The 114168-nt window shown below is 68.1% G+C and carries 92 protein-coding genes, 1 tRNA gene and 1 pseudogene (2 of these 94 only partly in view); 55 read left to right on the top strand and 39 right to left on the bottom strand.

What is annotated here, in order from left to right; translation table 11 throughout:
- Nucleotides 1-168: the start of a heavy metal response regulator transcription factor gene (locus FOZ74_RS04095; RefSeq protein ID WP_146911878.1), read on the bottom strand. Its footprint begins 519 nt before the window's first position; the window shows 168 of its 687 coding nt (coding positions 1-168); its start codon is at nucleotides 166-168; its stop codon lies beyond the left edge, outside the window.
- Nucleotides 169-327: 159 nt separating this feature from the next.
- Here FOZ74_RS04095 and FOZ74_RS04090 point away from each other — a divergent pair, with 159 nt between their 5' ends.
- From FOZ74_RS04090 to FOZ74_RS03965, 26 genes are all read left to right on the top strand, one after another.
- Nucleotides 328-660 (top strand): DUF4148 domain-containing protein, encoded by a 333-nt coding sequence (locus FOZ74_RS04090; protein ID WP_186764654.1) that lies wholly within the window; start codon nucleotides 328-330, stop codon nucleotides 658-660.
- Between the two features lie 2 nt (nucleotides 661-662).
- On the top strand, nucleotides 663-926 hold the full coding sequence (locus FOZ74_RS16505; RefSeq protein WP_146911875.1) for a zinc ribbon domain-containing protein: 264 nt from the start codon (nucleotides 663-665) through the stop codon (nucleotides 924-926).
- A gap of 111 nt (nucleotides 927-1037) precedes the next feature.
- Entirely contained in the window at nucleotides 1038-1400 is a 363-nt protein-coding gene (locus tag FOZ74_RS04080; protein ID WP_146911874.1) for a hypothetical protein, read from the top strand.
- 190 nt (nucleotides 1401-1590) lie between these two features.
- Nucleotides 1591-2916, top strand: coding sequence for a TolC family protein (locus tag FOZ74_RS04075; RefSeq protein ID WP_186764653.1), 1326 nt, complete (start codon nucleotides 1591-1593; stop codon nucleotides 2914-2916).
- Nucleotides 2916-4094 (top strand): efflux RND transporter periplasmic adaptor subunit, encoded by a 1179-nt coding sequence (locus FOZ74_RS04070; RefSeq protein WP_146911871.1) that lies wholly within the window; start codon nucleotides 2916-2918, stop codon nucleotides 4092-4094. The genes FOZ74_RS04075 and FOZ74_RS04070 overlap by 1 nt, the downstream gene beginning before the upstream one ends.
- Nucleotides 4095-4104: 10 nt before the next feature.
- Nucleotides 4105-7233: an efflux RND transporter permease subunit gene (locus FOZ74_RS04065; RefSeq protein ID WP_146911870.1), complete on the top strand. Its 3129-nt coding sequence runs from the start codon at nucleotides 4105-4107 to the stop codon at nucleotides 7231-7233.
- A complete protein-coding gene (locus FOZ74_RS04060; RefSeq protein ID WP_146911869.1) occupies nucleotides 7230-7568 on the top strand; it encodes a P-II family nitrogen regulator in 339 nt (112 codons plus the stop codon). The genes FOZ74_RS04065 and FOZ74_RS04060 overlap by 4 nt, the downstream gene beginning before the upstream one ends.
- Before the next feature lie 79 nt (nucleotides 7569-7647).
- Complete coding sequence (locus FOZ74_RS04055) at nucleotides 7648-8550, top strand: cation diffusion facilitator family transporter (RefSeq protein WP_146911868.1); 903 nt, start codon at nucleotides 7648-7650, stop codon at nucleotides 8548-8550.
- A 106-nt stretch (nucleotides 8551-8656) separates the two neighbouring features.
- Nucleotides 8657-9166 (top strand): DMT family transporter, encoded by a 510-nt coding sequence (locus FOZ74_RS04050; RefSeq protein ID WP_255437770.1) that lies wholly within the window; start codon nucleotides 8657-8659, stop codon nucleotides 9164-9166.
- 3 nt (nucleotides 9167-9169) lie between these two features.
- Nucleotides 9170-10084, top strand: coding sequence for a LysR family transcriptional regulator (locus FOZ74_RS04045; RefSeq protein ID WP_146911867.1), 915 nt, complete (start codon nucleotides 9170-9172; stop codon nucleotides 10082-10084).
- Nucleotides 10085-10109: 25 nt separating this feature from the next.
- Nucleotides 10110-10325 (top strand): EexN family lipoprotein, encoded by a 216-nt coding sequence (locus FOZ74_RS04040; protein WP_146911866.1) that lies wholly within the window; start codon nucleotides 10110-10112, stop codon nucleotides 10323-10325.
- A gap of 229 nt (nucleotides 10326-10554) precedes the next feature.
- Entirely contained in the window at nucleotides 10555-12567 is a 2013-nt protein-coding gene (locus FOZ74_RS04035; protein WP_146911865.1) for a conjugal transfer protein TraG, read from the top strand.
- The gene (locus tag FOZ74_RS04030; protein WP_146911864.1) at nucleotides 12564-13028 is read left to right on the top strand and encodes a CopG family transcriptional regulator; all 465 of its coding nucleotides are present in this window, start codon (nucleotides 12564-12566) and stop codon (nucleotides 13026-13028) included. Before FOZ74_RS04035 ends, FOZ74_RS04030 begins: the two co-directional genes overlap by 4 nt.
- Nucleotides 13025-14077, top strand: coding sequence for a P-type conjugative transfer ATPase TrbB (gene trbB / locus FOZ74_RS04025; RefSeq protein WP_146911863.1), 1053 nt, complete (start codon nucleotides 13025-13027; stop codon nucleotides 14075-14077). The genes FOZ74_RS04030 and trbB overlap by 4 nt, the downstream gene beginning before the upstream one ends.
- Nucleotides 14074-14466 carry a TrbC/VirB2 family type IV secretion system protein gene (locus FOZ74_RS04020; protein ID WP_146911862.1) on the top strand — a complete coding sequence of 131 codons (393 nt, stop codon included), beginning with the start codon at nucleotides 14074-14076 and terminating at the stop codon, nucleotides 14464-14466. Before trbB ends, FOZ74_RS04020 begins: the two co-directional genes overlap by 4 nt.
- Nucleotides 14463-14735: a VirB3 family type IV secretion system protein gene (locus FOZ74_RS04015; protein ID WP_146911861.1), complete on the top strand. Its 273-nt coding sequence runs from the start codon at nucleotides 14463-14465 to the stop codon at nucleotides 14733-14735. Before FOZ74_RS04020 ends, FOZ74_RS04015 begins: the two co-directional genes overlap by 4 nt.
- A gap of 12 nt (nucleotides 14736-14747) precedes the next feature.
- Entirely contained in the window at nucleotides 14748-17222 is a 2475-nt protein-coding gene (trbE, locus tag FOZ74_RS04010; RefSeq protein WP_146911860.1) for a conjugal transfer protein TrbE, read from the top strand.
- The gene (gene trbJ / locus FOZ74_RS04005) at nucleotides 17219-17974 is read left to right on the top strand and encodes a P-type conjugative transfer protein TrbJ (protein ID WP_049395578.1); all 756 of its coding nucleotides are present in this window, start codon (nucleotides 17219-17221) and stop codon (nucleotides 17972-17974) included. Before trbE ends, trbJ begins: the two co-directional genes overlap by 4 nt.
- An 11-nt stretch (nucleotides 17975-17985) precedes the next feature.
- Nucleotides 17986-18285 (top strand): hypothetical protein, encoded by a 300-nt coding sequence (locus FOZ74_RS04000; protein ID WP_146911859.1) that lies wholly within the window; start codon nucleotides 17986-17988, stop codon nucleotides 18283-18285.
- A complete protein-coding gene (trbL, locus tag FOZ74_RS03995) occupies nucleotides 18282-19628 on the top strand; it encodes a P-type conjugative transfer protein TrbL (RefSeq protein WP_146911858.1) in 1347 nt (448 codons plus the stop codon). Before FOZ74_RS04000 ends, trbL begins: the two co-directional genes overlap by 4 nt.
- A gap of 35 nt (nucleotides 19629-19663) precedes the next feature.
- A complete protein-coding gene (trbF, locus tag FOZ74_RS03990; protein ID WP_146911857.1) occupies nucleotides 19664-20368 on the top strand; it encodes a conjugal transfer protein TrbF in 705 nt (234 codons plus the stop codon).
- The gene (gene trbG, locus FOZ74_RS03985) at nucleotides 20365-21366 is read left to right on the top strand and encodes a P-type conjugative transfer protein TrbG (protein ID WP_146911856.1); all 1002 of its coding nucleotides are present in this window, start codon (nucleotides 20365-20367) and stop codon (nucleotides 21364-21366) included. The genes trbF and trbG overlap by 4 nt, the downstream gene beginning before the upstream one ends.
- A 2-nt stretch (nucleotides 21367-21368) precedes the next feature.
- Nucleotides 21369-22640: a TraB/TrbI/VirB10 family type IV secretion system protein gene (locus FOZ74_RS03980; protein WP_146911855.1), complete on the top strand. Its 1272-nt coding sequence runs from the start codon at nucleotides 21369-21371 to the stop codon at nucleotides 22638-22640.
- Nucleotides 22637-22882: a DUF2274 domain-containing protein gene (locus tag FOZ74_RS03975; protein ID WP_146911854.1), complete on the top strand. Its 246-nt coding sequence runs from the start codon at nucleotides 22637-22639 to the stop codon at nucleotides 22880-22882. Before FOZ74_RS03980 ends, FOZ74_RS03975 begins: the two co-directional genes overlap by 4 nt.
- A gap of 299 nt (nucleotides 22883-23181) precedes the next feature.
- The gene (locus FOZ74_RS03970) at nucleotides 23182-23877 is read left to right on the top strand and encodes a CoA pyrophosphatase (protein ID WP_146911853.1); all 696 of its coding nucleotides are present in this window, start codon (nucleotides 23182-23184) and stop codon (nucleotides 23875-23877) included.
- A gap of 28 nt (nucleotides 23878-23905) precedes the next feature.
- Entirely contained in the window at nucleotides 23906-24886 is a 981-nt protein-coding gene (locus tag FOZ74_RS03965; protein WP_146911852.1) for a CobD/CbiB family protein, read from the top strand.
- Between the two features lie 127 nt (nucleotides 24887-25013).
- Here FOZ74_RS03965 and FOZ74_RS03960 read toward each other — a convergent pair whose 3' ends face one another.
- From FOZ74_RS03960 to FOZ74_RS03945, 4 genes are all read right to left on the bottom strand, one after another.
- Nucleotides 25014-26543: a catalase gene (locus tag FOZ74_RS03960; protein ID WP_146911851.1), complete on the bottom strand. Its 1530-nt coding sequence runs from the start codon at nucleotides 26541-26543 to the stop codon at nucleotides 25014-25016.
- A 166-nt stretch (nucleotides 26544-26709) separates the two neighbouring features.
- On the bottom strand, nucleotides 26710-27651 hold the full coding sequence (gene rsgA / locus FOZ74_RS03955) for a ribosome small subunit-dependent GTPase A (RefSeq protein WP_146911850.1): 942 nt from the start codon (nucleotides 27649-27651) through the stop codon (nucleotides 26710-26712).
- The gene (locus FOZ74_RS03950; RefSeq protein WP_146911849.1) at nucleotides 27648-27983 is read right to left on the bottom strand and encodes a 4a-hydroxytetrahydrobiopterin dehydratase; all 336 of its coding nucleotides are present in this window, start codon (nucleotides 27981-27983) and stop codon (nucleotides 27648-27650) included. Before FOZ74_RS03950 ends, rsgA begins: the two co-directional genes overlap by 4 nt.
- The gene (locus tag FOZ74_RS03945; protein WP_146911848.1) at nucleotides 27980-29269 is read right to left on the bottom strand and encodes a M48 family metallopeptidase; all 1290 of its coding nucleotides are present in this window, start codon (nucleotides 29267-29269) and stop codon (nucleotides 27980-27982) included. The genes FOZ74_RS03950 and FOZ74_RS03945 overlap by 4 nt, the downstream gene beginning before the upstream one ends.
- A gap of 219 nt (nucleotides 29270-29488) precedes the next feature.
- On the opposite strand from FOZ74_RS03945, the gene orn reads away from it, so the two are divergent.
- The 3 genes from orn (at nucleotide 29489) to FOZ74_RS03930 (ending at nucleotide 33491) form a co-directional block, all read left to right on the top strand.
- On the top strand, nucleotides 29489-30067 hold the full coding sequence (gene orn / locus FOZ74_RS03940; RefSeq protein ID WP_146911847.1) for an oligoribonuclease: 579 nt from the start codon (nucleotides 29489-29491) through the stop codon (nucleotides 30065-30067).
- 246 nt (nucleotides 30068-30313) lie between these two features.
- Nucleotides 30314-31912 (top strand): DEAD/DEAH box helicase, encoded by a 1599-nt coding sequence (locus FOZ74_RS03935; RefSeq protein ID WP_146911846.1) that lies wholly within the window; start codon nucleotides 30314-30316, stop codon nucleotides 31910-31912.
- Nucleotides 31913-32024: 112 nt separating this feature from the next.
- On the top strand, nucleotides 32025-33491 hold the full coding sequence (locus tag FOZ74_RS03930; protein WP_146911845.1) for a sensor domain-containing diguanylate cyclase: 1467 nt from the start codon (nucleotides 32025-32027) through the stop codon (nucleotides 33489-33491).
- A gap of 14 nt (nucleotides 33492-33505) precedes the next feature.
- On the opposite strand, the gene FOZ74_RS03925 is transcribed toward FOZ74_RS03930, so the two are convergent.
- The 3 genes from FOZ74_RS03925 to FOZ74_RS03915 form a co-directional block, all read right to left on the bottom strand.
- A complete protein-coding gene (locus FOZ74_RS03925) occupies nucleotides 33506-34738 on the bottom strand; it encodes a multidrug effflux MFS transporter (protein WP_146911844.1) in 1233 nt (410 codons plus the stop codon).
- Nucleotides 34739-34872: 134 nt separating this feature from the next.
- Nucleotides 34873-34948 (bottom strand) — tRNA-Lys (locus FOZ74_RS03920).
- Between the two features lie 64 nt (nucleotides 34949-35012).
- The gene (locus FOZ74_RS03915) at nucleotides 35013-35990 is read right to left on the bottom strand and encodes a GMP reductase (RefSeq protein WP_146911843.1); all 978 of its coding nucleotides are present in this window, start codon (nucleotides 35988-35990) and stop codon (nucleotides 35013-35015) included.
- Between the two features lie 724 nt (nucleotides 35991-36714).
- Between FOZ74_RS03915 and FOZ74_RS03910 the strand changes: the two genes are divergently transcribed.
- A complete protein-coding gene (locus FOZ74_RS03910) occupies nucleotides 36715-37779 on the top strand; it encodes a tyrosinase family protein (protein WP_186764651.1) in 1065 nt (354 codons plus the stop codon).
- Nucleotides 37780-37794: 15 nt separating this feature from the next.
- Here the strand turns inward: FOZ74_RS03910 and FOZ74_RS03905 are convergent, their stop codons facing one another.
- From FOZ74_RS03905 to FOZ74_RS03895, 3 genes are read right to left on the bottom strand one after another with little or no spacing between them, the layout of a single operon-like run.
- A complete protein-coding gene (locus tag FOZ74_RS03905; RefSeq protein WP_146911841.1) occupies nucleotides 37795-38751 on the bottom strand; it encodes a sterol desaturase family protein in 957 nt (318 codons plus the stop codon).
- Between the two features lie 2 nt (nucleotides 38752-38753).
- Nucleotides 38754-39572: a polysaccharide deacetylase family protein gene (locus tag FOZ74_RS03900; protein WP_146911840.1), complete on the bottom strand. Its 819-nt coding sequence runs from the start codon at nucleotides 39570-39572 to the stop codon at nucleotides 38754-38756.
- A 13-nt stretch (nucleotides 39573-39585) separates the two neighbouring features.
- The gene (locus tag FOZ74_RS03895; protein ID WP_146911839.1) at nucleotides 39586-40608 is read right to left on the bottom strand and encodes a YncE family protein; all 1023 of its coding nucleotides are present in this window, start codon (nucleotides 40606-40608) and stop codon (nucleotides 39586-39588) included.
- A gap of 85 nt (nucleotides 40609-40693) precedes the next feature.
- Here FOZ74_RS03895 and FOZ74_RS03890 point away from each other — a divergent pair, with 85 nt between their 5' ends.
- From FOZ74_RS03890 to FOZ74_RS03880, 3 genes are read left to right on the top strand one after another with little or no spacing between them, the layout of a single operon-like run.
- Nucleotides 40694-43078, top strand: coding sequence for a UvrD-helicase domain-containing protein (locus FOZ74_RS03890; protein ID WP_146911838.1), 2385 nt, complete (start codon nucleotides 40694-40696; stop codon nucleotides 43076-43078).
- Between the two features lie 20 nt (nucleotides 43079-43098).
- Nucleotides 43099-44478: a chloride channel protein gene (locus FOZ74_RS03885; RefSeq protein ID WP_146911837.1), complete on the top strand. Its 1380-nt coding sequence runs from the start codon at nucleotides 43099-43101 to the stop codon at nucleotides 44476-44478.
- A complete protein-coding gene (locus FOZ74_RS03880; RefSeq protein WP_146911836.1) occupies nucleotides 44475-46043 on the top strand; it encodes a GGDEF domain-containing protein in 1569 nt (522 codons plus the stop codon). Before FOZ74_RS03885 ends, FOZ74_RS03880 begins: the two co-directional genes overlap by 4 nt.
- On the opposite strand, the gene FOZ74_RS03875 is transcribed toward FOZ74_RS03880, so the two are convergent.
- The 6 genes from FOZ74_RS03875 to FOZ74_RS03850 form a co-directional block, all read right to left on the bottom strand.
- Complete coding sequence (locus FOZ74_RS03875) at nucleotides 46044-46859, bottom strand: BPSS1780 family membrane protein (protein WP_146911835.1); 816 nt, start codon at nucleotides 46857-46859, stop codon at nucleotides 46044-46046.
- Between the two features lie 82 nt (nucleotides 46860-46941).
- A complete protein-coding gene (locus FOZ74_RS03870) occupies nucleotides 46942-47898 on the bottom strand; it encodes a homoserine kinase (protein ID WP_146911834.1) in 957 nt (318 codons plus the stop codon).
- A 40-nt stretch (nucleotides 47899-47938) separates the two neighbouring features.
- Complete coding sequence (locus FOZ74_RS03865) at nucleotides 47939-48253, bottom strand: hypothetical protein (RefSeq protein ID WP_146911833.1); 315 nt, start codon at nucleotides 48251-48253, stop codon at nucleotides 47939-47941.
- A gap of 32 nt (nucleotides 48254-48285) precedes the next feature.
- Complete coding sequence (locus tag FOZ74_RS03860) at nucleotides 48286-49494, bottom strand: serine hydrolase domain-containing protein (protein WP_146911832.1); 1209 nt, start codon at nucleotides 49492-49494, stop codon at nucleotides 48286-48288.
- An 80-nt stretch (nucleotides 49495-49574) separates the two neighbouring features.
- Nucleotides 49575-49934: a HepT-like ribonuclease domain-containing protein gene (locus FOZ74_RS03855; RefSeq protein ID WP_432417471.1), complete on the bottom strand. Its 360-nt coding sequence runs from the start codon at nucleotides 49932-49934 to the stop codon at nucleotides 49575-49577.
- Complete coding sequence (locus FOZ74_RS03850; protein ID WP_146911831.1) at nucleotides 49931-50221, bottom strand: nucleotidyltransferase family protein; 291 nt, start codon at nucleotides 50219-50221, stop codon at nucleotides 49931-49933. Before FOZ74_RS03850 ends, FOZ74_RS03855 begins: the two co-directional genes overlap by 4 nt.
- 212 nt (nucleotides 50222-50433) lie before the next feature.
- Here FOZ74_RS03850 and polA point away from each other — a divergent pair, with 212 nt between their 5' ends.
- From polA to FOZ74_RS03820, 6 genes are all read left to right on the top strand, one after another.
- On the top strand, nucleotides 50434-53193 hold the full coding sequence (polA, locus tag FOZ74_RS03845) for a DNA polymerase I (protein ID WP_146911830.1): 2760 nt from the start codon (nucleotides 50434-50436) through the stop codon (nucleotides 53191-53193).
- Entirely contained in the window at nucleotides 53190-53870 is a 681-nt protein-coding gene (locus tag FOZ74_RS03840) for an AzlC family ABC transporter permease (protein ID WP_255437768.1), read from the top strand. Before polA ends, FOZ74_RS03840 begins: the two co-directional genes overlap by 4 nt.
- Nucleotides 53867-54181: an AzlD domain-containing protein gene (locus FOZ74_RS03835; RefSeq protein WP_146911829.1), complete on the top strand. Its 315-nt coding sequence runs from the start codon at nucleotides 53867-53869 to the stop codon at nucleotides 54179-54181. The genes FOZ74_RS03840 and FOZ74_RS03835 overlap by 4 nt, the downstream gene beginning before the upstream one ends.
- A gap of 12 nt (nucleotides 54182-54193) precedes the next feature.
- Entirely contained in the window at nucleotides 54194-54895 is a 702-nt protein-coding gene (locus FOZ74_RS03830) for a class I SAM-dependent methyltransferase (RefSeq protein ID WP_186764650.1), read from the top strand.
- Between the two features lie 16 nt (nucleotides 54896-54911).
- Nucleotides 54912-55811 (top strand): dienelactone hydrolase family protein, encoded by a 900-nt coding sequence (locus FOZ74_RS03825; RefSeq protein ID WP_432417470.1) that lies wholly within the window; start codon nucleotides 54912-54914, stop codon nucleotides 55809-55811.
- Between the two features lie 114 nt (nucleotides 55812-55925).
- Nucleotides 55926-56759, top strand: coding sequence for a ZIP family metal transporter (locus FOZ74_RS03820; RefSeq protein WP_146911828.1), 834 nt, complete (start codon nucleotides 55926-55928; stop codon nucleotides 56757-56759).
- A gap of 18 nt (nucleotides 56760-56777) precedes the next feature.
- On the opposite strand, the gene FOZ74_RS03815 is transcribed toward FOZ74_RS03820, so the two are convergent.
- Together FOZ74_RS03815 and FOZ74_RS03810 are read right to left on the bottom strand one after the other, a co-directional pair.
- A complete protein-coding gene (locus FOZ74_RS03815) occupies nucleotides 56778-57515 on the bottom strand; it encodes a LytR/AlgR family response regulator transcription factor (RefSeq protein WP_146911827.1) in 738 nt (245 codons plus the stop codon).
- Nucleotides 57516-57527: 12 nt separating this feature from the next.
- Entirely contained in the window at nucleotides 57528-58565 is a 1038-nt protein-coding gene (locus FOZ74_RS03810) for a sensor histidine kinase (RefSeq protein WP_146911826.1), read from the bottom strand.
- Between the two features lie 40 nt (nucleotides 58566-58605).
- On the opposite strand from FOZ74_RS03810, the gene argH reads away from it, so the two are divergent.
- Together argH and FOZ74_RS03800 are read left to right on the top strand one after the other, a co-directional pair.
- Entirely contained in the window at nucleotides 58606-60084 is a 1479-nt protein-coding gene (gene argH, locus FOZ74_RS03805; RefSeq protein WP_146911825.1) for an argininosuccinate lyase, read from the top strand.
- A gap of 118 nt (nucleotides 60085-60202) precedes the next feature.
- Nucleotides 60203-61168 (top strand): Bug family tripartite tricarboxylate transporter substrate binding protein, encoded by a 966-nt coding sequence (locus FOZ74_RS03800; protein ID WP_146911824.1) that lies wholly within the window; start codon nucleotides 60203-60205, stop codon nucleotides 61166-61168.
- Here FOZ74_RS03800 and FOZ74_RS16450 read toward each other — a convergent pair.
- On the bottom strand, nucleotides 61155-64559 hold the full coding sequence (locus FOZ74_RS16450) for an EAL domain-containing protein (protein WP_186764649.1): 3405 nt from the start codon (nucleotides 64557-64559) through the stop codon (nucleotides 61155-61157). The genes FOZ74_RS03800 and FOZ74_RS16450 overlap by 14 nt on opposite strands.
- Nucleotides 64560-64689: 130 nt before the next feature.
- On the opposite strand from FOZ74_RS16450, the gene FOZ74_RS03790 reads away from it, so the two are divergent.
- From FOZ74_RS03790 to FOZ74_RS03770, 5 genes are all read left to right on the top strand, one after another.
- Nucleotides 64690-70695, top strand: coding sequence for an alpha-2-macroglobulin family protein (locus FOZ74_RS03790; protein ID WP_146911822.1), 6006 nt, complete (start codon nucleotides 64690-64692; stop codon nucleotides 70693-70695).
- Nucleotides 70696-70804: 109 nt separating this feature from the next.
- A complete protein-coding gene (locus FOZ74_RS03785; protein WP_255437767.1) occupies nucleotides 70805-73954 on the top strand; it encodes a bifunctional diguanylate cyclase/phosphodiesterase in 3150 nt (1049 codons plus the stop codon).
- Nucleotides 73951-76155 (top strand): penicillin-binding protein 1C, encoded by a 2205-nt coding sequence (gene pbpC, locus FOZ74_RS03780; RefSeq protein WP_146911820.1) that lies wholly within the window; start codon nucleotides 73951-73953, stop codon nucleotides 76153-76155. Before FOZ74_RS03785 ends, pbpC begins: the two co-directional genes overlap by 4 nt.
- Nucleotides 76156-76185: 30 nt before the next feature.
- Nucleotides 76186-77697: an AMP-binding protein gene (locus tag FOZ74_RS03775; RefSeq protein ID WP_146911819.1), complete on the top strand. Its 1512-nt coding sequence runs from the start codon at nucleotides 76186-76188 to the stop codon at nucleotides 77695-77697.
- 115 nt (nucleotides 77698-77812) lie between these two features.
- A complete protein-coding gene (locus FOZ74_RS03770) occupies nucleotides 77813-78727 on the top strand; it encodes a hypothetical protein (protein ID WP_146911818.1) in 915 nt (304 codons plus the stop codon).
- Between the two features lie 101 nt (nucleotides 78728-78828).
- Here the strand turns inward: FOZ74_RS03770 and FOZ74_RS03765 are convergent, their stop codons facing one another.
- The 4 genes from FOZ74_RS03765 to FOZ74_RS03750 form a co-directional block, all read right to left on the bottom strand.
- A complete protein-coding gene (locus FOZ74_RS03765; RefSeq protein WP_146911817.1) occupies nucleotides 78829-79812 on the bottom strand; it encodes an IS5 family transposase in 984 nt (327 codons plus the stop codon).
- A gap of 472 nt (nucleotides 79813-80284) precedes the next feature.
- Complete coding sequence (yjjJ, locus tag FOZ74_RS03760; protein ID WP_146911816.1) at nucleotides 80285-81682, bottom strand: type II toxin-antitoxin system HipA family toxin YjjJ; 1398 nt, start codon at nucleotides 81680-81682, stop codon at nucleotides 80285-80287.
- A 173-nt stretch (nucleotides 81683-81855) separates the two neighbouring features.
- Nucleotides 81856-83622, bottom strand: a complete 1767-nt coding sequence (locus FOZ74_RS03755; protein ID WP_146911815.1) for a putative bifunctional diguanylate cyclase/phosphodiesterase — start codon at nucleotides 83620-83622, stop codon at nucleotides 81856-81858.
- Nucleotides 83623-83638: 16 nt separating this feature from the next.
- Nucleotides 83639-84457 carry a hypothetical protein gene (locus FOZ74_RS03750; protein ID WP_146911814.1) on the bottom strand — a complete coding sequence of 273 codons (819 nt, stop codon included), beginning with the start codon at nucleotides 84455-84457 and terminating at the stop codon, nucleotides 83639-83641.
- Between the two features lie 118 nt (nucleotides 84458-84575).
- Between FOZ74_RS03750 and FOZ74_RS03745 the strand changes: the two genes are divergently transcribed.
- Nucleotides 84576-85265, top strand: coding sequence for a DsbA family oxidoreductase (locus FOZ74_RS03745; protein ID WP_146911813.1), 690 nt, complete (start codon nucleotides 84576-84578; stop codon nucleotides 85263-85265).
- Here FOZ74_RS03745 and ruvC read toward each other — a convergent pair.
- The 8 genes from ruvC to FOZ74_RS03705 form a co-directional block, all read right to left on the bottom strand.
- Nucleotides 85259-85822: a crossover junction endodeoxyribonuclease RuvC gene (gene ruvC, locus FOZ74_RS03740; RefSeq protein ID WP_146911812.1), complete on the bottom strand. Its 564-nt coding sequence runs from the start codon at nucleotides 85820-85822 to the stop codon at nucleotides 85259-85261. The genes FOZ74_RS03745 and ruvC overlap by 7 nt on opposite strands.
- Before the next feature lie 64 nt (nucleotides 85823-85886).
- Nucleotides 85887-88991: a type ISP restriction/modification enzyme gene (locus FOZ74_RS03735; protein ID WP_146911811.1), complete on the bottom strand. Its 3105-nt coding sequence runs from the start codon at nucleotides 88989-88991 to the stop codon at nucleotides 85887-85889.
- A gap of 130 nt (nucleotides 88992-89121) precedes the next feature.
- Complete coding sequence (gene mtgA, locus FOZ74_RS03730; protein ID WP_146911810.1) at nucleotides 89122-89856, bottom strand: monofunctional biosynthetic peptidoglycan transglycosylase; 735 nt, start codon at nucleotides 89854-89856, stop codon at nucleotides 89122-89124.
- On the bottom strand, nucleotides 89853-90692 hold the full coding sequence (aroE, locus tag FOZ74_RS03725) for a shikimate dehydrogenase (protein ID WP_146911809.1): 840 nt from the start codon (nucleotides 90690-90692) through the stop codon (nucleotides 89853-89855). Before aroE ends, mtgA begins: the two co-directional genes overlap by 4 nt.
- Complete coding sequence (locus FOZ74_RS03720; RefSeq protein WP_146911808.1) at nucleotides 90689-91552, bottom strand: energy transducer TonB; 864 nt, start codon at nucleotides 91550-91552, stop codon at nucleotides 90689-90691. Before FOZ74_RS03720 ends, aroE begins: the two co-directional genes overlap by 4 nt.
- A 2-nt stretch (nucleotides 91553-91554) precedes the next feature.
- On the bottom strand, nucleotides 91555-93618 hold the full coding sequence (locus tag FOZ74_RS03715; RefSeq protein WP_146911807.1) for a ribonuclease catalytic domain-containing protein: 2064 nt from the start codon (nucleotides 93616-93618) through the stop codon (nucleotides 91555-91557).
- Between the two features lie 53 nt (nucleotides 93619-93671).
- On the bottom strand, nucleotides 93672-94433 hold the full coding sequence (locus FOZ74_RS03710) for a metallophosphoesterase (RefSeq protein ID WP_146911806.1): 762 nt from the start codon (nucleotides 94431-94433) through the stop codon (nucleotides 93672-93674).
- Between the two features lie 57 nt (nucleotides 94434-94490).
- The gene (locus FOZ74_RS03705; protein ID WP_146911805.1) at nucleotides 94491-95075 is read right to left on the bottom strand and encodes a YqiA/YcfP family alpha/beta fold hydrolase; all 585 of its coding nucleotides are present in this window, start codon (nucleotides 95073-95075) and stop codon (nucleotides 94491-94493) included.
- A gap of 114 nt (nucleotides 95076-95189) precedes the next feature.
- Between FOZ74_RS03705 and FOZ74_RS03700 the strand changes: the two genes are divergently transcribed.
- The 8 genes and pseudogenes from FOZ74_RS03700 to FOZ74_RS03660 all read left to right on the top strand — a co-directional run bounded on the left by FOZ74_RS03700 (nucleotide 95190) and on the right by FOZ74_RS03660 (nucleotide 105930).
- Complete coding sequence (locus FOZ74_RS03700) at nucleotides 95190-96428, top strand: GGDEF domain-containing protein (protein ID WP_186764648.1); 1239 nt, start codon at nucleotides 95190-95192, stop codon at nucleotides 96426-96428.
- Between the two features lie 43 nt (nucleotides 96429-96471).
- Complete coding sequence (gene rodA / locus FOZ74_RS03695; protein ID WP_146911803.1) at nucleotides 96472-97647, top strand: rod shape-determining protein RodA; 1176 nt, start codon at nucleotides 96472-96474, stop codon at nucleotides 97645-97647.
- A gap of 21 nt (nucleotides 97648-97668) precedes the next feature.
- The gene (tldD, locus tag FOZ74_RS03690; protein WP_146911802.1) at nucleotides 97669-99129 is read left to right on the top strand and encodes a metalloprotease TldD; all 1461 of its coding nucleotides are present in this window, start codon (nucleotides 97669-97671) and stop codon (nucleotides 99127-99129) included.
- 232 nt (nucleotides 99130-99361) lie between these two features.
- Nucleotides 99362-100516, top strand: coding sequence for a 3-deoxy-7-phosphoheptulonate synthase (locus FOZ74_RS03685; protein ID WP_146911801.1), 1155 nt, complete (start codon nucleotides 99362-99364; stop codon nucleotides 100514-100516).
- A 76-nt stretch (nucleotides 100517-100592) separates the two neighbouring features.
- On the top strand, nucleotides 100593-101576 hold the full coding sequence (acuI, locus tag FOZ74_RS03680; RefSeq protein ID WP_146911800.1) for an acrylyl-CoA reductase (NADPH): 984 nt from the start codon (nucleotides 100593-100595) through the stop codon (nucleotides 101574-101576).
- A gap of 168 nt (nucleotides 101577-101744) precedes the next feature.
- On the top strand, nucleotides 101745-102920 hold the full coding sequence (locus FOZ74_RS03675; protein WP_146911799.1) for an alpha-hydroxy acid oxidase: 1176 nt from the start codon (nucleotides 101745-101747) through the stop codon (nucleotides 102918-102920).
- 194 nt (nucleotides 102921-103114) lie between these two features.
- Complete coding sequence (dinB, locus tag FOZ74_RS03670; RefSeq protein ID WP_146914063.1) at nucleotides 103115-104278, top strand: DNA polymerase IV; 1164 nt, start codon at nucleotides 103115-103117, stop codon at nucleotides 104276-104278.
- A gap of 93 nt (nucleotides 104279-104371) precedes the next feature.
- Nucleotides 104372-105930: pseudogene (locus FOZ74_RS03660) on the top strand (methyl-accepting chemotaxis protein).
- A 163-nt stretch (nucleotides 105931-106093) separates the two neighbouring features.
- On the opposite strand, the gene FOZ74_RS03655 reads toward FOZ74_RS03660, so the two are convergent.
- The 7 genes from FOZ74_RS03655 to FOZ74_RS03630 all read right to left on the bottom strand — a co-directional run.
- Entirely contained in the window at nucleotides 106094-107488 is a 1395-nt protein-coding gene (locus FOZ74_RS03655; RefSeq protein ID WP_222434180.1) for a methyl-accepting chemotaxis protein, read from the bottom strand.
- 51 nt (nucleotides 107489-107539) lie between these two features.
- Nucleotides 107540-107839 (bottom strand): hypothetical protein, encoded by a 300-nt coding sequence (locus FOZ74_RS16115; protein ID WP_222434179.1) that lies wholly within the window; start codon nucleotides 107837-107839, stop codon nucleotides 107540-107542.
- A 103-nt stretch (nucleotides 107840-107942) separates the two neighbouring features.
- Entirely contained in the window at nucleotides 107943-111098 is a 3156-nt protein-coding gene (locus FOZ74_RS03650) for a bifunctional diguanylate cyclase/phosphodiesterase (protein ID WP_146911796.1), read from the bottom strand.
- A gap of 247 nt (nucleotides 111099-111345) precedes the next feature.
- The gene (queF, locus tag FOZ74_RS03645) at nucleotides 111346-112191 is read right to left on the bottom strand and encodes an NADPH-dependent 7-cyano-7-deazaguanine reductase QueF (RefSeq protein WP_146911795.1); all 846 of its coding nucleotides are present in this window, start codon (nucleotides 112189-112191) and stop codon (nucleotides 111346-111348) included.
- An 85-nt stretch (nucleotides 112192-112276) separates the two neighbouring features.
- Nucleotides 112277-113131 (bottom strand): 2OG-Fe(II) oxygenase, encoded by an 855-nt coding sequence (locus tag FOZ74_RS03640; protein WP_146911794.1) that lies wholly within the window; start codon nucleotides 113129-113131, stop codon nucleotides 112277-112279.
- Nucleotides 113128-113910 (bottom strand): peroxide stress protein YaaA, encoded by a 783-nt coding sequence (gene yaaA, locus FOZ74_RS03635; RefSeq protein ID WP_146911793.1) that lies wholly within the window; start codon nucleotides 113908-113910, stop codon nucleotides 113128-113130. The genes FOZ74_RS03640 and yaaA overlap by 4 nt, the downstream gene beginning before the upstream one ends.
- 163 nt (nucleotides 113911-114073) lie before the next feature.
- Nucleotides 114074-114168, bottom strand: partial view of an Rne/Rng family ribonuclease gene (locus FOZ74_RS03630; protein WP_146911792.1) — the end only. 2779 nt of this gene lie beyond the right edge of the window; only the last 95 of its 2874 coding nucleotides appear in the window; its start codon lies off the right edge, out of view; the stop codon is at nucleotides 114074-114076.

Raw genomic sequence — 114168 nt, 5'->3', positions numbered from 1 at the left:
GCCCGGCAGCATGCCATCGAGCACGATCAGGTCGTACTGACCTTCCATAGCCGAGTGCAGTCCGTCTACCCCGTTGTGGACAGCGTCCACGACGTAGCCTTCCTCGGACAAGCCTTTGCTCAGGTAATCGGCGAGCTTGACTTCATCCTCCACGATCAGCAGCTTCATTCATCGTACCTCGTCAGGGGGCAGGCCTGAATGACAAAACTGTCATGCGGCGGACGCACTTGTGTTCGCAGGCGGGTTCTAAAGTTGCATCCATGCCTCGCGGCATGCATCGCGGCTTTGCAGCAAGTTCGCATATTCAATTTGAAAGGGATTTTTGTCATGACCCGCCAATTTTCTACCTTGGTCATCATCGCTGGTCTTCTGGCTGTTCCCGCGTTGTCGCAAGCCAGTTCGATCTGGCACGATACCGGTAGCGGTGACGCAGTCCAGTTCACACCGGAACACTGGAACTCCACGAAGACACGCGCTGAGGTGATGGCCGACGTCCGTGCTGCCAGCGCTGATGGAACCTTAGGAATCCTGCGAGTGGGTGGATTCTCCGCGCCAGCCAAAAGTTCGGCTAAACCCTTGACTCGCCAGCAGGTGATCGAGGACATGGGCGCCGAGTCCACCCGGGCGAGGGAAGCGCGCCAGATGCAATATCTCAATTGAGCATGGGCTTGCTTGACAAGTGGTTCATGGGCCACCACTCCGGTGGACGCCACGGACGCACTGGTCATCACGGTTACGCCGGCAGTGACGGCGACCCGGCGATGCGCTGCGCGAGCTGTGGAGCGGAAAACACCATGACGGCCCGGTTCTGTCAGCGGTGCGGAGCTCCGCTGGCACCGGCCGCGTGCACCCAGTGCGCGGCACCGCTGTCACCCGGTGCCCGCTTTTGTGCCGGATGTGGCAAACCGGTGGGCGGAACGAACTGAAGCCACCGAATTCGCTGATGAGCCGACTCGGATTGAGTGTTGATGCCAACGGTGAATTTCCAATAGATTGCAAGCGAACTGTCACCTGATCCATCTAAAATCCTGCCTCCCATGCTGCGCGCGATTTCGATCCTTCTGTTGTTGCTGATGCCGTTGCAGGCCATTCATGCTGCTGCGGTGTCGTATTGCCAGCACGAGCGCAGTGCGGTCACCGCGCATGTTGGCCACCACGCGCATGAGCACCGGCAATCGGGGCCGTCGGCGTCGGTCTCAGATCAATCCTCCGACACTCAGCCTTTGGCCGGCGATCTGGATTGCCTGAGCTGTCATGGATCGTTCGGTGTCGCAGAGGTGGTCCTGCCGTGCAGCATCGCTCAGCCGCGGGTGTCGCAGCGACCCGCTGACGTCACGAGCACGATTCCCGAGCCGCCGCCGGCGCTGCTCGAGCGCCCGAAGTGGCTCGGCCTCGCCTGACCGGCGAGGCGCGAGCGGTCTTTTCGTCCCAGACGAACTCTAGTATCGATACTGGAATGGGCGGCTGTCATGCCGCCCTGATGGCCCGTGCCTAGCCGGTTTTTCCTCGTGTTCAACGGAGATCAACCGGATGCATATTTTTCGAACCTCTACTCGATCACATTGGCTGGCCAATGCCAGACAACTCACCGTGGGCTGGCTTCTGGTGGGGCTGCCGCTCGGCGCGGCATGGAGCGCGCCGGCCGCCAATCCGCCGTCAGCATCCCTGACCGACGCCGCGGAGGCCATCACCACCGAGGGCACTCCCAGCCACATCGCCAGCTTGACCCTGCGCGATGCCATTGTTCGGGCCGAGCGGGGCAACCCGGTACTTCGGGCCAAGCAAGCGCAGAGGGCTGCCGCCGAGGGGGTGAGCGTGGAGGCCAGCGCCTTGCTGTTCAATAACCCCCAACTGTCGCTGGACGCCGCCGCGCGCAGCGTGCAGCAGGCGGGAATGGGCAACGAACGCTATCGCGAAACGGGTCTTGGCGTGTCGCAGTCTTTCGAGGTGGCGGGCCAGCCCGGCTATCGCCGGGAAGGTGCGCAGGCCGCACTCGATGCGCTGCGCCTGGAGATCGACGACACGCGCCAGCAGCAGCGTGCCGACGTCGCCCAGCGCTTTTATCGCGTGCTGGCACTGCAGCAGCGCGTCGAATTGGAGGCCTTGGCTGCGCGCCTGTTCGATGAGACCGCGCGCGCCGTCGAGCGCCGCCGGGCGGCGGGTGAGGATACCCGGCTGGACGCCAATGTGGCGCGGGTCGAGGCCGAGCGTGCAAGCAACCAGTTGGCCCAAGTGCGCGAGCAGCTCATCGAGGCCCGCAGCGCCTTGGCCGTGCCCCTGCAACTGCCGCCGGAGCAGCTTCCACAAGTCTCGGGGGACTTGGGTTTGGATCCCCTTGAATATGCAGAAGGCGATCTGATGGAACGCGCGCGCTCCCAGCCCCGTCTGCAAGCCTTGGCCTTGCGCCAGCGCAGCGCGCAGGCCAAGCTGAAGCTGGCCGAAGCCGCCCGCTATCCGGATGTGACGCTTGGACTCAGCGTGGGCCGCGAAGGGCCGCCCGGTTCGCGCGAGCGCGTGACGCGCTTGACTCTGTCGCTGCCGCTGCCGCTTTTCAATCAGAACCAGGCGAGCATCGGCACTGCCTTCACGGAAACAACCCAGGCCGAACTCGAGCGTGAAGCCGCGGAGCGCGACGCGCCGGCCGCGGTACATGCCCTGTGGCTGCGGCTGCAAAGCCTGCGCCAACGCGTCGAGCGGCTGCAGCAGAGCGTGATCCCGACGCTGTCAGTCAACGAGCAATTGAGCGGCAAGTCGCTCAAGGCCGGCCAGATCGGCCTGCTGGAACTGATCGTGGCCAACCGGCAATCGATCGATGCGCGGCGCGATCTCGTCGATGCCCAGCTCGACTACCACACCACCCGCTTGTCGCTGGAAGCCGCCGCCGGCTGGAGCGGCGAACCACGAGGAGTTTTTTGATGATCCATTCACTCACCCTGTTCCGTCGGGTACCGGCTGTTTGCGCGGTACTGGCCGCAGCGCTGCTGGCAACGGCCTGTGGCGGCGGCAAATCAGCGACCGAGGCCGGATCCAGCCAAGTGGTCAGCGCCGCCGAGACCGAGCATGCCGAAGGTCCCGAACTGAAGTTGTCGCCACAGGAGGCCGAGCGTGCTGGCCTGCAGGTGCGGACGCTGGAGCCCCAACCACTTCGTTCTGTTGTGACCGTAACGGCCACTATCAAACCGAACCAGGATCGCTTTGCCCGCGTCGCGCCCCGCGTGGAAGGGCGCCTGTTGGAGGTCAGCGGTCGTTTGGGTGAGACGGTGCGCGCCGGACAGGTGTTGGCCACCCTGGATTCCGTTGCGCTGGGTGAAGCGCAAAGCGCCTTGCGCCAGGCCCAGGCGGCGCAGCGTGTGACGCAGGCCGACTTCGACCGCGCCCAAGGTCTGGCAGCCGATGAAATCATCCCCCAGAAGGATTTGTTGCGCGCTCGCTCGGAGCTGGACAAAGCCAATGCCGAGCTGCGCGCCACGCGCGACAAGCTGCGCTTGCTGGGTGCCAACGGCGGCGAGGCCGATTTCACGTTGCGCGCACCCATTGCCGGCACGGTGATTGAGCGCAAGGGAGCGGCCGGGGAACTGGTTACGCCGAGCGAGGCGGTCTTCACCGTGGCCGATCTGTCCAAGGTGTGGATCGAGGCCAATTTGTCAGAGGACCTGCTAGGCCGCGTCCAGGTGGGCGCGCCGGCCAGCGTATCGGTCGACGCCTATCCAGGCACGCGCTTTGCCGGCCGCGTGACTTACATTGCCAGCGTGCTGGACTCAAACACCCGCACGGTGCCGGCACGCATCGAGGTGGACAACGCCGACACTCGCTTGAAGCTCGAGATGTTCGCCACCGCCGCCATTGACACCGGCGCCGTCCAGGGGCAGGTCCTCAGCGTGCCGGACGCCGCTGTCGTCCTGATGCAAGGGCAGCCGACCGTCTATGTCCAGGTTGATGGGGGCTACTACGCGCGCGCGGTGGAGACCGGAGACAAACAGGGCGGTCGCACCGTGATCAAGTCGGGCGTGCAAGCGGGCGAGCGTGTGGTCATGGCGGGCACGTACGCGCTCAAGGCGCGCCAACTCAAGTCGCAGATCAGCGACAGCCATTGAGGACCGCCCCATGCTTAATGCCATTGTCAATACCTCGCTGCGCTACAAAGTGCTGGTGCTGGTGGCCTTCATGGTGATCATCGGCCTTGGAGTGCGCGCCTTTCAGCAGGTGCCGGTGGACGCGTTTCCGGACGTGACGCCGACCCAGGTCAACATCTACACCGAGTCGGCCGGCCTCGCGGCCGAGGACGTCGAGAAACTGCTGACCACGCCGATCGAGGGCGCGATGGCCGGTTTGCCGGGCGTCGAGGAAGTGCGATCGGTGTCGCTGTTCGGCCTGTCCTATGTGGGCGTCTACTTCAAGGACAACGTCGATATCTATTTCGCCCGCCGCCTGGTGGGTGAGAAGTTGCAGGAAGCCAAGGACCGCTTGCCGCCGGGCTATGGCGAGCCGGTGCTCGGGCCCAACAGTTCGGGCCTCGGGCAGGTGTTCTGGTACACAATCGAGTCGGCCGACCAGAAGTTGTCGGCGATGGACTTGCGCACGCTGCACGACTGGACGGTGCGCCTGATTCTGCGCACCGCCCCCGGCGTGGACGATGTGATGTCCTGGGGCGGCGAGGAAAAGCAGTACCAGGTGCGCATCGATCCGCAGCGGCTGATCAAGTACGGGCTGTCGTTCAAGGATGTGATGGAACGACTCGCGGCCAACAACAAACAGGTCGGCGGCCAGTACATCAACGTGGGTTCCGAGCAATATCTCGTACGCGGGCTGGGTTTGGTCGCGAATACGACCGACATCGGCGCTATCGTGGTGGCTGAGCGCGGCGGCGCGCCGGTCTATGTGCGTGACGTGGCACAGGTGGTGGAAGCGGGCGGTCTGCGCTTTGGCGCGGTCACCAAGGATGGACGCGAGACGGTACTGGGGGTGGCTCTCGCTCGCATCCACGAAAACGCCAAGGAGGTGGTGGACAACGTCAAGACGAAACTCGCCATTGCGCAGGCGGCACTGCCCAGCGGCGTGACGCTCAAACCCATCTACGACCGCACGGAACTGGTTGCCAAGGCGCTCAGCACTGCGGAGAGCGCGTTGGTGGAGGGCTCGATTCTGGTGGCGATCGTGCTGTTTCTGTTTTTGGGCGAAATCCGCTCGGCCATCGTCGTCATCGTGACGCTGCCACTGGCCATGCTGATTGCCTTCATCCTGATGCAGCAGTTCGGCCTGTCGGCCAACCTGATGTCGTTGGCGGGCCTGGCGATCGGTACCGGGATGATGGTGGACGGAGCGGTGGTGATGGTGGAAAACGCCTTCCGCCTCCTGGCCCACGCACGCGAGTCGGGACAGCCGGTGAACAAGACCGCACTGATCCTGCAAGCCGCGCGCGAGGTGGTCAACCCGATCGCCTTTGCGATCCTGATCATCATCGTGGTGTTCCTGCCGCTGTTCTCTCTCACGGGCCTGGAGGGCAAGATGTTCAAGCCCATGGCGCTGACCATCAGCTTCGCCATGGCCGGGTCGCTGCTGCTGTCGCTCACCTTGGTGCCGGTGCTGGCGGCCCTGATCCTCAAGCCCAAGGAAGAGCGTGACACCTTCCTCGTGCGCGGCGCCAAGCGCATCTACCAGCCGTTGCTGGCATGGGCGCTGGATCGCAAGAAGGCGGTGATTGGCGGAGCCGTGGTGGCGCTCGTGGCGGCGCTGGCGCTGTTTCCGCTGCTGGGCAAAGAGTTCATGCCGACGCTGCAGGAGGGCTCGCTGATGTTTCGTGCGACGGGAATTCCGTCGACCTCGTTGGAGGAATCGATCCGTGTCTCCAACGAGGTCGATGCTACTTTGCGCAAGCAGTTTCCTCAAGTCAAATCGGTTCTGTCCACCATCGGGCGCGCCGAACGTGGCGAGACGGCCGACGTGAACTACATGGAAATCTTGCTCGATCTCAAACCCCAGCAGGATTGGCCCGAGCGCAAGTCCTACGCCGCGCTTGGGCGCGAGATGCAGGAGGCGCTGGAGCAGGCCGTGCCCACGGCGGTGTTCGGCGCGACCCAGCCCATCCAGATGCGGGTGGAAGAGCTGATCTCGGGCGTGCGTGCCACGCTTGCGCTCAAACTCTACGGCGATGATCTGGAGACGCTCGACCGCCTGACCGGCCAGATCCAGGGCGTGCTCAAGACAGTGCCTGGCGTGGCCGACCTGTCGGCCGAGGCCAACAAGGGCAAGCCACAACTGGTGATCAAGGTGGACCGCGCGGCCGCGGCGCGCCATGGCATCAATGCCGACGAGGTGTTGGCGGTCGTCCAGTCCGGCATCGGCGGCACATCGGTCTCCACCTTGATCGACGGCCGGCGACGCTTCGACATCGTGGTTCGTCTGGCGGACGCTTGGCGGGCCGATCCAGGCGCCATCGCGGCCATTCCGATCCGAACCGCCGAGGGGGCGCTCATCCCGTTCTCGCAGGTGGCGAAGATCGAGCTCGACGAAGGCTATTCCTTCGTGCGCCGCGAAGCCCTGCAGCGCTACGCCGTGTTGCAGATGGACGTGACCGGCCGCGACGTCGATGGTTTCGTGAAGGAGGCCGACGCCAGGATGCGCGAAGCCGTCAAGCTGCCCACCGGCTACTGGGTCGAGTGGGGTGGCGCTTTCGAGAATCAACAACGTGCCATGGCACGGCTGGGGCTGATCGTGCCGCTAACCATAGGGCTGATCTTCATCCTGCTCTATACCGCGTTCAATTCGGTGCGCCATGCCACGCTAATCATCGCCAACGTGCCGTTCGCCATGATCGGCGGGATCGTGGGCCTGTTCGTGACCGGGCAGTATCTGTCGGTGCCTTCGGCTATCGGGTTCATTGCGGTGTTTGGAGTGGCCATGCTCAATGGCATCGTGCTCGTCTCGTTTCTCAACGACCTGCGACGTCAGGGGCTGCCGTTGCGTCAAGTGGTAACGCAGGGTGCCGCGCTGCGCCTGCGCCCGGTGCTGATGACGGCCTCGGTGGCCATCCTCGGGTTGGTGCCGATGTTGCTGTCTTCCGGCGTTGGCGCCGAGACGCAGCGGCCGCTGGCTACGGTGGTGGTGGGCGGGCTGATCACATCCACGCTGCTCACCTTGCTGCTGCTGCCGCTCATGTATGAATGGGCTGAGGCGCGTGCGCAGCGCCGTGCACAGCAGCCCAGCCAGCCCACCCGCGAAGGAGAGCCATCATGAAAGAAGTCAAAGCCTACGTGCATGCCAATCGCATTGCCGACGTCATTGCCGCGCTCAGGGCATCCACGATCTGGGCGCCAGCGGCCGGCGAACCGCCGCCCAATCTGGCCATCTATGTCGTCAAGGGTTTTCTCGCGCCCATCGACAACGTGGAAGCCGTCAGTTCGATCGAGCTGGGCGATGAGATCGTCAACGAATGCAAACTCGAATTGCTGTGCGCCGACGATCACGTGAGCGAGTTAGTGGAGATCATCCGCCGCGTGGGACGCACCGGCCAGACCAATGCGGGGTGGATTTGTGTCATGGCAGTGCAGCAGGCGCTGCCAATTACCTGACGATGGAGCCGTGTCCGCCAGAGGGCGGAGCAGGCACGCCCCGGCGCGGCGGCAACGGGTCGGACGCGGAGGAAAACGCATGAGTGAAGGACACAGCCACGCGGGGGACATCCGCTTCGAGCGGCCGCTGTGGGCCGCCTTGGGCTTGACTTGCCTGTTTCTGATCGCCGAGGTGGTCGGAGGGCTGCTGACCAACAGCCTGGCTCTGCTTTCCGATGCCGCGCACATGGCCACGGACGCGTTGGCGCTGGGGGTCTCGCTGGCGGCGGTGCGCCTGAGCCGGCGTCCGCCCGATGCCCGGCGCAGCTACGGCTACGCGCGTATGGAGGCGCTGGGGGCCTTCATCAATGGCGGCTTGCTTTTTCTGGTGGCTGCCTACATCCTGTGGGAGGCGGCAGCCCGCCTGCGCGCGCCACCGGCCGTTGCCTCGACCGGCATGCTGGTGATTGCGGTGCTGGGGCTGGTGGTCAACCTCATTGCCATGCGCCTGCTCAAGGCCGGCAGCGGCGAGAGTCTGAACATCAAAGGCGCCTACCTGGAGGTTTGGGGCGACATGCTCGGTTCCGTCGGAGTCATTGTCGCCGCCGTGGTGATTTGGCTCACCGGTTGGGCTGTGGCCGACCCCATCATTGCCGCCTTGATTGGTCTGTTTGTGCTGCCGCGGGCCTGGACGCTGCTGCGCCAGGCGGCCAACGTGCTGATGCAAGGCGTTCCCGAGGGCGTGAATATGGACGCGGTTCGACAAGCCATCGTGGCGTTTCCGGGCGTAGGCGAAGTCCATGAATTGCACGTCTGGGCATTGGGGTCGACACAAGCGGTGTTGACCGCGCACGTAGTCGCCGACCCGACCCGCGCCGACCCCGAGGCCTTGCGCGGCGAGTTGGCCACGTTGCTGCGCCAGCAGTTCGATATCGAGCACACCACTTTGCAGGTGGAAGCCGTGGCGTGTGGGGATGGGGTACGTGATGTTGTTCAGCCATGAACCTCAGTGTCATTCACGCCCTGCTGGCGGCGGCCCTGTTCGGTGTTCGGCGCCAGCATTCGCTGGTCAAGCTGCTGGTGGGCCAGATCTCGCCCTGGGTGGCTTGTTGTACCTGGGCACCGGCATCGGCCTGGTGGCGGTCCACCTCGTGCGAGATCGGGGTTGGACAGGCTCGGGCGTTGCGCGCGGCGAGTGGCCTTGGCTGCTGGGGGCGATCTTGTTCGGCGGCGTCCTGGTGCCGGTCACGCTGATGTTCGGGCCGGTGCACGCCAGCGCGTCCGACACCTCGCTGCTGCTCAATCTCGAGGCTGTCCTGACTGCCGCCCTAGCCTGGCTGGTGTTCAAGGAAAACGCCAATCGTCGCATAACCGATGCGTACCCTCTGTCCACGGCGCACGCGCAGGATGAGACCCGAGTCGCTGCCGGGCAGCGCCTGCACGCTGGCCGGATCACCCTTGAACACGCGGGTGCGATAGGAGCAGGCGCGTCTTTCAGCGCCCGGCCACAGCGCGATGCAGTGGGGCACGGCACTCAATTCGAGGGCGAGGTCGGGTTCGAAGTCATTGTTCGAATAATGACTTTGCCATTCCGACAATCGATTTTCAGGGAGGATTGACTCATGGAATTGCGCCATCTCCGTTGCTTCCTGGCCGTGGCTGAAGAACTCCACTTTGCCCGTGCGGCCGAGCGGCTGCACGTCGACCAGTCACCACTGTCTCGCACCATCAAAGAATTGGAGGAGGAGCTTGGCACACGCCTGTTCGTTCGGACAACGCGCAGCACGCAACTGACCCGTGCGGGCCGACTGCTCCTGGAACACGTTCCGCGAGTCTTTGCAGCACTGGAGCAAGCGCGCGATAGCGTCAAGTCGGCTACCAACGGCTATCACGGGCAATTGCGCATCGCCTTGTCCGACGGCATCACGCCATCACGCTTGCCCTCGCTACTTGCGCAGTGTCGTGAAGAAGACCCCGAGGTCGAAGTGCGGCTGTTCGAGGTGCCGCTGGCTCAGCAGATAAAGGGGCTGCATGACGATCTGTACGACGCTGGCTTTTCGATGGCCGATGGCGTGGGCGATGGAATCCTGGTCACACCTGCCTGGGAAGACGAATTGATGGTCGCCGTACCGGCGCGCCATCCTGTACTCGCCTTCAAGCGGGTTCCGATGGAGGAAGTGCTGCACTATCCACTGGTGCTGGGTGATCCAGCGGTGTGCGAAGGCCATGCGCGCCAGATCGATCGCATCCTGCGCAAGTACGAGCTGGAACCGCTGATTGTTCAGCATGTTGCGACCTTTGATCTCATGATGACCTTGGTGTCCGCCGGCTTGGCCTTGGGCTTGGCGGGAACAGCGCACATCGCTTCCAGCCGGGAATCAGGTGTGGTGGCCCGACCTTTGGCGGGCAAACCGCCGATGCTAACGACTTACCTGCTGCGTCGCGATGCTGAGCTTCCAGAGATGCTGGATCGCTTTATCGAAAGAGTGGCCTTCATTGACTCGGAAAATGATCTGAGCATCACCAGATGTTCTTGACCGACCCGATGAAGGGACAAGAACCATGAACAAATTGATGCTGCTGATAACGGCCGCTACGCTGACGGCCTGTGGTCCATCCCAACCTTCGGAAACCGTGGATGCGCTCGTTGCCAATCCCGAGCGCATCAAGGAAATTCAGCGCCAATGCAAAGAGGATCGCGCGACGGTCGGCGACGAACTCTGTCTGCGTGCAGCCGAAGCCGCCAAGCGGCGCTTCTTCGGTGATAGGCCGGAGTAGAAGTCCAAGTAGTGCCCATTGCCGACGCCTCGTCGCGATGAAGTTCTAGCTGTTACCTCGTCACGCCGCAACGCGCTCGCGTTTGCGGCGCTTTTCTTGTGCTTTTCCCAGTAGGAACTCTGATCTTTTTGGCCTGAATCGTCGCCACAACGGCCTTTGACCAACTTGCGCGTGGGCCTTGATCCTCAGTGCTGCGGCACCTCCGTGTGCCGTGATCGGAGGCAGGGTCATGCAGGGGACGAACGTGCTGTTCGGTCAGATCGCCGTGGTATTCGGCATCGTGATCGCCGGAGTGTGGGGCGCCACACAATGGACAGCAGCAGCCCTTGGCTATCAGCTACGCTTGGGCTCGCCATGGTTCGATTTTCTTGGCACGCCGATCTACCACCCGTGGAAGCTGTTTGAGTGGTGGTTTTCTTACGGCGCCTATACCCCGGAAATCTTCGACACCGGCGGAGCCATCGCTGGCGGCAGCGGCGTTGTCGCCGTGCTGGTTGCCATCGGCATGTCGATATGGCGCTCGCGACAATCGCGCCTCGTCACGACCTATGGCTCGGCACGCTGGGCGAACGCGGAGGACATTCGCAAGGCGGGCCTCACGCAGCCAGCGGGCGTGTTCCTCGGCCAGCATGATCGCCAATACCTGCGCCACGAAGGCCCGGAGCATGTCCTGACGTTCGCACCCACACGCTCGGGCAAGGGTGTCGGCCTTGTGGTGCCGACACTGCTTTCCTGGCCCGCGTCCGCCGTCATCCACGACATCAAAGGTGAGAACTGGCAGATCACCGCAGGCTGGCGCTCATGCTTCTCCCACTGCCTGCTGTTCAACCCCACGGATGCGAAGTCGGCGGCCTACAACCCGCTGCTGGAGGTGCGGCGCGGCGCGCATGAAGTGCGCGACGTGCAGAACATCGCGGACATTCTGGTCGATCCCGAAGGCGCGCTGGAGAAGCGCAACCATTGGGAAAAGACCAGCCACGCCCTGCTGGTCGGCGCGATCCTGCACGTGCTCTACGCGGGCGAGGACAAGACGCTGCGCGGCGTCGCCAACTTCCTCAGCGACCCGGCCAGCCCCTTCGAGCTGACCTTGCACCGGATGATGACCACGCCGCACCTCGTGAACGAGGAAGGTGGTGGCCCGCATCCCGTCGTCGCCTCGGCGGCGCGCGAAGTGCTCAACAAGTCGGACAACGAGCGTTCTGGTGTGTTGAGCACCGCCATGTCGTTTCTCGGCCTGTACCGCGACCCCACGGTGGCCGAAGTCACGTCGCGCTGCGACTGGCGCGTCGCCGACCTGATCGCGGCCGAGCATCCGGTGTCGCTGTACCTGGTGGTGCCGCCTTCCGACATTTCGCGGACGAAACCGCTCATCCGCCTGATCCTCAACCAGATCGGGCGGCGGCTCACCGAATCGCTGGACGGCTCCGACGGCATCGAGCGCCGCCACAAGCTGCTGCTGATGCTCGATGAGTTTCCGGCCCTGGGCCGACTCGACTTCTTCGAGACAGCCTTGGCCTTCATGGCGGGCTACGGCATCCGCAGCTTCCTTATCGCGCAGTCGCTCAACCAGATCGACAAAGCCTACGGCCAGAACCATTCGATTCTGGACAACTGCCATGTGCGGGTGACGTTTGCCACGAATGACGAACGCACGGCCAAACGGATCTCCGAGACGCTGGGCACCGCGACCGAGCTGCGCGCGCAACGCAACTACGCGGGCCATCGGCTCGCGCCGTGGCTGGGTCACCTGATGGTGTCGCGCCAGGACACGGCGCGTCCACTGCTGACGCCGGGCGAAGTCATGCAGCTTCCACCGAACGATGCCGTGGTGATGGTGTCCAGCGTCGCACCGATCCGGGCGAAAAAGCTGCGCTACTACGCCGACGCCAATTTCAAGCGGCGCGTGCTAGCACCGCCCGCGCTGGCGGGCGGCCAGTACGCCGACGCACCGCCGCTGCGCCCCGACGACTGGAGCGGGCTGGCAATCCCACCAACGCCCACTGCACCGACTACGGCATCCGCCGACGGCATCGGTTCCGCCGACGACGGCGGCCCACGCCGCCAGCTCGAGCTAACTGAGGCCGTCGCCTACGACCCCGAGCTGGCCGCACCCGCTGCCGACCTCGGGCTGCTCGATGACGACGACGACCTGCCGCTTCCCCTCCCGCGCCAGCTCGACCCGGCCATGCAGCGCACGGCCCGGCTGGCATCGCTGAACCCCAACGACGGAATCGAGCTATGAGTCACTACCGGCTGAACCTCTTTATCCAGCCCGAGCACGCCCAGCGACTCGATGAACTGGCCGCCAAGAAAGGCGTGTCGAAGTCGTCCATCGTCGCGGCGGCGCTCGCATCGTGGCTGTCGCCCGATGCGGCCGACCAGCGCGAGGCAGCCATCGCCAAACGCCTTGATCGCTTGTCGCGCCAGGCCGAGCGCATGAAGCGCGATCAGAACATCCAGATCGAGACGCTAGCACTGTTCATTCGCTACTACCTGACCGTCAGCACGCCGGTTCCCCAGGCACACCAAGACGCGGCCCGCGCCCAGGGGAAGGCGCGCTTCGAGCAGTTCGTAGAGCAGCTCGGCCGCCACCTGATGCGCGGGCGCAGCCTGGTGCGCGACGTGGTGGAGGAGCTGCATCCCGATCCGGTGCGGACGGAGGATGCGGCGGCGGCCGCCCAGGCGCGGGAGCGTGCGTCATGAGCGCCGCTCCCCAATCCATGAGTGCCACGTCGCTCGACCGGCGCATCCAGATGCTGCGCACGGCCATGGGGCCGCTGATCGCCACCGCGCTCGAAGACCCCGACGTGGTGGAAATCATGCTCAACCCTGACCGCACTCTCTGGGTTGATCGCCTGTCATCGGGCCGCGCACCTATGGGTGTGGAGATGCCCGAAGCCGATGGCGAGCGAATCATCCGGCTGGTTGCGGCCCACGTCGGCGCGGAGGTGCATCGCAGCCATCCGCTGCTGTCGGCTGAATTGCCCGAGACGGGCGAGCGCTTCGAGGGCATCCTGCCGCCTGCTGCACCGGGGCCAGCCTTTGCGCTGCGCAAGCGCGCTGCGAACGTGATCCCGCTGTCGCGGTATATCGAGGACGGAATGATGACCGCCGCCCAGGCGGCGTTTCTGGTGCGCGCCGTGCGCGAGCGCCAGAACATTCTGATCGCCGGGGCCACCAGCAGCGGCAAGACCACGCTCGCCAATGCCTTGCTCGCCGAAATCGCCTCCACCGGCGACCGCGTGCTGGTGCTCGAAGACACGGTGGAGTTGCAATGCGCGGCCCGCGACCACGTACCGCTGCGCACCCGCGCTGGCGTGGTGTCGATGCAGGAACTGGTGCGCTCGACCATGCGCCTGCGCCCTGATCGTGTCGTCGTCGGCGAGGTACGCGGCGCCGAGGCGCTGGATCTCATCAAGGTGTGGGGCACCGGCCACCCCGGCGGCATCGCCACGATCCACGCAGGTTCCGCGCTGGGCGCGCTGCTGCGCCTGGAGCAACTGATTCTCGAAGTGGCGGCGAACCCGCCGCGTGCGCTGATCGCCGAGGCGGTCAACATGGTGATCCATATCGCCGGACGTGGACGCAAGCGCCGCATCGAGAGCATCGCCCGCGTCGTCGGCTTCGACGGCGTGGGCTATCAACTGGCGGACGCGCTGGAGACGCCGTTTCCCGAGCTTCTGCCGATCCCCGATGCCGCACCCGCTGCGGCGACTTCCCCGTCCCTTGACCAACCTGGAGAACTGCCATGACGCAGATGATCGTTCCTGCTTTCCGTTTTTTTATAAATCCGGCTTTGCGCCTGCTCACGCTGTCGCGGCTGCACAACCTGGCCCGCCCTGCGGCGCAAGGGCTGATGCTGGCGGCGTTTCTGCTGTTCTTGGCCGGAACCGCGCAGGCCGCCGGTTCCTCGATGCCGTGGGAAGGCCCGTTGCAGTCGATCTTGGAGTCTATTCAAGGGCCGGTGGCGCGCATCGTCGCGGTCATCATCATCATCGCCACGGGCCTGGCGCTCGCCTTCGGCGACACGTCAGGCGGTTTTCGCAAGCTCATCCAGATCGTGTTCGGTCTGTCCATCGCGTTCGCGGCTTCGAGTTTCTTCCTGTCCTTCTTCAGCTTCTCCGGCGGGGCTGTCGTATGAGCGGCCCGGACACCTTCGCGGCCGGGTTCGAGGTGCCGCTGCATCGCTCGCTCACCGAGCCGATCTTGCTGGGCGGCGCACCGCGCACCGTGGCGATTGCCAACGGCACGCTGGCCGCCGCCGTCGGGCTGGGCCTGCAACTGTGGATTCCTGGCGTCGTGCTTTGGATCGTCGGCCATGCGCTGGCGGTCTGGGGTGCGCGCGTCGATCCGCAGTTCATGGCCGTGTTCGCCCGGCACATCAAGCACCGCCCGCTGCTGGACGTGTGAGGAGACGCCGCCATGCTCAACCTCGCCGAATACCGCCAGCGGCCCGCGCTGCTGGCCGACTGGCTGCCCTGGGCCGGGCTGGTCGCGCCGGGAGTCGTCTTGAACAAGGACGGCAGTTTCCAGCGCACGGCCCGATTCCGCGGGCCTGACCTCGACAGCGCCACGCAAGGCGAGCTGATCGCCACGTCGGCGCGCTTGAACAACGCGCTGCGCCGGCTGGGTTCGGGCTGGGCGCTGTTCATCGAAGCCGAGCGCCGCGCTGCCGCCGGCTATTCGCACTCGGAGTTTCCCGAGCCGCTGTCGTGGCTGGTGGACGAGGAACGCCGGGCAGCGTTCGAGGAATCGGGCACCCATTTCGAGAGCGGCTACCACTTGACGCTGGTGTACCTGCCGCCCGAGGAATCCCACGCCCGCGCGGCGGGCATGTTGTACGAGAACCGTCCCACCGAAGGCGTGGACTGGCGCGAGCGCCTGACCGCCTTCGTGGCGGAGACGGAACGGGTCTTTGACCTGCTCGACGGCGTGATGCCGGAAATCGCCTGGCTGGACGACAGCCAGACGCTGACCCACCTGCACGCGGCTATCTCGACGCGGCGCTACCGTGTGGGCGTACCTGAAGTGCCGTTTCACCTCGATGCGCTGCTGGCCGATGCCCCGCTGGTCGGCGGCCTTGCGCCCATGTTGGGAGACCAGCACCTGCGTATTGCGACAGTGCGGGGCTTCCCGACCTCGACCTGGCCGGGGATTCTGGACGACCTAAACCGCCTGGGATTTGCGTACCGCTGGAGCACGCGCTTTCTGTGCCTCGACAAATCCGAGGCGGAAAAAGAACTCGCCCGCCTGCGCCGCCAGTGGTTCGCCAAACGTAAGAACGTCATCGCGCTGCTGCGCGAAACGATCTTCCAGCAGGAAAGCCCGCTGGTGGACACGGACGCCAGCAACAAGGCCGCCGACGCGGACGCCGCCCTGCAGGAGCTGGGCAGCGATCAAGTCGCCTTCGGCTACCTGACGGCGACCGTCACCGTCATGGACGAGGACGTCGGCGCAGCCGACGAGAAGCTGCGCATGGTGGAGCGTGTCATCCAGGGACGCGGCTTCGTGACGATCCCCGAAACGCTCAATGCGGTCGATGCCTGGCTGTCCTCGATCCCCGGCAACGCTTACGCCAATGTGCGCCAGCCCATCGTCTCGACGCTGAACCTGGCGCACCTGATGCCCGTGTCGGCGGTATGGGCCGGGCCGGAGAAGAACGACCACCTGGGCGGCCCGCCGCTGATCGTCACGCGCACCGATGGCGCCACGCCGTTCCGGCTGGTCACGCACATCGGCGACGTGGGCCACACGCTGGTCGCGGGGCCGACCGGCATGGGCAAGTCGGTCTTGCTTGCCACCTTGGCGATGCAGTTCCGCCGCTACCCCAGCTCGCGCATCTTCGCCTTCGACATGGGGCGCTCGATGCGCGCCACGATCCTCGGGCTGGGCGGCGAGCACTACGACCTGGGCATGGATGGAGAAATCGCCTTCCAGCCCTTGGCCCGCATCGACCGCGAGAGCTACCGCACCTGGGCGGCCGAATGGATCGAAGGCCGCTTGCGGCACGAGGGTGTGGCGGTCGGGCCGGACGAGAAGGCCGCGATCTGGTCTGCACTCGGCAGCCTCGCCGGTGCGCCGGTGGCGCAGCGCACGATGACGGGCCTGTCGGTGCTGCTGCAATCGAACGCGCTGCGCCAGGCGCTCGCGCCCTATGTGCTCGGCGGCGCGCACGGCAAGCTGCTGGACGCCGACCACGACCGGCTCGGCATGGCCAACGTGCAGTGCTTCGAGATGGAGGAGCTGATGCACAGCAAGGCCGCCGTTATGGCCGTGCTGCACTACCTCTTTGCGCGTTTCGATGAACGCTTCGATGGAGCGCCCACGCTGTTGATCCTCGATGAAGCGTGGCTGTTTTTGGATGACCCGGTGTTTGCCGCGCGCATCCGCCAGTGGCTCAAGACGCTGCGCAAGAAGAACGTCAGCGTCATCTTCGCCACGCAGAGCCTGGCCGACATCAAGGATTCGAGCATCGCGCCCGCGATCATCGAAAGCTGCGTCAGCCGAATCTTCCTGCCCAATCCGCAGGCGACCGAACCGCAGATTCGAGCTATCTACGAGGGCTTCGGCCTGAACTCGCGGCAGATCGAGATCGTCGCCACCGCTCAACCCAAGCGCGACTACTACTACCAATCCCGTCTCGGCAACCGCTTGTTCGACCTTGACCTGGGGCCGGCGACGCTGGCCTTCGCGGGCGCCTCCACGCCGCAAGACCAGCGTGACATGGACGCAGTGCTCGCCGCAGTCGATGCCAGCTCCGCAGCGTCTTCCCCGTTCGCAGCCGCGTGGCTGCGCCACCGCAGCCTCGACTGGGCGGCCGAGCTGCTGCGAGATTTTCCCGGCACGCCGCCGGGCGCCGCCTTTGTTCCCACCCATCCGCAGGAGAACCAGCCATGAAAACCCATGCTTCCAAGCTCGCCGCGTTGACCGCCGCCTGCGTGCTCGCCTTCGGCATCGCGCAGCCCGCGCACGCGCTGTTCGGCGTCGGCGACATCGTGCTCGACCCGACCAATCTGGTGCAGAACACGCTCACTGCCGTTCGCACCTTGGAGCAGATCAACAACCAGATCCGCCAGCTCCAGAACGAAGCGCAGATGCTCATCAACCAGGCGCGCAACCTGGCCAGCCTGCCGTCCAGCGTGGTGGGCCAGTTGCGCGCGAACCTGGCGACCACCCAGCGGCTTATCGCGCAGGCCAAGGGCCTGGCCTACGACGTGACGAGCATCGACCGCGAGTTCGCGCGCCTGTATCCCGAGAAGTACGCCGCCACGGTGAGCGGCAATCAGATGTACCTCGATGCGCAGGAGCGTTGGAAGAACACGCTCAACGGCTTGCAGACCACCATGCAAATGCAGGCCCAGGCGTCGCAGAACCTGAGCGACGACGAAAGCGTGCTGGCTGACCTCGTGGGCAAGAGCCAGTCGGCAGAAGGCGCGTTGCAGGCGATGCAGGCCATGAACCAGTTGCTCGCCTTGCAGGCCAAGCAGTCGATCCAGACGCAGCGGCTCCAGATCACGCAAGACCGGGCCGCCTCGCTGGAATTGGCGCGGCAGGCCGCGGCCACGGAGCGCGGGCGCGAGGTGACGCGCCGCTTCCTGGGTGAAGGCACGCCGTACACGCCGCAACCCGTCAATTTCTACAACCGCTGACGGGGACAGCCATGAAGAACGCGCCCGTCCTGTTCGCTCTCACGTCCCTGTTGGCAGGCTGCGACCGGCCGCCTGCGGTGGATGCGCTGGCCGCTGACCCGTCCCGGCTTCACACACTGCGCGTGCAGTACCGTGCGGGCGAGCACGGCGGCGCGTTTTGCGCGCAGGTGGCGCAAGCCGACCTGCGCCGCTTTCTCTCCGGCAAGGCCGGCCCCGGCGAATACCAGACGCTCGCCGACCTGCCGCCGATTCCGCCCAGCTTCGATGAGCCCGCCGATGACAACGGGCCTGGGCAGGAGGACTCGCCATGAACGACGTAACCATCATTGACCGCTTCCTCGATACGTTCTCGCGCTACATCGACTCGGGCTTTGGCCTGTTGCATGGCGAGGTGGCGTTCCTCACGGCCACGCTGATCGTCATCGACATGACGATCGCCGGCCTGTTCTGGGCGATGGGCCATGCCACCGGCCAGGGTGAGGACGTGATCGCCAAGCTGATCCGCAAGGTGCTCTACGTCGGCGCCTTCGCCTACATCATCGGCAACTTCAACTGGCTGGCCGGCATCGTGTTCCGTTCGTTCGCGGGCCTGGGCCTGACGGCAAGCGGCTCGACCTTGAGCATGGAGAACTTCCTGCAACCGGGCAGGCTGGCCAAGGTCGGCATCGACGCCGGGGCACCGATCCTCAAACAGATCGGCGACATGACGGGATTCCCCGAGGTGTTCGTGAACATCACGCCCATCGTCGTGATGTTCCTCGCCTGGCTGATCGTCCTGCTGTGCTTCTTCGTGCTGGCGATCCAGCTTTTCATCACGCTGATCGAGTTCAAGCTGACCACGCTTGCGGGCTTCGTGCTGATGCCGTTTGCGCTCTGGAACAAGACCGCGTTCCTCGCTGAAAAGGTCTTGGGCAACGTGGTGTCCTCGGGCATCAAGGTGCTGGTGCTGGCCGTCATCGTCGGTATCGGCTCGGGCCTGTTCGCCGAGTTCCAGGTGCAGCCGGCCGAGCCGTCCATCGACCATGCGGTCGTCGTCATGCTGGCCTCGCTGACCCTGCTGGCGCTGGGCATCTTCGGGCCGGGCATTGCGACCGGGCTGGTGTCGGGCGGCCCGCAGCTCGGCGCGGGCGCGATGGCCGGTGCCGCGCTGGGCGCGGCCGGCGCTGCGGTTGCTGTGGGCGCAGCGGCCACGGGCGTCGGTGGCGCCGTCGCTGCCGGCGCACGCATGGCCCCGGCTGCGGCCAAGCTGGCCGGCAGCGGTGCGCGTGCCGCTGCCGGGGCGGCCAGCAGCGCAAGGTCGGCGTTCCAGGCTGGCTCTGCGTCCGCAGGCGGTGGCCTCAAAGGCGCAGCCGCTGGCGTGGGCAATGTCGCCAAGACCGGCGCGCAGGCCGCCGGGCAGAAGGTGGCCGATGGCGCGCGTTCGATGAAGGAGCGCGTCGCGGCCGCCTTCCGGCCCGATGACGCCGCCCCGTCTGGCGGCTCGCGGGGTGCAGCCGATTCCGCAGCGCCTGCAGCCGCCGAACAGCCCGCCTGGGCCAAACGCCTGCATCGCAGGCAACAACTCACCCATGCCGCGACGACCGCCGCCCACACGCTGCGCGGTGGCGATGGCGGCAGCTCCAGCCAAGGGCCGAGCCTGCGCGACGACGGATGACCACCTTCGATTCCTGATCCTCAAGGAGAACCCTCATGCGATTCAAAAGACCCCAGGTGCGCTACGCCGATACGCCGCAGCCCGCCACTCCGTACCAAGCCGCCGGCCAGGTGTGGGACGAGCGCATCGGCTCGCCGCGCGTGCAGGCGAAGAACTGGCGCTTGATGGCCTTCGGCTGTCTTGCGCTCGCGCTGCTGATGGCCGGTGGCCTGGTCTGGCGCTCGGCGCAGTCCATCGTGACGCCCTATGTGATCGAGGTCGATCAAGCTGGGCAGGTGCGTACCGTGGGCGAAGCCGCCACGCCGTACCGGCCCAGCGATGCCCAGGTGGCCTACCACCTGGGCCGCTTCATTGGCCTGGTGCGCTCGCTGTCCATTGACCCCATCGTGGTGCGGCAGAACTGGCTCGATGCCTACAACTACACCACCGACAAGGGCGCCGTGGTGCTCAACGAGTACGCCCGCATGAACGATCCGTTCGCGCGCATCGGCAAGGAGTCGGTGACGGTGCAGATCACCAGCGTGACCCGCGCCAGCGACACGTCTTTCAACGTGCGCTGGACAGAGACGCGCTACGTCAACGGCGCACTGGATCGCACCGAACGCTGGAACGCGGTGATTTCCATCGTGCAGCAGACCCCGCGCACCGAGCAGCGTCTGCGCAAGAACCCCCTGGGCATCTACGTCAACGGTCTGTCGTGGAGCCGTGAACTGGAAGGAAACGAAGGAGCAAAACCATGAATGCAGTTTTCTGTAGATCCGCCTTGCCGGTGATCTTGCTGGCATCGGCCATCCTGTTCTCGGGCTGCGCCACGCAGGGGAAACCGCCGCCGGTCATCTCGCTTGATGAGCCCGTACAGGCCCACCCGCTGCCCGAGGCACCGAAGCCGGTGGAAGTGGTGACCGTGCCCGAGGTGTTGCCGATGCCGGCACAGATGAAGCCTGTGCCCAAGGCCGATGACGCCAAGCCTACTGCGGAACCTGCCGATGAAACCGTGCGCGTGGCCCGCGCCAATGCCGAGGCGCGCATTGCGCCCACGCGCGAGGGCTACGTCAACGCGATTCAGGTCTGGCCTTTCACCGATGGCGCGCTGTACCAGGTCTATGCGGCCGTGGGCCGCGTGACCGTGATCGCGCTGCAGCCCGGCGAGGAGCTAGTGACGGTCGCCGCCGGCGACACGGTGCGCTGGATTGTGGGCGACACATCGAGCGGCAGCGGCGATGTGCTGCGCGTCAATGTGATGGTGAAGCCGATCCGCTCGGGCCTGAAGACGAATCTCGTCATCACCACAAGCCGACGCACCTATCTGCTGGAGCTGACTTCGACCGAGAAGACGTGGATGGCCTCGGTGTCCTGGGAGTACCCCAAGGACAAGATGCTGGCTTTGCAGCGCCAGGCGCAGGCGGCCAGCGCTGCCGCGCCGGTGGATAGCGGCCTATTGCTGGAGAAGATCCGCTTCCGCTACGCGGTCAGCGGCAGCAATCCGCCGTGGAAGCCACTGCGCGCCTTCGATGACGGGGAGAAGGTCTACATCCAGTTTCCGCCGGGCATCGCCCAAGGCGAGCTGCCGCCGCTGTTCGTGATCGGCGCGCAGGGCGATGGCCAGCTCGTCAACTACCGATTCCGCCCGCCGTACTACATCGTGGATCGTCTGTTTGGCGCGGCCGAGCTGCGCCTGGGCGGGGACAAGGGCGACGTGGTACGGATCGAGCGCACGGACGGCGCGCGGAGGAACTGACCATGAGCCAGGACGACATTTCCGACCATGCCGCACCGCAGGCCGGCAAGGTGGCACCCGAGGCGATGGCGCTACGCGCGCAGCCGCGCCCGGTCACGCGCCTGAACCGGCGCACGCTGGCCGTCCTTGTCGGGAGCCTCTCGGTCGCGGTGCTGGGAGCGACGATCTGGTCGTTGCAACCGCATCGGCGCGGCGCGGGCGAACAGACCGAGCTGTACAACGTGGATCGCGTCTCGAAGTCCGAAGGGCTGGACGGCCTGCCGTCGGACTACTCGAAGCTGCCGAAAGTACCGGAACTCGGCCCGCCGCTGCCGGGTGATCTTGGTCCGGCCATCGTGGCCTCGCAGCAGCCGATGGCGCCCACCTATGCGCCGCCGGGCCATGATCCCGAAGACGCCTTGCGCAAGGAAGCCGAAGCGGCGGCTGCCTCGGCGGTGTTCTTCCGCTCAAGCCAGCAGGGCAAGGGCGCCGCCACGGTGGCCCAGGCCACGCCTGCGGTGCCGGGCGCTGCCGGCGCCTTGGCGGGCTTCGATCCGCTGGCGGCCGGGCCTGCCTCGACGGCGGCCCAGCCAACCGACCCGACCGCGACGCAGAACCGGCAGGACCAGAAGGAGGCGTTCCTGAAAGGCGGTTCCATGGAAACCCGCAATTCCGGCAATCTGCAAATGCCGGCCTCGCCGTATCAAGTCATGGCCGGGACGGTGATCGCGGGTGCTCTCGTCACGGGCATCAAGTCGGACTTGCCGGGCGACGTGATCGGCACGGTGACGGAGCCGGTCTATGACTCGGCGACGGGCAAGTTCCTGCTGATTCCGCAGGGCTCGCGCATCCTGGGCAAGTACAACAGCCAGGTGAGCTATGGGCAGAGCCGCGTGCAGGTGGTGTGGAGCCGCATCATCCTGCCCGACACGTCTTCGCTGAAGCTCGACAACCTGGCGGGCACCGACCCGGCCGGCTACGCCGGCCTGAAGGATGGTGTCGATTGGCATTGGGATCGCGTCTTTGCCGGAGCGGCGCTGACCACGCTGCTGGGCGTGGGTGCCGAGCTGGCCGCGCCGCAGAACCGGCAGGATGGCAACCGCGTCATCATCGCCGGACAGGGCAGCTTGCAGGACAGCGTGAACCAGGTAGGCCAGGAGATGACCCGGCGCAACATGAACATCCAGCCGACGCTGACCGAACGGCCCGGCCTGCCGGTTCGCATCATCGTCAACCGCGATTTGGTACTGCGGCCGTACCAGCCGCTGTTCTTCAATAGGGGAGCGATGCGATGAACACGACCAAGAAGCTGCGGCTGGGGCCGCTGCCCAAGACCGAGAGTGTCAAGCTGACCTTCGCATGCCCCGCTGGCTTGAAGACAGACCTTGACCGCTATGCCGCGCTACATGCGCAGACCTACGGCGAAACGGTCGATGCGGCGACGCTGATCCCGCACATGCTGGAGGCATTCATGGCGGGGGATCGGGGATTCAGGAAAGGAACGACCGCCAAGGTCGTTCCGCAGAAACAGACCTGACGACCTTGCCGTCACTTCAACGACAAAGCGCAGCCCGAGGCTGCGCTTTGTCGTTCCGGGGGGTAGTTGGGCTACTATAGAGAAAGGCAAGTCGGCCTGCTGTTGGGAAACGTACCCGATGCAACGCGCTCCAGCTTTCTCCCTCGTCGCTCTTATGTGGCACCTAGCCCACAACGCAGCAGTCAATCCAAACTGCCCGAAACAGAGCTAACCTAGCGTCCCATATAGAGTTTCAAGCCTTGGGCAATTTCCACTCAGGGCTTGACACGAGCAATTTTTTGTTGTCTGAATGCTCCGTGGTGAAACCCTCTGCCGCCCCCGACTTTGTCCTGCCGCAATTTGATCCGCGCAGCCTGCCGCTGGTCGGCGACACCTGCGCGCTGCCGCCCGTCGCGCCTTCGGCGCTGACGCCGCAGGCGCTGCGCGAGCGCTTTGCCCGCCCGCCGGTCTGGACCCCCGAGATTCAGCGCGAACCCCGCTACGCCGTGCGTCAGCCGGCGCAGGCGGCGGTGCTGGTGCCCATCGTGCTGCGCGCGCAGCCGACGGTGCTGTTCACGCTGCGCACGCAGCATTTGTCCACGCACTCGGGGCAGGTGGCCTTCCCTGGCGGGCGCAGCGACCCCGAGGACGCCGACGCCGCCGCCACCGCGCTGCGCGAGGCCCACGAAGAGGTGGGGCTGGCGCGCAGCGGCGTGGAGGTGCTGGGCGCGCTGCCGGTGTACGAGACGGGCTCGTCCTTCCTGGTCACGCCGGTGGTGGCGCTGGTGCAGCCGGACATGCCGCTGCAGGCCAACCCGGCCGAGGTGGACGACATCTTCGAGGTGCCGCTCGTCTTCCTGCTCGACCCGGCCAACCACCGGCGCCAGACGCTGCGCTGGAAGGGGCTGCAGCGCCAGTGGTACGCCATGCCCTACGAGGACGGTGCGGGCACGCGCTTCATCTGGGGCGCCACCGCCGGCATGCTGCGCAACTTCTACCGTTTCATGGCCGCCTGAGGCGGCGGCGCCCGCTATCATTTGGCGCATGAATTTCTTTGCCATCGTGCTTGCGCTGTTGCTGGACCAGGCGCGTCCGCTGGCGCGCAGCAACCCGATCCACGAAGGCCTGCGCGCCTGGGCGCTGTCGGCGCGGCGCAATTTCGACGCCGGCAGCCGCTTGCACGGCTGGCTCACCTGGAGCCTGGCGGTGGGCGTGCCGCCGCTCGTGGTGCTGCTGGTGTACTGGCTGCTGCTCTACCAGGTGGGCTGGCCGCTGGCGCTGCTGTGGAACGTGGTGGTGCTCTACATCACGCTCGGCTTTCGCCAGTTCAGCCACCATTTCACCGGCATCCGCGACGCGCTGGAGGACGGCGACGTGGCGCTGGCGCGCGAGCGCCTGGCCGACTGGAAGCAGGTGCAGGTGGCGCAGCTGCCGCGCAGCGAGATCGTGCGCCACGTGATCGAGTATTCGGTGATCGCCGCGCACCGCCACGTGTTTGGCGTGCTCGCCTGGTTCTGCGCGCTGGCCATGCTGGGCCTGGGCCCCAGCGGGGCGGTGCTCTACCGCATGGCGGAGTTCGCCTCGCGCCACTGGGGGCCGAATGCGGCCGTGCCCGAACATCCGCCGAGCGAGCCGCTGACCCGGGCCGCGGCGCGTGCCTGGCAATGCATGGACTGGCTGCCCGCGCGCCTGACCGCGCTGTGCTTTGCGCTGGTGGGCAGCTTCGAGGACGCGATCGAGGGCTGGCGCTTTCACGCCCAGCGCTTTCCCGGCGACAGCGACGGCGTGGTGCTGGCGGCCACGGCCGGTGCGATCGGCGTGCAGCTCGGCGGCGTGGCCCTGCGCAGCCGCGGCGCGGTGCGCGCCGCCTTCGAGGCCGGCGGGCCGCTGGGCGACAGCGACGCCACCCCTGGCCAGCTGCCGCAGGTGGGGCATTTGCGCAGCGTGGTGGGGCTGGTGTGGCGCTCCGTGGTGATCTGGATGCTGGTGCTGGCGCTGCTCAGCCTGGCGCGCGTGCTCAGCTAGTAGCCATCTGAATTGATAGCTTGCAGCGCTTGTCCCACAGGCGTTTCGGCTATTTTTCTCTTGAAACGGCGCCACCACGGCGCAAGCACCTTCAAACAAAGGAGCGCGCCGTGGCGGCCGGGTGCGTTCAGACCGGCAGCGCCACCAGCGGGTTGCCGTTCATCGGGTCCTGCGCCCTGGAAGCCAGCGCCTCCTGCAGGTCCAGCCCCAGCGCCTGGGCCACGCCGGCGCCATAGGCCGGGTCGGCCGCGTGGCAGTTGCGGATGTGGCGCTGCTTGACGAACACGGGCGCGTCGCCCATGGCGCGGGCGGTGTTGCCGAACAGCGCCTGCTGCTGCGCCGCGTTCATGAGCTGGAAGAGCTTGCGCGGCTGCTCGAAGTAGTTGGCGTCGTCCGCATGAAAACTCCAGTGGCGCGCGTCGCCCTCGATCCGCAGCGGCGGTTCGGCAAATTCGGGCTGGGCCTGCCACTGGCCGAAGCTGTTGGGCTCGTAGTGCGGCAGCGCCCCGTAGTTGGCGTCCACGCGGCCCTGACCGTCGCGGTGGTTGCTGGCCACGGGGCAGCGTGCGCGGTTGACCGGAATCTGCTGGTGGTTGGTGCCCAGGCGATAGCGCTGCGCGTCGGGGTAGTTGATGAGGCGCGCCTGCAGCATGCGGTCGGGGCTCACGCCGATGCCCGGCACCAGGTTGCCCGGCGTGAAGGCGCTCTGCTCCACGTCGAGGAAGAAGTTCTCCGGGTTGCGGTTGAGCTCGAACTCGCCCACCTCGATGAGCGGATAGTCGCCGTGCGGCCAGACCTTGGTCAGATCGAACGGGTGGTAGGGCACCTTTTCGGCGTCCGCCTCGGGCATCACCTGCACGTACATCGTCCACTTGGGGAAGTCGCCGCGCGCGATCGCGTCAAACAGGTCGCGCTGGTGGCTTTCGCGGTCGCGGCCGATCAGCGCCTCGGCCTCGGCGTCCGTGAGGTTGCGGATACCCTGCTGCGTCTTGAAGTGGAACTTCACCCAGAAGCGCTCGCCGTCCTTGTTCCAGAAGCTGTAGGTGTGCGAACCGAAGCCGTGCATGTGCCGGTAGCTGGCCGGTATGCCGCGATCGCTCATCACGATGGTGATCTGGTGCAGCGCCTCGGGCAGCAGCGTCCAGTAGTCCCAGTTGTTGGTGGCGCTCCTCAGGTTGGTTTTCGGGTCGCGCTTGACCGCCTTGTTCAGATCGGGAAACTGGCGCGGGTCGCGGATGAAGAACACCGGCGTGTTGTTGCCCACCATGTCCCAGTTGCCCTCTTCGGTGTAGAACTTCAGGGCGAAGCCGCGGATGTCGCGCTCGGCGTCGGCCGCGCCGCGCTCGCCGGCCACGGTGGTGAAGCGCGCGAACAGCTCGGTCTGCTTGCCGACCTTCTCGAAGATCCTGGCGCGGGTGTACTTCGTGATGTCGTGCGTCACCGTGAAGCTGCCGAACGCCCCCGAGCCTTTGGCGTGCATGCGCCGCTCGGGAATGACTTCGCGCACGAAGCTGGCCAGTTTTTCATTGAGCCACACGTCCTGCGCCAGCAGCGGGCCGCGGCTGCCTGCGGTGAGGCTGTCGCGGTTGCTTGCAACCGGCGCGCCGAAATCGGTGGTCAGATGGGTGACGGGGCACTTGGGGGTCTTGTCCTGCATGGGGATCTCCATCGATGGCGGTTTGCGGATATCGGTGTGTCCGACGTCGCCATGGTAGGTGCGATTCGCCCTTTCGGGGGTGGATTTTCCCGATGCTGACGATAGCCAAAATCAACCGATGGCAAGCAGGCCATCGACAGGGGCAACGGGCGTGTGGGCGCCTTGTTCAGTAGGCCGGGGCGCTGAGTTCGGCGAACAGTTCGCGGTAGATGCGGTGGCGCCAGGGACTGATGCCCTGGCTGTCCTGCCCCTCGGCCACCCGGGCCAGCACCGCGCAGCCGGGCTCGTGCAGATGGGTGCAGTTGTAGAAGCGGCAGCCCCCCAGGTGCAGGGCGAAGTCCGGCATCAGGCGCGCCAGGTCGGTGGCGGCGATGTGGTTCAGGCCGAAGGACTGGAAACCCGGCGAGTCGATCAGCGCGCTGCGCCGCGCGCCGTCCAGCCAGTACAGCGTGGTGCTGGTGGTGGTGTGGCGCCCGGCGCCCAGGGCCTGCGACAGCTCGCCCGTGAGCACCTCGGCGCCGGGCACGAGCAGGTTCACCAGCGTGCTCTTGCCTGCGCCCGAGGGGCCCAGCACCAGCGTGGTCTTGCCGTGCAGCAGCTGCGTCAGCGCCTTGCGGTCCACCTCGGCCGACTGGGTGAGCGACAGCGGCAGCACCTGGTAGTGGTGCGCGCCATCGCCGTCGCCACCCATGTGGCGGTAGGGCCACAGGCGCTGCCAGGCCTGGGCGAAGGGCGCCACCAGGTCGCTCTTGTTCAGCGCGATGACGGGCTGCACGCCGGCCGCCTCGCAGGCGATGAGCGCGCGGGTGAGCAGGCTTTCGGAGAACGTGGGTTCGGCGGCGACCAGGATCAGCACCTGGTCCAGGTTGGCGGCAAAGGACTTGCTGCGCACTTCGTCCTGGCGGTACAGCAGGTTGCGCCGCTCCAGGATCTTTTCCACCGTGCCTTCGCCATCGCCGTGGCGCGCGCCCTGCCAGAGCACCCGGTCGCCGACCACCGGCAGGTTCTTCTTGCCGCGCGGGTGGCAGATGCGTCGGGCGCCGTCCGGGCTTTCAACCACGCAGTGGCGCCCGAAGGCCGCGACCACCAGGCCGGTGGCATCGCTCATGCAAGCAGGGCGTCGATCTTCTGCGCGCACTCGATGTCGGTGGCGGAGATGCCGCCCACGTCGTGCGTGTTCAGCCGCACCACGCAGCGGTCGTAGTGCACCGAGAGGTCGGGGTGGTGGTCCTGCGCGTGGGCGATGAAGGCCAGCGCGTTCACGAAGGCCATGGTCTCGAAGTAATTGGCGAAGCGAAAGGTCTTCTCCATCGCCACGTCGGCGCCGTCGCCTTGCAGGGTCCAGCCCGAGAGCCGGGCCAGTTGTGCTACCACTTCGGTAGCTGACAGCGCGCGCCGGGTCTGGTCGGACCAGTCTTTCTTTGGAAACATCGTCGTCATGGGGCTGCGGTGGCCAGCTGCGCCAGGCGCTCGCTGGCCGGAGGGTGGGAGTAATAAAAGCGAGCGTACACCGGGTCGGGCGTGAGCGTGGAGGCGTTGTCCTGGTAGAGCTTGAGCAGCGCGCTGCGCAGGTCCGCGCCGCTGGTGTGCTGCACCGCGTAGGCGTCGGCCTGGAACTCGTCGTGGCGCGACAGCTGGGTGAACAGCGGCGTGATGAAAGTGGTGAACACCGGCACCGCCAGCATGAACAGCAGCAGCGCCAGCGCGTCGTTGGGCGCGCTGCCATCGAGCGTGAGGTTGGGCTGCACGCCCAGCCCGGTATAGAACCAGGCGCGCGTGGACAGCCAGCCCAGCAGCGCAAAGCCGAGCAGGCTGAGCGCGAAGACGCCCACCATGCGGCGCAGCACGTGCTTGTGCCTGAAGTGGCCGAGCTCGTGCGCCAGCACCGCCTGCACCTCGTCGGGCGAGAGCTGCCTGAGCAGCGTGTCGAAGAACACCACCCGCTTGGCGTGGCCCAGGCCGGTGAAATAGGCATTGGCGTGCGCGCTGCGGCGGCTGCCGTCCATCACGAAGAAGCCCCGCGCCTTGAAGCCGCAGCGCGCAATCAGCGCGGCCACGCGCTCTTTCAGCGCTTCGTCTTGCAGCGGCTCGAAGCGGTTGAACAGCGGCGCGATCCACAGCGGCCAGGCCACCATCATCACGAGGTTGAAGCCCACCACCACCGCCCAGGCCCAGAGCCACCACAGGCGGCCCGTGGCCTGCATGATCCACAGCACCAGCGCCGCCAGCGGCAGGCCGATGAGCGCGCCCAGCACGGTGGACTTGGCCAGGTCCGCCAGCCACAGGCGGGGGGTCATGCGGTTGAAGCCGTGGCGCTGCTCGATCACGAAGGTCTGCCACCACTGCAGGGGCAGCTCGATGGCGCTGCCGATCAGCATGAAGCACGCCAGCAGCGCCAGCTGCTGCCACATGCCGCCGCCCAGCCAGGCCAGCAGCGCCTGGTTCAGCGCATCGAGCCCGCCCAGCAGCGTCCAGCCGAGCACGACGGCGGCCGACAGCGCCAGCTCCAGCAGGCCGAAGCGGGTCTTTTCGATGGTGTAGTCGGCTGCGCGCTGGTGCGCCGCCAGCGTGATGTGGCCGGCAAAATCCGCCGGCACCGCGCCCCGGTGGCGCGCCACGCTGCGGATCTGGCGGCTGGCCAGCCAGACCTTGAGCAGCAGGCCGAGCACCAGCGCGGCCGTGAACAGACAGGTGAAAAGCAGGGAGGGTGACAGCAGCGAAGGCATGGTTCGCGACAGTTTAAGGGCAAGGCCGGGCAAGCCCTTCGCGCGTCGCGCATCCCGGCCTGCGGCGGTCTGCGGCTTTGCAAACCCTCGCAATGGCTTGGGCTCGCTACGGTTTGCGCCTCGCAGCCCCTCGCCAGGGTGGGCACGCGCCATCGCGGGGACTGGCTCAGCGTCGCCTTGGGACAAGACCGGGCCAGGCGATGGGTGACAATCGCGCCCATGACTGAAACCGCACAATTCGCCCAGCCGCAGCTGGCCAAGTCCGATCAGAACCTGGTCTGGCTGGACTGCGAGATGTCGGGGCTCGATCCCGAAAAAGAACGGCTGCTGGAGATTGCCGTCATCGTCACCGGCCCGCAGCTCACGCCGCGCGTGGAAGGGCCGGTGCTGGTGATTCACCAGAGCGACGCGCTGCTGGACGCGATGGACACCTGGAACAAGGGCACGCACGGCAAGAGCGGCCTGGTCGACAAGGTGCGCGCCAGCACCCTCACCGAGGCGCAGGCCGAGGCGCAGCTGCTGCAGTTCATCCAGCGTTACGTGCCCAAAAGCACCACGCCCATGTGCGGCAACACCATAGGGCAGGACCGGCGCTTCCTCGTCAAATACATGCCGGCGCTGGAAGCCTATTTCCACTACCGCAACATCGACGTGAGCACGCTCAAGGAGCTGGCCAAGCGCTGGAAGCCCGCGGTGGCCGAGGCTTTCAAGAAGGCGCAGAAGCACACCGCGCTGGCCGACGTGCACGAATCCATCGACGAGCTGGAGCACTACCGCGCGCACTGGTTGCGTGACTGAGCGCCTGGGCGCTCCTTGCGGGTAAACCCGTAGCGTGCGATAATCGCGGGCTTGCGCGAAACGCCTTCGCGCAGTTTTTGTGCATCTCCCTTCTCACACCGGATTGCCGGCACGCCCGCGTGCTGGCGCAAACAATCCACCAGGGCGCCTGTCTGCAGGCACCCTGTCTGCGTCAGATGGTTGATGTTGTTTCCATGAACCACTGACATGGCCGCTGCGGGCAATATCCGCGCGGCCCCATACAGCATGACCCATACCGTTTCCACAGCGGGCGCTGACGCGTCCGCGCCCCTCTCTTCCTGCGCGCCCGAAAGCGGCTTTGCCGCCATGGGCCTCGTGCCCGAGCTGCTGCAGGCCGTCACCGACATGGGCTACACCCAGCCCACGGCGGTGCAGACGCGCGCCATTCCGCTGGCCATGGGCCAGGGCGCGGACCACGCGGGCTTCATCGACCTCATGGTCTCCAGCCAGACCGGCAGCGGCAAGACCGCGGCCTTTCTGCTGCCCGTGCTGCACACCCTGCAGCTGCAGCAGGAGCAGGCCAAGGCCGCGGAGCGCGCCGCCTTCGAGCGCGCCTGCGCCGAGGCCGAAGCCCAGGGCAAGCCGGCCCCGAAGCGCCCCAAGCGCAAGAACCCGCTGCTGGCGCGCCACTTCGAGCCCGCCGTCCCCGGCGCGCTGGTGCTGTGCCCCACGCGCGAACTCGCGCAGCAGGTGGCGCACGACGCCATCGACCTGGTGCGCCACTGCAAGGGGCTGCGCATCGCCAGCGTGGTGGGCGGCATGCCTTACCAGCGCCAGATCGCGCAGCTGCAGAACGCCAGCCTCGTGGTGGCCACGCCCGGGCGCCTGCTGGACCTGCAGCGCTCGGGCCAGATCAGGCTCGAAGAGGTGCAGTTCCTCGTCGTCGACGAGGCCGACCGCATGCTCGACCTCGGTTTTGCCGACGACCTGGCCGAAATCCACCGCCTCACCGCGCACCGGCGCCAGACCATGATGTTCTCGGCCACCTTCGCGCCGCGCATCCAGCAACTGGCCATGCGCGTGATGCACGAGGGCGGCACCGGCGTGCAGCGCATCCAGATCGACTCGCCGCAGGAAAAGCACGAGAACATCAAGCAGGTGCTCTACTGGGCCGACAACCCCCGGCACAAGCGCGCGCTGCTCGACCACTGGCTGCGTGACGCCGAGATCGACCAGGCCATCGTCTTCGCCAGCACCCAGATCGAGTGCGACGAGCTGGCGCACGACCTGCAGCAGGCCGGCTTTTCCGCCGTGGCGCTGCACGGCGCGCTCAGCCAGGGCCTGCGCAACCGCCGGCTGATGGCGCTGCGCCGCGGCCAGGTGCAGATCCTCGTGGCCACCGACGTGGCCGCGCGCGGCATCGACGTGCCCACCATCACCCACGTGTTCAACTTCGGCCTGCCGATGAAGGCCGAGGACTACACCCACCGCATCGGCCGCACCGGCCGCGCGGGGCGCCAGGGTCTGGCCGTGACCTTTGCCGAATTCCGCGACCGCCGCCGCATCTTCGACATCGAGGCCTTCACGCGCCAGCCCCTGGCCACCGCCGTGGTGCCGGGCCTGGAGCCCACCCAGCGCCCGCCCCAGCCGATGCGCGCGGCGCGCCCGGGCGGTGCCGGCCGCGGCCACGGCGGGGGCGCGCGTCCGGGCTTCGGCGCGCGCCGCGAGGGCGGCGGCGCCTACCGCCGCGAGGGGCAGCCCGGCCCCAGGGCCGGCTTTGGCGGCCAGGGACGGGGCCAGGGCGAAGCCCGCCGCGGTCCGGCGCCGGGGCGTGCGGCGCGTCCGCTGAGCGCGGGGGCACCGCGTTCGCGCGGCATGCGCTGAGCGCGCTCCAGGCCCCACCGGACAAGGCCGGCACCGCAGCGCGGTGGCCGGTCTTTTTTTTCATTTCGGGCCGGCCTTCTCGCCAATAATGGCTTCCTGTCCGGAGAAAGCCATGTCCGCAGCACCCTCGTCTTCCGCCGACTTCGAAGCCATGTTCGACCTCGCCCCGGTCTCCCTGTGGCTGGAGGATTTCAGCGCGGTGCGCGCGCTGCTGCAGCGCTGGCGCGCGCAGGGCGTCAGCGACGTGCGCGCCTTCCTGCGTGAAGAGCCCGAGCGGGTCAGCGAATACGGGCGCGCGATCCGTGTGCTCAAGGTCAACCAGCGCTCGCTGGCGCTGTTCGGCGCGCCCGACCAGCAGACGCTCGTCGGTTCGCTGCACCGGGTGTTTCGCGACGACATGCTGGAGAACGTGCTCGACGAGGTCTGCCAGCTCTGGGAGGGCGCGCAGGAGTTCGCCAACCAGACGGTGAACTACGCGCTCGACGGGCGCAGGCTCGACGTCCACATCCGCGGGCGCATCCTGCCGGGGCACGAATCGAGCTGGGACCGGGTGCTGATTTCGCTCGAAGACAACACCCGGGAGCAGCAGGCGCGCCGCCTCCTGCAGGAAAGCGAGCGCCAGGCGCGGCTGCTGTTCGAGCATTCGCCGGTCTCGCTCTGGGTGGAGGACTTCAGCGCGGTCAAGCAGCTGCTCGACCAGATCCGCGAACGCGGCATCGTGGACCTCAAGACCTTCCTCAAGGTGCACCCCGAATTCATCGACCAGTGCATGCGCGAGATTCGCGTGATCGACGTCAACCGGGCGACGCTGGCGATGTTCGGCGCGCCCAGCCGCCAGGTGCTGCTCGCGGGCCTGCACAAGATCTTCCAGGGCGAGATGCTCGACTCGTTTGCCGAGCAGCTGATCGACCTCTGGGAAGGCCGCCTGCAGCAGCAGCGCGAGGTGGTCAACTACACGCTGGCGGGCTCGCCGCTGAGCATCCACATGCAGTTCGTGGTGCAGGAAGACCACCGCCGCGACTGGAGCCTGGTGCTGCTGTCGCTGGTGGACATCACCGCGCGCAAGAAGGCCGAGGCCTACCTCGAATACCTGGGCAAGCACGACGTGCTGACGGGCCTGCGCAACCGGGCCTACTACATCGAGGAGCTCAACCGCCTGACGCGCAAGGGGCCCTGGCCCGTGGCGGTCATCGTGGTGGACCTCAACGGCCTGAAGGTGGTCAACGACGAGCAGGGCCACGCCGCCGGCGACGCGGTGCTGCGCCGCGCCGGCGAGGTCCTGGCCAAGGCGGTGGACGGCCTGGCCGGCTGCGCCGCGCGCATCGGCGGCGACGAATTCTGCGTGCTGCTGCCCGACGCCGACGAGCACGCTGGCCAGGCCCTGATGGAGCGCCTGGCCAGCCTGCAGGACTTGAGCAACCAGTACTACCCGGGCCAGTCTCTGAGCTTTGCCATGGGCATGGCGGTGGCACGCGAGGGCGAATCGCTGGAAGCGGTGACCCACCGCGCCGACCGCTCCATGTATGCGGCCAAGCAGCGCTACTACGAGGCGGCAGGCGCCGACCGGCGCCGCGACTGAGAGGCGCGCCGGCGCTAACCGGTAATGTGGCGCCCCAGCTCCGGCCAGCGCCGGTGCAGGTAGACCCAGGCCGCCAGGCCTATGCTCATCAGCAGCAGCGAGGCAAAAGCCAGCCAGGCGGTGGAATGCATCGCCAGCGGCGCCACCACGCCGGCGACGAAGCCATTGGCGGTAGAGCCGACAAACATCTGCAGCGACGAGGCCATGCCGCGGCGCGAGGGCACGAGGTCGAGCACCAGCAGCGTCACCACCGGCACCATCAGCGCCCAGCCGAAGGAATAGATGCCTATGGGCAGCATCGCCCACCAGACGCTGGGCGCCAGCAGCAGGTTGGCGCCCAGGTTGACCACGCTGATCGTCACCATGATCACGAAGCCGTGCCGGATCTGGCGCTTGGGCGCCACGCGCCCGGCCATGCGCCCGCTGACCCAGGCGCCGCCCATGATGCCGCAGATGTTGATCATGAAGAACCAGAAGAACTGCCCCGGCTGCAGCTGCAGGTGCTGCCCGAGGAAAGCCGGCGCCGCCAGCACGTACAGGAACATGCCGTTGAAGGGCACGCCGCTGGCCAGCGCCAGCAGGATGAAGCGCGGGTTGCTGATCAGGCTCCCGTAGCCCTGCAGCAGATGCATCAGGCGCAGCGGCTGGCGCTTGTGCCCGGGCAGCGATTCGGGCAGGGCGCGCCAGATGGTCAGCAGCAGCGTCGCGCCCACGCCGGTGAGGAACCAGAACACGCTCTGCCAGGGCAGGTGCTCCGACAGCCAGCCGCCCACCATGGGGGCAATGGCCGGTGCCACGCCGAAGAAGATGGTCACCTGGCTCATCACGCGCTGGGCCTGCGCCGGCGGAAACAGGTCGCGAATGACCGCGCGCGAAACCACGATGCCGCCGCCGGCCGACAGCCCCTGCACCGTGCGAAAGAAGATCAGCCAGCCGGTGGTCGGCGCGAGCGCGCAACCGGCCGAGGCCAGCGTGAACATGGACAGCCCCCAGAGCACCACCGGGCGGCGCCCGAAGCTGTCCGAGAGCGAGCCATGGAACAGCGCCATGAAGGCGAAGGCGAAGAGGTAGGCCGACAGCGTCTGCTGCATCTGCAGCGGCGTGGCGTCCAGCCCGCGGGCGATGGCCGGAAACGCCGGCAGATAGGTGTCGATGGCAAACGGCCCGAGCATGCCCAGCAGCGCGAGCAGGATGGACATGGCCCACAGCGGGCCGCGCCAGGGCACAGTGGCGGAATGGTCTTGCATGGTTGGAATTCCTGGCCGCGGCGCGGGCGGCGCATCGCCTGCTTTGTACCTTGCCTGCAGGCGTTTGTCTTTTGGCGCGCGGGAAACGAAAAACCCGCCACGCATGCGCGCCTGGCGGGTTCAAAGAAGTGTTCTGGTGGGCCCTGTAGGGATCGAACCTACGACAAACGGATTAAGAGTCCGCTGCTCTACCAACTGAGCTAAGAGCCCTGAGCGTCAAACGCCGAGCGCACGATTATGCACCAATTTCGGACCGCAACGGGAAGTTTTCTCGCTACATCAGCAAGTGCTCCACCGCGTTGTTGCCGCCCAGGATCACGTAGTTGACCTTGCGGATGTCCAGCAGCTTCTTGCCGCCCGCATAGCTGATCGAGCTCTGGATGTCCTGCTCCATCTCGGTCAGCGTGTCGGCCAGCCGGCCCTTGATCGGCTCCAGGATGCGCTTGCCTTCCACGTGGCGGTATTCGCCCTTGTTGAAGTCGCTGGCCGAGCCGTAGTACTCCTTGTACAGCTGCCCGTCCACCTCCACCGTCTTGCCCGGTGATTCCTCGTGGCCCGCGAACAGCGAGCCGACCATGACCATGGTCGCGCCGAAGCGGATGCTCTTGGCGATGTCGCCGTGGCTGCGGATGCCGCCGTCGGCAATGATCGGCTTGGTCGCCACGCGCGCGCACCACTTCAGCGCGCTCAGTTGCCAGCCGCCGGTGCCAAAGCCGGTTTTCAGCTTGGTGATGCAGACCTTGCCCGGGCCTATGCCTACCTTGGTCGCGTCGGCGCCCCAGTTTTCCAGGTCGATCACCGCTTCGGGCGTGCCCACGTTGCCGGCGATCACGAAGGTCCGGGGCAGGTGCTCCTTGAGGTAGCCGATCATCTCGCGCACGCTGTCGGCGTGGCCGTGGGCGATGTCGATGGTGACGTACTCGGGCGTGAGGCCCTCGGCCTTGAAGCGGTCCACGGTGTCGCGGTCGGCCTGCTTGACGCCGAGCGAGATCGAGGCGTAGCAGCCCTTGGCATGCATGTCGCGCACGAACTGCACATTGTCCAGATCGAAGCGGTGCATGACGTAGAAGTAACCGTTTTGCGCCAGCCAGCTGCAGATGCCCTCGTCCACCACGGTTTTCATGTTGGCCGGCACGACCGGCAGGAGAAAGCGCCGCCCGCCCAGCTCCATGCTGGTGTCGCATTCCGAGCGGCTTTGCACGCGGCACTTGCGCGGCAGCAGCAGGATGTTGTCGTAGTCGAAGATTTCCATGAGGTTCCAAGCTCCTGTGAAAAGGCGCGGCCAAGTGATTTCAGCCGCGTGGGGCGCTTGGCCTGAAGACCGGTTTCGCGGATGCGCCGGCGCGTGCGGCGGCATCGGACCCCGCTTGCGCGGGCGCAAAAAAACCGGGCGTCAAGAAACTTGGGCCCGGTGCCTGATTGTACCGGCTTGCGTGCCAGAGGCCTGCTGGCCGCCGCCTCAGGCGCCCCAGGCCTGCAGCCCCGGCGCCAGCGCCACGGGCCGGCCGCGGCCCGGGGCTGTGCTATTACTATTATAGCGATTTTTCATCATTCAAATCGGCATCTGGCGCTTTCCCTGACTGCGCAAGCAGCTCCTCGGATTGAAGCAATTTCTGCGGATTCTGAAACCAGGGGGCGCAGCCAGCGCACCAGGCCGGCGAGGGTGGGGTGTCTTGCTCCCTCCCCCTTAGGGGGGGGTTGGGGTGGGGGCCGGCGCCTCTTTGGGCGCCGCGCCCGTGCCGGCCCCCATCCCGGCCTTCCCCCAAAGGGGGAAGGAGTCCTGGTCGGGCAGGCGCTTCCCGTGGGCGTCGGTCTTTTCGGCCGGCTCGGCAATGGTCTGGTGCAGCGCAGGGGTCAGGCCGGTGTCTGGCCGTCACGGGGCTGGCGACGAATCCGGGCCGGTCTTGCAAAGCCTGGTGCGTTTACATTTGCGCGGCACCCCATCTTTCATCCCACTTTTTCCTGGAAAGCCGCCGATGCAGCGACGACACTTTTTGTATGCAGGCGCCGGCCTGCTGGCAAGCACCCTGGCCGGATGCGGCGGGGGCAGCGAGGCGCTGCTGCGCGTGCGCCCCGACGTGCTGCAGCTCTCGAACGCCGAGCGCGAGCGCTACGTGCAGACGCTGCATGCGATGAAGCGCCTGCCTTCGGCGTACGACCCGGCGGTCAACGCCTACGACTACTTCGTGCAGCTGCACGGGCGGGCGTTTCCCTCTGCGCAGGACCCCACGCACTACAACGCGCACATGAGCGCGTCCTTCCTGCCTTGGCACCGTGAGTTTCTGCTGCGCTTTGAGCGCGAGCTGCAGCGCGTGTCGGGCGATGCGCAGATGGCCTTGCCCTACTGGGACTGGCAGCAGCAGGGCAGCTGGCGCGCCATCTTCACGGACGACTTCCTCGGGGGCAACGGCGACGCGGCCGACCGCTTCATCGTCAAGAGCGGCATGTTCCGCGAAGGGCTGTGGCCCATGGGCGCGTACTTTGACGAGACGCCCGACGAGTTTGCCGATTCGGACGGCGACGGCATTGCCGACATCAACTCCGCGCCGCTGAGCCGGCGCGGCCTGACGCGGCGCTTTTCCTTCGAGGGGCTGGACGCCGACAGCATGCAAGTCATCGACGACTACATGGCGCGCGAGCCGCGCAGCCGTCTGCTGGCCTACGCCGACTACGACGCCGCGCCCTACATGGAGAGCATGCTGACGCCCCTGGAGCATCTGGAAAACCGTCAGAGCTGGATAGAGCAGAGCATGCGCAAATACCTGGAGCTGGTGCTGCACAACCCGGTGCACGCGATGATCGGCGGGCAGATGGCGACGGGCACCTCGCCCAACGATCCGGTGTTCTTCCTGCACCATGCCAACGTGGACCGCCTGTGGGCGCTGTGGCAGGACGCCCATGCGGGCGCCAGCTACCCGAGCAGCGCCGAAGACGCCCATGTCGGCAGCGGCGCCAGCCTGGACCTGTTGTCGGGCGACGTCCGCATCGATTCGGTGCTGGACCTGGCCGCGCATTCGGGCGTGCGCTACGCCGCCGGCTGAGCCGCGCCGGCGCGCTCAGCCCCGGCGCGCCACGCGTTTGAGCGCCAGCCACTGCTGGTCCCAGAAGCCGCGGCCGTAGTCGCGCCCGGCTTGCACCTGGTCGCGGATGCCGGTGGCTTCGAACCGCCCGGCGTAGTCGGCCGAGCCCAGCAGGCTGTCCCACCACGGAAACAGCACGCCGAAGTTCACGCCCTTGAGGCGCCCGCGCGCGCCCGCCTCGTGGCCGATGCCGACGGCGTGGTGGCGCCGGTGAAAGCGCGGGCTCACCGCCAGGCGCTCGCCGATGCGGCCAAAGCCCAGGCGCAGGTTGGCATGCTGCAGGCTCTGCATGAGCTGGGTGGCCGCCACCAGCAGCACGAACTGCGAGGGCGCGACGCCGATCAGGATGGCCGCGCAGACGAAGATGGCGTCGGTCAGCGCGCTGTCCAGCAGGTGGTTGCGCGCGTCGCTCCACATCGTCATCTGGCGCTGGCTGTGGTGCACGGCGTGCAGCTGCCACCACCAGTTCCACTGGTGCTGCGCGCGGTGCACCAGGTAGCCGATGAAGTCGAACACCACCAGGTAGAGGCAAAAGCTCACCAGCGCCCGGTCGCTCACGCCGGGCCACAGCCCGTCCAGCTGCAGCGTGGGCAGGCCGTGGGCGCGCAGCCGGCCGATGGCGTCGGCGAGCCAGCTCTCCAGCGTGAAGAACATGGCGAGCTTGAACAGGCCCAGGCGGTGCACCAGGGTGTAGAGGATGTCCACGCGCACCGCCGCGCGGTCGCTCAGCTCCTGCACCGGCCAGCGCCTTTGCGCCGGGCCGATGAGCAGCACCAGCACGGCGATCTGCAGCAGCCCGGCGAGCAGCCAGCCGGTGGCGACGAAGCCGTCTTCGATCAGCCCCGCCTGCCCGAGCGTGAAGGCCAGCGGCTGGATGAACGCTTCAAACAGCCACTGCTGGGCGCTGGCAAACCAGTCGGTGAGGGGCGGCATGTTCAGGCGGCGCCGGCGCCCGCATGGGCGGCGATCCAGGGTGCGTGCTCGGGGTGCTCGCGCAGCGTGCGAAAGCGCAGCCCGCGCGCCTTCAGGCCGGAGATCAGGGGTTCGAGCACCGCCGGCGCCCAGGGATCCTTGCGCGACCAGATGCCCAGGTGCGCCAGCAGGATGTCGCCCGGGCGAACGTCGCGCAGGGCCTGCGCGAGCAGCGCATCGTTCGGATAGCGCTCGCTGGGCAGCTCGTCGCCCAGAAAGCCAGCGCGCGACCAGCCCACGTGGCGGTAGCCGCAGCGCGCGGCGGCGGCCAGCAGCGCGGGCGAGGTCTTGCCGCCGGGCGCGCGGTACAGCGCCAGCGCGGCCACGCCGGTGAGCTCGGCCAGGCGCTCGGCCGCGCGGCGGATGTCGGCGCAGTACTCGCGCGCGCTCCAGACCAGGCGCTGGCCGGCGTGCGGGCCGGCGCCGGGCTGGATGCGAAAGCGCGGCTGGCCGTGCGCCGGCGGCAGGTCGGCGCGCCAGACGGCGTGCTGCCAGGTGTGCGAGGCGAAGGCATGGCCTTCGCGCGCGCGCTCGCGCCACCACGGCGCCCAGTATTCGCCCAGGCAGCCGTCGCCCTGCTGCGTGCGCTCGTGGGCGGCGAAGAAGGTGACCGGCACCTGCTGGCGCCGCAGCACCTCGGCCACGAAGGGCGCGATGCCCATGTGGCCGGTGTCGAAGCTCAGGTAGATGGCCTTGTCGCCATCTTCAGCATGTTTTCGGGCTGCAGCGCTTATGGGGCAAGCGCCAGCAGCTATCACGGAGAGAGCATTCCTGCGGTGCATGCCCGGCCTCGCTTCAGCTGCGCGCGGCGTGGTCCAGCGTCCAGACGCCGTGCGGCGACTTGCCCACCTTGACCTGGGTGAGGACGGCGCGGCGCGCCACGTCGATCAGCGTGAGCCGGCCGGCCCAGCGCGAGCCGACCATGATGAGCGACCCGTCGCGCGATACGTCCATGCAGTCGGGGCCGGAGGGCGCGGGGAACTGCGCCACCGCCCTGAGCGCGCTGCAGTCGATCTGGCTGATGGTGTTGGCCACGCGGTTGCTCACCAGCACGTGGCGGGCGTCGCCCAGCGCGCGAAAGGCGTGCGCGCCCTTGCCGGTGGCGATCTCGCCGACCGCGCGGGCCTGCTGGCCGGCGGCGAGCTCGAACACCTGCACGCCGCTGGCGCCGGTCAGGCCCACCAGCAGGTGGCGGCCGTCGGGGGTGCCGAAGACGTCGGCCGGCGTGCGCCCGGTGGGCACGCGGTAGCTCAGCCGCTGCGTGGCCAGGTCGATCGCCACCAGCTCGTCGCTGTCCTGCATGCTGGCCCACAGCGTGGTGCTGGCGGCGTCGATCCACAAATGGCTGGGCGTGCGCCCGGTGGGGATGCGCTGCACCAGCGCGGGGTTCTCGCCGTCCCAGTGGTAGAGGTCGATGTGGTTGAGCCGGTTGGCCGCGGTGACGAACCAGCGCATGTCCGGCGAAAAGCGCAGGTGGTAGGGGTCGAGGATGCCGCTGATCTGGCGCTGCACCTGGGCCGTGCGCGGGTCGATGAAGGTGAGCGAGTCGCTGCCGGCGTTGGCCACGATGACCGACCTTTCGTCCGGCGTCATGTACAGGTGGTGCGGCTCGCGGCCGGTGGCGATGCGCCGCTCCTCCACCCAGCGGCCGGGGTCGATCACGCTGACCGAGCCGCTTTGCGAGTTCAGCACCAGCACCGGCGTGCGTGGCGCCGTGGCCTGCGCCGGGGCGGGGCCGGCGGCGGCCAGTGCCAGGCCGGAAGCAAGAAAGCTGCGGCGCGACCAGGCGGGTGCAGCGGGGAATGCGGGTGCTGGCATGGAATGCTCGGGGCCGTGTGCAGCGGTTGCGGCGCGCGAGTCTACTCCCGCGCGCTCGCTCCCGGGCGGCTTTCTACAATGCGGCATGCTTGCCCAAGACCGCGCCGCCGCCGGCGCCCAGATGCCGCTGCTGGCGCACCTGAACCCCGAACAACGTGCCGCCGTGACCCTGCCCGCGGGCCATGCCCTGATCCTGGCCGGGGCCGGCTCGGGCAAGACCCGGGTGCTGACCACGCGCATCGCCTGGCTGCTGCAGACCGGCCAGGCCGCGCCCGGCGAAATCCTGGCCGTGACCTTCACCAACAAGGCGGCCAAGGAGATGCTCACGCGCCTGTCCGCCATGCTGCCCATCAGCGTGCGCGGCATGTGGATAGGCACGTTCCACGGGCTGTGCAACCGCATGCTGCGCGCCCACCACAAGCTGGTCGGGCTGCCCCAGACCTTCCAGATCCTGGACGCGCAGGACCAGCTCTCGGCCGTCAAGCGCCTGCTCAAGGCCCATCAGGTGGACGAAGAGCACCATCCGCCCAGGCAGGTAGCCTGGTTCATCAACGGCTGCAAGGAAGAGGGCCTGCGCCCCGACGCGGTGCCCGCGCCCAACGACGAAACCCGCCAGCGCGTGGAGCTGTACCGCCTGTACGAGGCGCAGTGCCAGCGCGAGGGCGTGGTCGATTTTGCCGAGCTGCTGCTGCGCTCCTACGAGCTGCTCAGGGACCACGCGCCGGTGCGCGCGCACTACCAGCGGCGCTTTGCGCACATCCTGGTGGACGAATTCCAGGACACCAACCGCCTGCAGTACCTGTGGCTCAAGCAGCTGGCGGGCGACGTGGTGGACGGGCAGTTCACGCCCCGGGGCAGCGTGATGGCGGTGGGCGACGACGATCAGAGCATCTACGCCTTTCGCGGCGCCCGCGTGGGCAACATGCAGGACTTCGTGCGCGAGTTCGCCGTGGGGCAGCAGATCAAGCTGGAAGAGAACTACCGCTCCTGCTCCAACATCCTGGACAGCGCCAACGCCCTGATCGCGCACAACAGCCGGCGCCTGGGCAAGAACCTGCGCACCGCCCGCGGGCCGGGCGAGCCGGTGCGCATTCACGAGGCCGAGAGCGACCTGATGGAGGCGCGCTGGCTGGTCGACGAGATCCGCCAGCTGGCCGCCGACGGCATGGCGCGCCAGCACATCGCGGTGCTCTACCGCAGCAACGCGCAAAGCCGCGCGCTCGAGTCGCAGTTGTTCAACGCCGGCGTGCCCTACCGCGTCTATGGCGGACTGCGCTTTTTCGAGCGCGCCGAGATCAAGCACGCGCTCGCCTACCTGCGCCTGCTGGAGAACCCGCACGACGACACCAGCTTTGCCCGCGTGGTGAACTTTCCGCCGCGCGGCATCGGCGCGCGCACGCTGGAGGTGCTGCAGGACGCGGCGCGCGCCGCCGGCTGCTCGCTGTGGGACGCGGTCAGCAGCGTGGGCGGCAGCGCCGGCACCAAGCTCGGCGGCTTCGTCGCGCTGGTCGAGGTGATGCGCGAGAGGAGCAGCGGCCAGAGCCTGCGCGCCATCATCGAGCAGGTGGTCGAAGGCAGCGGCCTGGCCGGGCACTACCGCCAGGACAAGGAGGGCGAGGACCGCCTGGACAACCTCAAGGAGCTGGTGAGCGCGGCCGAGAGCTTCGTGATGCAGGAAGGCTTCGGGCGCGACGCGGTGGCGCTGCCGGTGGATGAGACCGCGGCGCTCACGCAAAGCCCGGTCAGCCAGGGTGTGGACCCCGACGCGCCCATGGGCGGGCCGCAGCTGGACGCGGCCGCGGGCGAGACGCTGTCGCCGCTGGTGGCCTTCCTCACGCACGCGGCGCTGGAGGCGGGCGACAACCAGGCCCAGGCCGGGCAGGATGCGGTGCAGCTCATGACGGTGCACGCCAGCAAGGGCCTGGAGTTCGACGCGGTCTTCATCTGCGGCCTGGAAGAGGGGTTGTTTCCGCACGAGAACGCGATGGCCGACCAGGGCGGCCTGGAGGAAGAGCGCCGCCTGATGTACGTGGCGATCACCCGCGCCAGAAAGCGCCTGTACCTGAGCCACGCCCAGGTGCGCATGCTGCACGGGCAGACGCGCTACAACATGGCCAGCCGCTTCTTCGACGAACTGCCCGAGGGCGCGCTCAAGCACCTCACGCCGCAGCGCCGGTCAGCAGGCTCTTTTGCTACTGATTACAGAGCTTATAGCGAACGCCAGTCAAGGGTTTCAGGCGGATTTGACCTGGATTATTCCAGCCTGGGCAGCGCCGGTCTGCCGGCGCGCAAGGAGGCGCCGGCGCACGGCATCACGCAGGGGGCGCAGGTGTTTCACACCAAGTTCGGCGAGGGCCGGGTGCTGGCCATCGAGGGGCAGGGCGAGGACGCGCGCGCCCAGGTGGCGTTCACCCGCCACGGCACCAAGTGGCTGGCGCTGGCGATCGCCAAGCTCACGCTGGTCGAATGAGGCCCGAGCCCGGCCCGCGCATGCGCCGCATCTCCCCGCTCGAGCCGCTGGTGATGCTGGGCACCGTGGCGCAGTGGCTGGTGCTGGCCATGGCCACGGGCGCGCTGGTGGGCACGGGCTGCAGCGTGTTTCTGGGCGCCTTGTTCAAGACCGAGGGGCATTTGTACGACGCGCCCTGGTGGCTGCTCGCGCTGCTGCTGCCCCTGGGAGGCCTGGCCAACGGGCTGCTGCTGCACTACGCCTGGGAAAGGCGCCGCGGCCCGCTGCACGACGAGCCCATCGTCGCGGTCAACGAGCAGGCCGGGCGCATGCCGTTTGCCACGCTCTGGGTCAAGCCGGTGGCGGCGCTCGTCACGCTGGGCTGCGGCGGCTCGGCCGGCAAGGAGGGGCCGTGCTCGCACATTGGCGCGAGCGTGGCGGCGGGCGTGGGCCAGGTGCTGCGCCTGAACGCCGAGTTGAGAAAGCGGCTGGTCGCCTGCGGCGTGAGCGCGGGCTTTGCCAGCGTCTTCGGCACGCCCATCGCCGGGGCGATCTACGGCGTGGAGATGCTGGCGATAGGGCGCGTGCGGCACGACTTTCTCTTCCCAGGCGTCGTCGCGGGGGTCACGGCCTTCGTCACGAGCCGCTGGTGGGGCGTGCCCTATCCGGAGTTTCACATCGCCTTCGAGGCGCATTTCACGCTGCTGCTGTTCCTCAAGACCGTGCTGGTGGGCGTGCTCTGCGGCCTGGCGGCGCTGGTCTTCGTCGAGCTCTGCCGCTCGGTGCGCACGGTGTTTGCGTGGCTGCGCGTGCGCACCGGCTTGTGGCCGCCGCTCGCGCCCATGGTCGGCGGCGTGCTGCTGGCGCTGCTGATGCTGGTGCTGCCCGGCGACTATCTGGGCCTGTCGCTGCCGGTGATGGAGCGCGCGCTGGCCGGCGAGGGCATGCCGGGTTCGGGCTTCCTATGGAAGGCGCTGCTGGTGGCGCTGACGCTGGGCTCGGGCTTTTACGGCGGCATCGTCACGCCGCAGTTCGTGATCGGTGCGGTGGCGGGCGCGGCCTGCGCGCCCTGGCTGGGGCTGGCGGTGGCCCAGGGCGCGGCCGTGGGGCTGGTGGCGGTGGTGGCGGCGGCGTCGAACACGCCGCTGGCCGCGCTCATCATGGGCGTGGAGTTGTTCGGCGCGGGCTCGATCTGGTATGTGGCCGGCGCCTGCGTGGCCGCCTATCTGGTGATAGGGCACCGCAGCGTCTACCCGGCGCAGCACCTGGCCTATGCCAAGTCGGCCTGGATCATGGCCTCGCCCAACGCCCCGGTGGGCGACGAGAAGGTGCAGCTGTCCTACGGCCTGCTGCGCTGGTGGGGCGACCGCTTGCGCCAGCTCAGGCGCTGGCACCAGGGCCGCCCAGGGGGCGGCGCATGAGGGCCGGGCAAAGGCACGGGGCCTGCGGCGCCCGCCAACTCGCGGCGGCGCTGGTGCTGCTGGCGACCACGCTGGCCGCGGCCAGCGCCTGGGCCTGCGGCGAGGGCGTGCACCTCAAGCGTCCGGTGGAGCTGTCTGAAGCCGAGCGCAGCGCGATCGTGGCCAGGGCGCCGCTCACCGTGCTGGCGCTACAGGCGCCGCCAATGACGCGCCGCGATGCCGACGCGGCGCAAGGCTACTCGGGCGTGGGCATGGACGCCTGGTGCTTCATCGCCCGCCAGGTCGGGCTGCACTACCGCGTCGAAGCGGACCGCGGCGACACCGTGGCGCAAAAGATCGCCCGGGTGCAGGCCGGCCAGGCCGACGCGCTGCTGTCGCTCAGCCCCGAGCCGCAACGCGCGGCCCGCGGGCTGTTCACGCTGCCCTATTTCGAGAGCAATTACGCGGTCATAGGGCGCAAGAGCGCGCGCCTGCTGATCCACGGCATGAGCGACCTGGCCCAGCTGCGCGTGGGGCTGGTCAAGGGCGTGGCCTTCGAGCCGGTGCTGCAGGCCTTCATGCCGCCCGAGCAGCTGGTGCTGTTCGACCAGAACGACAGCCGGGGGCTGTTCGCCGCGCTGCGCGAGGGCGCCGTCGACGTGGCCGTCTACCCCAAGGCGATCTTTGCGGAAAAGCGCTACGAGCTCGAGTACTTCGACCTGGAGGTGGTGCATACGCTGCGCAACCTGCCGCGGCGCTATGGCTTCTACTTCAGCCCCTCGACCGACAACGAACTGCTGGTGCGGGTCTTTGACCGCTACCTGCAGGCCATGGACCTGAGCGATTCGATCAACCTGCACGAGGATGCCGAGCAGCAGTTCATCGAGCGCTACGTCGCCCAGCGCAGCCAGCGCACCTACTGGCGGGCGGGCGCGGTGCTGGCGGGCCTGCTGGCCATCGTCTTCTTCGTGGTGCTGCGCCGCTACCGCTACCTGATGCGCCAGCTGGCCGAGCGCAACCAGCGCATCCTGCAGCAGCAGCGCGTGCTGGCCGCCAGCCACCGCCGGCTGCAGCAGCTGAGCCAGACCGACGGGCTCACCGGCCTGACCAACCGGCGCGAGTTCGACCACGCGCTGGCGCGCGAGCACGAGCGGCGCTCGCGCAGCGGCGCGCCGCTGAGCGTGATCATGATGGACATAGACCACTTCAAGTGCGTCAACGACCACTACGGCCATGCGGTGGGCGACGACTACCTGCGCGCGGTGGCCCGGGTGCTCCGCCAGAGCGTGCTGCGCCCGGCCGACATCGCGGCGCGCTACGGCGGAGAGGAGTTTGTCTGCCTGCTGCCCGACACCGGCGCGCAGGAGGCGCGCCAGGTGGCCGAGCGCATCCGCGAGAACCTGCGCACGCTGCAACTGCCCAATGCGAGCGCGCCCAGGCCGGTGCTGACGCTGAGCTTCGGCATCGCCACGCTCATCGACGGCCCGGCCGGCGCGGCGCAACTGCTCGAGCGCGCCGACGCCGAGCTCTACGCGGCCAAGCGCGCCGGGCGCGACCGCGTGCACGGCAGCGAGCTGCGCGCCTGATCAGGCGGCGCCGTCCTGGCCTGCCGCCGGGTGGGCCGTGGGCTCGAAGCAGTCGCGGAAGCTGAAGACGATGGAGCTGAAGAACATCGCGGCCAGCACGATGGCGGTGGTCACCAGCACGCTGGCGGCGAGCCCGGTGCCCATGCCCAGCTCGCTGAGCACCGTCAGCACCAGGCTCACGACGATGCCGGTGGCCATGAACAGGCCCGCCCAGCCCAGCGCATAGACGGTGAAGGCGCCGATGTTGCGCAGACAGGCCACGGCGCTGAAGAACATGGCCTTGACCGGCGCCACGCCCCACCAGTGCACCAGCGCCGGCGCATGCCAGAACAGCAGCGACAGCGGCAGGTAGAGCAGCACCGCCAGCCACATCGCCGCCTGAAAGCGCCCGGATTCGGCCAGCTCCTGCGTCACCGGGCGCACGCCCAGGTAGACGCCGGCGAATTCGCCCCCGTCCACCAGCGCCGACAGGCCCAGCAGCAGCAGGAAGCCGGCCGCATAGAGCAGGCCCAGCAGCGCCATGCTGCGCAGGCGCTGGCGGGCGCTGCGCAGCGCCGACACCATCAGCGCCGGCGCGGCCAGCCGGCTGCTGCTGCCTTCGGTGTGGGCGCTGGCCACCATCATCACCAGCGTGGCGCTGGGCAGCAGGGCCAGCGCCAGCGCCGTGCCCACGAGCGGCAAGACCGTGGCCAGCGACATCGCGGCCATGCACAGGAAGAACAGGCCGGTCAGCGCCATGGGCTGGCGCCAGAAGGTGCGCACGCCCAGGCGCACCCAGAGGATGCCGGTGCGTGCGGGAACGAGTTGAAGTTTCATGCGGGATGGTGCAACAGGGGCGCAGGAGACTGTAGCGCACGGCGCCCGTCCCCGGCCGGTGGTGGTGGCACGAGCGTGGGTTCTAGGCCTGCAGGCGCAGCGGGTGTGCGACGCGCTCGCGCAGCACGCGCTCGAAGTGGGCAGGGTCGTGCGCCTTGAGCATCTGCGCGTCGCGCGGCAGGTAATAGTCCCACAGGCGCGAGATCCAGAAACGCAGCGCCCCGGCGCGCAGCATCGCGGGCAGCAGCACCCGCTCGTGCCGGGTGAGCGGGCGCACGCCCTGGTAGGCGCCGAGCAGCGCCTCAAAGCGCGCCGCCTCGTGGCGCCCCGTGGGCAGGTCCACGCACCAGTCGTTGAGCGCCACCGCCAGGTCGAACAGCCAGGTGTCGACCCCGGCGAAGTAGAAGTCGAAGATGCCGGTCAGCGCCTCGCCCTCGAACATCGCGTTGTCGCGAAACAGGTCGGCATGCACCGGCCCGCGCGGCAGCGCGGCGTAGGCGGCGCTTTCGGCGACGTGGTTCTGGTAGGCCAGCTCGGACTGCAGCAGCTGCGCCTGGGCGGCGTCCAGATGCGGCAGCACCTCGGGCGCGGTGGCGTTCCACCAGGGCAGGCCGCGCAGATTGGGCTGCTCGCGTTCGTAGTCGCGTGCCGCCAGGTGCATGCGCGCAAGCATCGCGCCGAGCGCGGCGCAGTGGCGCTCGCCCGGCGCCAGCTGGCTGCTGCCCGACAGCCGCGTGGCCAGCGCCGCGGGCTTGCCGCACACGGTGAACAGGATGTCGCCCTGCGCGTCGCCCTGCGGGTCGGGCACGGGGATGCCGGCCTGCGCCAGGTGCTTCATCAGGTAGAGGTAGAAGGGCAGCTGCTCGTGCGCCAGGCGCTCGAACAGCGTGAGCACGTACTGCCCGCTGCTGCTGGTCAGAAAGTAGTTGGTGTTCTCTATGCCGCCTTCGATGCCGCGCAACGCCACCAGCGTGCCCAGGCTCAGGCGCTGCAGCAGTGCGCTGGCTTCAGACTCGGTGACGGGGGTGAAGACGGCCATGGAAAGGGTCCGGCGCAGCCGGAGCGGGCAAGTGCGCGGTTCAGAAGGTGCCGAGCTTCCACAGGCGCGCGCCATCGCTCGGGCGCACCTGGTAGGAGGGCAGCTCGCCCCCCAGCTTGGGCTGCACGGTGATGGAGCGGGTTTCGCCGCCCACGCGCAGCTCGTCCACGCGGCTGCCCTCGTCCTCGATCACGATGCGCTGCACCCGCCGGCCCTGATCGATGCCCGCCTGCTCCTCTTGCGAGAGCGCCTGGCGCTCTGCCGGCAAGGGCTGGGCCGTGTTTTGGCTGTTGGCCTGGGCCAGCACGCCCGTGCTGACGAGGGAGGCGAGGGCGAGAAGAAGGGGTGCGCGCATGGTGGCTTCGATTGTAGGCGGCATGCGCGCGTTCAGCGGCCCGCGGCCTCGTCGTCCAGGGCCTGCTGCACCGCCAGGTAAAAGCGTTCGCGCTCGGCGAAGGCCGGGTTGTCCGCCGCGCCCGCCTTGGGCCAGTCGGCGTTGGTGACGATCACCAGCCGGCGCGCCGGGTCGATGAAGATGCCCTGGCCGAAGATGCCGCGCGCCGCGAAGCTGCCGCTGTCGTAGGTCCACCACTGGTAGCCATAGCCGCGCCCCGGCGCCTGGATGTCCGCCTGCTTGCGCGTGGCGGCCTGCAGCCAGCCGTCGGGCACGATGGGCTCGCCGTTCACGCGCGCGCCTTCCAGGACGAACTGCCCCATGCGGGCGTAGTCGCGCGCCGCCGCCTGGATGCAGCAGCCGCTGATCTCCTTGCCGGTCTTGGACAGCAGCCAGGTGGCCTGCTGCTGCATGCCCGCGGGCTGCCAGATCTTTTCCTGCAGGTATTGGGTGAGCGGCTTGTGGATCGCCGCCATCAGCATCACCCCGACCAGGTTGGTCTCGCCCGTGCTGTAGTGCCAGCGCTCGCCCGCGGGGGCGGCGCGCGGGAGCTTGCGCATGTAGCTCACCAGCGCGTCCACGCCGGGCTCGGGCACGTGGTTGTTGAAGCGCGCCACGTCCGAGTTGGGGTCGCCGTAGTCCTCGTTCCACTGCACGCCCGAGGTCATGGTGAGCAGCTGGCGCACGCTCACGTCGTCGTAGGCCGAGCCCTTCATGTCCGGCAGGTAGTCGCTCACCTTGTCGTCCATGCTCTTGATCAGCCCGTCCTTGAGCGCCGCGCCCACCAGCGTGGAGGTGAAGGACTTGGCCACCGAGAAGCTGGTCCAGCGTCCATCGGCGTCAAAGCCCAGGCCGTAGCGCTCCAGCCGGATCTTGCCGTCCTGCAGGATCAGTACGGCCGCGCTGTGCTGGCTTTGCATGAAGGCGTCGATGTCCAGGTCCAGCTTGAGCGGCCTGCCCTCGGGCAGCGGGCGGGGCGTGGCCGAAGGCTGGGCGGTATGCCATCGGGCCAGCAGCGGGATGCGGTCCATCGCGCGAAAGGCGGCGTCGCGCTGGGTCTGGCTCCAGAACAGGATGTCGCGGTTGGTCGGGAAGGTGGCGAGCAGCCCGCGCGCCTCCTTGTCCAGGCTGAACCAGCCGATGGCGGCCGCGGCGATGATGAGGACGATCAGCGCAAGCAGCAGGCGTTTGAGGGTTCTCATGGGGTGCCTCCGTGGGTAAGCCGCGCATCGTAGTGCAAGGCGACACGCGCTGGAAAGCGGCCGATCGGCGCAGTCAAGCGTCAGGGCGGGCGGACTCGTCGGCCTGCCGGCGCACGGCCGGCCATTGCCCGAGCAGCCCGGTCTGCACGGTGTGCGCACACCAGATCGATGTTGATGTCGAAATAGCCGCGGGCGACGCGGTTGCGCATGCCCCGCATGGAGCGCCAGGGAATCTGCGCATGCGTCTGTGCAAAGTCGGGGTAAGCGTCCACCACCTTGCTTGCACCCTCGCCCAAAATGATCAGACTCATGACGACGGCCTGCTGGGTGCGCTTGTCGCGCCGAAAGTCTTCCTGGCTCGGGCCTTGGACGAAAGCGCAGGCATCCAGCGCAGCCTGCTGCATGTGGTCAAGGTAGTCCTTCAGGCGGTTCTCGTTCATACCGGCTGCGCTTGTGCCAGCACCTGGGCACGCAATCGGGCCGGCAGGTCCGCCGGGGTCAGTACATCAACCGGTACGCCGAGCATGGCCTGGAGTTCGTCCTGCAGTCCTCCAAGATCAAACAGCGTGGCGCCGGGCAGCGCGTCCACCAGCAAGTCGAGGTCGCTGCCGTCCTTGTCGGTGCCGTGCAGCACCGAGCCAAATACCCGCAGGTTGGTGGTGCGATAGCGGCCTGCGGCTTCGCGCACCAGAGCGCGTTTCATGCGCAGTACAACAGAAGGTCGCATGGCAATCTTTCGTCGATTGCACAGACTCTACCAGCCGACGCCCAGCAAACACAGATGGCGGGCGACGGCTGCACCGTCCTGCACGGGCTGCAGCATGGCGTGAGCGAAGGCGCGCAGTCTGTCGCCTTGCCCGTCCTCACGCGCTTTCTGCGCGGCACACGCGTTGACATGGCGCGACCCGCGCGCGGCAGGCATCTGTGCACAATTGCCCCATGAGCGACACCCCCACCCTGCTGCTGGTCGATGGCTCCAGCTACCTGTACCGCGCCTACCACGCCATGCCGGACCTGCGCGCGGTGCCGGGCGACCCCAAGAGCCATCCGACGGGCGCGATACGCGGCATGGTCAACATGCTGCGCGCGCTCGGCCATGAGCATGCGCCGGCCTATGCCGCCTGCGTGTTCGACGCGCCCGGCCCCACCTTTCGCGACGACATCTACCCCGACTACAAGGCCAACCGCTCGCCCATGCCCGAGGACCTGCGCGCCCAGATCGAGCCTATCCACGAAGTGGTGCGGCTGCTGGGCTGGCCGGTGCTGTGCGTGCCCGGGGTGGAGGCCGACGATGTGATCGCCACGCTGGCCACGCGCGCCGCGGCCCAGGGCCTGCGCGTGCTGATTTCCAGCGGCGACAAGGACTTGAGCCAGCTGGTGAACGAGCGCATCACCATCATGGACACGATGAACGGCAAGCGCCGCGACGTGGCTGGGGTGACGGCCGAGTTCGGGGTGCCGCCCGGTCTGATGGTGGACTTCCAGACCCTGGTGGGCGACGCGGTGGACAACGTGCCGGGCGTGGCCAAGGTCGGCCCCAAGACGGCGGCGCGCTGGCTGGCGCAGTACGGCTCGCTCGATGCGCTGATGGCGCATGCCGACGAGATCAAGGGCGTGGCGGGCGAGAACCTGCGCGCGGCCCTGGACTGGCTGCCGACCGGGCGGCGGCTGGTGAGCATGCGCACCGATTGCGACCTGAGTGCCGCGCTGCCCGGCCTGCCTGCTTTGGATTCGATAGCTGCAGGCGCAGAGCAGACGATGGGTTTGCGCGATTTTTATGAAAAGTTCGGCTTCAAGACCCTGGCGCGCCAGCTGCAGGACGAGGCGCCTTCGACCGCTGCCGAGCAGCGCATCGACGAGCAGGCGAGCCATGCGGCGGCGCAGGCGCAGGTCAGAGAGGTGGACTACGAGGTGGTGCTGAGCTGGCAGGCGCTGGACGCCTGGATCGCCAGGCTCATGGCCGCGCCGCTCGTCGCGCTGGATACCGAGACCACCTCGCTCGACGAGCAGCAGGCGCGCATCGTCGGCATCAGCGTCAGCGTGGAGCCGGGGGCGGCCGCCTATGTGCCGCTGGCGCATGCCGGGCTGGAGGCGCCTGAACAACTGCCGCTCGATGAGGTGCTGGCGCGCCTCAGGCCCTGGCTGGAGAGCCCGGCGCACGCCAAGCTGGGCCAGCACGTCAAATACGACCGCCACGTGCTGGCCAACCACGGCATCGACGTGCAGGGCTATGCGCACGACACCATGCTGCAAAGCTATGTGCTCGAGGTCACGCGTCCGCACAACCTCACCAGCCTGGCCGAGCGCCACACCGGGCGCACCGGCCTCAGCTACGAAGACCTGTGCGGCAAGGGCGCCAAGCAGATTCCCTTTGCGCAGGTGCCGGTGGACAAGGCCGCGGCCTACGCCTGCGAAGACTCTGACCAGACCCTGGACGTGCACCGCGTGCTCTGGCCCCGGCTGGAGAGCGACGAGAAGCTGCGCGCCATCTACGAGCTGGAGATCGCCACCAGCGAGGTGCTGTTTCGCATGGAAAGAAACGGCGTGCTGATCGACGCCGACAAGCTCGCGGCGCAAAGCCACGCGCTGGGCCTGCGCATCACCGAGCTGGAGCAGCAGGCCTATGAACTGGCCGGCCAGCCCTTCAACCTCGGCAGCCCCAAGCAGCTGGGCGAGATCTTCTTCGACAAGCTGGGCATGCCGGTGGTCAAGAAGACCGCCACCGGCGCGCGCTCCACCGATGAAGAAGTGCTGGAAAAACTGGCCGAGGACTACCCGCTGCCCGCGCGGCTCTTGGAGCACCGCAGCCTGTCCAAGCTCAAGAGCACCTATACCGACAAGCTCGCCACCCTCATCAACCCGCGCACCGGCCGCGTGCACACGCACTATGCCCAGGCCGTGGCGGTGACCGGGCGGCTGGCGAGCAACGAGCCCAACCTGCAGAACATCCCGGTGCGCACCGCCGAGGGCCGGCGCATCCGCGAAGCCTTCATCGCTCCGCCCGGGCGCGTGATCGCCAGCTGTGACTACAGCCAGATCGAGCTGCGCATCATGGCCCACATCAGCGGGGATGCGGCGCTGCTCAAGGCCTTTCACGACGGCGTGGACGTGCACCGCGCCACCGCGGCCGAGGTCTTTGGCGTGGCGGTGGATGAAGTCACGAGCGAGCAGCGGCGCTACGCCAAGGTGATCAACTTCGGCCTGATCTACGGCATGAGCAGCTACGGCCTGGCCAAGAATCTGGGCATCGACAACCAGGCGGCAAAGAACTACATCGACCGCTACTTCGAGCGCTACCCGGGCGTCAGGCGCTACATGGATGAGACCGTGCAGCTGGCCCACCGCCAGGGCTACGTGCAAACCGTGTTCGGCCGGCGCCTGTACCTGCCCGAGATCAACGGCGGCAGCGGCCCGCGCAAGAAGGCCGCCGAGCGCGCCGCGATCAACGCGCCCATGCAGGGCACGGCGGCCGACCTCATCAAGAAGGCCATGATTGCCGTGCAGCAGCGCCTGGACGCCGAAAAGCCCGACGTCCTCATGGTGCTGCAGGTGCACGACGAACTCGTCTTCGAGCTGCCCGCAGGCGAAGTGGACTGGCTGCGCCGCGAGATTCCTGCGCTGATGGCGGGCGTGGCGGACCTTGCCGTGCCGCTGATCGCCGAAGTGGGCGTGGGGGCGAACTGGGAAGAGGCGCATTGAAGGCCGCGGACCTTGGGGCGCGGTTGACGCCCGCGGTGCGCATGGGCCTGTCGATTGCGCTCGCCACGGGGCTGTACGGCATTTCCTTCGGTGCGCTGGCGGTGGCGGCGGGGCTGACGGTGGTGCAGGCCATGGTGCTGAGCCTGTTGATGTTCACCGGCGGTTCGCAATTTGCCTTCATCGGCGTGGTGGCGGGCGGCGGCAGCGCATCGGCCGCCGTGGGTGCGGCCAGTTTGCTGGGCGTGCGCAACGCCGTCTATGGCGTGCAGATGAACCACCTCTTCACGCCGCGCGGCTGGCGCAAGTGGCTGATGGCGCAGCTCACCATCGACGAATCGGCCGCCACCACGCTGAGCCAGGACGAGGCCACCGAGCAGCGGCGCGGCTTCTGGACGGCCGGCTGGGGCGTGTTCGTGCTCTGGAACCTGTTCACCCTGGTGGGCGCGCTGCTGGGGGATGCGCTGGGCGACGCCCGCACCTGGGGGCTGGACGGCGCGGCGGTGGCGGCCTTCCTCGGACTGCTCTGGCCGCGCCTGAAGGGGCGCGAGCCGGTGGCGCTGGCCGTGCTGGCCGGGGCGGTGACGGCCGCGGCCATCCCCTGGGTGGCGCCGGGCCTGCCGATCTTGCTGGCCGCGGCGGCGGGCGCCGCCTGGGGCTGGTGGGGGCATGCGCGATGACGCTCTGGCATGCCGTCGTGCTGGCGGGCCTGATCGCCTTCGCCACCAAGCTCGCGGGTTATGCGGTGCCCGCGCGCTGGCTGCAGAATCCGCGCATGCACCGCGTGGCGGGGGCGCTCACGGTGGCGCTGCTGGCGTCGCTCACGGTGATGAACACCCTTGCCGACGGCACGGCGCTGCGCCTGGATGCGCGCCTGGCCGCGCTGGGGGTGGCGGCGCTGGCGCTGTGGTGGCGCGCGCCCTTCTTGCTGGTGGTGGTGCTGGGGGCGCTGGCCTCCGCACTGCTGCGCTGGCTGACGCCGGTGGCGTGACGGGAGAGTGTGGTGGATTACCCCTTGCTTGCCGATGAATTCGAACTGCTGCAGCGCCTGCTGCCCGAGCCGGGCCGGCACGTGATCGAGCCGGGCTGCGGCGCGGCCGCCATGGCACGGCGCCTGCTGCGGCAGCACCCGCAGATGCGCTACCTGGGGCTGGAGGTGGACAGGCTGCAGCTGGCGCGCAACCTGCAGGACGTGCCCGCGCGCATGCGCTTCATCGAGGCCGCTGCCCAGGCCATCCCGGAAAAGGCGGCGCAGTTTGACCTGGCGCTGATGCTCAAGTCGCTGCACCACGTGCCCGTGGCGCTGATGGACCAGGCCCTTGCCGAGGTGGCGCGCGTGCTCTGCCCCGGCGGGCATTTGTACGTTTCCGAGCCGGTGTATGGCGGCGCCTTCAACGAGGTGGTCAAGGTCTACAACGACGAAGGCGTAGTGCGGGCGGCCGCCCAGGCGGCGCTGGACCGCGCGCTGGCGCTGCCGGGCTCACCCTGGCGCCAGGTGGCCGAGGAGCGCTTTGCCACGCCGGTGCATTTCGCCGACTTTGCCGATTTTGAGAGACGCATGATGCACCCGAGCTTTGCCGAGCACCACATCGACGACGCCCTGCGCGCACGCACGCTGGCCGCTTTTGCGCCACACTGCGGCCCGGCGGGTGCGCGCTTCGAGCGCCCCATGCATGTGCGCCTGCTGCAGCGCCTGCCCGCCTGATACCCTGCCACGCACGATGGAGAAGCTCACCATGCACGACGACTTGCACACCGACGCGGCTGCCCTGCTGGGCGGCACGGGCGCGGCCTCGCGCCGCAAGGCCCTGGGCCTGATGCTGGGCGCGGGCTACGCCGCCGCGGCTGCGCCGCTGATGGCGCAGACCGCGATTTCCACCAGCTCGGAGGGCCTCGAGGCCGGCGAGGTCAGCTACCCTTCGGGCGACTTCCAGGTGCACGCCTACCGCGCCGCGCCCCAGGGCCGCACCGGCCTGCCCGTCATCCTGGTCATTTCGGAAATCTTCGGCGTGCACGAATACATCGCCGACGTCTGCCGGCGCCTGGCGCATGCGGGCTATCTGGCGATCGCGCCCGACCTGTTCGAGCGCCAGGGCGACCCCATGGCCTATGGCGAGCTGGCCAAGCTGATGAGCGAAGTCGTCGCCAAGGTGCCCGACGCCCAGGTCATGCAGGACCTGGACGCCACCGTGGCCTGGGCCGGCAAGCACGGCGGCGACGCGGCGCGGGTGGGCATCACCGGCTTTTGCTGGGGCGGGCGCATCACCTGGCTGTACGCCGCGCACGCACCCGTGAAGGCCGCCGTGGCCTGGTATGGGCGCCTGGCCGGGCAGGACACGGCCTTGCAGCCGAAGCAGCCGCTGGCGCTGGCCGCGCAGGTCAAGGCGCCGGTGCTGGGGCTGTACGGCGGCAAGGACGAGAGCATTCCCGAGAGCACCATAGAGCAGATGAAAGCCGCCCTGGCCAAGGCCGGCGCGCCGGCCAATGCCTCGCGCTTCGTGGTCTATCCGGACGCGCCCCACGCCTTTCATGCCGACTACCGCGCCAGCTACCGCAAGGACGCCGCCGAAGACGGCTGGAAGCGCGCGCTGGACTGGTTTGCCCGGCACGGCCTGAAATAGCTGCGACACTCCTTCCCCCGCCGGGGGAAGGTCGGGGTGGAATCTGCCGCCCCGGCCTGGAAAAAATTCACATGAAAACAGGCGCAAACCGTTGCCGGACAAGCGCCAACAGCCATGCTTTTGATAGTGATCGTCCTCGCCACGCTGGCCGCCGGCATAGGCAGCGTGTGGCTCGCGGCCATGCTGCTGCGCCTGGGCATGGGCGGGCGCTGGCGCGTGGGGCCGCAGCATCTGCTGAGCCTGGCGGCCGGGGCGCTCTTGTCCACCGCCTTCATGCACCTGCTGCCCGAAGCCTTCGAGGACGCGCCCGCGCACCCGCTGTTTGCCACGCTGCTGCTCGGGCTGGTGTTCTTCTTCATTCTGGAAAAAGCCGAGCTCTGGCACCATGGCCATGAGCACGGCGGCCATGGCGGATCCTCACGCAGCGAGGGCGTACACGCCCACGGGCAGCACGATCACGGCCCCGAAGACCACGATCCGGACCACCAGCCGGCGCACGCGCGCGGCGGCTGGGCGCTGCTGGCGGGCGACAGCCTGCACTGCTTTGGCGACGGCGTGATGATCGCCTCGGCCTTCATCGCCGACCTGCGCCTGGGCGTGGTGGCGGCGCTGTCGGTGCTGGCGCACGAGGTGCCGCACCACGTGGGCGACCTGGTGGTGCTGCGCCAGGGCAAGCGCCGCGCCGCGCTGCTCAAGGTCTCGCTGGCCGGCGCGGCCACCGCGCTGGGCGGCATGGCGGGTTATTTCATCGTCGGCCGCTGGGAGGCCGCGCTGCCCTATTTCCTGGTCGTGGCGGCCAGCAGCTTCGTCTACGTGGCCCTGGCCGACCTGATCCCGCAACTGCAGCGGCGCATGTCCGCCGCGCAGGCGCTGGTGCAGATCGTCTGGCTGCTCGCGGGCATGGGGGTGGTGATGGCGGTGGCCAGTTTTGCGCATGCAGCGCATTGAGCCTGCGGGCGCCTTGCCTCAACCTCCCCGCGTGAGGATTTCCCGCACCGCCGCCACCTGCCGGCGCGAGACGGGCAGGATTTCCGTGCTGCCGCGCAGGCGCACGGCCCAGCCGTCGCCTTCGTCCAGTTCGGGGTGGCGCTCCAGTGCGCGCAGGGCGTGGCGGGCGACGAGGGTGTTGCGGTGGATGCGTACCAGCTCTTGCGGGTGGCGCTGGTGCAGCTCGGTCAGCGCGCCGTCGATCACGTAGCTGCGCGCGGCGGTGCGCAGCGTCAGGTATTTGAGTTCGGCGCGGATGTAGAGCACTTCGGCGAGCGGGATGCGTTCGGTGCGGCCCTGGTCCTGCACCAGCAGCGTGGGGCCTTCGGGCAGGGCGGCGGCGGGCGCGGCGCCGCCGTGGCGGCGCCGGGCACGGGCCAGTGCCTGCTGCAGGCGTTCGCGGCGCACGGGCTTGGTCAGGTAGTCGGCCGCGTCCAGCTCAAAGGCGCAGACGGCGTGTTCGGCGTGCGCGGTGACGAAGACGATGGCCGGCGGCTCGGCCAGGCGCAGGATCTGGTGCGCCAGCGCCAGGCCGTCCTGCCCGGGCATGTGGATGTCCAGCAGCACCAGGTCGAAGGCGGGCGGCTGGGTGAGCAGCGCCAGCGCCTCGCCCGCGTGGGCGGCCTGCACCGCCTGGTGGCGGACGTCGAGCTCGCCCAGCAGCGTGCACAGGCGCTTGCGCGCCAGGGCTTCATCGTCCACGACCAGGATGCGCATGGCGGCGGCCTTTCAGCTGGCGGGCAGGGCGATGCGCACCTGGTAGCGCCCGCCCTGGGCGCCGGCGCTGAAGTCGCATTCCACGTCGTGCAGCAGCTTCAGGCGCGCGCGCACGTTCTTCAGCGCGATGCCATGCCCGGGCGCGGCGGGCCCGAGCGCGTGGGCGCGCGGCGCGAGCGAGTTGGTGATGGTGATCAGCACGCGCGCGCCGCGCTGTTCGGTGCGCACTTCGATGAGGGCGGCCAGCGGCGAAGGCTCGACGCCGTGCTTGACGGCGTTTTCCACCAGGGGCTGCAGCAAGAGCGGCGGCACGCGGGCGCTGCCGGCGCGCTCGTCGAGCTTCCAGACGAGCTGCATGCGCTCGCCGAAGCGGATCTGCTCGATCGCCAGGTAGTGGCGCGCCAGCTGCACCTCTTCGGCCAGGCTGGCGCTGTCGCCCTGCTCCAGCAGCGCGTGGCGAAACAGCTCGCTCAGGTCTTCCAGCAGGGCTTCGGCCTTGGCCGGCTCCTCGCGCACCAGGGCGATGGCGCTGTTCAGGCTGTTGAAGAGAAAGTGCGGCCGGATGCGCGCCTGCAGCTCGGCCAGGCGCGCGGTGGTGGCCGCCGGCGTGCGCGCGTGCGCTCGCAGCACCAGCGCGGCCACCAGCAGCGCCGACAGCAGTGCGCCGCTGGCGGCGCTGGCCAGCCAGGGGGGCTCGCTGCCGTCCGTCACATGGGCCAGCAGTGCGCAGGCCAGCAGGCCGGCCAATGCTCCGAGTACCACGCCGGCGCAGATCTGCAGCGGCATGCGCGCGGCCTGCAGCACGCGCTTGAGGCTGCAGGCGGCCAGCAGCCAGGCGAGCGTGGCGGGCAACACGCCGCCGGTCAGCATCGCCAGCTGCTGCAGCCATTGCGCGGGGTTGCCCGCGAGGAAGAGCAGCACCACGCCCGACACCAGTTCCACGAACAGCACGGCGCGCAGCACCACGCCGGCGTGGCAGGCGTCGAAGATGAGCGTGCCCGGTGCCGGCGCCCGGCGCGTGCTGGTCGATAGAATTTGCGGCTTTGTCATTGCTGGCGCCGTGGCTCTCCCGGTGCCGATTATTGCCGCCATGCCCGACCAGCCTTCCTCCCCGTCCCACGATCAGCTCGCGAGCAAGGCGCAGGCGTGGTCGGCGCTGTTTTCCGAGCCCATGAGCGAGCTGGTCAAGCGCTACACCGCCAGCGTCTTCTTCGACCAGCGCCTGTGGCGCGCGGACATTGCCGCCAGCCTGGCGCACGCCGAGATGCTGGCCGCGCAGGGCATCATCAGCCAGGAAGACCGCGCCGCCATCGAGCGGGGCATGGCCACCATCACCCGGGAGATCGAGGCCGGCCAGTTCCAATGGCAGCTGGATCTGGAAGACGTGCACCTGAACATCGAGGCGCGCCTGACGCAGCTCGCGGGCGATGCGGGCAAGCGATTGCACACCGGGCGCAGCAGGAACGACCAGGTGGCCACCGACGTGCGCCTGTGGCTGCGCGGCGAGATCGACCTGATCACCGGCCTGCTGCGCGAGCTGCAGCTGGCGCTGGTGGAGGTGGCCGAGCGCAACGTGGAGGTGATCCTGCCGGGCTTCACGCACCTGCAGGTGGCGCAGCCGGTGAGCTTTGCCCACCACCTGCTCGCTTACGTGGAGATGTTCGCGCGCGACGGGCAGCGCATGCTGGACGTGCGCCGCCGGGTGAACGTGCTGCCGCTGGGCTCGGCCGCGCTGGCCGGCACCACCTACCCGCTGGACCGCGAGCGCGTGGCCACAACCCTGGGCATGGTGGATGAGCAGGGCCAGGCCTGCGTATGCCAGAACAGCCTGGATGGGGTGAGCGACCGCGACTTCGCGATCGAATTCAGTGCCGCCGCCAGCCTCGTGATGCTGCACGTCTCGCGCCTGTCCGAGGAGCTGGTGCTGTGGATGAACCAGAGCGTGGGCTTCATCCGCATTGCCGACCGCTTCACCACCGGCTCCAGCATCATGCCGCAGAAGAAGAACCCGGACGTGCCGGAGCTGGCCCGCGGCAAGACCGGGCGCGTGGTCGGTCACCTGATGGGCCTGATCACGCTGATGAAGGGCCAGCCGCTGGCCTACAACAAGGACAACCAGGAAGACAAGGAGCCGCTGTTCGACACCGTGGACACCCTGAAGGACACGCTGCGCATCTTTGCCGAGATGATCGGTGGCCAGGTGAACCCCGCCACCGGCGCCAAGGAAGGCGGCATCAGCGTGAACGCCCAGGCCATGCGCGCCGCCGCGATGAAGGGCTATGCCACGGCCACCGACCTGGCCGACTACCTGGTCAAGAAGGGCCTGCCGTTTCGCGATGCGCACGAGACGGTGGCGCACGCCGTCAAGGCCGCGCAGGCGCAGGGGGTGGATCTGTCCGCGCTGCCGCTGGCCACGCTGCAGGGCTTTCATGCCGGCATCGAGGCCGACGTGTTCGAGGTGCTGTCGCTGGAAGGCTCGCTCAGGGCCCGCCAGACCCTGGGCGGCACCGCGCCGGTGCAGGTGCGCCGCCAGATCGCGCGCCACCGCGAACGGCTCGCGGTCCACTGAAACCATAGCTGCAGGCGCTTGATGTACAAGGGTTTGCGAGTGTTTTATGTGGCAAAACCAAACCTGGCAAGCGCTACAAGCTCTTTTTTTTGAGAAGCAACCACCCTGGGAGACCTCCATGCAACTGACCCGTCGCCACCTTCTGTCCGCCGCCGCAGCGCTGGCGGCCGTGCCCGCCTGGGCGCAGGACGCCAAGCCCCTGCGCGTGCTCGTGGGCTTTCCGCCCGGCGGCGGCACCGACGCGATTGCGCGCCTGCTGGCCGACAAGCTCAAGGACGTGCTCGGGCGCACCGTGGTGGTGGACAACCGCCCCGGCGCCGGCGGTCAGCTCGCGGCGCAGACGCTCAAGACGGCGCCGGCCGACGGCTCCACCGTCTTCATCACGCACGACCACACCATCTCCATCCTGCCGCAGGTGGTGAAGAACCCGGGCTTCGACTCGCATGCCGACTTCGTGCCCGTGGGCGGCTTTGCCTCTTTCGTCAACTGCTTCGCGGTCTCGGGCGGCACGCCGGCCAAGAGCTTCGATGAGTACGTGCAGTGGGTCAAGGGCAAGAACGAGGGCAAGAGCGCGGTCGGCATACCGGCGCCCGCGTCCACGCCCGAGTTCCTCGTCAAGCTCATCGGCCAGCGCTACCAGCTCGACCTGGTGGCCGCGCCGTACCGCGGCAGCGGCCCCCTGATTGCCGACATGCTGGGCAACCAGATTCCGGCGGGCGTGGGCTCGGTGCCCGACTTCATCGAGAACCACCGCGCCGGCAAGCTGCGCGTGGTGGCGGTGCTGGGCACGCAGCGCCAGGCGCAGCTGCCGGATGTGCCCACCTTCGACGAGCTGGGCGTCAAGGGCTTCGAGGACCTGCCCTACTACGGCTTCTTCGCGCCCAGGGGCACGCCCGAAGCCTTTGCCCGGCAGTTCTCCGCGGCGCTGGCCAAGGTGGTGCAGATGCCCGAGGTCAACCAGCAGCTGACCAGCATGGGCCTGACGGTGGATGCGATGACGCCCGCGCAGCTGGGCGAGCGCGAGCGCGCCTACACCGCCGCCTGGAAGCGCATCATCGGCGACAGCGGCTTCAAGCCCCAGTAGCGGGCGCGGGCGGGCGCTGCGCCAGCCAGGTCTGCAACTCGGCGATGGGCAGCGGCTTGCTGAACAAATAGCCCTGGTAGGCCAGGCAGCCGTGCTGGCGCAGGAAGGCCTGCTGCTCGGGCGTCTCCACGCCCTCGGCCATCACCTGCAGACTCAGGCTGTCGGCCAGCGCCACCACCATGCGGGCGATGGCCGCGTCGTTGGCGTCGCTGAGCACGCCGCGCACGAAGCCCTGGTCGATCTTGAGCTGGTCCAGCGGCAGGCGCTTGAGGTAGGCCAGCGACGAATAGCCGGTGCCGAAGTCGTCCAGCGCAAAGCCCACGCCGTGGGCCTTGAGCAGCTGCATGCGCCCGATCACTTCCTCGATGTGGTCGATCAACAGGCTTTCCGTGATCTCGAGTTTCAGCCGCTGCGGGTTGGCCCCGGTGGCCGCCAGGGTGTCGAGCACCTGGCGCGCGAATTCGCTGTGGTGAAACTGGCGCGCGCTGACGTTGACGGCAATGGTGAGCTGCGCGGTATCGGGCTGCGCGGCCCAGGCGCTGAGCTGGCGGCAGGCGGCCTGCAGCATGTGCTGGCCCAGCGGCATGATGAGGCCGGTTTCCTCGGCCAGGGCGATGAAGGCGCCCGGCGCGACGACGCTGCCGTCGCGCCGGCACCAGCGCACCAGCGCTTCCACCCCGAGCATGTGTCCCCCTTCGTCCATTTGCGGCTGGTACCAGGGCACGAACTCGCCCCGCTGCAGGCCGTCGCGGATGGCGCGCTCCAGCGTGGTGCGCGCATCCACCGTCGACTGCATCTGCGGGTCGAAGAAGGCGAGGGTGTTGCGCCCCGCGTCCTTGGCGCGGTACATCGCCATGTCCGCCTGCTTGAGCAGCTCGGCCACGCTGGTGGTCTGATTGCCGAACAGCGCGATGCCTATGCTGGCGCTGTGGTGGTGCTGTTCGCCGGCCAGCTCGTAGGGCTGCTCCAGCGCCAGCAGCAGCTCGTGGCACAGGCTGCGCGCCTGAGATACGAGCTCCACCGCTGCCAGCGGCAGGTTTTCGACCAGCACGACGAATTCGTCGCCACTGATGCGCGCCACCGTGTCGCCCTCGTGCACGCCGCCGACCAGGCGGCGCGCCATCTGGCGCAGCAGCTGATCGCCCGTGTCGTGGCCGCGCGTGTCGTTGAGGCTCTTGAAATTGTCCACGTCGATCAACAGCACCGCGCCGCCGCACTGCTTGCGCGCGGCGCCCACCAGCGCGTGCTCCAGCCGATCCATCAGCAGGCGGCGGTTGGGCAGCTGCGTGAGCGGGTCCTGAAAGGCCAGCTGCTGGATGCGCTCTTCGCTGCGCTTTTTCTGCGACAGGTCGGAAAAGGCCAGCGCGTAGTGGCTGGTGTGCCCGCCGGCGTCGCGTACCGCGGCGATGGAAAACCACACCGGGTAGGGCTCGCCGCTCTTGCGCACGCCCCGGACTTCGCCCTGCCAGGAACCCTCGCGCTCAAGCTGGGGCTGCAGCCGCTTGAAGAAACCGGCGGGCTCGCCCTGGTCCTCGTCGGTGCGGATGAGGCGGCCCACGACCTCCTGGCGTCCATAGCCGGTGATGTCCATGAAGGCCTGGTTGACCGCCACCACGCCGCCGTCGGGCCCGAGGATGGCCATGGCCTCGCTGCTGTTGTCGAACACCGTGGCGGCCAGGCGCAGCTCGTCTTCCATCTGCTTGCGCTCGGTGATGTCCAGCATCACGCCGACGATGCCGCCTATGGAGCCGTCCGGGCGCAGGAAGGTGGCCTTGTGGCAGAGCATGTCGCGCAGCTCGCCGCGGCCGTCCTGCACCCGGCTCTCGTAGGTTTGCCGTCCGGGTTCGCGCAGCAGCTGCGCGTCGGCGGCCATGTCCTGCGCCAGGTCGCAGGCGCGCTGCGGGGCGAGCTCGGCCACCGTGCGGCCCAGGAAGTGCTCGGCGGCTTCGCCGGTGAACTGCTCGAACGCGCGGTTGGCCCCCAGGAAGCGCGCCTGCCTGTCCTTGTAGAAGATGGGGTTGGGTATGGCCTCGAGCAGCTGGCGCATGAAGCTCAGCTGCTGGCGCAGCGCTTCGGTGCGCTCTTTCACCTGGCGCTCCATCTCGGCGTTGGCGCGCTCCAGCGCCTCGCTGCGCTCCTGCAGCAGGCGCTGGTTGCGCCGGCGCTCGGAGATGTCCATGCCCGTGCCGTGGTAGCCGATGAAGCGCCCCTGGGCATCAAAGCGCGGTGCGCCGCTGACCGACAGGTAGCTGGTGCTGCCGTCGGGCGCGACCAGGCCGTATTCGAAATTGCGGAAACTTTCATGGCGCTCGTGCTGCGCCACGTGTTCGGCCAGCTGCTCGGCGCTCACGCCCACCAGCTGGTATTCCCAGCGGCGTTTGCCCATGAAGTAGCCGGGCGCGATCTTGAGCTTGCCCAGCACGTCGCCGTAGATCTGCGTGATGCGAAACTGCGCGTCGCTCTCCCAGAACCAGTCCGAGGACAGCCGGGTGTAGGTGTCCAGCGTCTGCGTGCGTTCGCGCACCTGCCGCTCGGCGTCCTCGCGGGCGCTGCGCAGCGCCACCAGCGTGCGGTGGCGGTCGGTGATGTCGGTGTAGGTGCTGACCGCGCCGCCGCCGGGCAGCGGCCGGTCGGCCACGGCCATCACCTGGCCATCCGGCGTTTCGAACTGGAAGTCGTTGGCCTGGCCCGCGCGCAGGCGCTGCAGCCGGGTCTGCAGCCGGGCGCGCACCTCGGGGCCGTCCATGCCCCGGGTCTGCAGGAAATGCTCCACCATCGCCTGCAGCTCCTGGCCGCGGCAGGCGGGCTCCTCGGGCCAGCCCGACAGTTCCAGGTAGCGCTGGTTCCACACCACCAGGCGCAGGTTCTCGTCGAACAGCGAAACGCCTTCGTCGATGTGCTCTATCGCCTGGTGCAAGCGTGCCAGGCTGAAGCCCACCGCGGTGCTGGCGTAGTGCAGCAACTCGCTCAGGCTGGCGGCGGGCGTGGCCGCGGGCGCGGCCGCGGGCGTGGCCGCGCGCGCGTGGCCGCCGCCCGTGGTCTGCAGCAGCGCGGTAACGCAAAAGCGCAGGATGCGCGCCAGCGGGCGCACCACCGGCAGCGGCCCCGCGAGGGTGAAGCAGCTCACGCGCCGCCCGTCCAGGTCTATGGCGGTGAGCATGCCCTCGAGCATCACGCCCGAGCGCTCGGCCTCCTGCGCGCTCATGCTGTATTCGTCGAACTCGCCGTGCATGATGCGCCGGGCGACAGGGTGCACGCTGCCTATGCGCTCGCGCCGGCTCGAAGCGACGATGCGCCCGTCCGCGTCCATGAAGTTGCACACCAGCGCGAGCTCGGCATGCAGCATGTCGCAAAGATCCTGGCCAAATTCGATGTTGAAGCCCGTGGACATGGTGGGAAATACCTGGCGGCAGACTCGAAGCAGCAGATTGACACGGCTGCAACAAATGTACAAGCGCGGTTTGCCCCAACAATAGTGCAGATTTAGAGTTTGCGCTCCAACGACGAGGGACGGAGGGAACATGCTGCAGAGATCGACATGGGCGGGGGCGGCCGTGGCCGCCATGCTGGCCCTGGCCGGCGGTCCGGCGCAGGCCCTGGCGGTGGCCAGCGTCTCGCCGCGCGGCGAGGTGGCGCAGGTGCGCCAGGTGGTGGTCACCTTCGACGCGCCGGCCGTGCGCTTCGGCGACCCTCGGGCGGACGATCCGTATGCGCTCTCCTGCAGCGACGCCATCGCCGCGCGCGGGCAGGCGCGCTGGCTCAGCGACCGCCGCTGGGTGTTCGACTTCGTGGCCGACCTGCCGCCGGGCGTGCGCTGCACGCTCACGCCCAAGGCGGACTTTAAACCGGCCGCAGGCGCAGGCTGGACGGGCGCCAGAAGCTATCAATTCGATACCGGCGGTCCTTTCGTGCAGCGTGTCCATCCGGGCAGCTGGGGCGGCATCGAAGAGCAGCAGTACTTCATCCTGCAGCTCAATGGCGATGCCAGCGCGGACAGCGTCGCCGAGCACGTCTGGTGCGACCTGGAAGGCGTGGGCGAGCGCGTGCCGGTGCGCCCCGTCGAGGGCGCAGAGCGCGAGGCCGTGCTGCGCGCCCGCCAGCTCTGGGAGGCGGCGCAGAAGGCGCCGCTGCGCTACCCGGTGCTCACCTGCGCGCGCCGCGCCGCGCCCGACAGCCACCTGGAGCTGGTCTATGACCGGGGCGTGAGCACGCCCAGCGGCATCGCCAACCGGGTGGCGCGCCGCTACAAGTTCAAGGTGCGCGCGCCCTTCAGCGCCGACTTTTCCTGCGAGCGCGAGAACGCCCAGGCCGCCTGCCTGCCGATACGCCCCATGCGGCTGACCTTCAACGCACCGGTGGTGCGCAAGCTGGCCATGGGCATACGCCTGAAGGGCGGCGCACAGACCTTGATGCCGCAGCAGGACGAGGGCGTGCAGCCGGCCGACGACGAAGTGGTGCAGGCCGTCCGCTTCGCCGGCCCGTTGAGCGCCGAAACCGCCTACGTGCTCGAGCTGCCGGCCGGCTTTCAGGACGCCTCGGGCCGCCCGCTGGCCAACGCCGAGAGCTTTCCGCTGAAGGTGAGCACCGGGGCGCAGCCACCGCTGGCCAAGTTCGCCGCCGCGCCCTTCGGCATCATCGAGCGCCATGCCGAAGGGCCCGACGGGCCGGCGCTGCTGCCCGTGACGCTGCGCCGCGTCGAGCAGCAACTCAAGGTGCAGGGCCTGCAGCCCGTGGCCGGCGCCGGCGAGGTGAGCACGCTCAAGCCCCACAGCGACGCCGAGATCATCGACTGGCTGCGCCGCGTCGAGCAGCTCGAGGCGCTGTGGATCAAGCGCACCGACGCGCAGTCGCTGGTGCGCGACCCGCTGCCGCCGCCGATGCGCTCCGAACCCACACAGCAGGAGCGCGAAGCCGGCTACTACACCCCGGAGGAAAGCACCTATGTGCAGTCGCGCCGCCTGTCGCTGCTGGCCGGCCAGCCGGGCGTGAAGACGCTCAAGCTGCCCGGGCCCGACGAGGGCGACGTGCGGCCCTTCGAGGTGGTGGGCATACCGCTGGACGCCGGCTTCAACGTGGTGGAGATTGCCTCGCCCCTGCTCGGTCAGGCGCTGCTCGACGAGCGCTATGGCAGCACGCGCGCGATGTACGTGCGCACCACCGCGCTGGTCACCAACCTGGCGGTGCACTTCAAGCTGGGGCGCGAGAACGCCCTGGCCTGGGTGACCACGCTGGACGAAGGGCGGCCGGTGGCCGACGCCACCGTGCGCGTGTCCGACTGCAAGGGCAAGACGCTGGCCACGGCGCGCACCGGCGGCGACGGCATCGCGCGGCTCGAAGGGCTGTCGCCCGAGGCGCCGTCCTGCGACGGCCCGAACTACTGGCGCCAGGCCTATTTCGTGAGTGCGCGCGCGCAGGACGACCTGGCCTTCACCTGGAGCGACTGGCAGCGCGGTATCGAGCCCTGGCGCTTCAACCTGCCCATCAGCACCTCGCCCACGGCCGACAGCGTGGCGCACACCGTGTTCGACCGTACCCTGGTGCGCGCCGGCGAGACGGTGTCGATGAAGCACCTGCTGCGCGAGCAAAACGGCCAGGGCCTGGCGCTGCCGCGCGAGCGTCCCAACCAGTTGATCATCACCCACGTGGGCAGCGGCCAGCAGTTTCGCCAGCCGCTGCATTGGCAGGGCACGCCCACCGGGGGCTTGAGCGCGCTCAGCAGCTTTGCGCTCGCGCCGGCGGCCCACCTTGGCGAATACCAGGTGAACCTGGGCTGGAGCGAAGGCGGGAGCCAGTTCGAAGGCGGCAGCTTTCGCGTGGAAGAATTCCGCCTGCCGGTGTTCGAGGGGCGCATAGCCCCGGTGAGCAGCGGACCGCTGGTGCGCGTGGGCGCGCTGCCCACCGCGGTGCAGGTGGCCTATGTCTCGGGCGGACCGGCGGCGCAGCTGCCGGTGCGCGTGTCGGCGGTGCTGCGCGATCGCTCGGTCGATTTCGAGGACTATCCCGGCTTCAGCTTCGGCGCGCCGCAGGAGCGCGCGGGCGAGGACGAGGACGAGGGCGATGCGCCCGAGCCCGCGCCGCGCCAGCGCGTGGTGGCCGACAAGCTCGCGCTGACGCTGGACGACAGCGGCAGCGGCCAACTGACGCTGCCCGAGCTGCCGCCTTCGCGCCAGCCGCAGGAACTGCTGCTCGAAGCCGACTACGCCGACCCCAATGGCGAGATCCAGACCCTGCGCAGCACGCAAAAGCTCTGGCCCGCGGCGGTGGTCGCGGGCATCAAGACCGAAGGCTGGGCCTCGTCGGGTGAACGGGTGCGCTTTCGCGCCCTGGCGCTGGACCTGGATGGCAAGGTGTTGAAGGGCGTGCCGCTGAGCGTGCAGGCGCTGGCGCGCTCCACCACCACCAGCCGCAAGCGCCTGGTAGGGGGCTTCTACAGCTACGACAACCGCAAGCAGACGCAGGATCTGGGCACGGTCTGCACCGGCGTGAGCGACGAGCGTGGGCTGGTGCTGTGCGAGGCCAGGCTGGCCCAGCCCGGCGAGGTGCGGCTGGTGGCCACCGCGCGCGACAAGGACGGCAACGAAGCCCAGGCGGCCACCTCGCTGTGGATCACGCGCCAGGGCGAGCTGTGGTTCGGCGGCGAGGACCATGACCGCATCGACCTGTTGCCCGAAAAGCGCGAGTACGCGCCCGGCGAAACCGCGCGCCTGCAGGTGCGCATGCCGTTTCGCCACGCGACCGCGCTGGTGAGCGTGGAGCGCGAGGGCATCCTGGCCACCCAGGTGATGGAGCTCGACGGCAAGGATCCGACGATAGAGCTCAAGATCGACGGGCACTGGAGCCCGAACGTGTACGTGAGCGCCCTGGTGCTGCGTGGTCGCCTGCGCGAGGTGCCCTGGTACAGCTTCTTCACCTGGGGCTTCAAGTCGCCGCGCCAGTGGTGGCGGGCATTTCGCGAGGAGGGCAAGCAATACATCCCGCCCACCGCCATGGTCGACCTCTCGCGCCCGGCCTTTCGCCTGGGCGTGGCCGAGCTGCGCGTGGGCACGGCCGCGCACCGCATCGATGTCAAGCTCACGGCCGACCAGCCCAGCTACCAGGTGCGCGGCAAGGCGAAGGTGACGGTGCAGGCCACGCTGCCCGACGGCAAGCCGGCGGCGCATGCGCAGGTGGCGCTGGCGGCGGTGGACAAGGCGCTGCTCGAGCTCATGCCCAACACCAGCTGGAACCTGCTGCAGGCCATGCTGCAGCGGCGCTACTGGGGCGTGAGCACCTCCACCGCGCAGATGGAGATCATCGGGCGGCGCCACTACGGCAAGAAGGCGGCGCCCGCGGGCGGCGGCGGCGGCCATGCGCAGACGCGCGAGCTGCTCGACACCCTGCTGCTGTGGCAGCCCATGGTCGAGCTCGACGCCGAAGGCCGGGCGCAGGTGCAGGTGCCGCTCAACGATGCGCTCACCACCTTCGAGATCGCCGCCGTGGCCGACGCCGGCGTGGCCCTGTTCGGCACCGGCAAGACGAGCGTGCGCGTCACGCAGGACCTGCAGATCATCAGCGGCCTGCCGCCGCTGGTGCGCGAGGGCGACGCCTTCCGCGCGCAGTTCACGCTGCGCAACACCACCGGGCAGCCGATGAAGGTGCAGGTGACGCCGCGCGCCACCCTGCTCGAGCTGCCGGCCCAGAGCGTGGAGCTGGCCCCCGGCCAGGCGCGCGAGCTGGGCTGGGACGTGACCGCGCCCGCCCAGCTGGGCCAGACGCGCGTGCAGGAGCTGCTCTGGGAGATCAGCGCGCGCGACACGCTGGGCCAGGCCCGCGATGCGCTCAAGCTCAGCCAGCGCCTGCTGCCCGCGGTGCCGCTGAGCGTGCAGCAGGCCACGCTCACGCAGTTGAGCGACAGCCTCACGCTGTCCGTGGCCGCGCCGCGCGACGCGCTGCCGGGGCGCGGCGGCGTCAAGCTGGCGCTGCAGCCCAAACTGGCCGAGGGGCTGCCCGGCGTGCGCGACTGGTGGGCCAACTATCCCTACAGCTGCCTGGAGCAACTTGCGAGCAAGGCCGTCGGCATGGACGATGCTGCGGCCTGGCGCGTGCTCATGGCGCAACTGCCCACCTATCTGGACGAGGACGGTCTGGCCTACTACTTCGCGCCGCGCAGCGGCATCACGCACCGCGGCAGCGACATCCTCACCGCCTACCTGCTGGCCATGTCCAGCGAAGCCGCACGCCTGGACCCCGCGTTCGCGCTGCCACCCGAGTCCTTGCAGGCCATGCAGGCGGGTCTGACGGCGTTCGTCGAAGGCCGGCTGGAGCGGCGCTTCTGGAGTCCGCGCAAGGACCTGGAGCTGCGCAAGCTCGCCGCGATCGAGGCGCTGTCGCGCTACGGCAAGGCCGATGCGCGCTGGCTGCGCAGCCTGACCATCGCGCCCAACCAGTGGCCCACGCATGCGGTGATCGACTGGGTCAACATCCTGCGGCGCGTGCAGGGCGTGCCTGGGCAGCAGGAGCAACTCGCGCAGGCCATGCAGGTGCTGCGTGCGCGCCTGTCCTGGCAGGGCACGCGGGCGGGCTTCAGCACCGACCAGAGCGACTATTGGTGGTGGCTGATGCAAAACGGTGACGTCAACCTGGCGCGGCTCATCCTCGCGGTGATGGACGATCCGGCCTGGGCCCAGGATATGGGCCGCCTGGCCAATGGCTTCATCGCGCGCCAGCAGGGCGGTGCCTGGCACACCACCACCGCCAACCTCTGGGGCGCGCTGGCGCTGCAGGCCTTCAGCGCGAAGTTCGAGTCCGAGCCCGTCACGGGCGTCACCCGGGCCGCCCTGGGCGAGGCGCAGGCGCGCGTGGACTGGAGCCGGGTGGTGCGCGCCAAGGCGAGCGAGGAGGGCGGCGCGCGCCACCAGACGAGCTGGTTCGGCGCCCCCGCTGCGGCCTCCAACTGGCTGAACAACACCATGTTCCTGCCCTGGGGCAAGGAGGCGACGCAGGGCGAGCTGCGGCTCAACCACCTGGGCGGCGGCAAACCCTGGGTGACGGTGCAGTCGGTGGCTGCGGTGGCGCTCAAGGCGCCGTTCAGCGCCGGCTACAGCGTGCAGCGCAGCGTGGAGACCATCCGCCGCGCCGACGGGGCGATGGCGCCGGGCGAGCATGCGCGCGGGGACGTGCTGCGCGTCACCCTCAAGGTGCGGGCCCAGACCGACATGACCTGGGTGGTGATCACCGACCCCGTGCCCGGCGGCGCCACCATCCTGGGCAGCGGCCTGGGACGCGATTCCGAGATCGCCACCGGCGACGAACAGGGCAGCGGCGACGGCTGGCTGGCCTTCGTCGAGCGCTCCTTCGAGGCCTACCGGGCCTACTACGAATACCTGCCCAGGGGCGAGATCACGCTGCAATACACGCTCAGGCTCAACAACGCCGGCAGCTTTGCCTTGCCAGCGACCAGGGTCGAAGCGCTTTATGCTCCGGAGATGTTCGGCGAGGCACCCAACGCGCAGCTGCGGGTGGCACCGGCCGCCCCGGCCAAGCCCTGAGGCACTTGCGTGGGTGCGTGCGGGGCGGACCCGGTCCGCGAAGGTGCGACTTACTACCGGCCGGTGCCCGGGCTGATGCCGGCGCCGGCCACCACAAGGGGAGCATGAGGTGCACAGGGTGCGGGGCATGGGTCATTGGCTTGCAGGCGCAGGCGTGCTGCTTGCGGGCGTGCTGCTCGCCTGGACGCTCGCGCACCGCCAGCAGCGCGCCAATGAACGCATGGCGGCCGAGCGTTTCGACCAGGCGGTGACCGCCACCACCGAGGCGCTCAGCCGGCGCGTGGAAGCCTGCGCCGCCATCGTCGCCGGCGTGCGCGACCTGTTCGCGGTGGACCCGCAGCTGGACTGGCAGCGTTTTGATCGCGTGTTGCAGGCGCGCGGCTTTCGCGCCCACTATCCGGAGCTGCGCACCCTGACCTTCACGCGCCGGGTTGCCGCGCAGGACATGAAGGCCATGCAGGAGCGCCTGCGCGATCAGGCGCGCCAGGCCGGCCAGGAGCCGCCCGGGCAGCCGATACATCCCCAGCTGCAGGCGCCCGAGCATTTCGTCATCGAATACCTCTGGCCGCGCGACATGTCGCTCGGCATGTGGGGGCTGGACATCAACGCGCAGCCCGCCAGCCTGCAGGCCCTGCTCAGCGCGCGCGAGACGGGCATGCCGGTGCTCTCCGGCCCGCTGCAGCTCGACGAAATGCCGCACGAGCGCGAGGCCGTCACGCTGCGCTACCCGATGTTCGATGCCGCCGCCAAGGGCCCCGACGGCGGCCCGGTGTTCATCGGCACGGTGGCGGCCACGGTGCGCGTGAGCGAGATGCTCGACGCGCTGCGCTACAGCGGGGTGCTGCACGGCATTGCGCTGCGCCTGCAGGACGCGGGCAGCACGGCGGCGCCGCTGCCGCCCGGCGGCGGGGTCTTCCTCGGCGAGACGGCGGACATGCAGGAACGCTGGGAGCGCTCGCCCCTGCGCCAGCAGGCCACCTTGCAGCTGCTGGGGCGGCGCTGGGAGCTCACTTACGTGCCCACGCAACCCCTGCTGTCGTCCTCCGAGGCGGTGCTGCCGCAGTGGGTGGGCGTCACCGGCGCGGCAGCGGCGCTGTGGCTGGCGCTGGGCGTGGGCCTGCTGCTGCGCCAGCGCGCGCAGGCGCTGCAGCGTGCCGAGCACGCCGAGGACCAGCGGCGCGGCTCCGAGCAACGCCTGAGTGCGATGTTCTCCCAGACCGCCGTGGGCGTGGCGACGATCGATGTGCAGACCCTCAAGTTCGAGCGCGTGAACCGCAAGTTCTGCGAGATCCTCGGCTACACCCCGCAAGAGATCCTGCAACTGGACGTGCATGCCGTCTCCGACAGCCGGGACGCCGAGGCCAACGACCGCCTGCGCCGCCAGCTGCGCGCGGGCGAGATCTCCGCCTTCCATCTGGAGCGGCGCATGCGCCGCAAGGATGGCTCGGTCGTCTGGACCGACCTGACCGTCTCCCCCGTGGTGCGCGACGGCGGCGCGCCGCTGTACAACGTCGGCGTGATGCAGGACATCACCGAGCGGCGCGCGATGCGCGACGAGCTGGCCGCCAGCGAGCAGCGCCTGCGCGCCATCCTGGACCACCTGCCGGTGGGCATCGCGATGTGGCAGCGCGGCAAGGGCATGGTCTATCGCAACCGCCATTTCGCCGAGGTCACCGGCTACACCCGCGAGCGCCTGAGCACCAGCGCGCAGTGGTGGAGCATGGCCTACCCCGATCCGGCGGCGCGTGAGCGCGCCCAGGCGCTGTGGGAGGCGCGCTGCGTGCGCGCCCAGGAGCGCGACGGCGTTATCGAATGGGGCGAATACGAGGTGTGCTGCGCCGACGGCCAGACCAAGCCCCTGGGCATTTCGGGCGTGATGTTCAAGGAGGCGCAGCTGGTCATCGTCGAAGACCTCAGCGGGCGCAAGGCGGCGGAGGACGAGATCAACTTCCTGGCCTGCTACGACGCGCTGACCGGACTGGCCAACCGCCGGCTGCTGCTCGAGCGCATGAAGCACGTGCTCGCCGCCAGCGCCGCCAGCGGGCACAGCGGTGCGCTGCTGATGCTGGACCTGGACCACTTCAAGACGCTCAATGAAACCCGCGGCCACGCGCGCGGCGACGTGCTCCTGCGCCAGGTGGCCACGCGCCTGCGCAACTGCCTGGGCGAGCAGGACATGCTGGCGCGCCACGGCGACGACGAATTCGTCATCGTGCTGGCCGGCGCGCACGACACGCGCGATCTGGCCGCGGTGCATGCGCGTGCGCTGGCCGAGCGCGTGCTCTCTGCGTTGCGCGCACCCTTCATGCTCGACGGCGGGCACTACCACACGACGGCCAGCGTGGGCGCGGTGGTGTTCCAGGGCGAGGGCGAACCGGCCGACGCGCTCCTGCAGCAGGTGGACATCGCGATGTACCAGGCCAAGGAGGCCGGACGCGACGCGGTGCGCTTCTACGACCCGCAGATCCAGAGCCGAGTGCAGGCGCGCGCCAGCCTGGAGCGCGACCTGCGCCATGCGCTCGAGCGCGGCCAGTTCGAGCTGCACTACCAGGCCCAGGTGCAGGGCGGGCGCATCACCGGCGCCGAGGCGCTGCTGCGCTGGCACCACCCCGTGCAGGGCTACGTGGCCCCGACGCGGTTCATCGCGCTGGCCGAGCAGACCGGGCTGATCGTCGGCATAGGCGACTGGGTGTTGCGCAGCGCCTGCGCGCAGCTGGCGCTGTGGGCGGGCGACCCGCTGCTTGCGCCCCTCACGCTCGCGGTGAACATCAGCCCGCGCCAGTTCTCGCAAAGCGACTTCGCCGCCCAGGTGCTGGCGGCGCTGGCCGGCAGCGGCGCCAACGCCCGGCGGCTGGAGCTGGAACTCACCGAAGGCCTGCTGCTGCAGGACGTGGAAGACACCATCGCCAAGATGATGCAGCTCAAGGCCTACGGGCTGGATTTCTCGCTCGACGACTTCGGCACCGGCTACTCCTCGCTGTCCTACCTCAAGCGCCTGCCGCTGGACCAGCTCAAGATCGACCAGAGCTTCGTGCGCGACGTGCTGCTCGACCCCAACGACGCGGCGATTGCGCGCACCATCGTCGCTCTGGGCCACAGCCTGGGCCTGCGCGTGATCGCCGAGGGCGTCGAGACCGTGGCCCAGCGCGACTTCCTGCGCCAGCACGGCTGCGAGGCCTGGCAGGGCTATCTGTTCAGCAAACCCGTGCCACTGGCGCAGTTCGAAGCGCTGGTGCGCGCCGGGGCGCCCCTGCCATGAGGGCGCCGCGGCTGTGGCTTCTCGCGCCGGTGCTGGTACTGGCGGCGGGCTGGGCGGGTGCGCGCACGCTGCCGGACTTTGCCGCGGTGCGTGCGCAGTACCGCTCCTCCGAAACCCTGGTGCTCTCGCGCGAGGGCGAGGTGCTCGAACGCCTGCGCACCGACCCGACGGTGCGCCGCGGCGCCTGGCAAGCGCTCGACGAAGTGTCGGCGGCGCTGCGCCACGCGCTGGTGGTGAGCGAGGACAAGCGCTTCTACGAGCACAGCGGCGTCGACTGGGCCGCCGTCTCGGCCGCCGCCTGGGCCAATCTGCTCAACCGGCGCACGCGCGGCGCCAGCACCATCACCATGCAGCTGGCGGGGCTGCTCGACGCCGAGCTCGGCCGCCCCGAGGGCGGGCGCAGCCTGCTGACCAAGGCGCAGCAGGCGCTGGCCGCGCGCGAGCTGGAGCAGCACTGGCGCAAGGACCAGATCCTGGAGGCCTACCTCAACCTGGTGCCGCTGCGCGGCGAGCTGGTGGGCATCGATGCGCTCAGCCGCACCCATTTCGGCAAGGCGCCCCATGGCCTGGACGCGCGCGAAAGCGCGCTGGTCGCGGCGCTGGTGCGCGCGCCCAACGCCAGCCCGGGCGTGGTGGCGCGGCGCGCCTGCGGTGTGCTGCGCGCGATGCAGCCGCAGGCGGACTGCGCGGCGCTGGGCTTCTTCGTCTCGGCCGCGCTGCAGCGGCGCGCCTTCGAGCCGGCCGCGGGCGTGGCGCCGCACTTTGCACGCCAGTGGCTCGCGAGCCAGCCGGCGCGCGGCGAGCGCACGCCGCTGAACGCCCGCCTGCAGCGCTACGCGCAGCAAAGCCTGGGGCGGCACCTGCGCGAACTGGCCGGGCGCAATGTGCAGGACGGCGCGCTCGTCGTGCTGGACAACGCCAGCGGCGAGGTGCTCGCCTGGGTGGGCTCCTCGGGCCGCCTGAGCGAGGCCCCCGAGGTGGACGGGGTGCTTGCGCTGCGCCAGCCCGGCTCCACGCTCAAGCCTTTTTTGTATGCGCAGGCGATTGCCGAGCGCCGCCTCACCGCCGCTTCGCTCGTCCACGACGCGCCCACGCAGATACCGACCGCGGGCGGCCTGTACATCCCGCAGAACTACGACCGCCAGTTCAAGGGCTGGGTGACGGTGCGCACCGCGCTGGCCTCCTCGCTCAACGTGCCGGCGGTTCGCACCCTGGTCATGGTCACGCCCGATGCGTTTTTCCGCCAGTTGCGCGCCTTCGGCCTGCCGCTCAGGGAGTCGGGCGGCTACTACGGCTACAGCCTGGCGCTGGGCGCGAGCGAGGTGGCGCTGCTGCAGCTGACCAATGCCTACCGGGCGCTGGCCAACGGCGGGCGCTACACGCCGGTGTCCTTGCGCCTGGGGCAGACGCCAGCGCCGCCGGTGCAGGCCGTGCCGGCCGGTGCCGCCTTCATCGTCGGCGACATGCTCTCGGACGTGCAGGCGCGCGTGCCCACCTTCGGGCTCGACAGCGTGCTGGGCACGCGCTTCTGGAGCGCGGTGAAGACCGGCACCAGCAAGGACATGCGCGACAACTGGGCCGTGGGCTGGTCCGAGCGCTACACCGTCGGCGTGTGGGTGGGCAATGCCTCGGGCGCCGCCATGCACGAGGTGAGCGGCGTGAGCGGCGCCGCGCCCATCTGGGCCGACCTCATGCGCTGGCTGCACCGCCACGAGGCAAGCCGCGCACCCCGGCCCCCCGCGGACCTTGTGCGCCAGCCGGTGCGCTTTGTCGCCGCCAGCGCCGAGGCGGCGCGCGAGGAATGGTTCATCGACGGCACGCAGCAGGCGGTGTTTGCCATCAAATCAGGAGCTGAAAGCACAGGCCCAGAAAGCGTTAAAGGCCAATTTGATGCAGATTCTTCCCGGGCCGCGGCACCCCCCCGCGCCCGCATCGTCGAGCCTGCCGACGGCACCATCCTGGCGCTGGACCCCGACATTCCGCCCGCCCACCAGCGCCTGTGGCTGCACGCGGCCGGCGGCCAGGCCCTCGTCTGGCGCATAGACGGGCGGCGCGCGGGCCGCGGCGAGCGCCTGGCCTGGCTGCCCTGGCCCGGGCGGCACAAGGTGGAGCTGCTGGGCCAGGGCGGCGAGGTGCTCGACAGCATAGGGCTGGAGGTGCGCGGCGCGGCCCTGCGTGCACCCGCGCCCGGCGCGCTTTGATACGGCCATGTCCGAACGCCGGAGCCGCCCATGAACATTGCCCGTTTGTTGCTGCGCAGCGCCCGGGTGTTTCCGCAGCGCCCGGCGCTGTTGCAGGGTGCGCACCTGCTGCACGACTACCAGAGCCTGGCGCGGCGCGTGGCGGCGCTGGCCGGCCACCTGCGCGGGCCTGCTGGCGTGCAGCCGGGCGACCGGGTGGTTCTCTACGGCGCCAACGCCCCGGCCTATCTGGAGGCGCAGCAGGCCATCCACTGGTGCGGAGCGGTCATGGTGCCGGTCAACTACAAGCTGCATGCGCGCGAGCTGGCCCACGTGCTGGCCGACAGCGGCGCGCGCCTGGTCTGCGCCTCGCCCGAGCTGCGCGAGGCGGCGCTGCAGGCCGGCGCCGCGCCCGAGCGCCTTCTGGTGCTGGGCGGCCCCGCCTGGGAGCAGGCCGCCACCGGCGCGGCGCTGGCGCTGCACCAGGCCGCCCCCGAGGACCTGGCCTGGCTGTTCTACACCTCGGGCACCACCGGCCGGCCCAAGGGCGTGATGCTCAGCCAGCGCAACCTGCTGGCCATGACCATGGCCTATTTCACCGACGTGGACCAGGTCGATCCCGGGGACGCCATGGTCTATGCCGCGCCGATGTCGCACGGCGCGGGCCTGTACCAGTACGCCCACATGTTGCGCGGCGCGCGCCACGTGGTGCCCGAGTCCGGCGGCTTCGACCCGGCGGAGCTGGCCGATTTGGCCACCCACGTCGGCCGGCTTTCGCTGTTTGCCGCGCCGACCATGGTGCACCGGCTCGTCGCCCACCTGCAGCGCAGCGGGCGCGGCGGCGAAGGCTTCAAGACCATCGTCTACGGCGGCGGGCCGATGTACGTCGAAGACCTGCGCCGGGCCATGGACGTGATGGGGCAGAAGTTCGTGCAGATCTACGGCCAGGGCGAATCACCCATGACCATCACCGCGCTGGCGCGCGAGCACCTGGCCGCCAGCGATCACCCGCGCTGGCGCGAGCGCATCGCCTCCGTCGGCGTGGCGCATGCCTGCGTGCAGGTGCGCGTGGCCGACGCCGACGACCGCGACCTACCCACGGGCGAGATGGGCGAGGTGCTGGTGCGCGGCGACACCGTGATGGCCGGCTACTGGAACAACCCCGAGGCCACGGCCACCACGCTGCGCGGCGGCTGGCTGCACACCGGCGACATCGGCAGCCTGGACGCCGACGGCTTCCTGACCCTGCGCGACCGCAGCAAGGACGTGATCATCTCGGGCGGCTCCAACATCTACCCGCGCGAGGTCGAGGAGGTATTGCTCACGCACCCGCGCGTGAGCGAGGTGGCGGTGGTGGGCGAGCGCGATGCCGACTGGGGCGAGATCGTCGTCGCCTTCCTCGTCGCCGACGGCGAGCCCGTGCCCGATGCCGAGCTGGACGCGCTGTGCCTCGCGCACATCGCGCGCTTCAAGCGCCCGAAGCACTACCGCTGGCTGCCCAGCTTGCCCAAGAATGCGTATGGGAAGGTGCTCAAGACGGAGTTGCGGGCGAAGGTAGGGTAGGGGGAAGGGTGCGTCTTTTGTGGTTTGTAGTGTTGTGTGGGGTGCGGCGGCTATCGGCCAGGAGCGAACGTAGCTATCGCAAGATTCCGGTCGAAGGGAACCTATACAGTAAGGCATGATCACCTGCTATCTAGATTCACAAGACTACTCGGCGCTTACGGACCCCAAGCTAAACACTCTCGACCGCCGCCAGATCAAGGAGGCGTTGCTCCACATGGCACGTTCCAGGCAGGTGCGTTTTACATTCTCAGCAGCCGCAGTATGTGAGTCGGTCGCCCTAACAGCAGATGCTGCGCACCTTGCCGAACTGAAAGCGGAACTGCTCAGCGAACTTTGCGGTTCGAACGCGCTGGTTTCGTTTGATCGTCTAGTACGTGCAGAAGTAAATTCTCTTGCGCGCGGATCTGCCCCGCCAAGAGATATGTTCGATCCGCACGGCAGGTGGTTTCCAGAGATTTCCATCGACGAGACGTCAGTGCAACCGTGGGAGGGGATGCGTGAGCTGGCCGAAGAGGAAATGAAGGCGATGGGGCTTTCGCGTCAGGAACGTCGAGCCAAGGCTCGGACACTCATAAAGAACGGCAAACCGCGCCAGATGCTAATTTCCCAGCTGGCTCAGCAAGATCCAACGGTCTTCACCACAGAATTGCTAAAGAAATACCCCATGCGTCCTGAATACGCAGAAGTCATGGGACGGTACGCGCTGGGAAAAGCAACGAAGAAGGATTTCAACGAGGCATTGATGAACAGCCTCACGGATCCGCGTTGGATGATGAAATGGTTTACAACTCAGCATGCGCTATCCAGCCCGATCGCGGATATGGTTCGCAAGCCTGGACGAGAGCTTGGCCAAGCGATGAGGTCGCTAGCAGAAATTTCTGCGCAGTGGGCTATGACGCTACGGGACGCTGGTCTCGATACTGACCCAACGGGCAAGCGTGGCGAGATTACGCTGCGCTGGCAGGAAATGGAAGAGCGACAACTAAGGAAGGTCTGCACAACCCGCCTCATGGCGCAAGCTGACGCGTGAACATTCACATGGTGAAACCGAAGCCGAATTTGCGTCAGATTTCCCGCTCTTTCGGCCAATTTCAGCCGTATTGCGGGCTCTCGCCCGTGCTGCAGGCGCACTCATGCCCGCGCTCCCTGCAAAATGCGCTTGCGCACCATCCACAGATTGGACAGCGCAAACAGCACCAGAAGCTGGCTGGTGTTCTTGGCCAGGCCCTTGTAGCGCACCTTGCGGTGGCCAAACTGGCACTTGAGAACTCGGAACTGGTGCTCGACCTTGGCGCGGATACGCGCCTTGACGGTCTCCATCTGATCGAGCAACACATCCAGGGGGCGGTTCTTGTCGAGCTTCTTGCGCTTGCCCGGCATCATGGCGATGTGCCAACGGGTATCGGGGTGTTGATCCTGTACTTCGCCACGCTTGTCAACACCTCGGTAGCCCGAATCTGCAAAGACTTGTGTTTCCTCGCCGTGCAACAGCGCCGCTGCCTGCGTGATGTCGTGGGCGTTGGCGGCCGTGGTGGTGACGGTGTGCACCAAGCCCGAATCGGCATCCACGCCAATGTGCGCCTTCATACCGAAGTGCCATTGGTTGCCCTTCTTGGTTTGGTGCATCTCAGGGTCGCGCTGCCCATCCTTGTTCTTGGTGGAACTGGGTGCGGCAATCAAGGTGGCATCGACCACGGTGCCGCTCTTGAGCAGCAGACCACGGGCGGCCAGTTGGGCATTGACGGTGGCAAGGATTTGAGCTGCCAGCTCGTTCCTCTCCAAGAGGTGTCGAAAGCGCAGGATGGTGCTTTCGTCGGGCAGGCGGGTGATGCCCGCGTCCAAGTGGGCGAACTCTCGGTACAGGGGAACGTCGTGCAAGGCTTCTTCCATCGCCGGGTCGGAGTGCCCGAAGAATTGCTGCAGCAGGTGAATGCGCAGCATCGTCTCCAGCGCAAAGGGAGGGCGCCCCGTCTTGCCTGCAGGCGCGTGCGGTGCAATCAGCGCCAGAAGATCAGGCCATGGGATGACGGCATCCATCTCATCGAGGAATGCACGCTTGCGCGTCCTCTTGGGGGAAAGTTCAAATCCGCTTGTGGCAAGGCTCATTTGCTTCATGGGTGTTCAACGTCCGAGGGGCTCAGGTGGTGGACTTTTGCAGACCTTTCCTAATTGCTATTACGCAACGAATGGCTAGCGCGATAGGCATCGAATTAGGTGAGTTCGAAGCGAGAGATGTCGACACGCACTGTCCTGGCATCTCAGCAGGTGTTAGGTCGATGTACTCATCTATCTGGGCGAATGTTGGGGGGGGACGAAGGGAGGAGATCAGCGATAGTCAGCCCGTCGATGCGTTGCACGCCCTCTACGCGCCCTATGTGCAGGTTTTCAGAGCTGATCGATTTATGGCACCGCATATCCAGAAGCAGGTAAGGAGCGCAGGGACAATAGTAGTTCCACGGCTTTCGCAGCTAGTGGAAACTCTTGAGAAACAACTTCGCTAATTGACTGCCAGTTTCGGGTCGGAATCCGCCATTGTGATCTCCTATTTGCGAAATACAGACAACTCGGTAGAAGCATCGCCGCATCGTCACGCATGCTCCGCCGCGGAGGACAGCCGCCACGCATGCTCCGCGCAAACCGCCCGAAACCCCGCGCTGATGCACCCATCCCCCGCCGCAGCCCACCAGAAATCGCGCGCCGCCCCCCACGCCGCATGCCACACCGCCCGTTGCTGTGGCAACGGTAGCGGCGGCTCGAATGCCCGTACCGGCACCTCGCCGCCCGGCAGCGGCGCGTGCAGCATGGGCAGCATGTCGTAGGCCGGGGCCAGCGTCAGGTGGCCCTGCACGGGGCGCAGGGCGAGGTTGCCCAAGTGCATGTCGGTGTTGGCGATCAGGCGGCCGAACCACCACAGGTGGGCGATGCGCTGGGCGTCCTCCGGCGCCAGCCAATCTTGCGCCACAAGGCGCGCGGCCAGCACTGTCCAGTCGCGCGAGGCGTCGCCCAGCACGGCGGCGTTGGCGGTTTCCATGCTGCACAGCGGGCTGCGGCCGTGTTCGCCGTGGCGATCGAACCGCTCTACCTCCAGAAAGGTGCGCCCGCCGTGCTGCAGGATGCGGCTGGTGGCTACCTGCACGCCGGGCAGGCGCGCGGCGTGCTGCAGCGCCAGGTGTTCGCACACCAGCAGGTCCGACCAGCGTTGCACGGTGGGCGATGCGGCGTTGGCGCCCGAGAACTTGACCAGCACGTGCGGCGTGCCGCTGGCCGTGCCGGGGGGCGGGCTGCGGCGCGCGGCGAACTTGGGGAATTCACCCGCCGCGCTGGAACCCGGTACGCCGCTGGCAACGGCCTCATCGGCCAGTCGGGCGTAGGCGGCGGCGGTGGCTTCGGGGGCGATCGGCGGGGGCAGCGCTTGACGCTGGGCCTGCCACAGCGCATAGGCATCGTCGCCGACGATCCAGTTGCCGCTGGTGTCGCTGCCGCGCAGCGAGAGGACGTGCAGCACGTCGTCATCGCTCCAGGCCTGCGGATCGGGCGCCACGCCCAAGGCACGGTGTTCGGCGCGGGCGAACAGGCGACCCATGTAGCCCTGCGGACGCATGTCGTACAGCGGGTAGGGCAGGCCGGGCCACCAGCCGTCGCGCGCCTCGTCGGGCACGGGCCAGCCGCTACGGGTCAACGGCATCCAGCAGCCGTCGCCTTGCAGCGGGGCCAGCGGCGCCAGCAGTTCGGCCTGGCCTTCGGGGGTGATGGCGTACACCGGCAGGTCGGCCAGCAGGCCCCGGCCCGCATGCAGCGGGCGGCGCAGCGCGTAGCGCGCGCGCCGGGCCTTGCCTGCGCCCACCAGCTCACCGGGCGGCAGGCGCCGCAGCAGGCGGTGCAGCGTGGGCACGCTCACGCCCAGCGCGCCGGCCAGGTCGGCGGCGGCAGCCGGGGCGCGCACGGCGAGGGCGGTACGCAGTCGGTGGAGGTCGTCTGCAGGCATGAATGAGAAGATTGTTGAGAAGATTTATAACTTGAAAATTATGATGAATCAATCACTTGTTCACGATAAAACGTGAGTAATGAGAAGATTCATGGAAGATGTGCTAGGCATGGGCTACGCTGCCCCGCCATGCTCCATGGGTGTGGCACAGTGGCTGCCTGCCCGCTTGCTCGTCAGGCGGCCACGCCCGCCTGCCGCAGGCACCACGCCTCGAAGTCCTGCAGCGCCAGCGGCCTGCTGTAGTAATAGCCCTGATAGGTGGTGCAGCCCATGGCCGCGAGCAGGTCGCGCTGCCCGGCGGTTTCCACGCCTTCGGCAATCACCGTCAGGCCCAGGCCCCGGGCCAGCGCGGCGATCGAGCGGGCGATGGTGGCATCGTTGCCGTCCGTTTCCAGGTCGCGCACGAAGCCCTGGTCGATCTTGAGCTGCTGCAGCGGCAGGCGCTTGAGGTAGGCCAGCGATGAATAGCCGGTGCCGAAGTCGTCGAGCGAGAACTGGACGCCATGCGCCTGCAGCGCGCTCATCGTGGCGATCACCGCTTCGGCGTTCTGCACCAGCAGGCTCTCGGTCAGTTCCAGCTTCAGGCGCCCGGGCGGCGCGCATGTGCTCGCCAGCAGCTCCAGCACCTGCTGCGTGAAGCCTGGCTCCAGGAACTGCGCCGCGCTCACGTTCACGGCCAGCACCAGATCGGCGAACGCCGGCCGGCCTTTCCAGACGGCCAGTTGCTTGCAGGCGGTCTGCAGCACCCAGCGGCCCAGCGCTGCGATGAGCCCCGTCTCCTCGGCCAGGGCGATGAATCGGCCCGGCGCGATCAGGCCCTGCCGCGGATGCTGCCAGCGCACCAGTGCCTCGGCGCCGACGACCGCGAGGTGACGCCCCTCCTGCATGGTGACCTGGGGCTGGTAGTGCAGGCGCAGCTGGCCGGCGGCGATGCCCGCGCGCAGCTCGCGTTCGATGCGCATGCGCTCGCTCACGGCTTGTTCGAGCTGGCTGTCGAAGAAGTGCAGGCTGCCCCGGCTGTTGTGCTTGGCCTCGTACATCGCCAGTTCCGCCTGCTTGAGCAGGGCGTTGGCGTCGAGCTGCTCGTCGGCGAAGAGCACCACGCCCATGCTGGCGCTGCCCTGGTAGTCGGTGCCGCCGATGTGGCAGGGCTCGGCCAGCGCCTGCAGGATGCGCGTGCCCATGGCCTCGGTCTGCGCGGCCGCCTGGTCACGCCGGTCGCTGGTGGGGTGCAGCACGATGGCGAATTCATCCCCGCCAGGGCGCGCCACCGTGTCGCTGGCGCGCACGCAGGCGCAGATGCGCTGGCCCGCCAGGCGCAGCAGCGCATCCCCCTGGGGGTAGCCCAGGCTGTCGTTGAGCGATCGGAAGTCGTCCCAGTCGAGCAGCAGCAGCGCGGCGTATTCGCCGCTGCTGCCTGCCTGCCTGGTGGCTTCGCTCAGGCGCTCATGCAGCAGGGCGCGGTTGGCCAGGCCGGTGATGACGTCGTGAAACGCCAGCCGCTCGATTTCTTCCCTGGCGCGCTGGCGCTCCGCCAGATCGGTGTAGCAGGCGATCATGTGGGTCACGGTGCCCGACGCATCAGGCACGGCCGTGATGGTCATCCATTTGGGGAAGACGTCGCCGCTCTTGCGCCGGTCCCAGACCTCGCCCGACCACTGGCCCGTGCGCTGGATGGTCTCGACCATGGTGGCGTAAAACGCCGCGTCGTGGTGATTGGAGCGAAACATCTTGGGCGTGTTGCCCAGCATTTCCTCGGGGCGGTAGCCCATGATGTCGCAGAACGCCTGGTTCACGCGCAGGATGTGCGCGCGTGCGTCGGTCACCATCACGGGCTGCGTGGTGCGAAAAATGGCCTCGGCCACGCGCTGCTCGTCTTCCAGCACGCGCAGGCGCGCCTGCGCCTCGGCAAGTCGCCTGCTGTCGAAGGGGTTGGGCATGGCGGGTGCGTGGGTTTCAGGGCAGCGGGCGCGGCTCGCCTGCCATCACCACCGCCCGGCGCGGCAGGTGCAGCATGGTCAGGCCGTCGAGCATGAAGAAGCCCGCCTCCCACGGGTTCTTGAGGATGAAGGCGGTGCGCACTTCTTCATAGAGCGCCGTGCCCTTGGGGATTTCGTGTGCCACGGACTCCATGATGGTGTAGTTCCAGTGGATGGCCTCGTCGAACGTGAACTTGGCGCGTTCGTCGATGACGAAGAAGCACCGCGGCTCGCGCTGCAGCACCGAGAGCTTGAAGGTGCCGGGCTCGATGATGAGAAAGACGTCGTCGTCCTCGCTCGTGAGAAAGGCGAGCACCGTGGTGTGCGGCTGCCCGGGCGTGAGCGTGGTGAGCACGCCGACCTTGTTCTGGTGGTCCCTTTCCTCGGGCGGCGCCATCCGCGCCAGCGCGGTGACCGGCAGCGGCCGTTGCGGGCGGGCATCGGGCGGGTAGTCGTAGCCCGGCGCGCGGATGTTTTCGACGAGCGTGAGCCCGTGCACGAGCTGGCATTCGAGCGGGTCTATCGTCACCCAGTTCTCGTCGATGTCCGAGATGCGTCCCTTGAAGGACGCGCGGTACACGCGCAGCTCGGCGTCGAGCTCGTCCACGCCGGTGCGGTTGTCCAGATGCAGCGTGACGAGCGAGCCCATGGCCAGCGCATGGCCGCGCGGAATGAAGAACCTGATCTGGTTGTTGCGCCGCGGGTAAACCACGCCGATGTGGTGCACGATGCCGCTGGCCTGGTAGGACGCCAGGATGCCCAGGAACTGTTCGCCGAGGTAGTCTTTCAAAGCCATGGGGCTGCGTCGATTGCGGTCTTCGATGCCTGCAAGAGGCGAAATGTTTCTCGCGCGCCACGGGGCGGCGAGGCACCATGGTAACTACGATGGCCGCTGGCCGTATGAAAGGATGAGCATGACCCGCCCCGCCGTGACGCTGAAGATCGATTTCGTCTCCGATGTGGTCTGCCCCTGGTGCGCCGTGGGCCTGCATGCGCTGGAGCGCGCGGCCAAGGCGGTCGGGGACGAGGTGCGGCTGGACTGGCATTTCCAGCCGTTCGAGCTCAACCCCGGCATGCCGCCCGAGGGGCAGGACATGCAGGAGCATCTGCACGAAAAATACGGCTCCACGCCCGAGCAGCTCGCGCACACACGCACGGTGCTCGCCGAGCGCGGCGCGCAGGTGGGCTTCACCTTCAACCTGGACAAGCGCACGCGCACCTGGAACACCTTTGACGCGCACCGGCTGCTGCACTGGCTGGGCGAGGAGGGCGCGCCGGGCCAGCAGCGCGCGCTCAAGCATGCGCTGCTGGCGGCGTATTTCACCGAGGGCCGCAATCCGTCCGATCCTGCGGTGCTGCTGGAGGTCGTGGCCGCGCTCGGGCTGGATGTGGCGCGTGCCCGCGCGGTGCTGGAGGGCGGTGAATACGCCGGCGAGGTGCGTGAGCGCGAGCAGTTCTACCAGGGGCTGGGCATCCATTCGGTGCCCTCGATCATCATCAACGACCGCCACCTGATCTCCGGCGGCCAGCCGGTGGAGGTGTTCGAGCGGGCGCTGCGCCAGATCGCGGGGCAGGTGCAGCCGGGCGCGCAGTCCGGTCAGTAACTGCGCCCGCCCTTGTACATCGCGTGCTGGCGCCGGTGCAGGGCGGCCACCTCGCTCACGCGCGCCATCGCGGCGCCCGCGTGCGCGTGGGTGATGGCCAGGCCCAGCGCGTCGGCGGCGTCGGTGCCGGGCAGGCCGGACAGTTGCAGCAGGCGGCGCACCATTTCCTGCACCTGCGACTTGGCGGCGCGCCCGTGGCCGACCACGGCCTTTTTCATCTGCAGCGCGGTGTATTCGGCCACCGATAAATTGGCATGCACCAGCGCCGTGAGCGCCGCGCCGCGCGCCTGGCCGAGCAGCAGCGTGGACTGCGGGTTGACGTTGACGAAGACGATTTCCACGGCGGCGCAGTCGGGCGCGTAGCGCTCGGCCACTTCCGAGATGCCGTCAAACAGGAGCTTGAGCCGCCCCGGCAGATCGCCCAGGGCCAGATCCGAGCCGCCCCGACGCGTGGTGCGGATGGTGCCGCTGGCCACATAGGCCAGGCGCGGGCCGCTCGCCTCGATCACGCCGAAGCCGGTGGTTTGCAGGCCGGGGTCGATGCCGAGGATTCTCATTGCTTTTGAAACGAGAGCTGTTGGCGCTTGTCTGGCAAGGGTTCGAGGCTGTTTTTATGCATATTCAACGCTCGGCGGTGGCCATGTGGCCGACGATCTCCAGGGTGCGCACGCTCACCGTGGTGACGCGCATCAGCAGGGCGATGACCCGCTCCTTGTGCGCGGCGAAGCGGTAGGTGTCGAAGCGCTCGCGGATGGTCGGGTCCTTGGGCTTTTTTTCCTTGTGCTGGTCGAGCACCCAGTCGATGGCGCTGCGGTTGCCCAGCTTGTAGGCCCAAGCCTCGGGCGGCACGCCGCGCAGCGTGGTTTCGCTGTCCAGCCAGATGGCGCCGGCCGCCGGGTCGGACTTGAGCAGCGGCTTTGGTGCCAGGCCGGCGGCGCGGGCTTTCAGGTCGGGCTCGTCGTGGCGCGTGAGCGCGAAGGGCTCGACTGACTCATAGCCGATGTGCAGTTGCATCAGCTCGGCGCCCCAATCGGCCCAGCGCCAGAAGCCGGGGTAGAAGGGGATGCGCGGGAATTCGCGCTTCAGGTTCTGCGCGTATTTCTCGCGGTACAGCGGGTCGTGCAGCACGGCGTAGCAGTAGTGAAAGATTGCCTCCTTGGTGATCTTGCGCGCCCCTGTCTTGCTCCCTCTCCCGCTGGGAGAGGGCGGGGGTGAGGGCTCGGCGGCCTTGTAGTGGGCGGTGAACTGCTTGAGGGCCCAGTCGGTGATGTTGTCGTGGCGTACCCCTGCTTCATCGTATCGATACTGCGCTGCATACTTCGTCGCGTCAGCCGAATAAAGATTCAAGTTGGGAACGACGTCGGATGCAACCAGCGCAAACGGCTGTCTATCGCCGGCGATCACGCAAACACTCGGATTCCGAACATCTGACTGTGGGAAAAAGGCTGACGTATCGCCGCGCTCATCGACGAACAACGGTGAGTCGTAGAGGGCCTGACGAACAAAAGGTCGGTATGTCGTCGGCTTGATCAAGGCGGCGTCAAAACTCTCAACTCGGCCCTGAGCCATCCGCCGTTTGAGGTTTCTTGACCACTTCAGGTTGTCGGGATGTGTTTTCAGTTTTGCTGCTTGCTCATACGTTTCACAAAACCATTGCATCCTGGTTCGGAGGGCTTGCACATCAAGATCAACAACCCATTCGTCTCGGTTCGTTGAAGTGCCCAGCGAAAACAGCTTGAAGATCGCCCGCTCCTTCGCCGCCGTCTTCGCCGCCTTGGTCTCCTTGCTAGCCAGCGGAATCAGGCTGTCGAAATCGTTGTGCGTCAGATGGAGCCAGTTTCCGTTCTTGTCGGGCGAGATTTCATCAAAGGGCAAGCCGCGCAGCGGCTGGCTGGCGAGGAAGGCGAGCTTTTCCTCCGCGCTCTCCATTTCGGGCCGACGCGCGTAGTACACACGGGCGGGTCTTTTGTCTTTCGTGGCTTGCTGGCGCTTGACCAGGAAGCTGATGGCCACGCCGGTCTGGATGCCGAAGACGTTGTGCTTGGTGCCGCTGAGTTTTGGGTTGGCACGCACGTCGCCGCCCAAATCGACGACGTAGATGTCGCTGAACTCCTGCACCACGGTCTTGCGAAAACCGTCGAAGGTGCGGGCGTCGAGAAAGCTGCGGTTGGTGACGAAGGCCAGGATGCCGTTGTCGCTGAGCCGGTCGCTGGCCCAGCGGAAGAAGCGCGCGTACATGTCGTAGAGCTTGGTCTTTTGCGCGGTGCTCTCGGCGATGTAGCTCTGCTTGATGCGCGCGTCGATGTGCGGGTAGGCGCGGTTCTTGTTGTTGTCGTTCTCGCTTTGCTGGTTGGCGTTGTACGGCGGGTTGCCGATGACGACGCTGATACGGCGTGCGTTCTGGCGCCGGATGCGCGCGACGTTCTCCTCGCTCACGCCGGCGAACAGCTCGGCCGTGGTGCCGCGCGCGGCGGTGTGCAGGCCCACGTTGTCCAGCGTGTCGACGAAGCACAGGTTGGGGAATTCGGCCCAGGCACCGCTGATGGCGGCATACGTCGCCTCGATGTTCAGGTTGGCCACGTAGTAGGGCAGGATGGCGACCTCGTTGGCGTGCAGTTCGTGCTGGTACTTGTGCGCCAGCTTTTTTGGCTGGCCGCGAAAGTGCTCCAGCAGCTCGCAGATGTAGGTGCCCGTGCCGGTGGCCGGATCGAGGATGTCCACGTCCTTGTCGATCAGGTTCTTGCCGAAGTGCTGCTCGCACAGCCAATCGGCGCCGTCGATCATGAAGCGCACGATCTCGCCCGGCGTGTAGACCACGCCCAGGCGGTCGGCGGCCTTGGTGTTGTAGACCTTGTAGAAGTTCTCGTAGATGACCTTGAGGAAGGTCTGCTTCTCGCCGTGGCTCGCGATCTGCGCGGCGGCGGCGCGGATGGCGGCGTAATACGGCTCCAGCCCCTTGAGCGTGTTCTTCTTGAGCGCGCCGGTGAAGAAGGCGCCCTCCAGCGCGTACAGCTCGCGCGCGACGTTGTTGTGCTGGTGGAATTCGCTGTCGTCGAACACCTTGGCGAAGATTTCCTCGGTCAGGATGTGCTGGATCAGCATCTCGCGCACGTCGGCGTCGGTCAGCAGCGGGTTGATGGCGTCTTGCGCATGCAGTAGGAATTTTTGCTCGGCGGTGCGAAACGCCGGGTTGCCCTGGTGCGCGGCATCGATCATCTGGCGCAGCGCCGCCAGCACGGCGGGCAGGTCGGCCTTGAACTGCGCGACGGCGGCGCGAAAACCGGCGATCTCGGGGCGCTCGTAGCCAAAGAACAGCGTGAGCAGCTGCTCCAGCGCGGCGGTGTCCTCGACCGGGCAGCGCATGACTTCCTGGCGGTGTTGCCACAGCACCACGGTGGTGTCGTCGCTGAAGACGATGTTGTCCTGCGGGTAGCCTCGTCTGAACTTCTTGACGATCTCCGCGTCGAGGTCGTCGTCGGCGTCCTTGGCCTCCCAATAGCCCAGGGGCATGCGCAGCTCGTGCAGCAGGGCGCCGTCCACGCTGATGTTGGCTTGGGTGGCGGTCTTGAGCGGGTACTCGGCGAGGAAGACCAGGCCCTGCTGGCGGCCCCAGGCCTTGAGCAAGTCCTTGAAGGCTTCGCGCACGATGGTCTCGCGCTGGCTACCGCTGACCTTCTTGATCAGGTCGAGCTGGCTGAGGTAGTTCTGGATCAGGAGCTGGCTCATGGATGCTGGGCCGATGGGGTGGGTGCGGGTGGAGTGTCAATTGGGCCGACTATGCACGGGTCGCGCAAGCCCCTCACCCCTCCCTCTCCCCAAAGGGGCGAGGGTGACATGCCGGGTGACGCGCGCAAGTTCAAGGCAGTTGCGCGGCGGGCATGCGCGCCAGGATGGTGCGCGTGCGCCCCGCCAGGTAGGCCGAATGCGGCGTTTTCTCAAAGCGCCGCGGCGCGGGCAGCATTACCGCCAGGCGCGCGGCCTCGCGGGCGCTGAGCTCGGCCGCGCTCTTGCGGTAGTAGTGGCGGGCGGCGGCCTCGGCGCCGTAGATGCCGTCGCCCCATTCGACGCTGTTCAGGTAGATCTCCAGGATGCGCCGCTTGCTCAGCAGCTGCTCCAGCGTGAAGGTGAGCACCAGCTCCTGGCCCTTGCGCACCAGCGTGCGCTCGCCCGACAAAAGCAGGTTCTTGGCCAGCTGCTGGGTGATGGTGGAGCCGCCGCGGATCTTTGGCGCCGCAGCCGGCTGGTCCGGACGGCGCGCCTTGGCGCGCTCGGCGCGTTCGCGGGCGAGCGCGTTGCGCTCCCAGGCCTTTTCGATCGCGCTCCATTGCACGCCGTCGTGCTGCACGAAGGCGTCGTCCTCCGAGGCCAGCACCGCGCGCTTGAGTTGCTCGGAGATCTGCCCATACGCCACCCACTGCTGGCGCCAGTGCAGCGGCTCGGAACCGCGCAGCTGCTGCCACAGGGCGCTGCGCTGAAAGCTCGTCGATTCGGGGGCCATGCGCGCCATCAGCGCGATGCGCAGCACGAAGAACAGCTGCAGCGCCAGCAGGCCGGCGAGCACCAGCGCGAGCCAGCGCGTCAGCGCCTTCATGGCGCCAGCAGCGCGCGCAGCTCGGCCAGCACCTGCGTTGCCGGCGGGCGCACGCCGCGCCAGAGCGCGAAGGCCTCGGCCGCCTGGTGCACCAGCATGCCCAGGCCGTCGCGCGCGTTGGCGCCGTGGCGCGCGGCCCAGTCCAGAAAGCGCTGTGCCGGCGGGCCGTACATCATGTCGCAGGCCAGGCTCCCCGGGCGCAGCACGCTCGCCGGTACCGGCACGCCGGCCCCTGCCAGACTGCTGGAGCTGGCATTGATGATGACGTCAAAATCGGCCTCTGGCGCTTGCTGGTCAAGCGCGAGCAGCTCTGTTTTTGATAGTTTTGCAAGGTCCTGATGGCTGGTGACCAGCGCCTGGGCGCGCTCGGGCGTGCGGTTGCAGATGGCCAGGCGCCGCGGGCCGCGCGCCAGCAGCGGCGCGAGCGCCCCGGCCGCCGCGCCGCCCGCGCCGATCAAGAGCACGTCGCGCCCGGCGAGCAGCACGCCCGCGCCCTGCTCGATGTCGGCCACCAGGCCCAGGCCGTCGGTGTTGTCGGCGTGCACCGCGCCGTCGCGCAGCACCAGGGTATTGGCCGCGCCGGCGCGCGCCACGCGTTCGCTGCGGCTGTCGGCAAGTTGCGCCGCCTGCACCTTGAAGGGCACGGTGACGTTGCAGCCGCGCCCGCCCTCGGCGGCAAAGGCGCCGAGGGCCGCGGCAAAGCCGTCCAGCGGCGCAAGCCGCGCCTCATAGCGCAGGCGCTCGCCGGCCAGTTCGGCAAAGCGCGCATGGATCCAGGGCGAGCGGCTGTGCGCAATCGGGTGGCCGAAGACGCAGTACAGGTCGGGGCAGCTCATTGCGGCTCCCGCAGTTCGGCTTCGAGCTGCTGCTCGCGCGTGAACTTGAAGCGCGCCACCATCGCCAGCTGGTCGGTTTGCGCGCGCATCTGCGCGTTGAACGCGCCAAACGGCCCGGCGGCGCGCGCGATCGCCTCGGCGCGCCGGTCCAGCAGCGCGTTGCCCGAGCCCTGCACGATCTCGGTGGCGAGCACGCTGCCGTCGTGGTTCACGGTGAGGATCATCACCAGCTCGCCATAGAGCTTCCTGCCGCCGGCCTCGGGGAAGTTGCGCGTGCCCTTGTCCTCGACCTTGCGGCGCAGCTGGTCGTAGTACAGCGCATAGACGGCTTCGCGCGTGGCCGGGCTGATGTAGCGCTTGCGCGGGCGGGCGTTCTCTTCGTTGATGCGCTTTTCGATCTCGGCCAGCAGGCGCACGAGCTGCTGGCGCTTTTGCTCCTGCGCGCGGCCCTCGGCGCTCTGCGCGGCCTTGTGCGGATCGGGTGCGGGCAGGCTGGCGATCTGGCGGCGCACCTGCACCAGCAGCTGCTGCTGTTGCTCTTGCAGCTGCTCCATCTGGCGCTCGGCGTCCTGGGCGTCGTCGCCGGTGCGCGTCAGCGCGGAATAGGGCAGGGGGCTGGTGGCGCGCCCGCGCGCGGCCTCGCCCCCGCCGGCCAGCGCGCTCTGCGCCATGGCCTGGGCTTTCTCGGGCGGCTGCTCGCCCTTGGCGTTGACGAGGATGACCTCCAGCGGCGTGTCCTGGAAGATGCGCTCGAAGGTGGCCGGGGCCACGAAGCGCACCGTGAGCAGCGCCGCGTGCGCCGCGATCGAGATGCCCAGCGCAAGCTGCAGCGTGCCGAGGTGGCGAGGCAGGCGCGGCATGCTCAGGTCGCGCCGGCCTGGCCGGGGGCGTCTTCCTGCACGTCCACCGCGATCGCCAGCGTGGCCTGGGGCGTGTCGGCGTCCTCGTCGTCGATCAGCGCGTCGTCGCTCGCGTCCTGCGGGTCGTCCAGGCGCGCGGCCAGCGTGCCGAGCACCTCCAGCGAGATCTCGTCGACCGCGCCCAGGCGCACGCGCACGCGCGCCCCGCGACTGAGCGTCTGCGCGCCCAGCACCGGCAGCACCAGCGGCAGGTGGTCGGCGCGCACCAGGAAGTCGCCGTTGCCGCCTTCGCGGATGACCGCGCCGTCCAGCTCGGTGATGCCGTGCTGCTTGAGGTAGCGCAGCGTCCACCAGCGCTCCATGCTGCTCTGGTAGGCGTTGTAGGCGGCGTAGGTGGTGTCAAAGCCGCTGACGATGGCAAACAGGCTGGCGTCCTTGGGCTTGAAGGGCGCGGCCAGCGCGGCCGTGGTGCCGTGGCGCACGCAGGCGATGATCTGCCACTGGTTGACCAGGTCCACGTAGCGGCGCAGCGGCGAGGTGGCCCAGACGTAGCAGGGCACGCCTATGCCCGCATGCGGCAGCGCGCGCAGGCCCATGCGCACTTTCACGCCGGGGGCCAGGCTCGCCTGGCTGCGGTAGATGCCGGGCACGCCATGGTCGGCCAGCAGGCGCCCCCAGGTGCTGTTGGCCACGATGGCGGCCTCGGCCACGATGAGGTCCAGCGGCGCGCCGCGCTGGCGCACCGCTATCGATACCGTCTCGCTGCCGTCGGGCTCCTGGCCCTGCACGTCCAGCAGGCGGAAGGTGTAGTCGGGCCGGCTGAAGTTCTCGGGCTTGCCGCGCACCTCCTCGCGCCCGACCTTGAGATGGCGCGCGAGCTTGTATAGAAAAGTGAGCTCCTCGCGCTTGTCCAGCAAGGGCTGGGGCGTGTTTTCCATCGAAATCGAAGGGTTGGTGATCCAGTCTTCGGTGACGATGTGGTCGAGCTGGTCGTGGCGGAAGTTGATCGCCACCTGCACGCGTTCGAGCCGCGTCTCGCTGCCCAGCACCGCCAGCGTCGCCTCGTCGTAGCTGACGTACAGCGACAGCGCCGGGTTGGCGCGTTCGGCGTCCAGGGTGTAGCTGTGCACCACCTCGGGCGGCAGCATGGTGATCTTGTGCCCGGGCAGGTAGACCGTGGACAGGCGCTGGCGCGCGATGGCGTCGAGCGCGTCGCCCGGCGCGATCGCCAGGCCCGGCGCCGCGATGTGGATGCCCACGGTGACGCGGCCCGTGCCCAGGCCCTGCACCGACAGCGCGTCGTCGATCTCGGTGGTCTCGGAATCGTCGATCGAATAGGCCACCACCGGTGCCAGCGGCAGGTCCTGCGCCGGCTCGGGCGCGCTCACCGGCGCAAAGCCCGTGCCCCCGGGAAACCACTCGAAGAGAAAGCGCTGCCAGTGAAAGTCGTAGGCCGAGGCGATCGCGCCTGCCTCCTGCAGCAGCGCAAGGGGCGCCTTGTGCGCGTTGCGGCTGGCTTGCACCACGGCCTTGTATTCGGGCGCGTTCCTGTCGGGCTTGAAGAGGATCTTGTAGAGCTGCTCGCGGATCGGCGCGGGGCAGCTGCCGCCCGCCAGTTGCGCGGCCCAGTCGTCGATCTGCGCCTGCACCTGCTCCTTGCGGGCGATGGCGGCCAGCGCCTGCTGCAGGATTTCGGCCGGCGCTTTTTTGAAGCGCCCCTTGCCGGCGCGGCGAAAGTAGTGCGGCGCCTCGTGCAGGGCCAGCAGCATGCCCGCGAGTTCGGGCGCGGGCGCGGCGGCGCTGAAGTAGTCGCGCGCCAGCTCGTCGAAGCCGAATTCGCCCTCGGGCGCGAACTCCCAGGCCAGCGGCAGCTCGATGGCGGCGGCGACCTCCTGCGCCCGGGCCAGCAGCGCGGCCGGGGCGGGCTGCTCGAACTTCAGCAGCTGCGCCGCGGCCTTGACCTTGACGCGCTTGCCGCTGTCGAGCTCGATCTGGGCGGAAGCGTCGGTCTCGGAGAGGATGCGCCCGGCGTGGAACTTGCCGGCGTCTTCAAACAATGCATGCATGGAGGAATTTTCCCATGCGCAGGGGCGCGGCCCGGCGCGGGCGGCGCAAGGCTTCAGATTTGCAGCACCAGAGAGGGGTCGAAGGCCTGGTTCTCGTTCACCCCGTCGCGCGCATAGCCGCGCGGATTGGCCACCACGCGGGTGGTGCCGATGCGGTAGTCGAAGCTGTCGTGCACATGGCCATGCAGCCACAGCGCCGGCTGCCAGCGCAGGATCTGCGCCTGCAGGTCCGAGACGAAGGCGGCGTTGATCGGCGAGCCCTCAAAGCGCGCGGCAATGCTGCCGTGCGCGGGCGCGAAGTGCGTCACCACCACCGTCGGGCCGTCGAAGCTTTCGGCAAAACGCCGCTCCAGCCAGGACACCGATTGGTCGAACAGCAGCTGCGACAGCGCCGGGCTGAAGCAGTCCTCGAAATCGGGCGCCACCTTGATGCGCGTGTAGTCGCGCGCAAAGGTGGTGATCTTCTGCAGCGCCTGTTCGCGCCCGGGGTCGCCCTGCAGCAGGCGAAAGTCCGACCACAGCGTGCAGCCCAGGAAGCGCACGCCCTGGTGGCGCCATTCGTCCTGCTCCAGCACCCGCACGGCGCTGCCCGCGGCGTGCTCGCGCAGCCGGGCGTAGGTGGCGCCGATGTCGCTGCCGAAGAATTCATGGTTGCCCGCGACGAATACCGTGGGCCGGCTGTACTGGCGCGCCCAGGCCATGGCCTGCTGCGGCCGCTGCAGGTCGCCGGCCAGCACCACCACGTCGGCCTCGGTGGGCGGCGGCTGCATCGGGTGGACGGACAGGTGCAGGTCGGACAGCAGGGCGATTTTCATGGCGGGGCTCGGCGCGGTCGAGGGAGAGCCAAGAATAAGCCAGCGCGCGGGCGCGCGTCAGGCCAGGCGGCAAAAGGCCAGCACTTCGTCCAGCCAGTCGGCAAAGTTGGACAGCGCGTGGTCGCCGCCCTCGAGCACGATCTGGCGCGCCTGCGGGTAGCGCGCAAGCATCTCGCGCCAGTCCAGCACCTCGTCGCCGCGGGCGGCAAGCAGCAGCTCGGGCCCGGCGGGCGGCTGGCCGCGCAGGTCGAGCGCACGCAGCTCGTCGATGTAGCGCGGGGCGAAGAAGAAGTGCTGCTGCGGGTCGTGCCACTGGGCCTGTTCGCCGATGTGGCGCGCCAGGTCGCGCGCCGGGTCCACCGCCGGGTTCAGCAGCACGCTCGCGCAGCGCTTCTCGTGCGCCACGCGGCTGGCGTAGTAGCCGCCGAGCGAAGAGCCGATCACCGCCATCGCCGCGCCCGGCCAGTGGCGCACGCCCTGCAGCAGCTTGTCCATGGCCGCCGCGGGCGAAGGCGGCAGCTGCGGGCACCACAGGCTCACGCCCGGATGGCGCGCCGCCACCGCGGCGGCCACCATGCGGGCCTTGGTGGACTGCGGCGAGGAGCGAAAGCCGTGCAGATACAGCAGATGGGTGGTGGTCATGGGCGCATTCTCATGGTTGACGCGGGGCAGGGGGAATGGCCGGGCCGCGGAGCGGCGGGAGTAAGATACATAACATTACAAATTCAACCCTTCCTTTGGTTTGTGACATCGGCCGTGCGTGACACCTTCCGGACGCCGGAGGACGACGGCCCTGGCCGGGACGGCCTGGCCGATGCGCGCTGGCGCATCCGCCGCTGGGATGGCGAGTTCGCCGATCCGGCGGTCGAGCAGGAATACCTCGTCCACGCCCAGACCTTCATGGCCCGGCAGCTGCTGCTGGTGCTCTGGACCTGGCTCGCGATGATGCTTTTGTTCGCCGCGCTGGACTGGGCGGCGCTGGGCTGGTCGGCCGGCTTTGCCAAGCTGGCCGCGCTGCGCGCGGGGGGCGCCGCCTGCTTTCTCGGCCTGATCGCGGCGGTACGTCGCCGGCCCATGCTGGCCGCGCGCGGCAGGGCGGTGTCGGTGCTGCTGGGGCTGAGCATCCTCGGCTATCTGTTCGTGTTCAGCGTGCGCCCGCAGATTTCGCTCTGGGTCTATGGCATGGTGCCGTTGCTGCTGTTCATGCTGTTTTCCTTCGTGCCCAACCGCCTGCGCTATTCCCTGGCGCTGGCCCTTGCCACCGCGGTTTGCATGGTGCCCATGGTGGCCTGGGTGCATGGCTGGGCCGCGCGCGAGCAACTCATCCTGGCGCTGGTGCTCGTCTGGCCCGTCGTGCTGGGTTACTTCACCATGCGGCGCATGCAGACCCTGCAGCGCACCCAGTATGCGCTGGGCGAAACCCTGAAGCGCCAGGCGGCCATTGATCCGCTGACCGGCCTGTTCAACCGCCGCGAATTGCGCCTGCGCGCGGCGCAGGAGGTGGCGCGCGCCCGGCGCGAGGGGGCGCCGCTGTCGCTGATGATGATCGACCTGGACCACTTCAAGCAGCTCAATGACCGCCACGGCCACGCGGCGGGCGATGCGGCCCTGAAGGCGGTGGCGACGCTCGCGCGCTGGGTGTTTCGTGAGCCCGATCTGGTTTTTCGCGTCGGCGGGGAAGAGTTCATCGTGTTGCTCCCCGAGAGCGATCTGGCCGGCGCCGCGCGTGCGGCCGAGCGCTTCGTGCAGCGCCTGCGCACGCTGGCATTGCCCTTCGACGGCCAGCCGCTGCCGGTGCGCGCCACGCTGGGGGTCGCGAGCCTGGGCGGCCAGGACCTGCAGGGCCTGATGCGCATGGCCGACCGCGCCCTTTACGCGGGCAAGCAGGCCGGGCGCGACTGCGTGATGCTGGCGCATGCCGACGGCAGGCTGCAGCCGCTGCGCGCAAGCGGGCAGGCTGCGCCGTGCGCAGAGGTGCAGGGCGACGCCGCCTGAGCCCGGGCGCGCCGCGCGCCCCGGACAGGGATAATCGCGCGCCGTGCCCCCCACCACGTTCGACAAACCCACGCTGCTGCAGCGCATCGTGCCGCTGTTTCGCGGTTTCGATCTGCTGGCGCTGGCCCTGGTGCTGGCATTGATGGGCATAGGGCTGGTGGCCATGTATTCGTCGGGCTACGACTACGGCCATCGCTTTGCCGACCATATGCGCAACCTGCTGCTGGCGCTGGGCATCCTGTTCGTCGTCGCGCAGGTGCCGCCGCAGAAACTCATGGCTCTGGCGGTGCCGGTCTACGTGGTGGCGGTGGCACTGCTGGTGGCGGTGGCGCTGTTCGGCATCACCAAGAAGGGGGCGCAGCGCTGGATCAACCTGGGCGTGGTGATGCAGCCCAGCGAGTTCATGAAGATCGCCATGCCGCTGATGCTCGCCTGGTGGTTCCAGCGCCGCGAGGGGCAGCTCAGGGCGCTCGATTTTGCCGTGGCCGCGCTGCTGCTGGCGGTGCCCGTGGCCTTGATCATGAAGCAGCCCGACCTGGGCACGGCGCTGCTGGTGCTGGCCGCCGGGCTGTCGGTGATCTTCTTTGCCGGCCTGTCCTGGAAACTGGTACTGCCGCCGCTGATTCTGGGGGGGCTGGGCATCGCGGCGCTGGTGTGGTTCGAGCCCAGCCTGTGCGCCGAGGGCGTGAACTGGCCGCTGCTGCACGACTACCAGCAGCAGCGCGTGTGCACGCTGCTGGACCCTTCGCGCGATCCGCTGGGCAAGGGCTTTCACATCATCCAGGGCATGATCGCCATCGGCTCGGGCGGGCTCTGGGGCAAGGGCTTCATGTCGGGCACGCAGACCCACCTGGAATTCATCCCCGAGCGCACCACCGACTTCATCTTCGCGGCGTTTTCCGAGGAATTCGGCCTGGTGGGCAACCTGGTGCTGATCGCCTGCTTCCTGCTGCTGGTCTGGCGCGGGCTGGCGATTGCCGCCGGCGCCACGACCCTGTTTGCGCGCCTCATGGCGGCGGCCATTTCCGTCATCTTCTTTGCCTATGCCTTCGTCAACATGGGCATGGTCAGCGGCATCCTGCCGGTGGTGGGCGTGCCGCTGCCCTTCATCAGCTATGGCGGCACGGCCGCCGTCACGCTGGGGGTGGCGCTGGGGGTGTTGCTGTCCATTGCCAGGGCGGCGCGCCAGGAACCCGAAGGCCTGCCGGCGCCTCTGTAGGCGCTATAGGACAATCACCCCATGATTTCACGTGAACCGACGATGGAGCGCCTGGCCACGGCCCGCGCGCTCTTGCTTGAGCCCTTCGGGCTCGACGAGCGCCACCTGGCGCAGGCCCTGGCCGAGATCCGCGCGCACCGCGTGGACGACGCGGACCTGTACTTCCAGTACACGCGCAGCGAGGGCTGGAGCCTGGAGGAGGGTATCGTCAAGACCGGATCCTTCTCCATCGACCAGGGCGTGGGCGTGCGCGCCGTGAGCGGCGAGAAGACGGCGTTTGCCTATTCGGACGATATTTCGCTGGCTTCGCTGCTGGATGCGGCGCGCACCGTGCGCACCATAGGCAGCGCCGGGGCCGCGCGGCGCGTGAAGCTGCCGGCGCCCAAAATGGCGCGCAGCCGCGCCCTCTACCCTGGCCTGGACCCCATCGCCAGCCTGGGCAGCGCCGACAAGGTGCAGCTGCTCGAGCGCGCCGAACGCGCCGCGCGCGCCCGCGACCCGCGCGTGGTGCAGGTCATGGCGGGCCTGGCCAGCGAATACGACGTGGTGCTGGTGGCGCGCGCCGACGGCACCCTGGCGGCCGACGTGCGCCCGCTGGTGCGCCTGTCCATCACCGTGATTGCCGAACACAAGGGGCGGCGCGAAATCGGCTCGGCCGGCGGCGGCGGGCGCTTCGGGCTGGCGTACTTCAGCGACGAGCAGGTGGCGCGCTACGTGGACGAAGCCGTCGATGCGGCGCTGGTCAACCTGGAGTCGCGCCCCGCGCCGGCGGGCGAGATGAACGTCGTGCTCGGCCCCGGCTGGCCGGGCGTGCTGCTGCACGAGGCCGTGGGCCACGGGCTGGAGGGCGACTTCAACCGCAAGGGTTCGAGCGCCTTCACCGGCCGCATCGGCGAGCGCGTGGCGGCCAGGGGAGTGACGGTGCTGGACGACGGCACCATGGCCGATCGCCGCGGCTCGCTCAACGTGGACGACGAGGGCTACCCGACGCAGAAGAACGTGCTGATCGAGGACGGCATCCTCAAGGGCTACATGCAGGACGCGCTCAACGCCCGGCTGATGGGCGCGGCGCGCACCGGCAACGGCCGGCGCGAGAGCTACGCCCACGTACCCATGCCGCGCATGACCAACACCTACATGCTGGCGGGCGACAAGGACCCGGGCGAGATCGTCGCCAGCATCAGGAAGGGCCTGTACGCCACCAACTTCGGCGGCGGGCAGGTGGACATCACCAGCGGCAAGTTCGTGTTTTCCGCCAGCCAGGCCTGGTGGGTGGAAAACGGCAAGCTGCTCTACCCGGTCAAGGGCGCGACGCTGGTGGGCAGCGGCCCCGACGCGCTCAAGCGGGTGCGCATGGTAGGCAATGACCTTGAGCTCGATAGCGGCGTGGGCACCTGCGGCAAGGAAGGCCAGAGCGTGCCCGTCGGCGTGGGCATGCCGACGGTGCGCATCGATGCCCTGACCGTGGGCGGCACCGCATGAGCCTTGTGGCGCAAGGGCAACGGCCCATGTTGCAGTGCCGCAGAAAAGCGTGCTACATTGGTTGCATGGCTTCGCACCACGCGTTCTATTTTTACTTTTGGTTCTCGACCCCGGCGGTTGAGAGGTACGCGCGCACGCACTGAGCCCACTCCTCATCACGAAACCGCCGAAGCGATACGCCCGGCGGTTTTTTTTTGCAGTTTCAAACCCACTCCAAGCAAGGAAGAGCGTCATGAACCCCCCCAGCAGCAAGAACGAGACCTGGCAGTACGGCAGCGCCACCACCAGTGCCACCGACGACCAACGCATCCAGGAAATTGCCGTGCTGCCCCCGCCAGAACATTTGATCCGCTTCTTCCCCATCCGCGCCACGCCCGTGGAAACCCTGATCGCGGACACGCGCCGGCGCATCCACCGCATCCTGCGCGGCGAGGACGACCGCCTGCTGGTCGTCATCGGCCCCTGCTCCATCCACAACCCCCAGGCTGCGCTGGACTACGCGCGCAAACTGCAGGCGGTGCGCGCGCAGTACCAGGGCGAACTGGAGATCGTGATGCGGGTGTACTTCGAAAAGCCCCGCACCACGGTGGGCTGGAAGGGCCTGATCAACGACCCCTACCTGGACGGCAGCTACCGCATCGACGAGGGCCTGCGCATCGCGCGCGAGCTGCTCATCGACATCAACCGCCTGGGCGTGCCGGCCGCCAGCGAGCTGCTGGACACCATCAGCCCGCAGTACATCGGCGACCTGATCAGCTGGGGCGCCATCGGTGCGCGCACGACGGAAAGCCAGGTGCACCGCGAACTGGCCTCGGGCATGTCCGCGCCCATAGGTTTCAAGAACGGCACCGACGGCAACGTGCGCATCGCCACCGACGCGATCCAGTCCGCCAGCCGCGGCCACCACTTCCTGTCGGTGCACAAGAACGGCCAGGTGGCCATCGTGCACACCGCCGGCAACCAGGACTGCCACGTGATCCTGCGCGGTGGCAAGGAGCCCAACTACGACGCGGCCAGCGTCGCCTCGGCCTGCGAATCGCTGGTGGCCGCGGGCCTCACGCCTTCGCTGATGATCGACGCCAGCCACGCCAACAGCCGCAAGCAGCACGAGCGCCAGGTCGAGGTGGTGGGCGACATCGCCGGTCAGGTGGCCGCGGGCTCGCGCAGCATCTTCGGCGTGATGATCGAGAGCGCGCTGGTGGAGGGCGCGCAGAAGTTCACCCCGGGCAAGGACGACCCGCGCCAGCTGGTCTACGGCCAGAGCATCACCGATGCCTGCCTGGGCTGGGACGATTCGCTGGGCTGCCTGCAGACCCTGGCCGAAGCCGTGGCGGCGCGCCGTGCCGGGACCACGGCGGCGCAAGAAGAAGCGCTGGCCACCGCTTGATACCGGTGTAAGCTCCCGTAACCGGGGCGGCGCAGCCAGGCGCCGGCCCGCTGGACGGCACACAGGAGCGAGCACGATGTTTCAAGGGATCTGGATCGACAAGGAAGACGGCCAGTACCGGGCCTGCCTGCGCGGCATCACCAAGGAGCAGTTGCCAGAGGGCGACGTGACGGTGCGCGTGAGCCATTCCACGCTGAACTACAAGGACGCGCTGGCGATCACCGGCAAATCGCCGGTGGTGCGCCAGTTCCCGATGGTGCCGGGCATCGATTTTGCGGGGGTGGTCGAGACCTCGTCCCACCCCGACTACAAGAGCGGCGACTCGGTGGTGCTCAATGGCTGGGGCGTGGGCGAGAAGCACTGGGGCGGGCTGGCCGAGTTCGCGCGCGTGAGCGGTGACTGGCTGGTGCCGCTGCAGGCGCCGTTTTCGCTGCGCCAGGCCATGGGCATAGGCACGGCGGGCTACACCGCCATGCTGTGCGTGATGGCGCTGGAGCGCCATGGCCTCACGCCGGACGGCGGCCCGGTGGTGGTCACCGGCGCGGCTGGCGGCGTGGGCAGCGTGGCGGTGGCGGTGCTGGCCCGGCTGGGCTATGAAGTCAGTGCGGTGACCGGCCGCCCCGAGCAGGCCGACTACCTCACGCGCCTGGGCGCGCGCCACATCGTCGAGCGCGCCTCCCTGAGCGCTCCGGGCAAGCCGCTGGCGCGCGAGCAGTGGGCCGGCGCGATCGACGTGGCCGGCGGCTACGTGCTGGCCAACGTCTGCGCCGCCATGTGCTACCGCGGCGTGGTGGCGGCCTGCGGCCTGGCCTCGGGCATGGATTTTCCGGCGACGGTGGCGCCCTTCATCCTGCGCGGCGTGACGCTGGCCGGGGTGGACAGCGTGATGGCGCCGCGCGCCGAGCGCCTGCAGGCCTGGAAGCGCCTGGCCAGCGACCTGGACGTGACGCTGCTGGAGGCCATCACCCAGGAGGTGCCGCTGGCGCGCGTGCTCGAGCTTGCGCCGCAGATGCTCGAGGGCAAGGTGCGCGGGCGCGTGGTCGTCGCGGTGCGCGGCTGATGCGGCCCTGCATCCCCGCGTAGAACGCGGCGGGAAGCCGCGGACGGTGCTGCGGCACGGCAAGGCGAACCAACGCAGTGACGGGTTTGAAGGCGAAGCCGTATGAGGCGCACGCGCGGCGGAGGCCGGCGCTACCATCGACGGGTTGATTCCGCCCCAGCCCCCACCATGCCTACCCTTGCGAAGATGACCTGCATCGAGGACCTGCGGGTCGTTGCGCAAAGCCGCGTGCCGCGCATGTTCTACGACTATGCCGACTCCGGCTCGTGGACCGAGAGCACCTACCGCGCCAACGAGCGCGAGCTGCAGCGCATCCAGTTCCGCCAGCGCGTGGCGGTGAACATGGAAGGGCGCAGCACCGCCACCACCCTGGTCGGCCACAAGAGCGCGATGCCGGTGTGCATCGCCCCCGTCGGCCTCACCGGCATGCAGTGGGCCGACGGCGAAATCCACGCGGCGCGCGCGGCCGAGAAGTTCGGCGTTCCGTTCACGCTCTCGACCATGAGCATCTGCTCGATCGAGGACATCGCCGAGCACACCAGCTCCGACCTGCTCTTCTGGTTCCAGCTCTACATGATGCGCGACCGCGAGGCCATGGCGCGCATGATCGCCCGCGCGCGCGACGCCGGCTGCAGCGCGCTGGTGCTGACCCTGGACCTGCAGGTGATAGGCCAGCGCCACAAGGACATCAAGAACGGCCTGACCGCGCCGCCGCGCCCCACGCTGGCCAACATCGTCAACCTCATGACCAAGCCGCGCTGGTGCCTGGCGATGGCGCGCACGCGCCGGCACAGCTTTCGCAACCTCGTTGGGCACGTCAAGGGCGTGTCCGACATGAAGTCGCTTGCCGCCTGGACCAACGAGCAGTTCGACCCGCGCCTGTCCTGGGCCGACATCGACTGGGTGCGCCAGCAGTGGGGCGGCAAGCTCATCCTCAAGGGCATCATGGAAGCCGATGACGCACGGCTGGCGGCTGAGCACGGGGCGGACGCCATCGTCGTGTCCAACCACGGCGGACGCCAGCTCGACGGCGCGCCCGCCAGCATCGAGGCGCTGCCGGCCATCGTCGACGCGGTGGGCGATCGGCTCGAAGTGTGGATGGACGGCGGCATCCGCAGCGGCCAGGACGTGCTGCGCGCCTGGGCGCTGGGGGCCAAGGGCACCATGGTGGGGCGGGCGATGGTCTACGGACTGGGCGCGTTCGGCGAGGCGGGGGTGAGCAAGGCGCTGGCCATCATCCAGCGGGAGCTGGACGTGAGCATGGCGTTCTGCGGCCACACCAACATCCAGAACGTGGACCGCTCCATCCTGGTGCCGGGCACTTACCCGGTAGCGCCGACTTAATGGTTTTGATAGCTGCCAACGGCCGTATGACAACGATTTAGGATATAAACCTTTTTGAAATCGTTTGTGGGAGCGCGCTAGCAGCTATCAATTAAGGATCAAACGATGCCTCTTCGCCGCGTTGCACGGGCCGGCGCGCGACAATCGGGCGCGTGAGAGCCGCCGCACCGCCCCGCCGCATCGCCCACCTGGACATGGACGCGTTCTACGCGTCGGTCGAGCTGCTGCGCTACCCCCAGCTCAGGGGCCTGCCGGTGGTCATCGGCGGCGCCGCCACCGAGCAGGACCGGGCGCGCAGTCTGGCCCATGCGGGGCGGCTGCACGAGATACCGCTGGCCGCCTTTCCCCGTCTGGCCAGCTACGCCGGGCGCGGCGTGATCACCACCGCCACCTACCCGGCGCGCGCCTTTGGCATCGGTTCGGCCATGGGCATGATGAAGGCCGCGCGCCTGTGCCCGCAGGCGCTGGTGCTGCCCGTGGACTTCGCCGAATACCGGCGCTGGTCGCGCCGCTTCAAGGAAGTCGTCGTCTCCATCGCGCCGGTGATGGAAGACCGCGGCGTCGATGAGGTCTACATCGACCTGAGCGCTCTGCCCGAGGCCCAGATCGAGGGCGGGCGCGTGCTGGCGCGGCGCTTGCAGCAGCGCATCTTGGAGGCCACCGGGCTGGGCTGCTCGATCGGCGTGGCGCCCAACAAGCTGATCGCCAAGATGGCCAGCGAGTTCGAAAAACCCAACGGCATTGCCATCGTGCAGCCCGAAGACCTGCAGACGCGCATCTGGCCGCTGGCCTGCCGCAAGATCCATGGCGTGGGCCCCAAGACCGATGCGCGCCTGCAGGGCCACGGCATCCGCACCATCGGCGAGCTGGCCGCGCGCCCGCGAGCCTGGCTGCTGGCGCACTTCGGCGCGGCGCACGGCGCCTGGCTGCACGACGCCGCCTGGGGGCGCGACGAGCGCCCCGTGGTCACCGAAAGCGAGCCGGTGAGCATGAGCCGCGAAACCACCTTCGAGCGCGACCTGCACGCGGTGCGCGACCGGGCGCTGCTCGGGCAGATCTTTACCGAGCTGTGCGAGCAGGTGGCGCAAGACCTGCGCAAGGACGGCTACCTGGGGCGCACCATAGGCATTAAGCTGCGCTACGAGGACTTCAAGATCGTCACGCGCGACCACACCATCGCCGAGCCCACGCAAGACGCCGCGCAGATCCGGCGCATTGCGGGGCTGTGCCTGAGGCGGGCGCCGCTGGACAAGCGGTTGCGGCTGCTGGGGGTGCGGGTGGGGTCGCTGTTGAAGGGCGAGGAGGCAAGATTGCGGACAAATTTAGGGAGAAATCCCCATATGGCCTCGTTGTTCTGATCTCTTTTTCATCGTAATCTGCAACAGATTGCAAAAAACAAATTTGCGTGCTTGCGCCAATTTGGAAAAAGAGATTCTGAAAGGGGGAGCGCCATGCGAGTCAATCTGCCGGTTACCCAGCGTAACTATGACTTCCCGGCCGACGAGATGCTGGTCTCCATGACCAATCTCAAGGGCGAGCTCACGCACTGCAACCCCGCGTTTGCCCGTGTCAGCGGCTTCACCTACGACGAACTCATGGGGCAGCCGCACAACATCATTCGCCACCCGGACATGCCGGCTGCTGCGTTCAAGGATGTCTGGAGCACCATAGGTCGCGGCAAGCCCTGGACCGGCATGGTCAAGAACCGGCGCAAGGATGGTGATACCTACTGGGTTTGGCCAATTTCACGCCCATTCTTGTGCAGGGCAGGCCCAGGGGCTATATGTCGGTGCGCATCAAGCCCACGCAAGCTCAGATCGACGAAGCCGAGACGCTGTACGCCCGGATGCGTGCCGAGGCCGAATCTGGCCGCGTCACCCTGGTGCTGCGCGGGGGCAAGCTTTGCCATACCGGCTGGCGCGCTTGGCCGGAGCGCGTGCGAGGCATCAGCCTGACCGGGCGCATAGCCGGCGGCCTGGCGGTCATGGCCCTGGCCATGCTGGTGCCCGACGTGGTGGGCCTGCACGATGGGACTGCCTTGCTGTGCCGCCTGGGCCTGGGTGCGGCAGGGGTGGCGGGTTTTACTTGGGTGTTTCACCGCCGCTTTGCCGGGGCGATGCAAGAGGCCGAGCGCTTTGCCAGCGACCTGGCTGGCTGCAACCTGACCACCGACGTGCCCACCGACTTCCCGGGGTCCTTGGGCGCTCTGATGCGCGCGCTGCGCCAGATTCAGGTGAACCTGCGCGCCGTCATCGACGATGTGCGCCGGGGCGTGGAGGGCTTCAGCCATGCGGCCAAAGAGATCGCCCAGGGCAGCGTTTCCCTGTCCGAACGTGCTGAATCCGGCGCCAGCAACCTGCAAGAGACGGCATCGGCCATGGAAGAACTGACTGGCACCATCAGCCAGACGGCAGCCACCACGGCGGCGATCTCTCAGAAAAGCGGGGAATGCGTCACCACCGCCACCCAGGGCAGCCAGGCCGTGGGCGAGGTGCGTGAGGCCATGAAGAACCTCCAGGGCTCCTCGGCCCGCATGAGCGACATCGTGAGCACCATAGAAGGCATTGCCTTTCAGACCAATCTGCTGGCCCTGAACGCCGCCGTCGAGGCCGCCCGTGCTGGCGAGCAAGGCCGGGGCTTTGCGGTGGTAGCCGGCGAGGTGCGGGCCTTGGCCCAGCGCAGCGCGGATGCTGCCAGGGAAATTGGTGGACTGATCCACTCTCTGGTGGAGGGCATTGCCAACAGCGCCAGCCAAATGGCCGACGTGGGCCAATCGATGGACGCCATGGTGACCTCAGTGCAGCACGTGAGCGACCAGGTAGGCGACATCACCACCGCAGCGCGTGAGCAATCCGCGGGTGTGGGCCAAGTCAACCAGGCGGTGGCGCAGCTCGATTCCACCATGCAGCAAAACGCCGCCCTGGCCGAAGAATATGCCGCCGCTGCCCAGGCCCTGCGTGACCTTGCGCGCTCCATAGACCGCAGCGTGGCGGTGTTTCACTTGGCCTGACGCGCTCTGTTACGCGCCGGCGCGCCACGCGAGCCCGCCATGATCTTGGGACTCATGGCCCAGACACGATGCCTTCGGCCGCGTGCCACAGGGCAGCATGCAAGAGTTGGGAGAGTTTGCTCTTGAGAGCGAGATGGTTTTCCTGATCAGGTGTGAAGCCCCATCAGAAACTCTCCCAATCGTCGTCCTTACCTGCGGCAGGCGGCTTCGTCGCACTCGTGGCCTTCGTGGGCGCCGCCGTGATCTGAACTGCCTTGGGCTTGGCCACTGCCTTGGGCAGGGGCGCTGACAAGGCCCTGGCCTTGACGGTGGCAGGCGCAGGTTTGTGGGCAGGCACTACGCGCGGTGTGCTGGCGTGGGCGCTGGTTCCCACATTGAAGATGGATACCACGTCAGACAGGTGCGTGGCCTGCTCGCTCATCGAAGCAGCCGCCGCACTCGCTTCCTCGACCAGCGCGGCGTTTTGCTGCGTCATCTGGTCGAGGTTGGCCACCGCCTGGTTGACCTGGCTGATGCCGTCACGCTGCTCGCTGGTGGACGCAGTGATCTCGCCGATCAGGTCGCTCACCCGGCGCACGCCCTGCACGATCTCCTGCATGCTCTCGCCCGCCTGCGCAACTTGACTGCTGCTTGCCTCCACGTTTTCCACGCTGGTGGTAATCAAGGCCTTGATTTCCTTGGCCGCTTCGGCGCTGCGCCCGGCCAAGGCGCGCACCTCGCTGGCTACCACCGCAAAGCCGCGGCCTTGCTCGCCCGCTCGCGCCGCTTCGACGACCGCATTGAGCGCAAGGGTGTTGGTCTGAAAGGCGATGCCATCAATCACCGAAATGATTTCGCTGATCTTTTGGCTGGACTGCGTGATCTGCCCCATACTCGCAATCACCTGGTCGACCACCGCGCCGCCCTTCTGCGCCGACTCGACGGCGTTGGCGGCCAGCTGGTTGGCCTGGCGCGCCGTGTCCGCGCTTTGCGTGACGGTGGCGGTGAGCTCTTCCATGCTGGCTGCCGTCTCTTGCAGGTTGGCCGCGGTCTGCTCCGTACGCGCCGACAAGTCGTTGTTGCCGATAGCGATCTCGCTTGCGGCCGATGAGACCGATTCCACGCCCGAGCGCACGTCGGCGACCAGCGAGCGCAGTTTGGCGCCCATGGCCGAGAGTGCGCGCATCAACTGGCCGAGCTCGTCCTTGCGATCGTCGTGCACGTCCTGCGTCAGGTCGCCTGTTGCGATCGTGTCGGCCAGACCAACGGCGCGCGTCAAGGGCTGGGTGATGCTTTTGACGGCGAGCCACGCGATGAACAAGCCCAGCAGCACGATCACCAAGGTGATTCCCGCGCCCAGCATGTAGGCCGCCTGACGGCTCGCGAGCGTGTCCTGCACCGCCTGGTCACGGCGCGTGATCTGCAGCTGCACGTACATGTCCAGCGCCGCCATGTATTTTTCCATGGCCGGTGCGAACGCCTGTTGCGCCGAGCGCAGCACGCCCTGCATGTCGTAGTCGGCGCGCTGCTTTTGCATTGCGCCAGCGACCTTGAGCACTTCGGCGCGTTCAGCCGCCATGCGCTCGAGCTGCGCCTTGTTGTCTGGCCAGAAAGCTTGCTCCTCTACTTGTTATTGCAGTTCGGTCACGTCCGCCGAAGTTTTCTGCGCTTGCGCCAGAAGACGCGCGCTCAAATCCGGCTCGCTCGCCTGCATCGCCGCGAGCAAGTTGTCTACCGATGATTGCGTCATCGACTTCCAGCGCAGCGCGGTAAAAATGCGCTCGTTGCCGAACGCCACCACCCGGTCGGATTCCTTGGTGACTGATTCGGTGTGGACCATCAGCCCGGCACCAAGCACCACAAGCGCGCCCATAAGGCCCAGTACGATGGCCCAGAGTTTGAATTTGACGGAAAGATCGTTGAATTTCATGGTGCACCTTCAAATCTGAACAGTGAAAAAACGGTCATCGGCACGGCAGCAGCGTCGAAAGCCCGTCAAGAGCCCGGCGCGCGCGCGTAGTGCAGTGGCACGATCATGCGGTTTGAATGAGTGTTTCAAAAGCGTTGGCGGTGATGGGCCTGCTGAAAAAGTATCCCTGCCAGGTATTGCATCCATGGCGCTCCAGGAAGTCGCATTGCGCCTTGGTCTCCACCCCCTCGGCGATCACGCGCAGCCCCAGGCTGGTGCCCAGCGCGATGATGGTGCGGGCGATTGCCGCGTCATTGGGGTCCACCAGCACGTCACGCACGAAGCTCTGGTCGATCTTGAGCTGATCCAGCGGCAGGCGCTTGAGATAGGACAGCGAAGAGTACCCGGTACCAAAATCGTCGAGCGAGAAATTGACCCCGCAAGACTTGAGTTGCGTCATCTTGTCGATGGTGCTCTCGATGTCGTGCAGCAGCATGCTTTCGGTCAGTTCGAGTTCCAGGCGCTTGGGGTTGATACCGGTCTGCGCGATCACGCCAAGCACGCCATCGACGAAATCGGCTTGTGCAAATTGGCGGGGGCTGATGTTGACGGCCAATGTGAGTTTGGCGAGCGCTGGATTGCGGGACCAGCGCACCAGGCATTCGCATGCGGTTCGCAGGATCCATGCCCCCAGCGGCAAAATGAGCGCGCTTTCTTCGGCCAACGGGATGAATTGGGCGGGTGAGACAAAGCCCTTGCTTGGATGATGCCAGCGCACCAGCGCCTCGGCGCCAATCACGCGGCCCGATTGCACCTGAGCCTGGTAGTAGAGCTCGAACTGCTCTTGCTCGATGGCCAGGCGCAGATCCCGCTCCATCGCCGCGCGTGCCTGCATGCGCTCTTGCAGCGCGCGGTTGTAAAAGCGCAGCGTGTTGCGTCCGGCGGCCTTGGCGTCATACATCGCCATGTCCACCTGTTGCAGCAAGTCATGTGCGCTGGCGTCGTCGCCGCCGAAGACGGCGGCGCCAATGCTTGCGCTGGTGTGGTAGGGCTCTGCGTCCAGCATGAAAGGTTCGGCCAGCGCAGCGAGCAGGCGCGCGCCCAACGCGCTGGCGGTTTCCTGCATCTGCGTGCGATCCGTGCAGAGGCTTTCCAGCACGAACACGAAAGCGTCATCGCCATGGCGCGCCACCATGCCGTGTCCTTGGACAAAGCCTTGCAGCCGCTGCGCCGTCTGGCGCAAAACCTCGTCACCCTGGCTGTGCCCGCGCGTTTCGTTCAGATTCTTGAAATGGTCCAGGTCGAGCATCAACAAGGCGCCGAAGTGCCCGCTGGCACGGCAACGTCGCAGAATGTCTTGCAGTTGCACATGCAAAAACTCGCGATTGGCCACGCCCGTCAGGCGGTCGTAACTGGCCAGATAACTGATCTCGTTTTCCGCTGTCTTGCGATCCGTCAGGTCGTCCAGCAAGATCATTTCCATCTTGTCCATGATGACGCCCGAAATCTCGACCGTGCGCCACTGTCCGTCGGCACGGCGTATCACGTATTCATGCGCCTGGATGAAGCCGTTGCCGGCCAGAGCCTCATCGTGCAGCTTGCGCCAGCGGTTTTGCACCTGCAAGCGCGCTGCCGGATCAGGGTAGGCGTTCAGGAACCATGAGCCTGAATCATGCACGATCTCTTCGGTATAGCCCGTGATGTGCAGGAATGCGTCGTTGCGGTATTCGATGCGGTCGTCGATGCCGGAAAGCAGGATGCCGGTGGGCAAGTGGTTGAGCATGGCAAGCTGACGCTCTGCGCCCCGCTGCAATTCTTCCTTCATTTGCCGCTGCTCGGTGATGTCCTGGATCACGCCGATGTTCTGGCTCGGAGCCTTGCCTGCCTCGTGAATGGCCGAGGCCGTCAGGTCGATCCAGATCTCCTGGCCATCCTTGCGCCTGAGGCGCTTTTCAATGCGATACGAGGGTATTTCACCTCGCTGAAGCTGCCGCATCAAGGTCATGTTGGCCAGTTGATCCTCGGGGTTGGAGACATCGCCGACGCCCATTTGCAGCAGTTCGTCCTTGGTGTAGCCGGTGATTTCGCAGAACTTCTGGTTGACATTGAGGAAGCGCCCGCTGGCCAGATCGGCAATCGAGACGCCGACGGCGGCCTGGTGAAAGACCGCGCGCAACTTTTGCTCGCGGTCGTGCAGGGCGACTCGCGCGTTTTCGGCTTGGGCCAGGGCCTTCAACCTTTGGTTCATGAGCCGGCCCGCTGCCACCGTCAGCAAGAGCGAGACCAAGGCGCCAAAGGCGGCTATCCAATACGGCAATGCCAACTCTGCGGATGAGAGCATGGGCCCCCTGGCGGCGTACTCCAGTCGCCAACGCCGGTTGTGCACGTCCAGCACACGTGTTGCTGCCATCAGGGCGGGCCGATCATCTGGGGCGGCAGCGTTGCCGATTTCGCCCAGAGGCTGCGCCGTGGCAGGCTGGTCCGTGCCTTTCGGACCGATGTCTTGCAAGTGCAGAGCCACCCCGTTGAGCAGGCTCGCCGCCTGGATGGCCTCCAGCATTTCGCTGACGCGCACCGCGGCCGCGATGGCCCCCGTGAACGATGGCGGCTGGTCGGCCAAGGTGCGGGAGGCATCAAAAACCGGATAGCGAACCATGAAGGCTGACCGCTGGTGCTGTTCCTGCACGAGGTCAAACGGTGCGGAGATGGCGGGCTGGCGTGTGTTGCGGGCCACCAGCAGCGACGCCACGTTGGCAGGCTGAGATGCGATGTCCAGCCCCCATATGCCCTCATTGCGCGCAAACGGCCACAGGTATTCGATGATGTAGTGGTTGGGCCCGGGCAGCTCGGGATGGATGATGTCCGCCTCTTGCGCGCTGGACAGCACCTCACCCCGATCACGCGCCTGCTGTGCCAAGCGAAGCGCAAACGCAGGCAACTGGTCGTGCGTGACCCAGCGGGCGAAAGAGATGTTGCGAATTTCCGGATAACGCTGCAACAAATGACGCGCACTGATGATGTGCTCGAAGAGCGGGCCATCCAGTTGCGGCGAGGCGATGAACAGGTCGCGCATCCCTGCCACCAGCTCGGAATAGGAATTGACCCGCTGGGCGATGGCGTCCGTCGATGCCCGCACCTCTTGCCCGAAGCGTATTTGCGCCACCGCCTGATTGGACTGGTGCTGATGGACAACCGCTGCCGCTGTCAGGGCGAGACAGGCCAGCAACACGCCCGCAGCAACCAGCCAGTGGCTCGGTGGATGTTTGCTGAAATAGGTCATGGGCACGCTGTGCAAGCTGTGCAAGCTGATTCCGAGTGCCAGTGGGCTGGCGCAAGGATCACGCAGCTTGCGGCAGGGCAGGATGCCGAGTCATTTTGATGGGTTTGCCGGAGGGTTCCAGTGAGTGGAAACCCTGACCCCTGAGGCGAGAGAGTCAACGGGTGCCGTGGCTCTCGCCAGGGGCGTGGTGTGCTCTTGGTTTTGATGAAACCGTGTGGCCCGTGCCTTGGCTCAACGGGCGGTCTCTTTACTGCCGCGCCGTGCGCCCGCCGTGGGGCAGCGCCATGGGGTGGCTGGTGCGCAGCGGGTTGATGTCCAGGCCGCCGCGGCGGGTGTAGCGCGCAAGCACGGTGAGCTTGATCGGCCGGCAGCGCGCGCGGATGTCGCTGAAGATGCGCTCCACGCACTGCTCGTGAAAGCCCTGGTGGTCGCGAAAGCTCACCAGGTAGCGCAGCAGCCCGGCCTGGTCGATCTGCGGGCCGCTGTAGCGGATCTGCACGCTGGCCCAGTCGGGCTGGCCGGTGACCGGGCAGTTGCTCTTGAGCAGGTGGCTCACCAGGACTTCCTCCACCGGCGCCTCGTCCAGGGCGGCGCCCAGCAGCTCGGGCGCGGGCTGGTAGTGCGTGCATTCCACCTGCAGGCGGTCCAGCAGCAGGCCGTCGAGTTCCTGGATGCGTTCGGCCGCGAACTGTTCGGGCAGCAGCAGTTGCACGCCCAGGGTGGCGGGGTGCTCGGCGCCGCGCCAGGCGGCGGCGCTCAGGTCGGCGCGCAGGCGCTCGCGCACGGCCTCGGGGCTGGCAAAGGGCGTGGCGTTGAAGCTGTTCAGGTAGAGCTTGAGCGACTTGCTCTCGATCAGGTTGGGCGTCTCGCAGGGGATGGTCAGGCGCGCCAGGGCCACCTGGGGCTTGCCGCGCGGGTCCAGCCAGGACAGCTCGTAGGCGGTCCACAGGTCGGCGCCGAAGAAGGCCGGGGCCGCGTCCAGGCCCGCGGCCCGGCGCCCTTCGGCGCGGGCGATGGGGTAGAGCAGCGCGGGGTCGTAGTCGCGCGGGTAGGCGCTGGGCGCGCCCAGGGGAGAGTGTTGGACGGAATTCATCTCTTGAATTGGTAGCTGACAGCGCTTTCCAGGCAAGCGTTTGAGCCGCTTTTGGCTTGAAACCTGGCGGTGCGCGGCCCGGCCCTCAGCGGAACTCGCGCTCGCGCAGCCACTTGGTGGCGATCCATTTTTCGCCCGCGATGACGGGGGTGCCGCCGTGCAGGCTGCGCGTGCTCGGGTGCGGCCGCTCGTAGCTGAAGAAGACGGCGTTGCCGCGGCAGGGCGCCACTTCCAGGTGCACGTCGGGGAAGATGGTGGCGCCGCCCTTGGCGGGGTCGTTCAGGTAGATCACCAGGGTGCCCACGCGCTGGCCGCCGCGCGCCAGGATGGCGGCGGTGCCGGGCTGCTGCGGGTCGAAGTAGTCGTAGTGCGGTTTGTATTCGGCGCCCGGCTGGTAGTTGAGCACCTGCAGGCCTTCGCCGTTTCGTACCGGCCAGTTCAGCAGGCGCGCGATGCGCTCCTCGATGGCGCTGATGACGGGCGTTTCGCCGCGCTCGAAGAACATGCCGTCGCTGGTGCGTTCCTGGTTCACTTCGCCGTCGCCGGTGTCCAGGCGCACGGTGAGCGAGCGCTTCAGGCGCGGGCGCGCGGCGGCGATCAGCGCGTCGCACTCCTCGGGCGAGAGCAGGCCGCCGAACAGCACCACGCGCGGCGAGGCCAGGGTCATGAGGACCTGCACCTGGCGGTCGCCCAGGTCGATGTACAGCGGCGCATCGTCCAGCGCCGGCTCGGGCACGGGCACCGCGGGCGGCCAGCCCTGGGTGCGCGCGGCGTCGTCGACGTGGCTGCGCAGCACCTGTTCGATGGCGTCGACGGCCACGTCCTCGCTCCAGCCGACCTTGCGCATTGCGCCGATCAGCGCGGGTGCGCTCACGCCGGCGCCGGCCTGCGCGATGATCCAGGCGCGCAGCTCGTCGGTGATGCTTTGGCTTGCGCTCATTGCGCCTCCCTGCGGCGAAACACCAGGCGCTCGGCGCTCGAGGCGGCGGGCGCGAAGGCGTAGCCGGCGCTGTCGAAGCCCTGCAGCTGCTCTGGCCGGCTGGCGCGCTGCTGAACCGCCCAGCGCGCCATCAGGCCGCGTGCGCGCTTGGCGTGAAAGCTGATGATCTTGTAGCTGCCATTCTTGTAGTCCTCGAAGGCGCAGTGCAGCACGCGCGCCTTGAGCGCGGCGGTATCGACCGCCTTGAAGTACTCCTGCGAGGCCAGGTTCACCACCACCGGGCTGCGCGCTCCGCCCAGCTGGGCGTTCAGGGTTTCGCTGATGCGCGCGCCCCAGAACTGGTAGAGGTTGGCGCCGCGCGCATTGGCCAGGCGCGTGCCCATCTCCAGCCGGTAGGGCTGCATCCAGTCCAGCGGACGCAGCACGCCGTACAGGCCGCTGAGTATGGCCAGGTGCGCCTGCGCCCATTGCAGCTGGCGCGCGCTCAGGCTGGCGGCCTGCAGGCCGTCGTAGACGTCGCCGTTGAAGGCCAGCGCCGCCGGGCGGGCGTTGGCCGGCGTGGCGCGTTCACTGAACGCCGCGTAGCGCGCGACATTGAGTGCGGCCAGCTTGTCGCTGATGGACATCAGCGCCGCGATCTGCTGCGGCGACTTTTCACGCAGCAGCGCGATCAGCGCGTGGGTGTGCGCCAGCAGGCGCGGCTCGGTGGGGGTGGGCAGCCCCTGGGGCAATGGGCTGTCGTAGTCCAGGGATTTTGCGGGGGAGAGCAGAAACAGCATGGCGCAAACAAGGCAAGGGTGGCTGCGATTGTCCCGCAGCCGGCGAGGGCGCAAAAAAAAGGGCCTGCCACGCGAAGCGGCAGGCCCGGAAGTTGGTGATCAAAAATGCTGCAAACCCTTGTCTGTAAAGCGCATGCAGCTATCAATACCGATGTGTCCTGGCTCAGGCCTGGCTGTCGAAGGGCAGCTGCACCTGGCGCAGGTCGCGGCGGGTTTCCACCAGCACCAGCGGGCCTTCGTCCAGCACCGGCGGCGCGG

The sequence above is a fragment of the Comamonas flocculans genome, from assembly GCF_007954405.1.
Lineage (GTDB): Bacteria > Pseudomonadota > Gammaproteobacteria > Burkholderiales > Burkholderiaceae_C > Comamonas_C > Comamonas_C flocculans.
Note: the sequence above shows the minus strand (reverse complement) of the source record. Positions and strands in the feature narration are given on the sequence as shown.

What these genes read in the sequence shown, in the direction of transcription:
- FOZ74_RS04090 (WP_186764654.1), top strand. Translation starts at nt 328, where the DNA reads ATGACCCGCCAATTTTCTACCTTGGTCATCATCGCTGGTCTTCTGGCT.
- FOZ74_RS16505 (WP_146911875.1), top strand. Translation starts at nt 663, where the DNA reads ATGGGCTTGCTTGACAAGTGGTTCATGGGCCACCACTCCGGTGGACGC.
- FOZ74_RS04080 (WP_146911874.1), top strand. Translation starts at nt 1,038, where the DNA reads ATGCTGCGCGCGATTTCGATCCTTCTGTTGTTGCTGATGCCGTTGCAG.
- FOZ74_RS04070 (WP_146911871.1), top strand. Translation starts at nt 2,916, where the DNA reads ATGATCCATTCACTCACCCTGTTCCGTCGGGTACCGGCTGTTTGCGCG.
- FOZ74_RS04065 (WP_146911870.1), top strand. Translation starts at nt 4,105, where the DNA reads ATGCTTAATGCCATTGTCAATACCTCGCTGCGCTACAAAGTGCTGGTG.
- FOZ74_RS04060 (WP_146911869.1), top strand. Translation starts at nt 7,230, where the DNA reads ATGAAAGAAGTCAAAGCCTACGTGCATGCCAATCGCATTGCCGACGTC.
- FOZ74_RS04055 (WP_146911868.1), top strand. Translation starts at nt 7,648, where the DNA reads ATGAGTGAAGGACACAGCCACGCGGGGGACATCCGCTTCGAGCGGCCG.
- FOZ74_RS04045 (WP_146911867.1), top strand. Translation starts at nt 9,170, where the DNA reads ATGGAATTGCGCCATCTCCGTTGCTTCCTGGCCGTGGCTGAAGAACTC.
- FOZ74_RS04040 (WP_146911866.1), top strand. Translation starts at nt 10,110, where the DNA reads ATGAACAAATTGATGCTGCTGATAACGGCCGCTACGCTGACGGCCTGT.
- FOZ74_RS04035 (WP_146911865.1), top strand. Translation starts at nt 10,555, where the DNA reads ATGCAGGGGACGAACGTGCTGTTCGGTCAGATCGCCGTGGTATTCGGC.
- FOZ74_RS04030 (WP_146911864.1), top strand. Translation starts at nt 12,564, where the DNA reads ATGAGTCACTACCGGCTGAACCTCTTTATCCAGCCCGAGCACGCCCAG.
- trbB (WP_146911863.1), top strand. Translation starts at nt 13,025, where the DNA reads ATGAGCGCCGCTCCCCAATCCATGAGTGCCACGTCGCTCGACCGGCGC.
- FOZ74_RS04020 (WP_146911862.1), top strand. Translation starts at nt 14,074, where the DNA reads ATGACGCAGATGATCGTTCCTGCTTTCCGTTTTTTTATAAATCCGGCT.
- FOZ74_RS04015 (WP_146911861.1), top strand. Translation starts at nt 14,463, where the DNA reads ATGAGCGGCCCGGACACCTTCGCGGCCGGGTTCGAGGTGCCGCTGCAT.
- trbE (WP_146911860.1), top strand. Translation starts at nt 14,748, where the DNA reads ATGCTCAACCTCGCCGAATACCGCCAGCGGCCCGCGCTGCTGGCCGAC.
- trbJ (WP_049395578.1), top strand. Translation starts at nt 17,219, where the DNA reads ATGAAAACCCATGCTTCCAAGCTCGCCGCGTTGACCGCCGCCTGCGTG.
- FOZ74_RS04000 (WP_146911859.1), top strand. Translation starts at nt 17,986, where the DNA reads ATGAAGAACGCGCCCGTCCTGTTCGCTCTCACGTCCCTGTTGGCAGGC.
- trbL (WP_146911858.1), top strand. Translation starts at nt 18,282, where the DNA reads ATGAACGACGTAACCATCATTGACCGCTTCCTCGATACGTTCTCGCGC.
- trbF (WP_146911857.1), top strand. Translation starts at nt 19,664, where the DNA reads ATGCGATTCAAAAGACCCCAGGTGCGCTACGCCGATACGCCGCAGCCC.
- trbG (WP_146911856.1), top strand. Translation starts at nt 20,365, where the DNA reads ATGAATGCAGTTTTCTGTAGATCCGCCTTGCCGGTGATCTTGCTGGCA.
- FOZ74_RS03980 (WP_146911855.1), top strand. Translation starts at nt 21,369, where the DNA reads ATGAGCCAGGACGACATTTCCGACCATGCCGCACCGCAGGCCGGCAAG.
- FOZ74_RS03975 (WP_146911854.1), top strand. Translation starts at nt 22,637, where the DNA reads ATGAACACGACCAAGAAGCTGCGGCTGGGGCCGCTGCCCAAGACCGAG.
- FOZ74_RS03965 (WP_146911852.1), top strand. Translation starts at nt 23,906, where the DNA reads ATGAATTTCTTTGCCATCGTGCTTGCGCTGTTGCTGGACCAGGCGCGT.
- FOZ74_RS03960 (WP_146911851.1), bottom strand. Translation starts at nt 26,543, where the DNA reads ATGCAGGACAAGACCCCCAAGTGCCCCGTCACCCATCTGACCACCGAT.
- rsgA (WP_146911850.1), bottom strand. Translation starts at nt 27,651, where the DNA reads ATGAGCGATGCCACCGGCCTGGTGGTCGCGGCCTTCGGGCGCCACTGC.
- FOZ74_RS03950 (WP_146911849.1), bottom strand. Translation starts at nt 27,983, where the DNA reads ATGACGACGATGTTTCCAAAGAAAGACTGGTCCGACCAGACCCGGCGC.
- FOZ74_RS03945 (WP_146911848.1), bottom strand. Translation starts at nt 29,269, where the DNA reads ATGCCTTCGCTGCTGTCACCCTCCCTGCTTTTCACCTGTCTGTTCACG.
- orn (WP_146911847.1), top strand. Translation starts at nt 29,489, where the DNA reads ATGACTGAAACCGCACAATTCGCCCAGCCGCAGCTGGCCAAGTCCGAT.
- FOZ74_RS03935 (WP_146911846.1), top strand. Translation starts at nt 30,314, where the DNA reads ATGACCCATACCGTTTCCACAGCGGGCGCTGACGCGTCCGCGCCCCTC.
- FOZ74_RS03930 (WP_146911845.1), top strand. Translation starts at nt 32,025, where the DNA reads ATGTCCGCAGCACCCTCGTCTTCCGCCGACTTCGAAGCCATGTTCGAC.
- FOZ74_RS03925 (WP_146911844.1), bottom strand. Translation starts at nt 34,738, where the DNA reads ATGCAAGACCATTCCGCCACTGTGCCCTGGCGCGGCCCGCTGTGGGCC.
- FOZ74_RS03915 (WP_146911843.1), bottom strand. Translation starts at nt 35,990, where the DNA reads ATGGAAATCTTCGACTACGACAACATCCTGCTGCTGCCGCGCAAGTGC.
- FOZ74_RS03910 (WP_186764651.1), top strand. Translation starts at nt 36,715, where the DNA reads ATGCAGCGACGACACTTTTTGTATGCAGGCGCCGGCCTGCTGGCAAGC.
- FOZ74_RS03905 (WP_146911841.1), bottom strand. Translation starts at nt 38,751, where the DNA reads ATGCCGCCCCTCACCGACTGGTTTGCCAGCGCCCAGCAGTGGCTGTTT.
- FOZ74_RS03900 (WP_146911840.1), bottom strand. Translation starts at nt 39,572, where the DNA reads ATGCACCGCAGGAATGCTCTCTCCGTGATAGCTGCTGGCGCTTGCCCC.
- FOZ74_RS03895 (WP_146911839.1), bottom strand. Translation starts at nt 40,608, where the DNA reads ATGCCAGCACCCGCATTCCCCGCTGCACCCGCCTGGTCGCGCCGCAGC.
- FOZ74_RS03890 (WP_146911838.1), top strand. Translation starts at nt 40,694, where the DNA reads ATGCTTGCCCAAGACCGCGCCGCCGCCGGCGCCCAGATGCCGCTGCTG.
- FOZ74_RS03885 (WP_146911837.1), top strand. Translation starts at nt 43,099, where the DNA reads ATGCGCCGCATCTCCCCGCTCGAGCCGCTGGTGATGCTGGGCACCGTG.
- FOZ74_RS03880 (WP_146911836.1), top strand. Translation starts at nt 44,475, where the DNA reads ATGAGGGCCGGGCAAAGGCACGGGGCCTGCGGCGCCCGCCAACTCGCG.
- FOZ74_RS03875 (WP_146911835.1), bottom strand. Translation starts at nt 46,859, where the DNA reads ATGAAACTTCAACTCGTTCCCGCACGCACCGGCATCCTCTGGGTGCGC.
- FOZ74_RS03870 (WP_146911834.1), bottom strand. Translation starts at nt 47,898, where the DNA reads ATGGCCGTCTTCACCCCCGTCACCGAGTCTGAAGCCAGCGCACTGCTG.
- FOZ74_RS03865 (WP_146911833.1), bottom strand. Translation starts at nt 48,253, where the DNA reads ATGCGCGCACCCCTTCTTCTCGCCCTCGCCTCCCTCGTCAGCACGGGC.
- FOZ74_RS03860 (WP_146911832.1), bottom strand. Translation starts at nt 49,494, where the DNA reads ATGAGAACCCTCAAACGCCTGCTGCTTGCGCTGATCGTCCTCATCATC.
- FOZ74_RS03855 (WP_432417471.1), bottom strand. Translation starts at nt 49,934, where the DNA reads ATGAACGAGAACCGCCTGAAGGACTACCTTGACCACATGCAGCAGGCT.
- FOZ74_RS03850 (WP_146911831.1), bottom strand. Translation starts at nt 50,221, where the DNA reads ATGCGACCTTCTGTTGTACTGCGCATGAAACGCGCTCTGGTGCGCGAA.
- polA (WP_146911830.1), top strand. Translation starts at nt 50,434, where the DNA reads ATGAGCGACACCCCCACCCTGCTGCTGGTCGATGGCTCCAGCTACCTG.
- FOZ74_RS03835 (WP_146911829.1), top strand. Translation starts at nt 53,867, where the DNA reads ATGACGCTCTGGCATGCCGTCGTGCTGGCGGGCCTGATCGCCTTCGCC.
- FOZ74_RS03825 (WP_432417470.1), top strand. Translation starts at nt 54,912, where the DNA reads ATGGAGAAGCTCACCATGCACGACGACTTGCACACCGACGCGGCTGCC.
- FOZ74_RS03820 (WP_146911828.1), top strand. Translation starts at nt 55,926, where the DNA reads ATGCTTTTGATAGTGATCGTCCTCGCCACGCTGGCCGCCGGCATAGGC.
- FOZ74_RS03815 (WP_146911827.1), bottom strand. Translation starts at nt 57,515, where the DNA reads ATGCGCATCCTGGTCGTGGACGATGAAGCCCTGGCGCGCAAGCGCCTG.
- FOZ74_RS03810 (WP_146911826.1), bottom strand. Translation starts at nt 58,565, where the DNA reads ATGACAAAGCCGCAAATTCTATCGACCAGCACGCGCCGGGCGCCGGCA.
- argH (WP_146911825.1), top strand. Translation starts at nt 58,606, where the DNA reads ATGCCCGACCAGCCTTCCTCCCCGTCCCACGATCAGCTCGCGAGCAAG.
- FOZ74_RS03800 (WP_146911824.1), top strand. Translation starts at nt 60,203, where the DNA reads ATGCAACTGACCCGTCGCCACCTTCTGTCCGCCGCCGCAGCGCTGGCG.
- FOZ74_RS16450 (WP_186764649.1), bottom strand. Translation starts at nt 64,559, where the DNA reads ATGTCCACGGGCTTCAACATCGAATTTGGCCAGGATCTTTGCGACATG.
- FOZ74_RS03790 (WP_146911822.1), top strand. Translation starts at nt 64,690, where the DNA reads ATGCTGCAGAGATCGACATGGGCGGGGGCGGCCGTGGCCGCCATGCTG.
- pbpC (WP_146911820.1), top strand. Translation starts at nt 73,951, where the DNA reads ATGAGGGCGCCGCGGCTGTGGCTTCTCGCGCCGGTGCTGGTACTGGCG.
- FOZ74_RS03775 (WP_146911819.1), top strand. Translation starts at nt 76,186, where the DNA reads ATGAACATTGCCCGTTTGTTGCTGCGCAGCGCCCGGGTGTTTCCGCAG.
- FOZ74_RS03770 (WP_146911818.1), top strand. Translation starts at nt 77,813, where the DNA reads ATGATCACCTGCTATCTAGATTCACAAGACTACTCGGCGCTTACGGAC.
- FOZ74_RS03765 (WP_146911817.1), bottom strand. Translation starts at nt 79,812, where the DNA reads ATGAAGCAAATGAGCCTTGCCACAAGCGGATTTGAACTTTCCCCCAAG.
- yjjJ (WP_146911816.1), bottom strand. Translation starts at nt 81,682, where the DNA reads ATGCCTGCAGACGACCTCCACCGACTGCGTACCGCCCTCGCCGTGCGC.
- FOZ74_RS03755 (WP_146911815.1), bottom strand. Translation starts at nt 83,622, where the DNA reads ATGCCCAACCCCTTCGACAGCAGGCGACTTGCCGAGGCGCAGGCGCGC.
- FOZ74_RS03750 (WP_146911814.1), bottom strand. Translation starts at nt 84,457, where the DNA reads ATGGCTTTGAAAGACTACCTCGGCGAACAGTTCCTGGGCATCCTGGCG.
- FOZ74_RS03745 (WP_146911813.1), top strand. Translation starts at nt 84,576, where the DNA reads ATGACCCGCCCCGCCGTGACGCTGAAGATCGATTTCGTCTCCGATGTG.
- ruvC (WP_146911812.1), bottom strand. Translation starts at nt 85,822, where the DNA reads ATGAGAATCCTCGGCATCGACCCCGGCCTGCAAACCACCGGCTTCGGC.
- FOZ74_RS03735 (WP_146911811.1), bottom strand. Translation starts at nt 88,991, where the DNA reads ATGAGCCAGCTCCTGATCCAGAACTACCTCAGCCAGCTCGACCTGATC.
- mtgA (WP_146911810.1), bottom strand. Translation starts at nt 89,856, where the DNA reads ATGAAGGCGCTGACGCGCTGGCTCGCGCTGGTGCTCGCCGGCCTGCTG.
- aroE (WP_146911809.1), bottom strand. Translation starts at nt 90,692, where the DNA reads ATGAGCTGCCCCGACCTGTACTGCGTCTTCGGCCACCCGATTGCGCAC.
- FOZ74_RS03720 (WP_146911808.1), bottom strand. Translation starts at nt 91,552, where the DNA reads ATGCCGCGCCTGCCTCGCCACCTCGGCACGCTGCAGCTTGCGCTGGGC.
- FOZ74_RS03715 (WP_146911807.1), bottom strand. Translation starts at nt 93,618, where the DNA reads ATGCATGCATTGTTTGAAGACGCCGGCAAGTTCCACGCCGGGCGCATC.
- FOZ74_RS03710 (WP_146911806.1), bottom strand. Translation starts at nt 94,433, where the DNA reads ATGAAAATCGCCCTGCTGTCCGACCTGCACCTGTCCGTCCACCCGATG.
- FOZ74_RS03705 (WP_146911805.1), bottom strand. Translation starts at nt 95,075, where the DNA reads ATGACCACCACCCATCTGCTGTATCTGCACGGCTTTCGCTCCTCGCCG.
- tldD (WP_146911802.1), top strand. Translation starts at nt 97,669, where the DNA reads ATGATTTCACGTGAACCGACGATGGAGCGCCTGGCCACGGCCCGCGCG.
- FOZ74_RS03685 (WP_146911801.1), top strand. Translation starts at nt 99,362, where the DNA reads ATGAACCCCCCCAGCAGCAAGAACGAGACCTGGCAGTACGGCAGCGCC.
- acuI (WP_146911800.1), top strand. Translation starts at nt 100,593, where the DNA reads ATGTTTCAAGGGATCTGGATCGACAAGGAAGACGGCCAGTACCGGGCC.
- FOZ74_RS03675 (WP_146911799.1), top strand. Translation starts at nt 101,745, where the DNA reads ATGCCTACCCTTGCGAAGATGACCTGCATCGAGGACCTGCGGGTCGTT.
- dinB (WP_146914063.1), top strand. Translation starts at nt 103,115, where the DNA reads ATGGACGCGTTCTACGCGTCGGTCGAGCTGCTGCGCTACCCCCAGCTC.
- FOZ74_RS03655 (WP_222434180.1), bottom strand. Translation starts at nt 107,488, where the DNA reads ATGGCGGCTGAACGCGCCGAAGTGCTCAAGGTCGCTGGCGCAATGCAA.
- FOZ74_RS16115 (WP_222434179.1), bottom strand. Translation starts at nt 107,839, where the DNA reads ATGAAATTCAACGATCTTTCCGTCAAATTCAAACTCTGGGCCATCGTA.
- FOZ74_RS03650 (WP_146911796.1), bottom strand. Translation starts at nt 111,098, where the DNA reads ATGACCTATTTCAGCAAACATCCACCGAGCCACTGGCTGGTTGCTGCG.
- queF (WP_146911795.1), bottom strand. Translation starts at nt 112,191, where the DNA reads ATGAATTCCGTCCAACACTCTCCCCTGGGCGCGCCCAGCGCCTACCCG.
- FOZ74_RS03640 (WP_146911794.1), bottom strand. Translation starts at nt 113,131, where the DNA reads ATGAGCGCAAGCCAAAGCATCACCGACGAGCTGCGCGCCTGGATCATC.
- yaaA (WP_146911793.1), bottom strand. Translation starts at nt 113,910, where the DNA reads ATGCTGTTTCTGCTCTCCCCCGCAAAATCCCTGGACTACGACAGCCCA.